Genomic DNA, 115,343 nt, shown 5'->3' on the forward strand with positions numbered 1-115,343 from the left:
AATATCAGCTAGAGAGGCTTTTGTTCCTACTCCATCTTTTAATGTAATTAATCCTTCTGTTTCTAATGCTACTAAAGCACGACCTTGGATTGCTACTTCTTTTGGTACTAATACTTTTGCTTTTTCTGGTAAATCTTTTAATGATTTATATTTTGTTGAGAAATAATATAATGGTGCGATAAATGTTGTTCCAATTTCTTTAATATCTGAACCTTTATCTTTGTTCCATTGTGCTAAATAAGCACGGTGTTGGAAGGCATTTAATTGAACAGACCCTTCTTCTAATGCTGTATTTGGTAATACATAGTCGTTCATTTCTATAACTTCTAAGTCAATGTTTTCTTTTTTAGCTTTTTCAGCAACAAAGTCCCAAATTTCATGAGCTGCGCTACCTACAACGGCAACTTTTACATGTTCAGCTGGTTTTGTTGTTTCTTGTTTACTAGTTTGATTTCCGCAAGCTGCTAATGTCACTACAGCGACTGCTGTTAAAAATAAATTTCTTAATTTCATTTCAATTCCCCACTTTTTGTTTTTTCTAAATATCACGTGATACAAGTGGTACTATACAGAATTATCACAGTCTGGTCAACGAAATCCGTCCAATTTCAGCATTGTTTATTTTTACTAGTTGTTAAAGTTATAAACTATATTTCTATCACAGGAAATTTTGAGACCTTAGGCTCAAAATTTAGCAATGAGACTCGCTCATGCGAGGCTGCTTGTGTCCTAGCTATTTCAGAAAAGTCTATTAAAAAATTTATTCAGTCTTTGTCCAAGCCCATCGTTCTCATTATTGCTTTTGCAATTTCAACGAATGGAACAATTGAGAATGCCGCTGCTAACACCATTAACCATTGTTCTAAAGTCAACACTGTCACACTAAACACAGTCGTTAAACCAGGAATAACTAAAACAGATAATAACATTAAAGCAGACACAACAATCGCAATATTGAACATTTTATTTTTAAATACCCCAACTGTTGCTAAAGATTTATAAACAGATTTCACATTAAATGCATGGAATAATTGAATTAAACCAAGAGATGCAAATGCCATTGTTTCACCAGTTGGAACTCCCCAACCTGCTACATGAGTCGCATACCAATAAACGAATAAAGTAACTCCACCTTCAAAGATACCTTGATAGTAAATACTTGGTAATACCCCATTTGATAAGAAGTTAGAACTCTTACCACGAGGTGGATGTTTCATAATATCTGCTTCTGCCTCTTCCATACCCAAAGTAATCGCTGGGAATACGTCTGTTACTAAGTTAATCCATAAAATATGAATTGGTTCAAGTATTGACCAACCAGCCATTGTGGCAATAAATAATGTCATTACTTCCCCTAAGTTAGCAGATAATAAATATTGAACTGCTTTTTGGATATTCGAGAATACTTTACGACCTTCTTCTACGGCTACAACGATTGTCTCAAAGTTATCATCTGCAAGAACCATATCACTAGCACCTTTAGATACTTCAGTACCAGTAATCCCCATACCTACACCGATATCCGCTTGTTTTAGAGATGGAGCATCATTTACACCGTCACCAGTCATTGAAACAACTTTTCCATCTGCTTGCCATGCTTTTACAATACGAACTTTATGCTCTGGAGATACACGTGCGTAAACTGAGTAATCTTCAATTGTACGTGCTAATTCTTCATCAGAAATTGCATTTAATTCTGCACCAGTTAAGACACCATCTTCTTGGTCAGGACGTAAAATTCCTAAACGTTTTGCAATTGCTTGAGCTGTATCACGGTGGTCACCTGTAATCATTACCGTACGAATACCTGCTTCTTTTGCAACTTGAATCGCTAAAGCTGCTTCTTTTCTTTCAGGGTCAATCATTCCGACTAATCCAGCAAATACAAAGTCGAACTCAACAGATTCTGAATCCATTGTTTCTGGGATTTGGTCAATGTATTTATAAGCAATGGCTAATACACGTAAAGCTTGGGTCGCCATTTCTTTATTTAAGCGAGCTAATGTATCACGGTCTTCTTGAGTAATTGGGCGAACTTGTCCGTGTTCTTCAATATGAGTGACTTTTTCAAATAACATATCTGGAGCACCTTTTGTCGCTACTAAATAGTTTCCATCTTCTAATTGATGAATCGTTGACATTAATTTACGAGTTGAATCAAATGGCACTTCCGCTACACGTGGATGTTTTTCTAAATCAACACGTACATCATACCCTTTATCTAATCCAAATTGAACCATCGCTGTTTCAGTTGGATCCCCAATTAATTTATCTTCCGTAATTTTAGTATCATTAGCTAAATTCATCATACGAAGTGCAGCAATTGATTCGTTCATTTCTTCGTGTGCATCATGAATTTCATTGTTAAATACCATTTTCTCAACGGTCATTTGGTTTAATGTTAACGTACCTGTTTTATCTGAACAAATAACTTCTACACCACCTAATGTTTCAACGGCTGGTAATTTACGAACTAATGCATGACGGCTTGCCATTTTTTGAGTTCCTAATGCTAAAATAATCGTTGAAATCGCTGGTAAACCTTCTGGAATCGCTGCGACTGCAATCGCAATGGCTGTTAATAACATATGAGTCCATTCGTATCCACGAATTAAACCCATTCCGAAAATGATAACAGCAATGACTAAAATCATAATTGTTAACCATTTACCTAGAGCATCTTGGTTTTCTTGTAATGGAGTTTTACTTTCTTCTGTGTTTGCTAACATATGGGCAATTTTACCAACTTCAGTATCCATACCTGTTGCAGTAACAACCCCTAACGCACGTCCGTAAGTCACATTTGTACTTGCAAATGCCATATTTGAACGGTCACCAATACCAACATCTTCCCCTTCAGGAATGCTTAAATCTTTTTCTACCGGAACAGATTCCCCTGTTAAGGCAGCTTCTTCAATTTTAATCGTATTGACTTCTAATAATCGCATATCTGCAGGAACCACATCTCCTGCTTCTAAAATCACGATATCTCCGACTACAATTTCTTCCCCTTTTACATGAACGGGTTCACCATCACGTAAAACTGTCGCAACTGGAGAAGCCATTTTTTGTAAGGCTTCAATTGCTTCTTCTGCTTTTGATTCTTGAATTACCCCTACAATTGCATTTAAGATAACAACGGCCAAAATTACAATTGCATCCGTTGGATCTAGAGCTCCTTCATGGGCAAAAAATGAAATAACTGCTGCTGCAAGTAAGACAATAATCATAAAATCTTTAAACTGATTAATGAATTTTTGCAATAAAGTAGTTTTTTCACCTGCTTGTAAAGCATTTAGACCGTATTTTTCTAAACGTTCTTTTGCTTGAGCAGAAGTTAACCCTTCTTTAGTAGATTGTACACTGGAAAGAACTTGTTCTTCCGTTTGTGTGTATGCGGCTTGTTTTGTCACAGTCGACACTCCTTTATATTTTTTATCCCCATAAAAAAAGACTTATACTACTTCAATGACTTGAAAATAGCATAAGTCTCACTAATTAAGATAATACCAGCGAAACAGGTTCACTTGTTGTTGATATTACCACAACTTTCGTTGCCAGTTACTCCCTTATGGAGATGTTGAATTTATAAGAAATACTATACCAAAGACAGCATTAAAATGCAAATGATTCGAAAAGCATTTTAAACGATCATTGTTTATATTCTCGTATCACTTTCATAAACGCTTCCCCATAAGTCTCTAGTTTTTTCTCCCCAACTCCACTAATTTGTAAGAATTCTCTATCCGTTGTCGGTAAATGACGACAAAATTCTTTCAGAGTTTTATCTGAGAAGACTAAGAATGGTGGAACATGTTGAGCAAAGGCTAAATCCATACGAATCGAACGTAATCGGTCAAACAAGACTTCATCAAATGGTACATTATCTTGAACTTTATGTTGTTGAATCGCATCTGGTTTTTGCAGAATTTGCGCTACAATTGGTTTCACTTCGATTTTCTCACGGTTTTTCAATGCTTTCTTTCCTAAATCACTCACTTGTAAAATCGGATATTGTAATCCTTCCGTTTCGATATAGCGATCTGCAATTAAAGAAGAGATAAATTCTTTTAACGCTTTATCCGAATAGTCTTTCATAATTCCATAAGTAGATAATTGGTCAAAGTGTAGAGCCTTCATTTCAGCTCGTTTACTTCCTCGTAACACTTCAGATACTTTACTCATTCCATATCTTTCTTTCATACGAATAATACAGGACAAAATCATTTGAGCTTGTGGCGTTACGTCGCTCAACTCCACTTTATTCAAGCAGTTCGTACAATGCCCGCAATCTTCCGATATATCTTTTTGACCAAAATAATTCAGCATAAACCCTCGCAAACAACGAACGGTTCGACAATAATCAATCATCTCATTAAGTTTTGCCATGCCAACTTTATCTTGATTTTGCTTCACTAAAAATTTATTAATAATAATGTCTTTTGCCCCATATAATAAAATACATTCTGCAGGCTCACCATCTCGCCCTGCGCGTCCTGCTTCTTGATAATAGCTTTCGATATCTTTTGGCATATTGTAGTGAATCACTTTTCTCACATTGGATTTATCAATCCCCATTCCAAATGCATTCGTTGCCACAATGACATCAATACGGTCAAATATAAAATCTTCCTGTACTTTACTTCTAGCTTCAGGGCTTAATCCTGCATGATACCAATCCGCAGCAATTCCCTTCTTTTGTAATTTCTCACAGACTTTTTCGACTTCTTTGCGAGTGTTACAAAATACAATCGTGGGTTCCTTTTCCTTAATCAACTCTAGTAGACGGCTCATTTTATCCCTTGGCTCTTCCATTCCAAAATATAAATTTGCACGGTCAAAACTTGTGACAACTTCAAAAGGATGTTGTAATTTTAATTGTTGCTTAATGTCTAAGCGAACTCTTGGAGTAGCCGTCGCAGTAAAAGCTGCCACAATGGGACGAGTCGGAAGTTGTGCAACAAATGTATCAATATTTTGATAACTCGGTCTAAAATCTTGCCCCCACTGAGAAATACAGTGCGCTTCGTCTACTGCAACCATACTAATCTGTATCCCTTGCATCATCTCTAGAAATCCTTCTTGTTCAAACCTTTCTGGAGCAACATACAATAACTTCACTTCTCCACGTTGCAATTGCTCCATAGCTTGGTAATATTCACTTCTACTCATGGCACTATTGAATAAAACCGCTTGAATTCCCATTTCTCTTAATGATGTCACTTGATCATACATTAAGGAAATTAATGGGGATACCACAATGGTTATTCCCTCTAACATTAAGGCTGGTACTTGGAAACAAATGGATTTCCCTGCAGAAGTTGGCATAATCGCTAGAACATCTCTTTTAGATAAAATCGTTTCAATAATTTCTGCTTGAGCAGGTCTGAAGCTATCGTAACCATAATAATGTTTTAAAATTCCTTCCTTATTCATCAACTCCCCCCTCTTCTAGTAAGTGTATTAAATCTTGCATATCTGTCATCGATAAAGCATAGACATCTAATGAAAAAATTTGAGGTATTATTTCTTCAATGTAAGCTTCTTCTAATGTATCAATTGTTATGCCTGAATGTAGCGGTCCTTTCAAAAGTGATAATTGGCTATTTTCTAATAACAACTGTGTCCCATGTAAATGTGTTTTTCCTACAGTTGATTGTTCTAATAATTGTCTAAATTGTTGGGATTTCTCATGATAGTGAGCCACCATTTTTTGTCGATGCTTTTCAAATAAGCCATTTTGAATAAATAACGCTAATGTTTTTTGCATGAGTAAATTCGAGTCAAAATCTAATAATTGCTTTCTCTTCTCAAATTCCTTTATGAAAGCATTTGGTAGTACGACAATTCCCATTTTAAAAGCAGAAAATATAATCGATGAAAAAGATTTAACATAGATGACTCTTTCATTCGTATCAAAATAATGTAAAGGCGTAGCAGTTCCTCGTTCGTAATCCGCCATATAATCGTCTTCAATAATATAGACTTGGTATTTTTCTGCTAATTCAACGATTTTCTTTTTAACGCTATCTGGATAACTTATTCCTAGTGGATTATGAAATCTAGAAATCGTATAAAAATAACGAATTGTCCCACTTTGAAAAATTCGTTCTAACTTTTCTAATGAAATCGTATCTTGCGTCTGTTCTCGTTCAATGATTTGATACGGAATTCCTAACTCCTTCACTAATTGATTCATACGACTATACGTCGGCTGTTCTAATAACAGTCCCCCTGTCCCAATCAATTGGAGTAAAATATATAAAGCTTGTTGTGTCCCCGTTGTAATGGATAATTGACCTTCCTTTGCATACACTCCATAACTTTCTAATAAAGGCACCATTGCTTCAATTAATTCACGGTCACCTCTGACGGATTCCCTCTGATTACTAACACCTTCATAACTTGCCATAACCGATTCATTCAAACATTTTCTAAAATCTTCAATTGGAAATTGTAGCGGATTTGGCAACCCAATTTTTGTCGTGTTTCGAACAGGTACTCGATTTTTCAATACATAATACCCACTCTTTTCAACTGGATAAATTAAACTTTCTTCCTTTAAGAGATGTAACGCTTTTAATATCGTGTCTTTATTACAATCATATTGTTGAATCATTTCACGAATGGAAGGAAGTCGATCTCCCTTTTTATAAATACCTTCTTCGATTTGCTGACGAATTTGAAGACTTACTTCTTGATATTTAAACATCACAAACCTCCATCTGTACCGGTACAATTCTTCTCGAAAAATATTGTACCTTATCCCATCCTGAATTACAATAAGTTCAACTTCTAAAAATAGGAGGTACTTTTGTGGTACAAAAAAGGATCATATTGGCCAATGACTTATCCGGAATCGGAAAAGTAGCACTGACTCCTACCATTCCGATTATGGCATGTTGTCAGATTGAAACGATACTTTTACCAACTATTTTACTGTCCTCTCATACAGGAGGATTCCAACAAATCGCTATCCAAGAACTACTAGACTTTACAAAACAAAGTTTAGCACAATGGAAAGCATTAAATTTAAAAATAGATGCACTATTTATTGGATATTGCAGACAAATGGAACAATTGAAAGTCTTGTTAGACTATCATACAACTCAAAGTCCAGATGCTCTACTCATCGTTGACCCCATTATGGGCGACCATGGAAAGTTATATAGTGGTTTTACTGAAGCATATGTCCAACAAATGAGAAACGTTTGTTCCAAAGCGGATGTTATTCTTCCCAATCTCACTGAAGCTGCATTATTAACCCAAACAGAGTATTTAGAAGGAATTCAACCAGTAGAATCCTATCAAGCTCTTGCTAAGAAATTAGCAGATTTAGGATGTAAAAAAGTCATCTTGACTGGTATTCAACTAGAAGTTGGTTCTATCGGATTATTGAGCTATGATGCTATAACAGAACAGTTTGCGACAGCTTTTACACCACATTATCCACATCATTTTTTTGGAACTGGAGATATTGTTTCAGCTATTTTGAGTTCTTGTATTTTACAAGGATTTTCTTTAGAAAAAGCTTTATCAACAGCTACAACCTTTCTTGATGCTACTCTTCAAGAAACGATTGCTCAACAAAAAGATTTACAATATGGAGTTGCTTTCGAGCCACAATTGCATCTTCTCACACAATTATTTCATTCATAGAAAGTAGGAATTATAGTATGAAACATTATTCATTACGAGAAATGACACAAATCGCATTATTTGCCGCTTTAATTTTCTTAGGAGTTCAGTTATTTAGAATTCCATTGGGACACCAATTCGTCCACTTTGGAAATGCCCTAGTCGTTGTTGGGTGCTTAGTATTCGGTAGTAAAAAAGGAGCCATTGCTGCTACTTTAGGCTTAGGAATTTTCGATATTTTAAATGGATATGCCGCTGAAGTTTGGATTACAATTTTAGAATCTCTGATTGTATGCTGGGGAATTCACCTTGTTTATGAAAAAACTCTTCATCAAAACGATAAAGCTGTAAATATTATCGGAATTGGTATTTTAGCTGCTGTTATTAAAATTATTTTAAACTTAGTAAAATACACTTTCCTTCGTGGAATGATTATTGGTGGATTAGCATTTACCCCTGCATTCGTTGCAGCCTTCACTAAAATTTTAGGAACATTTGGTTCAGCTGCTTTCACAGTCATTACTGTTCCAATTTTATATCCAATTTTCAAAAAAATTTATCAACAATTTAAAGCTTAATTTATACTAGCAAGAGACCTCTTTTCTCTTGCTAGTTTTTTATTTTCTTCCACTTACCGTCTGGCACTTGCGTCAGACTCTTTGTTTCCAGCATTATTTTTTTAAAAAAATGTTCTATCTCACACTGACAAACTTTCTCTTGCTCATAACATGAAGAAAAACGAATTTTCTTTTGTGTCGCTAATTTTTTCAAAAAATCATAACACTGCTGAATCGAAAAAATCTGATTTATTTTCAGTCGATCAATGCCCATCCATAAGTATCCTTGCCAGATAAGGTTATAAGTTTTAATACTCCAAGAATATTTTGGATAACAACGGCATACCTCTAATTGATCCATTGACCATCTATGATAATAGAGTACTTCTAGAAATTGCCGATTTTCTTTTTGAGGACTTAAAACAAATGCTTGCCACTCTTCTTTACTCCAAGAAGAATCTGTACTAGCGGATTGGAAAATATGTACACACTCCGACTCTTCAAAAATCTGAAATACTTTCTTCCAATCGAGCTTACCTATATCACATCGACTTTCCTGAAAAAGATACTTCCTTTTTTGAAGGTGCAATGTCAGATGATGATGGATAATCCATTGTTTATCCGTATAGAAGCACAAATAATTCCCTAATTGTGGATGATATCGAATACAATACAAACTCATCTCACATAAATTTTTTTGTAAAAACTTCTTTCCAAGAATCCACGAGACATTTCTTTCTATACTTTCTAATGCCTTCGTTCGAGCAGTCATTTCTTTTATTGGAATGACACTACACTGATATTCCAACACCCATTCTTTACCCCCTACTTCAATGGTAAGATCCGGAATTTGCCCAATCACTGCTTCATACCGTTCTAATTCTGCCCTATATCCTTGTTGCACGAGACTCTCTTGTAATTCCTCCTTTCCTTTTTGATGTGCCTCTGTTTCTCCATCATGCCTTACTTGCGTTCTATGTCTGAAAAAATACTCTCCATTTTTCTTTTGACAAATTTGCACAAGTTCTCCACACGTCGGACAAACATAATCATTCGATTTATCTAATTCAATCCCTTTATACGCATATACTAATTCTCCATTTGAATCTCTTGCAATCTTCATTCAAACCACCTCAATTATATATACGAAAAAATCTCAAAAAATATTTTTTATTTCGAAAAAATTTCAAATGAATACTAGTGCAAACAAAAAAGATGAAAATAGAATTTTTCATTCTAATTCCACCTTACAAACATTTAAATCATTTCTAAATTTTTCTCTACTACAATATCCCATGAGCATCCTAGAGCACCTTCTCCTAAATGGGTTCCAATAACTGGGCCAAAGTATGATAGAGACGTTCTTAATTTTGGATATTTCTCTTGAATTTGAGCACGCCATGCTTCGCCTGCTTCTGGAGCATTCGCATGAATAATGACTAATTCATATCCATCTCCATCTGTCGTTTGTGTATCTTCTTCAAAGATTTGCTCAATACGTTTCATCGCTTTTTGCTGTGTACGAATTTTTTCCATTGCTACAATTTTCTTCTCTTCGAATGTTAGAATCGGTTTAATTTTCAACATAGAACCGACTAAAGCAGCACCAGCTGATAAACGTCCCCCTCTTTGAAGATGATTCAAATCATCTACAATGAAGTAAGCTCTTGTACGATCTACTAATTGCTGAACACAAGCTACAATTTCTTTAGCTGTATATGTTTCATCTTTTGCCATCATTGCAGCAAGACGAACCGCACGAGCTTGAGGTGCACAACTAATTCCTGAATCGATTGGATAAATCAATACTTCATCTTGTAATTCTTCAGCAACTGTCACTACTGTTTGATAAGTTCCACTAATCCCACTGGATAAAAGAATTGGAATAATAGCATCATAATGATGGGATAATTCACGGAATAATTCAATCGTTTCACCAACTGCTGGTTGTGAACTAGTTGGAAGTACCTCTGAATTTTTTACTTTTTCATAGAAATCGGCAGTTGTCAAATCTTGTTCTTCACGATAACTTTCTTGTCCAAAAATAACTGATAGTGGCAATACATGAATATTCCACTCACGGCGTTCTTCTGGTGTCAAATACGCAGTACTATCCGTTACGATCGCAATTTTCATTTACTCGACTCCTTTTCTTAAAATTAGCAACCACGTTACTTTCTGTAGTATACCAAAAATACAATTTTGGGGCAAACGTTGAAAATTGTAGAAAAAACAAAAAAAACCGAAAGAGGCATTTAGTTAGGGATTTATGAAAATTGAGTTTAACTGATAGCCTTTAAGCGGTACAAAAGAAGAAACGACCGTGCAAGAGTAGAAATACTCCTGTGTGGTCGTTTTCTTGTGCCTCATTATAACACATACCAAAAAGTATATGCTCTAATCATAATTTGCAATATCATCAGCTACCATCATTAAGGCTTGCTTTGAAGAAGAATCAGCATAGTTCAAAACCTTGGGTGTATCTGCGGTAAATGAGCCACCAACACCAAAGAACTTCTCAAAGAATGATTTCAGCTTTTCAATGACACCTTGCTTCTTAGTAGTTCTGTTGCCACCCCCGAAACGAGATATAGGGGGCATAAGTCTATCTATATCCGTACCTGTTGTTTTAATTTCACCATCACGAAAGGCATTCTCAATGAACTTCCTTGTTTCAAGCTCTTTAAGTTTTTCTTCCTTAATAATCTGAACAAGTTCCTCTTCTCGTTTTTCAGCCACATAATTATGCCATTCAGTCATAACATCCTCAACATCATTGATACCAGCAATAAAGGTTTCAATAAGTACTTTCTTGCTCCGAAGCTCCGGACTGGCATCATCTCTTTTTAGAACCTGAACATTATCCTCTTGAATTTTTCTAGTTTTTTCAATAATTCCTTCATTCTGATTGGCGATAGAATTGTTAAAGAATCTATTCCATTCAGAATCAGAAAACTTGTAAGCATTCAACCTTTCAAGCTGATTACGAAGGTTGGTGGTCAAATCTTTTTCTGTGTGTATCTGAAGATACTCGTATCCTTGTTCTGTCAGCATACGAATAAACTCTTTTTCCAGTTCAGCTTCTGACTGATAGCTGTTCGAACGTGCCTTTAGAGGCTCGTATTCAGTAACAACTGTATTTTCACTTGTAGCTGCCACGATATTGAAATATGGCATATAGACACCTCCTCAAAAGATTATAACTGTTTGAAAGTTAGCAGCTTATCACGATAATATTCATATTGTTTCTTACGAGCTGTAAGTAACGTGAAAGAGTCTAATATACGGACTATTTCACGTTGTACCTCTAACGGAGGTACGGGAATCTTATATTTTTCTAAGGTCGATTTTCTTATTGAAGGTACTGCCCCAGCTAAATCTGTAAAACTCATTAAATTTACAGAGTACATAACATAAAATAAAAATCTAGGATTGATTTCTGAAGTGGCTATAAGTCCCACAACATTGTTGTCATAGCAAGAATCTTTCACTAAAATTCTTTTTTTATTTGTTCCAATTGCAGCTCCAATTTTAGGAAATATGATAGTACCTTCAGGAGCAGGTTTACATTTCAGATTTTTTACCACCTCAGCATCAATATAGTTATTTGCTGTGTACATGAACATTTCGTTACCATCGTTGTTCATATCACCGACCTTAAAAAATGGAAATTCACCTTCAACTTTTCCTTGCTCGACATTTGGGAATCCCCAACCGCTTCTAATTTCGCAAACATTACCTAATGGCTGAAATGTTACCCCATTCGGGCATAATTCCGCAATCAATTCTTCTAATCTGCTCATACACTACACCTCGATTTCTGCAATTATTTCATCAATTGCTTTTCTTAAGGTCTCTTCACGAGCGACAATCTCTTTGATTTCTGCATTCAGCTTTACAATATCGATTTTTTCTCTTGTGTCCTCGGCTTCAACATAGCTAGATACAGAAAGGTTGTAGTCATTTTCTTCAATTTCATCATAGGTAGCTAAGTGTGAGAAGTGGGCTATTTCGCTGCGACTTGCAAAACAGTCTACAATTTTTTCATATTTTCTTGAGTAAGCTTATTATTGTTCGTGACCTTGATGCACTCGTTTGTTGCATCGATAAATAGAGTTTGGTTATCTGCCTTGTTTTTTTCATTACCATAATACAAATTGCAATTGATGTACCAAAGAAAAGGTTAGGTGGCAACTGAATGACACAATCAAGAAAGTTGTTATCAATCAGATATTTTCGTATTTTCTTTTCAGCACCACCACGGTACATAATACCGGGAAAACATACAATCGCAGCTGTTCCGTTACTCGCAAGCCATGAAAGTAAATGCATGATAAAGGCAAGGTCAGCTTTGCTCTTTGGTGCAAGAACACCTGCAAGTGCAAAACGAGGATCATTTATAAGTAATGGATTTTCATCACCTACCCATTTGATAGAGTAAAGTGAGTTTGAAACAATAAGTTCAAAAGGTTCATCATCCCAATATGCCGGAGCTATAAGGGCACCTTCACAAGCGATATTGAATTTATCAAATCCAATATCGTGTAAAAACATATTTATACGACAAAGATTATAGGTTGTAATATTAATTTCCTGTCCATAAAAACCATTACGAATCTTATCTCTACCAAGTATTTTTTCCGCCTTTAAAAGTAGCGAACCGAATCCAGTTGAAGAATCTATTTGTAAATCAATGTTTTAGATGCTACTTTTCTGTTAATTCAGGTGGATTGTTAGTCCTACAAACAGAGATTAATTATTAAATTTACGAATGTTAATTTTGACATCCTGATAATTAGGGTTTTTTATAATTTCAGGGTTTTCACCAAAAAATGCTTTCTCAGCTTCTTTATCATTCATCAGGTAGTATCTAAACCATGCAGTCATATATCCATCGAACTGCAGATAGGAGTCTCCATGATCTACTCCTATTTTTCTGGCATAAGCCTTGTCAATATTATCTGACAATAAGTTATAATTTTCTTCTAAGAAACACAAACATTTGTGACACGAACCAGTGTCAATACAACTTGTGGGACAATTGGCTTAGCCACAAAACAGTTTAACGCCTGGATTTGTCAAGGGCTTTAGAGCGAAGCGTCCCTTGACAAAGGAAGAAGGCGTTGAACTATAATACATTAAGCCGATTGTAACAAGTGCTGCTGTACTATTTGATTGGGAGATTTAAATTTTAATACACATCTAGCTACATTATTACCTCTACTAATATATCTTGTATGTGCTTTAACTAAACTATCTAAACTCTTAAATACTCGATTATAAAATCTTCTTCCATCTTCTCTATGACTACGTTCTACTTTTCCGTTTTGCCATCGTGAGTATGGTCTAGTTTTTATATGTTTGATGCCTTTTTCTTCTAATTTTTGTTCGAAAATCGTTTTTTTAGTTGTCACTTCTGGATCATTTGTAAATTCACGTCCATTATCTGTTTGAACGGTTTTAATGGTAAATCCAAATTTTTCTTCTAAATGATCTAAAAATGCCGCTGTATGTGTAACGCTTTTCTCATCTACAATTTTACATACTCGTTTTCTACTAAATTCATCTATAGCTGTTATTTGATAATATTTAATCCCCTTACTGTCCCATCCTATACAGTGTTGAGGAACATATTTAATGTCTATTTGTACTTTTTCTCCTGGATAAGTTGTTGGTATTGGTGTCCATTTACTCTTAGGATACGTTCTTTTTTCTTTCTTCTCAGTTAATTGAAGTTTTTTAATCATTTTTTTCATAGCTCCATATGAACGTGTGTACCCTCTTCTTTGACATTGTACATAAACCTCTGCTAATCCATCTCTGTTATAACGTTTGTACATTTTACGTATCAGTTCTAATTCTTCTGTTTTATGTTCATTCGGATGATGTAAAGGTCTTCGACTCTTTGGAAGCAATGATTGTGCAGTCCCATCATATCGACTTCTCCATCGAGCAATTTGTTGTCTAGTTGTATGGTATTTTCTTGCTGCTTTAGCGTTATTATCATGTTTTATGGCATATTCTACTGCACGCTGTCTTAATTTGATTTCTTCTGTTATAATAGATTTCATAAGAGAACCTCTTTCCTGATTTTTTCCCAATTTCAGTATAACATTGGTTCTCTTTTTTTGTACTCTTTTTGTCACAAATGTATTATACCCTAACAATCTGACAATAAGTTATAATTTTCTTCAAGACTCCATAAAGGCGCTATACCTTGCATAACTCCAGACTTTTCATCTGACTTTTGACTAGCACTTATTGCCGTACCTGCATCAAATGAACCTGTTCCAGCTGTCATAAATGTAGGAACATTTATCAGTGACATATTATATTCCCAACCATCTTTGAAAATATTAGTATGATAGGAAGAAGTTGGACTGACCGCATAAACAACTTTAATCTTTTCTTTGTTATTTTGTTTTCCAGCCATATTAAATACCGCCGGCCCCCCTTGAGAGTGCCCTCCTAAACCAATATTATTCAGATCCAATTTATTATAAAAAATACTATTACTCACTTCATTTTCTTTAATCAGATAGTCAATAGTTCCATTCAATGAATCACCTGTTCTAGTGTTTTCATCATCGTTGCCAACAACAATAAATCCCCAAGAAGCTAAATGCTTGAAAAATGCTTTATATGTTTCTGATTTGCTTCATTAAATCATCGTTGCTATCATATTCTTTACTCAAAACTTCCAGTTTTCCCATAGAGGCATATCTGCTTTCAATTGGCATTCTTGGATTGGAATATTTATAATATTGATCATTTTTTTCTTTTGCCATAAAGGAAATTACAACTAAAAAGACAAGAATCAGTGCAACAATTACTAAAGTGACGGTACCAATTATTTTAAATATTTTTTTCATTTTTTGCTAACTCCTTAAATTTTTCTTTGAACATGACCAAATTCTTTTATTTTAATATTTTTATTTTTTTAGTAGCGGACCGAACCCTTGTGCCCATCCTTACTATTTGCCTCATATGGCGGCAGGACACAGTACCAGATGAAAAATAGTGAACAAAATCAATGTCTATAGCATCTGATTAAGAGTGAAGTCTAGAGGATTGCTAGTTCATTAAGCTTTAAATATTATCTCTTTGTTCCAAAAGTCTTTTATACTCAGCTTCTAATTCTTCTCGTTCTTCTTTTGGAATCTCACTTGCCAAACGATTGTTAATGGCAGTTAGTCTAAACTCGATAAGAAAATTGTTAGAACTCTTATTTTCTTTCAACTTTTCTCCGCGATTTTGATACTGAGCTAAATTGCCTGAAAAACTCTCTATCTTTCTGTTCTTAATCATAAGAAGTCCATCTGCTATGTTGTTAATAAATGAGACGTCGTGGGTCACAAACAGTAGCGGTCTATCATACCCTATCAACAATTCTTCTAAGGCTTCAATTGCTCTAATATCGAGGAAGTTAGTTGGTTCATCCATTATTAAAAAATTAAAATCAGATGTGACAAGCTTCGCTAGCTTTACCTTTGCTCTTTCCCCATCGCTTAGAACGTCTACCATCTTAAAGACTTCGTCTTCTTTGAATCCTAACCTAGCCAAAATAATTCTAGTCATCGTTTGATCATAGATTGAGCTTTCAAAAACATTTTCTAATACTGTTTTCTTTTCATCAATAATTTCACCCAACTGACTATAATAGCCAATTTTAAGATTAGGATGACACCATACTTCTTTGTCTACAATCATATTTAAAAGAGTTGTTTTTCCAGAACCGTTATCTCCTAATAAAGCTATCTTTTTGTTATTTGGGATTTCAAAATTAGCATTATCGAAAAGAACTTTATCATCAAAGCTTGTATTTAATTTTTCAGCTCTTACTAGTACTTTAGAAAATATTTTATCCTTTTCATCAATAGCTAATTTAATTTCGAATTCTTCTTTTGGCTTTTCTTTAACCTCAAGCTGATCTATTCTTGATTTAACAGATTTAACTTGCTTATCTAGTTTTTTCTTATTTCCTTGTCCACCCATTTTATGGAGTCTAGCTTCTGAATTACCCATTCTTTTGGGAGTTGTTCTCACTTTTGACGATTGAGCTTTTATGTCATTTGCTATACCTGTCAATCTTTTCTTTTCATTAACATAGCCTTCGTATTCTCTCTGAGCGAATTTTTTCCTTTTCACTCTTTCATCAAGATAAAAGGAATAATTACCATTAAATACTTCTAGCTCTCCATTTGATAATTCAAAAATCTTATCACATGTTTGGTTTATAAAATCACGGTCGTGGGAAATAAGAATATAACCTTTGTCTCTATTTATTAGACTTTCTGCTAACTTGTTCTTCTGTTTTATATCCAAATGAGATGTTGGCTCATCAATCAACAAAAAACTATATTCATTAGATAAAAGTTTCGCTAGCTTCAGTCTTTGGTATTCACCAGGACTAAATTTTTCCTCTTTATCAAGATTAGCCTTAACATAGTTTTCATGTGAAAATTTTTCTTCTTCATCGTCATTTAAAAGATGGTCTATTTTAATTTGTACATCAACTTTCCCACTGTAGTCTGTATCTTGGCCTATTAGAATTTTAAAGAAACTCGTCTTGCCAGCTCCATTATCACCGATTAAACCAATTTTATTGTCTTCTCCAATGGTTAAATTTTTTATTTCAAATAACGTTCTTGTGTTAATTTCTTTTTTTAGATTATCTATATAAATCATAAATCCTCCTTATTTATTGAGAGGACTTAACCTCTCGTATTATTTAAAAGAAAATTTATTAATTGTCATCTGTCTATACCTCCAAATTCTTTGAAATTCATATCTTTATTTTATCAAATACTATTACGATAAAGAATATTATTCTTTATTTAGGAAACTAAATCATTCAAACTTTTTGTATTTTAAAATGATTTTGTTCCATAAATACTCTAAAAAGCACACCAACTATTTATTTTTTGAGTTTTAAACTTTGGTAGAAGTATTGAACTCCTTGTATTTTCATAACTATTTGCCTCGATCACTATTATGACACGAAACCCGCAAGCTGGATCATAAACTTTGTTGATTTCTGTTTTTTGGGCTGTACCAAGTCTTGTAAGAAGCTCTGATACATCAGCAGGAGTAAAGAATTCTCCACCCGATTTACCAGCATTACTTGCATACATTATCATAAGATATTCATAGGCATCTCCAAACGCATCAATATCGTGATCCTTAACCTCTCCAAGATTCATATCTGCCACACCGTCAAGAAGTTTACAAAGTTTTCCATTTCTCTTTGCAACAGTAGAGCCAAGTTTATTACTATTTACATCAAAATCATCAAATAGACCTGCAAAGTCGGATTCTGATTCACTGCCTTTTGCAGATTCCTCTATGTGACGGAATGCCCTTTCAAGTGTTTCATTCAGGTTTTCATTATCCTTGGCTTTTGTCCTTACATTACAAAAGAGTTCAGATGGAAGAATGAAAAATCCTTTTTCTTGTACAAGACCTTCTCTTGCCTCTTCAGCCATCTCATCAGACATCTGTGCAAAATCAAAATCAGCATTGCCTGCTTCAATTTCTCCTGTATTGATGTAGTTGGCAATATTTTCAGAAATATATCTATAGAACATAGTGCCAAGTATATAGTTTTTGAAATCCCATCCATCTACAGCACCACGAAGTTCATCTGCAATTGCCCATATTGCTCTGTGAAGTTCATCACGTTGCTATTCTTTTTTAATATCAATAGGCATTATCTTTTTCCCTCCACTTCAAAATCAAGCCATGCCTCTTCGGCTCTTTCATAATCAACATCATGTTCTAGGCAGAACTCTTTTATATTTTTCATTGCGTTAAGGTTAGGCTTTGCTTTGCCACCTTCCCATCTATTCACAGTAGAAAATGCCACCTTAATTTCTTTAGCAAAGTCTTGCTGTGTCAGAAAGCATCATTGTCTAATTCTTTTAATTTCATCTGAAAATCTCATTTGCGTAAATATTTCAACAATATAGCGTTACCATAACATATAATCATAGTTTTTACTATCTCCCAAGGCTACCTAGTAGAAGGACAAAATTTGCGGAGCCTTAGAGAAACTTTTTTCTAAAAATTTTCCTCGATGGTTTACTAAGCATCAATTTTCTTTGCTTGTGATTCGTAAGGAATGATTGGTTCTTAAAACGAAAGTATATATCCTTTCACTATTAGGAAAAATAAAGGAGCGAAAACATGAGTCATGAAAACATACCAGAATAATTAAAAAAAAATCTTTGGAGCATGGAGAATTGAAGATACAAAGGAAAGAAGAAACAGCAAAGTGCCATATAGCCTAGTAACTAGAAACAAGGAACAAGGTACAAGTGAATGCGCCATCAGATTTTACAAATTTTGATAAGGCAATTTCATCCTAAGTTGTTTTGCACTAATTTTATGATACAATAATGGCAAATACATCGAATAAGGAGAGTCTATGTTAGAACAATATAAAACCATTCATCAAGATGGACAGCATGAAATTGAAATTAAAGGTTCACGATTTATCGCCCATTTTAAACGTACAGAAACAGAAGAAGAAGCAATAGAATTTATCCAAGCCATTAAAAAGGAACATTGGAAAGCTACTCATAATTGTTCAGCTTATTTAATTGGAGAAAGAGATGAATTCCAACGTGCAATGGATGATGGAGAACCGAGTGGAACAGCTGGTGTTCCAATGTTAGAAGTATTAAAAAAACAGTCACTAAAAAATACTACGGTTGTCGTAACACGATACTTTGGTGGTACAAAACTGGGTGCTGGGGGACTTGTTCGTGCTTATACAGGAGCAGTTGCAGAAGGCCTTAAAGCAATTGGAGTCGTTCAAGCTAGCTTAGAAACCATTTTAAAAGTGACGATTGATTATTCGACCGTTGGAAAATTAGAATACTATCTTGAAACCAATACTATTTCTGTAGTCGACAAAGAATTTACAGATGTAGTGGCTATTCATTGTAGTTTACCTGTTGAAGAAGTAGCATCTTTCCAAGAATCTGTAATTGAATTATTACAAAACAAAGTACAATTTGAAGAATTAGGACAACAATATATCGAAAGACTAATTTCGTTGAATGGGGAATAAACAGTGAGAGTTTTCTCACTATCGAAAACAAAGAGAGCGTTTTTGAATCATAAAACTAAACCTCCTGAAAATCTAATATCAATGGATTTTCAGGAGGTATTTATTTACAGGTTGATCTGCAAATTAGATCCCTCAACAGGATTTGGATTGATAGCTTGATTAACAACTAGTGAAGTTTACACAAAATTCTTGACACTGCCTCTAAAAATTCTTGATTTAAATTTTATTACCACTCTTTTGGACTCCATAATTGTCCATCTAACTGTGATTTATAATGATCCACTCGCTGTTGCTGTTCCAACAATAATTGTTTACAAGCTTCTAAAAAAGCACGTTCTTTATAATCTTGACAGTCTTCTTGCCAAGTAGCCATTTGTTCTTCCATCCATTTAGAATCCATCCGCTTCATTCCCCATTTCTGAAAGCATCATGACTAATTCTTCTCTTTCTTGTTTCAATTCTACAATCCACTCTCTCACTTGCTTCGTATGAGTATTCTCATAGTTCGCCATTTTCTCCAACATCCATTGTTCTTTTTCACTAAAATAATGCGAACCATTTTCTAAATAATATAAATAGTCTACTAGTAATTGCTGCTTTTGAATTTCAGGTAAATATTGAAATTGATAAATGACAAATGGTGTTTGATAGTTCCAGCCTAATTGATTGGCCAACGCTTGATAAGGTCTTAATAATTCTTCTATTCCAAACCCTACTGAACCACCCGCAGTATATCGATCTTTCTTTGCACCTACTGTAACTACAATTCCCAGTTCTTTCTGCTTATTTTTTTGAGATAAATTCAGTGTCAACACTTCATCCATCCATTGCTTCATCACACTAGGACATTGATACCAATAAAATGGAAATTGCAAAATAATTCTGTCTGCTTCTTGAAGACAAGCTCGTTCTATTGTTTTATCAAAATGATGATCTTCTTGTTCTGCTAAAATCGATTCTAAATGACGAATTTGAATCTGTTCTTCACCTTTAATAGCTGCTAATAAAAATTGTTGTGAAGAAGATTGAGCTACATCAGGATGACTTATAATCATTAATGTTTTAGTCATGGAATTTACCCTTTCTGATATTGATTTAGTAAAGCTTGACTATTTTCTACAAAATAAGAAATCGCATATTGTAACGCTGTATCATCTACTAGAAAAGATGGATGATGCCATTCATAAGGACAACCTGTGCCAATAAATGCAAAACATCCCGGAACATATTCCATATAATTCGCAAAATCTTCTGCTCCCAATGTTAATTCAGGAGTCACAACTGTCGCAAATTGTTCTGTTGTTTCTTTTACAATCCCTGTCACTTCTTCATCATTATCTACAACTGGAGGTGTCATAATCCACTCGATATGCGCTTCTTGTCCATATACAGCAGCCATTTGATGTACCATACGATCCATTAAACTACGTATTTTTTCTTGATCTTTTTTATAAAAAGTACGAATCGTTCCTTCAAAGAAAACACGTTCCGGTATAACATTCCAAGTATTCCCCCCTTCAATATGAGAAATACTTAATACGGCAGGTGACAATGGTGAAACATGACGACTTACAATTGCTTGTAAATTTGTAATCATTTGACAGGCAGTAACAATTGGATCATTCCCATTATGTGGAGCTGCCGCATGAGTGCCTACACCTTTTAATTCCACAGAAAATTGTCCCACAGCTGCCATTAGCGGTCCAGATTTAATGCCAATTGTTCCAACAGGCAATTCAGGCTTATTATGGAATCCAATAATTGCATCGACTCTATCAAGGACTCCTTCAGCAATTAAGGCACGAGCTCCTCGATTCATTTCTTCAGCAGGTTGAAAAAGGAATCGAATTTTTCCGTTTAAACTTTCTTCATTTTCTTTTAAAATTTTCGCAGCCATTAATAAACTAGCTGTATGAAAATCATGCCCACAAGCATGCATCACTCCATCATGCTCTGAACGATAGTCTAAATCCGTTTGTTCATGAATCGGTAATGCATCCATATCTGCTCGAAGAGCAATAACTGGGCTTTCTTTCGTTCCAATTTCCGCTACAACACCTGTTGGCGTTTGTAAAGGACGATAAGAAATTCCCCATTCTGTTAATTTTTCTTGAATATATGCAGTTGTTTTAAATTCTTGTTCAGATAATTCTGGATAGCGATGTAATGTCCGTCTCATTTTCACCGCTTCTTGAATCCATTCTTCTTTCATATCAATCACCTCTTGAAAATCACTTGATTTTATTTTACTACAAACAAAACAAAAAAACATAAGGAAACGCCTAAGCCTTCCTCATGTTTGCAAGATAATAGGAATAGAAATAGATTGTGTCTAATGTAGCGGTGGACGCCAGTAGCCCATCTCAAACACCCTCTCATACACTTCCGTTAAGAAAAGAATAGACTTCCTACAGTATAAGAAATCAAATTCTAAACGTACTCTCATACTCCTCCGCCAAGAAAAGAATAGACTTCCTACAGTAGCTCGAGTACTATCGCCAGTGGGGCTGATAGTACTGGAAAAATTGAGACCGAGGCTCAATTTTTAGCAATGAGACCCGCATTCGCGAGGCTGCTTGCGTCCATAGCTACTGTAAAGGGAGTCTAATTCTAAACGTACTCTCCTGTTACTCCGTTAGGAAAAGATTAGACTTTTCGAAGTAGCGAATGTACTAGAAGCCAACAATTGGCTGATAGTACTGGAAAATTCGAGACCTTAGGCTCGAATTTTAGCCAAGAGACCCATAGGGGCTACTGGCGTCCAACGCTACATCAGACAAAGTCTAATTCTTTTCCACTTGCAGGCGGTACATCTGCGCGTACATTCCGTCTTGTTCAACTAATTCATCATGATTCCCTTGTTCAATAATCTCACCCTTATCCAACACGAAAATCTTATCCGCATGAACAATCGTAGACAAACGATGCGCAATCATAACCGTCGTGCGTCCCTTCGACAGAACTTCCATCGCCTGCTGAATCATCCCTTCCGTTTGCGTATCCACATGAGAAGTCGCTTCATCCAACACTAAAATCGTTGGATTAAACGCTAACGCTCGCGCAAAAGAAATTAACTGACGTTCCCCAGACGAATACTCCGCCCCTTTATCTTGAATCGGAATATCCAATCCTTCTTCAGAACGCTCTAAAATATGCTGACCACCCACTTGAATTAACGCATTTTCCATCCTTTCAGTCGTGATAGAAAGATTCTCCAACCCAATATTACTTCCTAAAGTCCCTGCAAATAAGTACGGATCTTGCAATACAATCCCCATCTTCTCACGCACTTTCCGCTGATTCGATAACGCAATATTTTGATCATCAATCCAAATTTCTCCATCCGTTGGATCATAAAATCTAAATAATAAATTCATAATTGTCGACTTACCTGAACCAGTATGCCCGACAAAAGCCACTGTTTCACCTGCTTCAATCGTAAATGAAATATTTTTCAATACTGGAGTTTTTCCATCATAAGAAAAGGAGACATTTTTAAATTCCACTTTTCCATCTTCCATGACAAAATCAGCATCACCTGAATTCTCGATTGGTGTTTCCATTAATTCAATGACTCGACCACCTGCTGCAAAAGCATGTTGCAATCCCGCAAAAATTTGTACTAAATTATCGATTGGATCATATAAACGATTAATATAGTCCACAATCGCATAAATAAGTCCAGCTGTTAACCCTAATGTTCCTCCTAAATATTTCACACTTAAATATAAAACGGCAAACATTAAAGTAATATTTCTTAGAAAAGCTACGACACTCCAAGCCAAGAAAGATTCTACCTTTAATTCTTCAAGACCAATTTTTTCCCAATCTTGAACAATTGCTTCATACTCTTTATTTACCAGTTTCTCTTGTTGAAATACTTGAATAATGGACATCCCTTGAATGATTTCATTCAATTTCCCATTCATATTACTAAAACTCTCACGAAGAGGACCTGTAAAAGCTCCTGCTTTTTTACTAAATACCACTTGCCATAATAGAATGGCTGGAATGACTAATAATAAAACAGCACCTAATCGAATATTAAGAGAAAAAATAACGACATAAATTCCAACAATAATAATAATACTATTTAACACATTAGCAGTTGCTGCAACAAAGAAATTTTGGCGAACAACTTCCGTATCATTCGTAATTTTTGAAACGACTTTTCCTGCTGGTAAGGAATCAAAATAACGAATAGGCAAATGTTGAATTTTATCGAATAATTCATCTCTTAAACGCTTGGTTAAACGATTTGACATCACACTTAACAGAAAGCGTCCGAAATAAGCAGATAACGCTGAAATGAGTAATAAACTAAAATATACTGCGGCAAATTGAGCAATTTGTCCCCAATCAATCACACCCGAATTTTCTGATGGTGTAATGACCAAGTCAATAAATTGCTTTGCGACAATTGGAGCATAGACTCCTGAAGCTGAAGCGAGTAATAATAAAATAAATCCAATGAAAAAGGAACGTTTTTCATAACGAATATAGCTTAATAACCAAAAAATTGTTTTTAGCATTCTTCACTCACCTCTTGCTCTTCTAATTCTTGTTTCAAGTATTGCTCATAATACCAACCTTTTTGTTCCAGTAACTCTTCATGAGTTCCCCGTGCAACAATCTGACCATCTTCAAATACTAAAATGCAATCTGCATGTCGAATTGCAGATAAGCGATGAGCTGTAATAATATTTGTTTGATCCATTCTTTCTGATTTTAGATGACCCACAATTTGAATTTCTGTTTTAGCATCTACAGCTGACAGGGCATCATCTAGTAATAAAATTTCAGCATTTCTCAGTAATGCTCGGGCAATCGATAATCGTTGTTTTTGCCCACCACTTAAAGTAATCCCTTTTTCGCCAATCATTGTATCCAATTGTTCTGGCATTCGACGAATATCTTCCGCTATCGCAGCTTGTTCTAGCACATCCCATACAACTTGTTCTGTAATTTCCTTATCAGCAAGTTTTAGATTTTCTAAAATACTTTTTGAAAATAACACATGTTCTTGTGGTACATACGCCATTAAAGCATCCACTGATTGTCGCTTCCAATGAACCAGTTCTTGATTATTCAGCAAAATCGTTTCATGATGGTAAGGATATTGATGTAAGAACTGTTTTAGGAAGGTTGTTTTCCCTGAACCCGTTTTCCCAACAATTCCAATCGTTTGTCCTTTTTTAATACTTACTGAAATATTTTTCAATGTTGGATTTTCTTCACCAGGATAAGTAAAGGAGAAATTCTCAAAACGAACTTCCTCGAATTGCCCTAATTCTTCCTGTCCATCTTCTTCTAAATCATCACTTGTTTCTAACAATTCAAAAATTCTCTCAAACGAAACTTTCCCTTGTTGAACCATTACGACAAGGTCTCCAATTAAATACAATGGAAAGACTAATAAACCGATATAGATTGGAAACGAAACTAAGCTTCCTAATAAAATTTTCCCTTCTTGAACAAGTCCACCACCATAAATCAATCCAATCAACATACAAATTCCTACAACAACTTGTGCTAGTGGAGCAAATAACATTCCCAATTTAGCTACTGCAATATTTTTTTGCAGAGAATCTTCTGTTTTCTGTTTAAAAATTTGACTCATTCTGTCTTCTTGCCCATAAGCTCGAATGACATAAGTTCCATCAATCATTTCTAATACTTCCGCATTCATATCAGAAATAGCCTTTTGAGCATCCCTATACACTGTTTCAATTTTATCCATTAAACGATAGAGTACATAGGCTAATACCGGCATCGGTAAAACGGAAATAATCGTCAACTCCCACCAAACATTCATCACCATGTTTGTCAAAACTGATAAAGTAATAAAAAATGCATTCAGAAAAGCATATACTCCAAATCCTACTAAATTCCCAATCGTTTCAAGGTCTTCACTTGAACGAGTTACAATATCCCCAACTCTAAACTTTGTATAAAAGGGTGCTTTCTTCCATAATAATTGCTTCATCGTCCCTAATCGTAAATTAGTAATATAGTCAAAACGTGCAAACCATATCCAATACATTAATGCAGAATCTAGTACATAAACTCCTACTAATGATAGAAAAAAGAATCCCATATATCCCAAAAGTTGTTCTTGTGTCAACGATTGATCCACAATCGCATTGACAATTTGTCCTAATATTTTTGCAGGAACGACTAATAAATAACTATTTAAAATCGCACTACATACAATAATGACATATCTCACCCAATGCTTTTTAAAATAAATGCCTAGGTGTTTCGTAATGACTTTCATATATCCTCCTTACTCCCACAGAAGTTTGACAAAAAAAAGACTAGTTCCATATACATGTATACACAACTAGTCTCTCCACTTTTATCTATGAAAAAAAAGCTAACCACCTACAACAGCAGACAGTTAGCCTCATTTCGCAAAACCAAAAATAATTAAAGTGAGTATATTAATACATTGTCATATTCTGTAAGGAGATTTTAGTTGTTTTGTTCAATTGTTGATGTTTTCCATTTAAGTTGTTCATTACAACTACCTCCTTCAAATTATTTGTTAAACAATTTCGCTTAACACACTAATCGTACACCTAAATAAGATATTTTGCAAGTGAAAATTTTCTATTATTCTTCATGATATGAAGTTAACCTTCAAAAAAACGATGATTAAACTCACCGTCCAATTGAGAAACATCAAATCCAAACAATTCTATATAGAACGGAAGATAATCATCTATCTCCATCCAATTAAACGTTGGTAAACTATCTACTTGCTTCATTTTTATTAATAACCTTTTTGCCAATGGATCTAATACATTTCTTAAATAAGTTCCGAATATTCCTGATGTTAATATCAATTTTGGTAAAAAGTGAGTTTTTTCAAAAATCTTTAAAAATTCCTTTTGAATCAGTTTAGGATCTAGGCTATCTAACAATGCTAACTCATACATTGATGTAGACATCTAATCCTTCTCTCTTTGTTCTTTTTCCACCCATCTTACCATATTCATTCCATTATTTATGTAAAAAAAGGATTAACGGTAATTCCGTCAATCCTTTTGTCTCTTAGTGTCTAATAAAATTAGCCAGCAACAACTTGAGTACCGCCATCACCTTTTAATACTTCAGCAATATTTTCTAATGAAGTAATGATAGCTTTTCCTTGTGGATAGTTTTCAACGAACGCAATTGCTGCTTCAACTTTTGGTAACATTGAACCAGGTGCAAATTGATTTTCTCCAATATATTTTTTCAACTCGCTAATTGTTACAGTTTCTAATTTTTGTTGATCTGGTTTATTGAAGTTTACATAAACATTGTCAACACCTGTTAACACGATGAATAAGTCTGCTCCAACTAATTCAGATAATGTTTGACTTGCAAAGTCTTTATCGATAACTGCTTCAACACCTGTTAAGAATTTAGTTTCTGGGTCTTCAACAACTGGGATACCTCCCCCACCTGCTGTAATGACAACAGTACCAGTAGCAATTAAGTTTTTAACTGTATTTACTTCTTTAATGCCAACTGGTTTTGGTGAAGGAACTACTTTACGATAACCACGACCTGCATCTTCTTTAAATGTTGCACCAGTAGCTGCTGCTTGTTCTTTAGCTTCTTCTTCAGTTAAGAATGGTCCAATTGGTTTTGTTGGATTTGAGAATGCTGGATCGTCTTTAGAAACGATTACTTGTGTTACTACTGCAGCTACATCTTTTTTAATGCCACGTGCTTGTAATTCATTGACTAATGCATTTTGTAACCAGAATCCAATTGATCCTTCTGTCATCGCAACACATGTGTCTAATGGCATTGCTGGATTTTTTTCTGAATCAGCTGCTGCTTGTTGTAATAATAAGTTACCAACTTGTGGTCCATTACCATGTGTAACAACTAATTCGTCGCCATTTTCAATGAATTGTACTAAGTATTTTGCTGTTTGAATTAATGCTTCTTGTTGTGCTTTTGCTGAAGCATCTGATGATAAAATTGCGTTACCGCCTAACGCTACTACGATTTTACGTGACATATTTATAAACTCCTTTATGATTAAAACTTAAACCTATACTATTTTTTACCTGCTAATCGATAAACTGCTTCGGCATAAATATCCATTGAATCAAATATATCTCTTAGCGACATTTTTTCATTTTCCATATGGAATGTAATTGGTGAATCTGGGAATACTGCTCCATAAGCCACACAATTTTTCATTGTACGAGCAAAAGTTGCTCCACCTGAAGATTGTGGTAAATGAGTTGTATCACCAGTTTTTTCTTGGTATACAGCCATTAATGTATCTACTAGAACACTATCTAATGGCACATACAATGGTGCTAAATAATCATATTCTTCATACTCTAATCCAAATTCATTCGCTTTCTCAGATAAAGTTTTAACAATTGCATCTTTATCTGCTAATACTGGAATACGAATATCAATACGAATTTCTGATTTTTCCGGTGTAATCGTCACACCTGCTACATTGAATGTTAAACCACCTGATGGCTCATCTTCAATTTTTCCTAAAATACTACTTCCTGTAGCATCTTCTCCAACTACTTCTGAAATAAATGCTAATACTGAATGATCAACAGCTGAATAAAGTCCTTTTACTAATCTAACTAACGCATTCACACCATGTGGCGCATCTTTTGCGTGTTTAGAAACTCCTAGAACAGTCACTTTATCTTCCTGCGTTTCATATTCAAATTTTAATGAAGATAATTTCTCTACTACTTGAGAAAAATACTCTCCTTTATAAGATGCTTCACCTGGTACTACATTAAAAGCATCTCCTGAATGAAAGTTTAAAACGTCGCTTCCTGGTCCATGTAATTTTACTTGCAATAAACCTTTTTCAGCATAGGTTAATGGAAATTCCGCATCAGGTGCAAATCCCATTGTCGCTACTTCTTCTAACTCGCCATAACGAGCTAAACAACGCCATAATGTTTCTTCATCAGTCCCAAAAATGAATCGAATTCGTTTATCAAATTCTACTCCGGCATCCATTAACGCTTTTACTGCATATAAGGCTGCCATTGAAGGGCCTTTATCATCTTGAGTCCCTCTTCCATATAAGAAACCATCTTTTAAAACAGCTTCAAATGGAGGAGTATCCCAATTATTCAAATCTCCTGCTGGAACAACGTCCAAGTGACATAGAATGGCTAATGATTCTTCACCACTTCCCACTTCAGCATAACCATAATATCCTTTCGGATCAATGTAAGTGCTAAAGCCTAATTCACGGCATAAAGCCAATGCATCTTCTAATGCAAATTGAATATCTTTTCCAAAAGGAGTGTCTCCTTCACCTTCATTTAGGACAGAAGGAATACGAACCAATCGTTTAATCGATTCAATACATTCTTCTTTATGTTTTTCTGTAATAAATGTGCTCATCGTATCCTCCTTAAGAAATAAGAAATCCCCCCTTAAATCGAGGGGAGTTCTTTTAATGTTATTTTACTAATTAAATATGAATGAATGTTCCTAAGATTAATAATAGGATTGAAACGCCCATTACAATACCTACTAATTTAGCAATAAATTTCCACCAAGTTGTGATGTCGATACGTCCTATTGCTAATGCACCCATTACGATACCTGAAGTTGGTGATAGTAAGTTTAGTACCCCATTTGCTGATTGGAAAGCAGTAACTACTAATGATTGAGATACATTTACGAATTCTCCTAAAGGCGCTAAGATACCAATTGTAGCACCTGCTAAACCTGAAGAAGAAGGAATTAAGAATGATAATGGTAAGTAGAAGATGTATGTTAATACGATAAACACTTGAGCTGATAAACCTGATAATGCATTTTCACCGAAGTTCAAGATTGTAGCTGTAATCATACCATCGTTCATAATTACTTGAATACCACGAGCTAATGCACAGATTAAAGCAACACCTAATAAATCTGCAGCACCTGTCATAAATACTTGAACGAATTTTTCTTCTTTCATTCTGTAAGTAATACCCACTAAAACAGCCATCATTAAGAATAACATTGTAATTTCAGGGAAGTACCACTCACCTAAAGGTAGTGATTGACCAAATATTGTACCAATTAGAGGAAGTCCAACAATAACGTCATTTAATTTTTCAAATACATGAATATTGAATTTAGCCCATGGAATTAAGCTTAAAATCATGATGATAAATGTAATTACGAATACAGTTAATACGGCTTTTTGTTTACCACTTAATTCTGCTTCTGTTTGTTCAACACTAAAGTATGATAAATCAGCTTCACGTGTAGCAAATGTATAAGATTTAGAATGATCTTTTTCTATTTTGCTTGCATAGTTATATACATAGAATGCAGAAATTGCCCACATAACAACGAAGAAGATTAAACGTAATCCAATACCTTCTGCAACACTAATACCAGCTGCATCTGAAGCAACCCCTGTTGCAAATGGGTTAACTGTTGAAGCTAAACATCCAATTTGAGAACCAATTAATACAATTGCTACACCAGTAATTGTATCAAAACCTACTGCTAACATTACAGGAACGATTAATGGGTAGAATGCCATTGTTTCTTCACCCATACCATAAGTTGATCCACCTAATGCAAATAAGAACATTAAAACTGGAATTAAAGCTTTTTCACGGCCTTTATATTTACGAACAATAGATGCAATCCCTACGTCTAAAGCTCCTGTTTCAGTAACAACTCCTAAGAATCCACCAACCATTAAAATAAAGAATGAAACTTGAATCGCACCATCAGTTCTTAATGTGATTTCATTAGGTTCACCTTCATTTAACATATGTTCGCGTCCTAACATACCATATACTGGAGACATAACAATATCATAAAAACTTTGAGGGTTTGAATCAACTTGTTGGTAAGTTCCAGCGATTAAATTGCCATCTTCTGTTTCATCATATTGTCCAGCTGGAATAATCCAAGTAAATAAAGCCATAATTGCAATGATAATGAATAAAACAGTATATGAAGAAGGCATTTTAAATCCTTTTTTTTCAGCTACTTGTTCTGACATAATAATATCCTCCATCTATTTATAAAAAAAACCATTCTGATTCTGATTCAACATCAGAACCAGAATGGCTTTCTCAGTTACTTTTGTTATTAAACTTTGTTTACAAATAAGTTACCTGCAGTTAAAGCCATAATTGCTTTAATTGAGTGCATACGGTTTTCAGCTTGATCGAATTGACGAGCATATTTGCTACGGAATACTTCATCAGTAACTTCCATTTCTTTAACACCAAATTCTTCAGCGATTTTTTTACCGTATTCTGTTTCAGTATCATGGAATGCTGGTAAGCAGTGCAATACGATTAAGTCTTCGTTTTCAGCTTTACGAACTAAGTCCATGTTAACTTGGTAAGGTTGTAATAAGTTTACACGCTCAGTGAATTTATCTTCTTCACCCATTGATACCCATACGTCAGTATATAATACATCTGCGCCTTTAACAGCTTTTTCAGCATCGTCTGTAATTAATATACGAGCTCCGCTTTCTTTAGCATAACCTTCAGCTAAAGCAACAACTTCTTTTTCAGGGAATAATTCTTTTGGTGAGAAGATATGAACGTTTACTCCTAAGATTGCACCTGTTACTAATAAACTGTTTGCAACGTTATTACGTCCGTCACCACAGTAAACTAGTGTTAATCCTTCTAATTTACCGAAGTTTTCTTTAACAGTTAAGTAGTCAGCAATCATTTGTGTTGGATGCCATGCATCTGTTAAACCATTCCATACAGGAACACCAGCGTATTTTGCTAAGTCTTCACACACTTGTTGGCTGAATCCACGGAATTCAATTCCATCAAACATACGGCCTAAAACTTTAGCAGTATCTTCCACTGATTCTTTCTTACCTAATTGGATATCGTTTTTACCTAAATATTCTGGGTGAGCACCTAAGTCAATTGCAGCAGTTGTGAAAGCTGCACGAGTACGAGTAGATGTTTTTTCGAATAATAAAGCAATGTTTTTACCTTCTAGGAATTTATGTGGAACACCACGTTTTTTCAAATCTTTAACGTGCGCTGAGAAGTCGATTAAATATTCGATTTCTGCACGAGAAAAATCTTTTTCTTTTAAAAAGCTACGGCCTTGGAACACTTGTGTCATATTTGGAATGACTCCTTTCAAAATTGTAATTCTAAATTTATTATATCATAAAAGATTGTATTTTAAATTATAAATCTTCACGTTCGAATGGCATTGACATACAACGTGGGCCACCACGACCACGAACTAATTCACTTCCGCGAATTTTGTGTAATTTAATACCATATTTTTCTAGGATTTCATTTGTAACAACGTTACGGTCATATACAACTACTTCCCCTGGTGCAATTGTTAATGTATTAGAGCCATCATTCCATTGTTCACGAGCAGCTTCAACTGGGTCTCCTCCACCGCAAGGGATTAATGTTACAGAAGGTAGACCTAATGCTTTTGCTAATACATTTTCTAATTTATCTTCAGTTAATTCAATGTTTAGCGCACCGTTTTCTCCTTTTGTAATAGAGAATACTTTTAATCCGCCTTGAATTTCTGGATGGATAGTGAATTTATCATAATCGATATGTGTAAATACAGTATCTAAATGCATGAATTTACGGTTTTCACCAATTACGAATGCTAATACTTGTTTGAAATCAGTTTCAGCAAATAATTTTTGAGCAATTTTTTCAATTGAACGAGCATCTGTACGTTGAGAAATACCTACAGCTAATACTTCTTTAGAAAGAACTAACTCATCTCCACCTTCGATACGAGTATCTTCAGTACGGTCATAGAAGAATGGAACATTTCCATTTCCATATACTGGGTGATAAGTGAAAATATATTTACCGTAAATTGTTTCACGATTACGTGTATCTGCATACATATGGTTTAATGATACACCGTTTGCCATTGTAGCAAATGGATCACGTGTGAAGTATAAGTTTGGCATTGGATCTACTACAAATGGATAATCTGTTTCGTACATACCTGCTAAAGTTGTAGCTTCTGCTTGAACTTCAGTTTTACGGAATCCTTCCATTGTTTTTAATACCAAATCAAATGTTGGTAATGATAGTAAGTGTTCTTTAATAGCTTTTTGAGAAGCAACACTTGCTACACCAGCTTCTGATAACCATTCATCTACGAATTTTTCACGAACGCCTGCAGCGTCAATTGCTTCAGCTGCTAATTTTTCTAAGTATAAAACTTCTACTCCAGCGTTACGAAGAGTTTCAGCAAATGCATCATGTTCTTTTTGAGCATCTTCTAAATATGGAATATCATCGAATAATAAACGTTCTAGATAGTCTGGCATCAAATTTTCTAACTCTTTACCTGGGCGATGCAAACAAACTTTCTTTAAACGTCCAATTTCAGAAAATACGTGAATTGGGTTTGACATAATAGCCACCATCCTAATTAAAAATTTGAACAGTTATGAATTCATAGCTTAGGAAATAGAACCATAAGTTGATCAGACTTATTTTCATACCATTTCCTTATGCATCTATCTTACCGCTAAATGAATTCGTTTTCAAGTTAATTTTTAGTTAAAATAATTTTTTTTGAATTTATTTTTACATTTGAATACAAATGAGTCATTTCACTTTCTTTTTCCGCTTTCTTTTATTTCATTTTTGCCATTTTTATTATCATTTAAGCGTTAAAACTTTTTGAAAACATCTATAAAATCATTCTTTTTCACAAGAAAATGTTTTCTTTTTGTGAAACGTTTTTCTTTGTTGATTTTTATGTTTTTTATTTTTAAAAAAGCTCATTTGAATTAATTACATTTTAATATTTTTAATCGTTCGTTAATAATATACGCGGTTTTTTCTATTTTTTTCTTTTCTGCAACTACTTCCAAACCGTTCATTTCCATATATTTCCTATTATCCCCCCCAAAAAAGACGATAACCTATTCTTCTATCGTCTCTACACACCTAAATTTATTTTCGATAATGTTTTTTTCGAACGAAACTTCCTAATAAATTTCCAACCAGAGAAATCACTCCATATACCCCTATATAAAAACTAGCTGTCTCGTTATAAAAAATAACAATCGTAGGAATAAAAAGTGCCATGACTAAAATGGAATACACTAAAGAAAACGAATGTTTTATACCATATACAATAGCACTCAAAAAACACACTAGAGGGAACAGTATTAATAATGTTACCATTCCACTTTTTCGATCAATAAAAGGTAATCCATAAAAAGCTAACACTATAATAAATAAGTAAGGAAGTTGATTTTGTATTTTCTTCATGTGCTTCACTCCTAGTTTATATTGTTTTCTTATAAATCATAAAAAATAGTTTTTCTCAATCTAATCTTGTACTTCTCCCCCTTCATCTTCACCAACCAAACCATTCCACACCTAAAATCATCGCTAATACTTGGGCTATCACAATAAATGGAACAAATGCAACTCTTTCTATTCGCTCTTTTTTAACAATCAACAACAACCCTAATATTCCTCCACCAGCGACAAATGAAAGTAAACCAATGAGTACAATTTCTTTTACGGGATACCACAAGGCAACTGTTGCCAAATAATAACAATCTCCCAGTCCAAATACTTCTTCCTTCCATAATAAATACCCGACGATATAAATCCCTCCATAAAATGCTCCTGCAACTAACACAGACTCTAGATGTATATTACAGAGTAAACAACTAATTCCAATTACAATATGAAGCAATCCGATTATCACCAAACCTTTCGGATAAATCACTTGCTCTTGCAAATCCGTTAAACTACAAAAAATGGCTAAACTTGCCAACAACCACAGATCTAGTAATCCCGTCCATTCTCTTCCATTCCAGATTCCTATCATGAGCATAAATATACATCCAGACATAACTTCTACCATCCAATAACGAGATGAAATACTTCTTCCACAATAACGGCATTTTCCTCTTAACCACATCCATGAAAGAACTGGAATCAAATCTTTCCAACTTAATTCATGCTGACACTCAACACAATGAGAATGCCCTCGAATAAAATCTTCTTCCTTTTGTAATCTTAAAGCAACTACATTCAAAAAACTCCCCATACAACAACCAACTATAAAACTCCATATCCACACAAAAAGCACTCCTTTCGATGTCAGCTTTCGTTATTTTTCTTTCTATCTATAACTATGCTTTTTTTCGAAAAAAATGCTTTTTAGTGTTAATTTTCTATTAAAATTTGTTCTTTTTCTACATCTTCCGTGTATAAGCCTGAATAATCTTTATACCAATCAAAGATATGACTAATAATCACTTTCAAGACTGCATACCCTGGAACTCCTAATAATAGTCCCACTAATCCAAATATTTTACCTGTTGATAGTAATACTACTAAAATAGTTACTGGATGAATTTGTAATGAATTTCCTAAAATTAATGGAGAAACAATTCTTCCTTCTAATGTTTGCTCAATGACAAAGACGATCAATACTTGGAGAAACATCCAAGGTGAGACAACAAAACCAACGATTAATGCTGGTAAAATTCCAAAAAATGAACCCACATATGGAATCACATTTAATGCACCTGCTAAAATCGCAATTGTTACACCATAAGGTAAACCGATAATCGCATATCCAATGGAGAACATAATGGCTACCGCAATGGCTACCGTTAATTGTCCTCGAATATAAGAACTAATTTGTTGATTCATTTCTATTAACACGATACTCATACGTCTACGTGAACGCGTTGGAAATACTTTAAGAACCGCAGGTAAAATTTTTTCACCGTCTTGTAATAAATAGAATAGAAGAATTGGCATTGTAATAATTCCAATCATAAATTCTCCAACTGCTCCGACAACATTTCCAATTCCGCTAAACGTTACATTCAATAGTCCATTCACTCTTGTTCCTAATGACTGAATAAAATCCATGTTAATTCTGTTCAACTGTTCTTGCACTGCTGAAAATGTATTACTTTGAACCACACGTTCCACTTGTACACTGATTGCTTGATAATAATCAGGCAATTGCGTCACCAATTCTCTTAATTGTTTTTCTACAATCGGAATAAAACTAAAAATTGCTGCCAATAACAAAACAATCAATAAAATAAAGTTCAGTAAAATAGCAATCGATTTATGAACTCCCTTTTTCACCAGAAAATCTTGAAGCGGTTTAACCATATAAAATAAAATTCCGGCACCTATCATTGGAAAACCAATAATGGAGAAAAATCCTTTTACTGGAGAAAAAATATACGAGATTTTAGTGAAAACAAAAATATTAATTAACAGAAGTAAAATAATAAATAATGTACTCACTAATTGATTATTTAAAAACCATTTCCAAAACCATGATTTCGTTGAAGTTGTATGTTCGATTTCTTCCATTAAAGGCACCTCGTTTTCTAAAATTTAGTTCTAGTGTATCATATTTTCATCTAAATAAAAATTTTTGAGAAGGATTTTTTTATTTTTTTTAAGAACCGTGCTACTATATTCTCAATGATACATTAAGGAGTTGATTGATATGATTGAAAAGTTCTTTCTAGGAACTTATACAAAACGTGTCAGTAAAGGAATATATTCTGTTCTATTAGATATTGAAAAAAAACAATTCTCAAATCTGACTTTAGAAGCAGAAATCGAAAATCCCACTTATCTAGCATTAAATGCTGACCGTTCACTACTCGCAGCAGTTTCAAAAGAAGAAAGTGGTGGAATTACAGTATTTAATACACAACAAGCAGAGACTTTAACAAAAATTTCTCACTATCATGATACAACAGCTGTTCCTTGTTATATTGCCTTTAATAAAGAATCCAATCATTTATTAGCAGCTAATTATCACGAAGGACATGTTTCTTCTTACCAATTTGATGCAGCAGTAACATTGGCGGACCGTGTCATCCATCCTTCTCTTGAAGATAAACAGCCTCATGTTCATTATACCAACTATACTCCTGATGAAAAATGGATTGTGGTCTGTGATTTAGGAAGTGACCTTGTAGCTACTTATCAACAAGATGGAGAGAAACTTCAACGTGTTGCTACCTATTATAGTAGAAAAGGAGCAGGTCCTCGTCATTTAGCTTTCCATCCAACTCTTCCAATTGCGTATGTAATTTGCGAATTGAATGCTAGTATTGAAGTGTTAGCCTATGACGTTGAAACAGGCAGCTTTACATTTATTGAACAATACTTATTAACAACAGAAGAACAACAAGCTTGGGGTGGTGCTATTCATTTAACAAAAGATGGAAAATTCCTATACGCTAGCAATCGTGGTTATGATCGTATTTATGTTTTCCAAATTCAAGAAGACACAGGATTGTTAACATTTGTAGCCGATTACGATACTTATGGAAGTGTCCCACGAGATTTCCATCTAAGTGAGGACGAACGCTTTATCGTTATTGGACATCAAGAATCCGACAATTTAACGCTTTATGAACGTGACAGCAAAACAGGAACATTAACACTTTGTCAAAAAGACTTCTTCGCACCAGAAGTTGTTTGCGTGATACCGAGTTAGATAAAAATAAAGTTCGCTAAGGATAGAAAATGAGAAAGACTTTTCTGATGCTGCCGTCCTTTGCAACGTCAAAAAAGTCTTTCGAATACTCGTTTCTTATAAGTTAACTGTTGCTTCACCAATTTTAGAAGATGCTGATGCATTTCCTGTTGTAATTGATAAGCTTGCAATTTTATCCATATTTGTTAAAGCTACAATCATAGGAGTATCTTTACCAGCTGCTTTTACAGCTTCTAAGTCTACAGTAGAAATCACTGTATTTTGATTTACACGTTGGCCCACAGTTACAACTGTATCAAAAGGCGCACCTTGTAATTCCACTGTATCAATCCCCATATGTAATAACACTTCTACACCATTATCTGTTTTAATTCCTACAGCATGTTTCGTTGGGAAAACATTAATCACTTCCCCTGTTACTGGTGAAGTAATCACACCATTCGTTGGTAATACAGCATATCCATCTCCCATGAATTTTTGAGAAAATACTGGGTCATTAATTTCTGTAATAGCCACTACTTCTCCTTCTGCTACTGCAAATAATTCTAATTCAGGAGTAATTTCTTTTTTTGCTTTCTTTTTAAAAAATCCAAACATCTAATCATCCTTTCATTTTTTACCCATAGTATATCATATTTTCAAATAAAAACCTTATCCCTTTTATATTTTTTTAGATTTTTATAGAAATTTTATGTATAAAGCATTATACTTACATTCAGACACGAAAAAGGAGTGATATTTTGATTACAATGATAGAAATCATTAAAACAATAATTTTAGGAATTATTGAAGGGGTAACAGAATGGCTACCCATTAGTAGTACAGGACACTTAATTTTAGCAAATGAAATTTTACAATTAGATGTGAGTCCAAAGTTTCAAGATATGTTTAATGTAGTCATCCAACTTGGCGCAATATTTGCTGTTGTGATTTTATACTTTAACAAATTAAATCCATTTGAAGGTAAAAAAAATCGCAAAGAATTTTTAGCGACGATTGAATTATGGAAAAAAGTGATTATCGGTTGTATTCCTGCCATCGTTGGAGGATTATTATTAAATGACTTTATGGATGAATACTTTAATAAAGCAATCGTCATTGCAACAACTTTAATTGTTTACGGGATTGCATTTATTGTTATCGAGCGTCGTCATAAAACAGTGGAGCCTCGTATTCATTCATTTGAAGAACTTGATTATGTAACAGCCATTAAGATTGGTTTATTCCAAACTCTAGCGTTAATCCCAGGAACTTCTCGTTCAGGTTCTACCATTTTAGGGGGATTATTAGTTGGAACCAATCGTTTCGTAGCTACAGAATTTTCTTTCTTTATGAGTATTCCAATTATGTTTGGTGCTAGTGGACTCAAATTATTAAAATTTGGATTCCACTATACAAGCGCAGAATTGATTATTTTATTAGTCGGATCCGTAGTTTCTTTCTTCGTTTCACTAATTGTGATCAAGTTCTTATTGAGCTATTTAAAACGGAACGACTTCCAAGCATTTGGTTGGTATCGTATCATTCTAGGGATTATCGTATTAGCTAGTTCATTTTTCCTTAAATAACAGTCGAAAAGGTATTTTCTCTTTCCGCTCGTATTTAATAAAATTCCCTTCTACAATCATTCAAATTATCGTATTATAACAAAAACAGCCAGCAGAAGTATCTGTTGGCTGTTTTCTTATCCGTTATTGACAAGCGACCGCTTGGATTTCTACTAGTGCGTTCTTTGGTAATGCTGCTACTTGGAAAGCGGCACGTGCTGGGCAATTTTCTTTGAAATAAGTCGCATACACTTCATTCATTTGTTGGAAATGAGCAATATCACTTAAATAAATCGTCGTACTAACAACATTTTCTAAAGTCATTCCAGCTTGATCTAAAATCGCTTGAATATTTTTCAATGATTGATGTGTTTGGCTAACAATATCTTCCCCTACAAATTCTCCTGTTTCTGGTACGATTGGCAACTGACCTGAAACGTACAAGAAATTTCCTGAACATAATACTCCTTGCGAATAAGGTCCAATTGCTGCTGGTGCTTTATCTGTATGAATAATTTTTTTCATATTTCTCTCCTTTAAATAAATACATATTTTTTCATTCGTTCACAAGCTTCTTGAATTCTTGTAAATGGTAATGCTACATTTAACCGAATATGAGTTGGGCCATTGAAGATTCGTCCATCTTGCCAAGCCACACCCACATCTGATCCTCGTTTTTGTAATTCATCAATCGTAATACCATTTTTTTCTAAATATTCTTTACAATCGATAAAAATCACATAGGTTCCTTCTGAATTTGTCACAGATACTCCTTCAAACTGATTACGAATATAGTCACAAACATAGGTCATATTTTGATACAATACTTGTCTTAATTCTTCCAACCACTCATATCCTTCTGGTTGGTACGCTCCCATTAAAGCGTGCATCGATAACACATTCATCACATTATAATGAGATTTGCTTCCTTTTGCATTCACTCTATCTCTTAATAAATCACTATAAATAATATGATAGGCAGCTACTAAACCAGCTAAATTAAATGTCTTACTTGGTGCATAAAATGAAATCGTTCGGTTCTTGGCATCTTCAGAGACACTTTGTGTTGGAATATGTTTCACTCCCGGCATCACTAAATCCGACCAAATCTCATCAGAAATGACCGTTACATCATGTTTTTGATAAATCGCCATTACTTTTTCTAATTCTTCACGATTCCAAACACGACCAGTTGGATTATGTGGTGAACAGAAAACAGATACATGGATATGATGTTTACGAATTTTTGCTTCCATATCTTTATAATCAATACGGTAAACACCTTCTTCATCTTTCACTAATGGGCTTAGTACAATATTAAACCCATTATTTTTTAAAACTTCTGTAAACCCTCCATAAGTTGGACTATGAACTAAGATAGAGTCTCCTGGCGACGCAAAAGAAGTTAATGCTGAAACTACTCCTCCTAGCACACTATTATGATATCCAATATGTTTTGCAGTTAATCCTTCCACTTGATGGTGAAATTGGTGCCAACGAATAATGGCATTATCATATTCTTTTGGTTGCATGAAATAACCAAAAATCGGATGCTCTAATCGTTCTTTCATCGCTTGAATCACTGTTGGAACTGTTGCAAAATTCATATCTGCAATCCACATCGGAATCACATCGAATCCTTCTTTAGGTGGATTTGGTGCTTTTCCTGGAATTAAACCTAACCCATCAACAGCCATCGCATCTTTCCCATGACGGTTTATCTCTGTTGTAAAATCATATTTCATCTCATTCATTCCTTTCCTCTCCTCTCATATAGCAGTACTAGTATAGCAGAAAAGCTCCCATGAAAAAAGAAAAGCTACCATCTTCTATCAAACAAAAAAGACTTTTCCAGTAACAAGCTGTTCGTTGCTACTTTGAGAAAAGTCTCTGATGTATCATCTATTTCTTCATTGCTGAAATAATACGATATCCTCGTTGTGCGATAAAGTCTGCTACTTCATCAGGATTTTCAGAATCCACATGAAGTACTACTTGCACTTTTCCGTCACGGTGATATACAGAAATGGTATCTACATTGACATTATGATCACGTAAAACATTTGAGATATTTTCTAATGGACCAGGTTTGTCTTCATTAATTTCGATAAATAAACGAGAACCTGGAGTGTTATACCCTGAAATATCAATGAATGCATCCATAATATCTTTGTCTGTAATAATTCCTACTAAGTTTCCTCTTGATTCAAGAACTGGTAAAACGCCAATTCCTTGTTGTCTCATAATAGAAGCAGCTTCTTCTAAGACAGCTGTTGGTTTTACCGTAATGACTTGTTTCAACATAATATCTTTAGCAGTTGTTTTATTTAATAAGTAATTTAATTCATGCACACTTAAACTTGTTGCCATTGAAGGTGAGTTTTGAGCGACTAATTCAGCTGTTAATAATCCTACTAATTTGTCTCCTTCAACGACTGGAAGACGATGCACATCATGTTCTTTCATTAAATCTAATGCTTTCATAACAGTTGTTGTTGGTTCAACAGTTATTAAGTTTGTTGACATATAATCTTTTACTTCCATGATTATCCCCCTAAATATGCTTTTTGAACATCTTCACTTTCAAGTAATTCCTTACCTGTACCTGATAATACCACAGAGCCTGTTTCTAATACATACCCTCTTGACGCAATTGATAATGCCATTTTCGCATTTTGTTCAATTAGTAAAACAGTAGTTCCTTGTTTTTGAATCTCTTGAATGATATCGAAGATTTCTTTAATGAAAATTGGTGCTAATCCCATTGATGGTTCATCTAATAACAATAATTTTGGACAAGTCATTAAAGCACGTCCCATTGCTAACATTTGTTGTTCCCCACCAGATAAGGTTGCAGCATCTTGATTTTTACGTTCTTCTAAAATTGGGAATCTCTCAAAGATGGCTTTCATATCTTTTTGAATTCCCTCTTTATCATTTCTTAAAAATGCTCCTAAATCAAGGTTTTCTTTTACAGAAAGTCCTCTAAATACGTGACGCCCTTCTGGAACTTGTGCTAAACCTAAAGAAACAATTTTTTTCGCAGGTAATTTTGTAATATCTTGACCTAAATATTCAATCATTCCAGCACTTGGACGTACCAAACCTGATAAAGTTTTTAAAATGGTTGATTTTCCAGCACCATTAGCACCGATTAGAGAAACAATTTCTCCTTCATTAACAGTAAAGCTTACATCTTTAACGGCTTGAATCATGCCATAATGTACACTTAAATCTTTTACTTCTAACATGATTACTCTCCTCCTAAGTAAGCACGAATAACATCAGGATTTTTCTTAATTTCTTCTGGTGTTCCATGTGCTAATAATCTTCCATATTCTAATACATATAAATGTTGGCAAATTTCCATTACTAATGACATATCGTGTTCAATTAAAACGACTGTTAGTCCAAATTGTTCTTGGATTTGCGCAATTAATTTTGTTAAAGTTGCTGTTTCTTGTGGGTTCATTCCTGCAGCAGGTTCATCTAAGAATAAAATTTTTGGTTTTGTTGCTAAGGCACGAACGATTTCTAATTCACGTTGTTGTCCATAAGCTAAGTTTTTGGCTTTTTCTTGTGCAAATGATTCTAAGTTGAAGATTTTTAATAATTCTAAGGCTTCTTCTTTCATCATTTTTTCTGTTTCATAATAAGCTTTTGTTCTGAATAAACTTGAGAATAATGAATTCCCTTTATGCGCATGCATCGCAACCATTACATTTTCTAATACCGTTAAATCTTTAAATAAACGAATATTTTGAAAAGTACGTGCTAGTCCTAATTCTGTAATTTTATTAGGTGCAATTCCGTTTAATAATGTTTTACCATTTTCAGTTTCTAATTCAATTGTCCCTTCTGTTGGAACGTATACCCCTGTTAAAAGGTTGAAGAATGTTGTTTTACCAGCACCATTTGGTCCAATTAATCCAATTAATTCTCCTTTTTCAGCTTTAAGAGAAACATTTGAAACAGCTGATAATCCACCAAAATTTTTTGTTAAACCTTTTACTTCTAATAAACTCATTCTGTTTCTCCTTTCTCTTTTTTCTTCAATTTATTACTTAAGAATGTACCAAAACGGAATTCCCAAGTTCCTAATAATCCACCTGGACGGAAGATCATAATTAAAATTAACGCTACTGCATAAATAATCATACGCAATTGCCCAAATGGTTGTAAGAATGTATTAATAATCCCAAGTAAAATCGCTGCAACAAATGAACCAGTAAAACTACCGATTCCTCCAAATACAACAATAATTAATACATCAATTGATTTCATAAATGTAAAGTCACTTGGTGTTACAGTTCCTAAATACGTTGCTGTTAATGTTCCACCAATACTTGCTGTAGCTGCTCCAATAATGAAGGCTAGCATTTTATAACGAGTAACATTTACCCCCATCGATTCTGCTGCAATTTCATCTTGTAATACAGCATAAGTCGCACGACCTGCACTACTATTGGCATAATTTAATACTAAAATCGTTGTTAAAACTAATGCAATATAAACAATTGTCCATGTTGTTGTTAATGGAACCCCACTAATCCCTGCAGCACCATTTGTAATTTTCATATTATTTAATGCTACACGAATCATTTCAGCAACTCCTAAAGTTGCAATAGCTAAGTAGTCCCCTTTTAAACGAAGCGTTGGCAACCCAACTAAATAAGCAATCACGATTGAAATGACTACGCCTGCTGCCATCCCAGCAAATAAGCCAGCTAAACCACTAACCGCTTTCCCGATAATGGCAGCACTATACGCACCAATCGCAATAAATCCAGCATGACCTAATGAGAATTGACCTGCAACTCCCAAGATTAAATTTAACCCAATTGCAAAAATGATATTAATCATAATACTAATAAAGGTACTTTCATAATAGAAATTAATCACTTCTACTCGAACTAACACTTGAAATAATAAATAGATGACTACTGCAGAAGCTAACCAAATAAGATTTTTCTGATGAAATCGTTGCATGTTTCTCACCTACACTTTCTCTTTAACATTTTTACCAAACAATCCTGCTGGTAATACTAATAAAATAACAAATAATAGGAAGTAAACTACTCCATCTTTATATGGAGAGAATCCTAAATAACTAACGAATGTTTCTAATAAACCAATGATATAGCCACCAATCATGGCACCTGGAATACTACCAATTCCACCTAATACCGCAGCTACGAAAGCTTTCAGCCCAGGTACAATCCCCATTGTTGCAGAGAATGTATTATAGTATAAAGCAACTAATACCCCTGCAATCCCTGCAAGACTTGAACCTAATGCGAATGTAAATGAAATCACTTGATCTACATCAATCCCCATTAATTGAGCTGCATCTTCATCTACCGCAACCGCACGCATGGCTTTCCCCATTTTTGTGTAATGAACGATAAATTGTAATAACGCCATCAAAATTACTGTTGTGGCAAAAATTAAGACTTGCTTTCCATTAATGGTAATATTTCCAAATAAAGTATAGTTTGTTGTTCCAAAATCAGATGGGAATGGACGAATTTCTGCTCCGAAAAGATAACTCATCACATTTTCAAGTAAAAATGAAACCCCGATTGCTGTAATTAAAGCAGCAACACGAGTTGAACGTCTTAAAGGTTTGTACGCTACTCGCTCAATCACTACTCCTAAAACAGCACAGCTAACCATTGCTAATAGAAGAGATAAGAAAATATTTAACCCCAATCCATTCATTGCATAAAAACCAACAAACGCACCCATCATATAAATATCCCCATGAGCGAAGTTGATTAATTTAATTGTTCCATAAACCATTGTATAGCCAAGCGCAATTAAGGCATAAATACTTCCTAACGCAATCCCATTGACTAATTGTTGTATCAATAGCTCCATTTTAAGCTCCTTTCTCTAAAAAAACGATTTTCTTGTATGTGTCTATCATGTGAAAAAAGAGGCGGTTTTCCCCAAGTGCCTCTCTTTTCTAAAATGTTATTGATTATTGTGCTGCATATTCTTTGGCACTTACTTCTTCACCATTTTGGAATTCGATAACAACTGCTGATTTAACAGGAGTGTGATCTTTACCCATTGTGAATGTACCAGTTACACCATCGAAATCTTTTGTTTCTGCAAGAGCTTTTGTGATTTCTTGAGCATCAGTTGAACCTGCAGTTTCAATTGCTTTCATTAATAATTGAGCTGCATCATATCCTAAAGCTGAGAATGAATCCGGTGTTATACCAAATTTTTCTTTATACGCTTTGATGAATGCTTGAACATCTGCATCTGTACTCTTAGAAGAGAAGTGAGCTGTATAGAAGACATTTGTTAAGTTCGCTTTATTACCAGCTAATTCTGCTAATTTTTCACTTGATAATCCATCTCCACCAACGATTGGTTGAGTGATTCCTAATTCACGAGCTTGTTTGATGATTAAACCAACTTCTTCATAGTATCCTGGGATGTATAATACATCAAATGATTTTGATTTTAGTGAAGTTAATACTGCTTGGAAGTCTGTATCTTTTGATTGATAAGTTTCTTTCGCAACAATTTGTCCACCGATTTTAACATCTATATATGTTTTTTCGAATGCTTCTGCTAAACCTTTTGAGTAATCACTTGCTGAGTCTTGTAATACTGCAACTTTAGCATTTGGGAATTTTTGGCTTACAAACCCTGCACCTACAACCCCTTGATAATTATCAGAGAAACATACACGGAAGATGTAGTCATATACTGATTCTGGTTTTTTCGCATCTTTTAATGTAATTCCGTCTCCTGTTGTTGCTGGGAATACTGCTGGAATTTTTGCTAGTTCCATAATTGGAATTGAAACTTGAGCATCTCCTGTTGGTGCTGGTCCTACAACACCTACTACTTTTTCAGAAACTAATTTTTTAGCAACAGAAGCTACTTCTGTTTTTTCTGATTTGTTATCATAAGAAATATATTTTAATTCTTTATCTAATAATTTTCCTTTTTGTTCAACGGCTAATTTAACAGCATTATCCATTGCGATACCATAAGCGGCTACGTTACCTGTTAACTCAAAGTTACCACCGATTTTTACAGTGTTATCATTTGATGCGCCGCCTGCGCTACATCCTGCTAAAATAGCTGCTGATACCAATCCTAATCCAATTTTTTTAAAATTCATCACAATCCCTCATTTCGTGTTCTTTTTTTAAGTGATGAGAAGATTATATAATATTCCGACAATTCGTTCAATTGTTTTTTTAATTTTTTTTGATATTTTTTAAACTTTTTTTAATTGTTTTTTAATCCATAACAACTTAGCGCTTACATTTTTGGAGATGGATGATTTTGATGAAAGATAGATTTCCTTAAAGTAGTATTGCTATGAGATTGTCCCTTTACTACTGTATTAGGAAGCCCACTTCTTTTACGTAAAAAGTAGGAATAGACTTCCCGTAGTAGCGAAAGTAAAAGAAGCCACCATTCATGTGGCTTCTTTTATTGGGGAAATTCGAGACCTTAGGCTCGAATTTTAGGCATGAGACACCTTCAGTGGCTGCTGCCGACCCTTACTACTTAAGAAAAGTCCATTTCTACGCCTCCTCCTACGATAAATCATAACCTCACATCATTTAAAAAGGACTTTTCGCTGTAGTAAGAGTAATGGTAGCCACGCTGGCTACCATTACTAGGGGAAATTCGAGACCCTAGGCTCGAATTTTAGGCATGAGACACCTTCGGTGGCTGCTGCCGACCCTTACTACTTAAGAAAAGTCCATTTCTATAAAAATCACCTTCAAATAATCACTCAACGGAGTATGCATCGCCACCGGAAAATCCATTGGCAATTTCTTCTGATACGCTATACGATACCTTCTCCCAGAAGAACGAAGCCCCTTATGAATCATCTCTAAAAATTGCTTCTCAGAAACATTTGCCGCATTTGTCGACAAAATTAAATTCCCATTTTTCGCCGTTAACGGAACTAATTGCTCCACTAACCCAGCATAATCCTTCGCAACCGAAAAAGTTCTCTTCTTCGTACGAGCAAAACTAGGAGGATCTAACACAATCGTATCAAACATTAAAGCTTTCTTTGTAGCATATTTAATATAATCAAACACATCCATCACATAAATCTTTTGTTCTGATGCATCAACCCCATTCACTTCAAATTGCTCTCTGGTCTTCTCTAAACTACGATTGGCAACATCCACACTCGTCGTTTGAATCGCACCACCCATTGCCGCAGCTACAGAAAACGCACCTGTATAACTAAATAAATTCAAAATAGTTTTCCCAGCACTATAATCATCTCTTAATAACGTACGAACTTCACGTTGGTCTAAAAATATTCCCGTCATCAATCCTTCATCAAGATACGTTGCATAACGAACTCCTTCTTCTTGAACAATCAACGGTTCACTCGCCTTAACTCCTTTTACAAATTGACTTTCCGGTAATTTTTCTTTTGAAACATAACGTATCTTTTCATAAATTCCTTGAATACTTGGAATTGCTTCTTGCAATTGGTCTACTATCAACTCTTTCCATTGATAAATCCCAGCACTATACCATGAAACAATAACAAATCCATCGTACCAATCTATCGTAATCCCACCAAGTCCGTCTCCTTCTCCATTAAATAAACGGAAAGCTGTCGTATTTTCGTCCATCATTAAAGAAGAACGTTTTTGTGCTGCTTTTTGGAAGATACCTTTTACAAATTGAGGAGTTAGTTTCTCGCCATCTTTTTTAGAATAGACCCAACCAATTCCTTTATGTTGGAATCCTACATATGCCATTGCTAAAAATTCTTTTTTTTCATCACAAACACGAACACATTCCCCTTCTTTTGCTTCAAGTGGTCGTGCTAAATCTTCTTGGCTTAATAAAGGCGAGCCTTTTTTGATTAATTTTGCTGTTTTTGTTTTTAAAATAATTTCTTTCATCTATTGATCATCCTTTTTAATTTCATCACTCTACTATCTTAAAACAGTTTGCATTGGATTACAAATTCATAGAGTTTATCAAGTTCATAAAAAAAGATTTCACCTGTGTAGCAAAACCATCATTCATCTGTTTTTGTGGTAATTCTTGCTTGTTCTATTCTGTTTCTTCTTTTCCAGGGAATGTTAGTGTAAAGGTAGTCCCTTTTCCAACTTCACTTTCTGTTTGAATCGTTCCATGATGACTCTTCATTAATGAATGAACAATCGCTAGTCCAATTCCAGATTCGCCATATTTTGTGTTTTTTCTTGAAACATCCACCTTATAAAATCTTTCCCAGATGGCTTCCACTTCTTTTTCATGAATTCCAATTCCATCATCAATAATTTGCACAATAGCTTTCGTTTCTTCATTCCAACCTTTAATCAAAATATGACCCTTATCCGTAAATTGGTTCGCATTTTTTGTCATATTCACTAAAATTTGAATAAAACGATCATAGTCCGCGTATACTGTAAAGTCTTCTGGACATTCACAACGTAATTCATTTCCTTTATTCACAGCTAATTCTTGTAATTGATCAACAACATTTTGTAATGCATTCGCACCTGAGAAATTTTGTTTTACTAACACAATTTGATCTGAACGAATTTTTTCGTAGTCCAGATTTTCATTCACTAATCGGATAAGACGTTGTGTTTCATTCGTAATTAATTCCAAGCTTCTCTCACGGCGAGATTCAGGAATCATATGGTGAATTAATCCTTCCAGCAATCCATTCATCGTTGTAAGTGGCGTTCTCATCTCGTGAGCTACGTCCATCATCAATTGACGTCTTAAATTTTCCTGTCGTGCGATTTCTTGTTCAGATTTTTGTAAGGATTCTGCCATTTTATTAAAATCCATTACTAAATCGTCGAATTCATCTCGTTTTTGAGTTGGCAGTGAAATGTCATAATTTCCTTCTGCAATTTCATGTGTCGCTTTTCTCAAGCGATTAATCCGTCTTGTTTGATAATTGGCAAATAAAACACTCAAAATAACTCCTACTACTGCTGCTGATGAAAATCCTACTAAAATTGAATTTCTTAACTCCGCCATTTCCGTTTCAATATGACTCAATGGGCTAGAAATTGCTAGAAATCCATTATAAGTTTGATTTTTAAAAATTGGATAATAAATCGTCACTAAATCGGCGGCTTCTCCTACAAAGTTATGCTTAGCTTGCTTCATATTAATCGCAGATCCATCTTGAAGATGTTGTAATTCATCATCTGTTAATGTACTTTTGACATTTAATGCTGTTGCTGGATACGTCATTTTATTATTTTTATCAAAAATCGCAACTCCTAAATGTTCATCTTTTAATAGAGATAAACTACTGTTAATTTCATCTGCTGTTAAATCATGCACCAAAATCGCTTTAGCATATCCGAATAATTGTTGCGAACGTTGTAGAAAAATTTTATTTGTCATGACATTATAAAATAATAATCCACAAACGATAACGGATACTAATACAACCGATAAAAATCCTACTAATTGTTGGTAAAAATATTTCATCTTCTAAATCCCACTATCATCAAATTTATATCCTACACCCCATACCGTTTGAATAATATGAGGACCTACTGTTTCAATTTTTTGACGTAATTTTTTAATATGTGCATCAATCGTACGTTCATCTCCAAAAAATGGATCTTCCCAAATCTTTGTTAATAAGTGTTCTCTTGAGAATACTTGACGAGGATGTTGTGCCATTAAGACTAATAAATCAAATTCTTTTGGAGTTAAGCCATCAATTTTTATTCCATCAATAAAGGCTTCATGAGTTCTTGTATTAATCGATACATGTTTTGTTTCAATATCAAATTGACCTGAATTTGTTGGCGCTTCACTAGAAATTCCTCGTCCAATACGGCGATGTAGGGCTTTAATACGTGCCATCATTGTTAATGGACTAAATGGTTTTGCTACATAATCGTCTGCTCCAATTTCTAATCCAATAACTTGATCACTTTCTGAATCTCTTGCTGTTAACATGACAATTGGAACTTGCTCATTTATTTGACGAATTTGACGACAAATTTGCATGCCATCCATCGAAGGTAAATTCAAATCCAAAATCACTAGTTCCCATTTTTCTTGATGATTTACAAAGGCATCATAGCCTTCTTTTCCATCATGATAAAACTCTGCTGTCCAACCTTCTTTTTCAAAAAACATTTCCATCATTTCACAAACTGCTTCTGTATCTTCAATCATTAAAATATGCATCTTACTTCCTCCTTATGGATAATCTCATTATTAGTATACCGCAAGTTTATGAATCCGTTAACTAAAAAGTATGAAGATTTTGTGAAGATGAAAAAAAGACGACCGAAGTCGCCTCAGAATTTTTATCTTATTTCAGCTTTAGATAGTGATTTGCGGACGTTTTTTGAAAATTTTCCAACAAATGACACCAACAATCATGACGAACACGGCTCCCACAAGCATCATCGCTCTATTATGTTCGACTGAAATAACCCCACTTGGCTCTGGAGCTGAAATTCCACTTGTCCGTTCTGTATATTTTTCATTTAAGTAAGTAGCTAACACCTTTTGCGCTGTTTCATATGAATAAAGCGTATCAAATTTTAATGTTCCTGCTTTACTCTTCATCTGAGTTTCTTCAAATGGCAGTGAGTGAATTAACATGCGATATTCATTATCTGCTAGCTTCACTAAAACAATTGGATCCATCATTACTTTTGTTGGATGGACATAATAAATAGCTTTCGGGGTGATTGATTGCTCTTTTAACACCTTTTCTATTGTTTGAGCAAATGGTTCTACTCCTTCTTCATATTCCCCAACAGAAGTAATATCCCATTTCCCAATTTGTTTTTCTTGTTCCGCAACACTCTCTGCACTCGTCAATCCATTTGCCACTGCTTTTTTCGCTTCTTCTCTATCAAAATCCTTTACAATATCATATCGAATTTCTACTTTTGGTTGACGATGAGAAGTTGGTACAACCCAATAATATTCTGCCTTTTTCAATTCTTCTTTTAAAGTTGCATCATCCATCTTAGGAACAGTTTCCAAAAATGATGCCTGTTCATACACTTTCACCGCTTTATCCCATTGAATATCCGAAGATAAAAATAATTGATTCAACCTCTCCTCAGATTTAGTTGCTAAACTCTCAAATTCACTTTGACCGATATCCGAAGCCATATTTTCACTTTCCATTGCCAACACACTCGAACTTCCTAAAGTTAATACCAACATTCCTAGTAATAAAGTGATTATCTTTTTCATGTTGTTTCCCCTATTCTTCATAATCAATCATTGCCTCTTACTAGTTTATCTCGTGTCTATAGTTGTCATTTAGCGCATGATAAATTCGTTATTAAAACATTCTTCCTAGGGCAACAATCCACACTTACGTTTTCATCTATCTCCCTCCTATTATACAACTTCTATCTTTCAACATCATTGTACTGCAACACAAATTTTATGTAAACGATTTTTCTTACATTAAAAAAGAGCCAAGTTCACACCATTAGCTCTTTCTCATCTAAAAACTATTCATCTTTTTCTTGTAATTTGAATCGTAAAACATTCAATTGATCCATCTGTTCATCATTCCATGGTGAACGACGTCTGGAGATTTCTTGATATTGTCTAGATAATTGGTCTTGCTTCTTCTTACTTCTTTGAATTTCTTTAAAAAATTCTCTTGCAGATTTTCTTAAAGCTCCTTTTTGAAAAATGACCCATTGCTCTGCTAAATCACTCGTTGCTACAGACACTTGAATGACTTGCGTATTCATTTCACTCACTGTTCTCTCAATGTATTCGTCTGCCGTTTCATCTTCTGCTGTAAAAATAACTTTCACTTGAGAAGATTCAAATGACTGAGTAATTCCTGGAACAAATTGTGCATCAAAAACAATCCATACTTCAACGTGTTCAAATTTTCTAAAATTAGCGCAATGATGGATGAGTAAATCACGAGCACTTTCTAAATCCCCTTGTTTTTTCAAACTCACTAATTCAGGCCACGCTCCAATCATATTATACCCATCAATGATATATAATTGTTTCTTCATAACTCACCTATTAGTAACGAGAGCGGAAAACTTCATACATCATTAAAGCACTTGCGACACTCGCATTTAAACTTTGAACATGTCCGGTCATCGGAATGGTAATCATCTCATCTACGGCATCTTTAACAATGCGAGATACACCTTTTCCCTCATTGCCCATCACAATCGCAATTGGACCTTTTGTATTCCATTGACGATAGTCCGTTCCTTTCATATCTGTTCCGAACACCCAAACTCCACGTTCTTTTAACTGTTCAATCGTTTGAGTTACATTCGTTACACGAACAACAGGAACATGCTCGACAGCCCCTGTAGAAGCTTTCGCTACAGTAGATGTTAAAGAAACACTTCTTCTCTTTGGAATAATAATACCGTGAACTCCCGTAGCATCTGCAGTACGTAAAATACTTCCTAAATTATACGGATCTTCAATTCCATCTAAAATGAATATAAATGGATCTTCATTTTTTTCCTGAGCTTTTTCAAAGACATCTTCTAATGTCGCATATTCATAAGCTGCAATTGAAGCAACCACTCCTTGATGGACAACTTCACCCACAAGATCTTGTAATTTAGCTTTTGGAACATTTTGAATTTGAATACGATGTTCCTTTGCTAAATCAATAATCGGTGTAATTTCCTTTCCTGATAAAGCTTCTTGAACCCATAATTTATTCACACGTTCTGGTTGTTGTAATGCTTCTCTGACCGCATGACGTCCATATACAAAATCTGTGGACTCTTGCTCCTTTGAAGAACTTCCCGGTGTATATTTTGGACGAGGTGCTTTTCCCTCTTTTTTGAAGCCCTTTGGTTGACTCCCTCTTCTTCTATTCGAGTTTCTTTCTTGTCTAGCCATGTTTTTCCTCCACTTGTTGAATACACCATGCGATGACTTCCTCTAATCGATCTTTTTGTCCACTTAAATATAAATAGCCAATCATCGCTTCAAATCCTGTAGACATACGATAAGTAATGACATCTGCATTTTTCGCTTTTGTATGACTTTTAGCATTTCTTCCACGTTTGAAGTATTCTAATTCTTCTTCTGTTAAAAATGACTCGCTATCCAACATTTGTTGAATTAAATTTGCTTGAGCCTTGGCAGAAACATAACGAGTAGCTTCACGATGTAAGACATTTGGTTTCGTCTTCCCTGTTCTTAACACATGTTGACGAATATATAATTCATAAATGCCATCACCCATATAAGCTAATGTTAAGCCATTTAATAAATGCCAATCTTTAATGATTTCCATTATACTCTTCTCCATCTTGTTCCTTGAGCAGTATCTTCTAACACAATTCCTTGAGCTTTCAATAATTCTCTAATTTCGTCGCTTCGTGCAAAATTTTTCGCTTTTCTTGCTTCTAAGCGTTCATCGATTAATGTTTGAATGTCATCATCTACTAATTCTTCTTGAACTTCTTTCATTCCAAAAATTGCAAATAATTGTTCAGCTTTTTCTAATAATTTTTCTAAAATCACTCGAGAAACTGCTTCACGCTCTAAATAAACATTCCATTCTTTTACGAATTGATATAACACTGTCATCCCGTTAGCTGCATTAAAATCATCATCCATTTCGTCTTGGAATTTGCCTTCTAATGCTTCAAATCCAGCCCACATATCTTGGTCATCTTCTAATGACTCTACTGCTTGTTCTAAACGGTAACGTGTATTGCTAAAGGTTGTTTGAATTTTTGACACATTGGCTGTTGCTTCTTGTAGGGAAGACTCACTAAATTTCAATGGTCTACGATAGTGAGCACTTGCTAGGAAGAAACGTAAAATTTGAGGATCAATTTCTTTAATAATATCGTGAACTAATACGAAATTACCAAGAGATTTACTCATTTTCTCGCCATCTTCCCCCATAGTTACAAAGGCATTATGCATCCAATAACGAGCAAACGGATGACCTGTTTTTGATTCACTTTGCGCAATTTCATTTTCATGGTGTGGGAATGCTAAGTCTTGTCCACCACCGTGAATATCAATAGTATCTCCTAAATGTTTCGTAGCCATTACGGAACATTCAATATGCCAACCTGGACGACCTTTGCCCCAAGGAGAATCCCAACTAATTTCACCTGGTTTTGCACTTTTCCATAATGCAAAATCTAATGGATTTCTCTTTTTAGCATCATCTGCACTTTCCGTTCTTTGGCTAGCTCCTACTTGTAAATCTTGAATACTTTGATCACTTAATTTTCCATAATCTTTGAATTTTTCAGTGATAAAATACACATCTCCACCAGATTCATAAGCGGCTTCTTTTTCCACTAAATCTTCTACAAAAGCAATAATATCCTCCATTGTATTCATAACTGTTGGATTTAAAGTTGCTTTTTTTACATTTAAAGCGGCTGTATCTTCATAAAAAGCTTCAATATATTTTTTAGAAACTTCTTCAGGTGTCATTCCTGTTTCATTCGCTGCTTTAATAATTTTATCATCCACATCTGTAAAATTAGAAACATAGTTCACATCGTAGCCACGATATTCGAAATAACGACGAATCGTATCAAACGCAACCGTACTTCTTGCATTTCCAATATGAATATAATTGTAGACGGTTGGACCGCAAACATACATTTTTACTTTCCCTGGTTCTAGCGGTTTAAATTCTTCTTTTTGGCGTGTTAAAGTGTTATATACTTGAATCATAATTTCCTCCATATAATTCTGTGATTTTTTGTTCTTATTTTGAATGAATTCTTACAACTTTAGCAGGTAATCCTACTGCTGTTGTATGAGCTGGAATATCTGATAATACTACTGCTGCTGCACCAATTTTGGCGCCTTCTCCAATCGTAACTGGTCCAATCACTTGAACATGAGCAGATAATAATACTCCATCTTCAATAGTTGGATGACGTTTTCCCGTTTGCTTTCCTGTTCCACCTAATGTAACTCCGTGGAACATTTTTACATCATCTCCAATAATCGCAGTTTCACCAATAACGATTCCCATTCCATGGTCAATAAAAAATCGACGACCAATTTGTGCTGCCGGATGAATTTCAATTCCAGTAAAAAATCGACTAAATGTACTCAGCATACGAGCAAGAAGTCTACATCGGCAAGTAGTATGTAACCAATGTGCTAGTCGATGCATCACAGTCGCATGATAGCCTGGATACGTTAAAATAATTTCTAAACTACTTCGTGCCGCTGGATCGTTCTTTTTATAGGTTTCCATATCCTCTTGAAAACGTCCCATCTTCTCACTCTCCTTTACTCGTACTATTTTTTTATTATAGCATATTTTCTACTGTTTTTTTGCTTTCTCAAATTAAGAAACAAAAAAAAGACTTTTCATTGAAGAAAAGCCTCTTTTTACTTTCTCATAGACTAACGGTTATACAAATTTACTGATTAAAATAGATTTTTTTATGTAGCGTACATGAGATTTGCTTTTTCGAAGCTGCTGGCGTCCTTCGCTACATCACAGAAATCATCCTTGTATACGCCTCTCATAAAAAAGTAGAAAACAAAAATTATTTTTTGTTTTCATACGGTAGCACTAGGTTCAAAATAACCCCTGCTAATGCACATAATGCTGTGCCTGATAATGTCACAGGACCTAATTCTAAAATCGCTCCACCTAACCCTAGTACTAACATCGAACTAGCAATAATCAAATTACGCACTTCTCTAAAATTTACTTGCTTTTCAATTAACACTTTCAAACCATTACTTGCAATAACTCCATATAGTAAGATAGCCATACCACCAAGTACTGCATTTGGAATGGTAGAAATTAATGCCGTAAATTTCCCAAGGAAACTTAACCCAATCGCAAATAATGCTGCATTACGAATAACTGAAACACTAGCAATTCTTGTCATCCCTACAACACCAGTATTCTCACCATAAGTTGTATTCGCAGGACCACCCATAAAGGCTGAAACTGCAGTCGCAACACCATCTCCAATTAATGTACGATGTAAGCCCGGTGTTTTCAAAAATTGTCTTCCACAAATTTGACTTAAAACCGTATGGTCTCCAATATGTTCTGCAATGGTTACAACGGCTACTGGTAAGATTGCCCAAGTTTCAGGTCCAAAATACCAATGATATTCTTTGAAAAATCCATTTGTTGAAAATGGTAAATATAATTGCGGAATCGCAATCCAATCTGCTTCTAATACTGGAGTGAAATCAACTAATCCAAACAATACCGATACAATATATCCTCCGATAATCCCGAACAAGAATGGAATAATTTTTAAAAATCCTTTAGCTTTTGTATTAATAAATGCTGTAATCAAGAAAGTCACAATCGCTACTGTTATTTGTTGAATTGTACCATCTTTAATGAAGCCTGCATTTGTCACTGCAGAATTTGCTAATCCTAAACCAATTACCATAATCATCGGTCCAATCACAATCGGTGGTAATAAACGATCAATCCATTTTGTTCCAATTAATTTAACAACTAACGCTACTACTACATAAACAAGACCGATAAGAACAACCCCTGACTGTGCGGCTGAAATATCTCCATTCATTTGTTTCATCGCAAATGCCATCGCTGAAATAAATGCAAATGAAGAACCTAAGTACACTGGTACTTTAAATTGAGTTGCTGCCATGTAAATCAGAGTTCCTAAACCTGAAGCAAATAATGCTACAGAAACAGGCATTCCTAAAATTAATGGAACTAAAATCGTTGCCCCAAACATTGCAAACACATGTTGCAAGCTTAGTAATAAACCTTTGGCAAAGGGTGGATTTTGATCCACATCTAGTAATAAGTTGACTCTTGAAGTTTGTAACTCCATCATTCCCTCTTTTCCGGGCCTTTTTGTGCATACAAAAAAGCAACCCTATCAAATTTTGTTTGCAAAAGGGCTGCTTTCATACAGAAGAATTCTCTCTATGCATAAAAAATTCTCCTAGAAATATAAACTTGAACTATGATCGCCTTTTTCACCTCACGGGATGAATTTAAAAGCCCTCGCTATGTGAAATTATACTAGACTTTTCATGAAATAACAAGTGAATTTTTTCGTTTATTTGAAAATTTGTCTAAGAAACACAAACATTTGTGACACGAACCAGTGTCAATACAACTTGTGGGACAATTGGCTTAGCCACAAAACAGTTTAACGCCTGGATTTGTCAAGGGCTTTAGAGCGAAGCGTCCCTTGACAAAGGAAGAAGGCGTTGAACTATAATACATTAAGCCGATTGTAACAAGTGCTGCTGTACTATTTGATTGGGAGATTTAAATTTTAATACACATCTAGCTACATTATTACCTCTACTAATATATCTTGTATGTGCTTTAACTAAACTATCTAAACTCTTAAATACTCGATTATAAAATCTTCTTCCATCTTCTCTATGACTACGTTCTACTTTTCCGTTTTGCCATCGTGAGTATGGTCTAGTTTTTATATGTTTGATGCCTTTTTCTTCTAATTTTTGTTCGAAAATCGTTTTTTTAGTTGTCACTTCTGGATCATTTGTAAATTCACGTCCATTATCTGTTTGAACGGTTTTAATGGTAAATCCAAATTTTTCTTCTAAATAATCTAAAAATGCCGCTGTATGTGTAACGCTTTTCTCATCTACAATTTTACATACTCGTTTTCTACTAAATTCATCTATAGCTGTTATTTGATAATATTTAATCCCCTTACTGTCCCATCCTATACAGTGTTGAGGAACATATTTAATGTCTATTTGTACTTTTTCTCCTGGATAAGTTGTTGGTATTGGTGTCCATTTACTCTTAGGATACGTTCTTTTTTCTTTCTTCTCAGTTAATTGAAGTTTTTTAATCATTTTTTTCATAGCTCCATATGAACGTGTGTACCCTCTTCTTTGACATTGTACATAAACCTCTGCTAATCCATCTCTGTTATAACGTTTGTACATTTTACGTATCAGTTCTAATTCTTCTGTTTTATGTTCATTCGGATGATGTAAAGGTCTTCGACTCTTTGGAAGCAATGATTGTGCAGTCCCATCATATCGACTTCTCCATCGAGCAATTTGTTGTCTAGTTGTATGGTATTTTCTTGCTGCTTTAGCGTTATTATCATGTTTTATGGCATATTCTACTGCACGCTGTCTTAATTTGATTTCTTCTGTTATAATAGATTTCATAAGAGAACCTCTTTCCTGATTTTTTCCCAACTTCAGTATAACATTGGTTCTCTTTTTTTGTACTCTTTTTGTCACAAATGTATTATACCCTAACAATTTTTTCGTTTATTTGAAAATTTGTTTTTCTAATTCAAAAATTTTTTGTTGTCCATAAATGCTATTATTTCCATTCACGACAAATGCGACAATACAAACAATCGCTGCATATGGCATCATACTATATCCGAATACTTCACCAATTATAAAAATAGGAGCTAACCACGTGTTTGTTGCACTTCCAAATACAGCTCCGTAACCCAATGCCGCTGCTACTACTGGAGAAATTTCTAACCAAGAACTCATCACGATTCCTAATGAAGATCCAATTGAAAAGAGCGGTGTTACTTCCCCACCTAGAAATCCTGCACTAAGCGAGAATACGGTTAACCCTAATTTTAAAATCCAATCTTGTACATCAATTGTCTCACTATAAAAACTAGCATGAATTAAATTTGTCCCTAATCCTGCATAACGACCACTGCCAAAAGCTGCAATTAAAATACTAACAACCATTCCTAATAAAAATATTCTTAGAGTAGGACTTGGAATTTTAGTACTCCAATATTTTTTCAAATACGCTAAACTCACACTAAACAGTCTTCCTGTTAAGCCAAAAGCAATTCCTAACACTACCATCTTAACTAAAGTCTCATCGAACTGAATTTCTACAGGAATACCAACCATAAATTTCTCTAGCCCTAAACTTTGGGCGACATTCATTGAAATAAAACTAGACAATAATGCATAAAATAAGGCGTCAATTTGTAATTGACCTACAATCATTACTTCAATCGCAAAAAAAGTCGCTGCAAGAGGAGTCCCAAATAATCCAGCAAAACCACTTGCCATCCCAATCATTAATAAAATTTGACGATTTCTCTTAGAAGAAAACCATTGTTGAAACTGATTTGCAACCGTTGCTCCTAATTGAACCGCAACTCCTTCACGACCTACACTTGCTCCAAATAAATGAGCTAGCCATGTTCCAATCATCATAAAAGGAATTAACCATTTTGAGATGCGATTGTCCTCTCCTTGCCCGATTCGAAAGACAATATTCATCCCTTCAACAGCATTTTTCCCGTATTTTAAATAAACTTTATGAAATAAAAATCCTACTACTGCTAAAAACGGAATGAAATACCAAAAATATTCTACCCTTAGTTCGGACACTTTTAATAATACTTGTCCAAAAAAGGATGTTAAAACTCCAGTAATCACTCCGACAATGACACTTACTATTCCTAGTAAAATTTTTTCCTTTAGTTTACATGAATTCACCAAATAACCTCCTCTAATAAAAAAGACTGGAGAAATATCTCCAATCTCCGATTTATGCTTCAAATTTTCAATCTAAAATTGTGAACTTTTCAATAAATAATGGACTTACTGAACGGTTTTCATGAATACGTTTAATTGCTTCAGCCATTAATTGATCCACACTAACTTGTACAATTTTTCCACCTGTTTTTTCTTCAGGAACTTGAATGGAGTCCGTTACAACTACTTCTTTAATAACAGAAGCATTTAAACGATCTAATGCTGGACCTGATAATACAGGGTGTGTACAACAAGCATACACTTCAATTGCTCCTGCATCTTGTAAAGCTTGAGCTGCTAATGTAATAGTTCCAGCTGTATCAATCATATCGTCGATTAATACCGCCACTTTCCCTTTAACATCTCCAATAATATTCATCACTTCTGCAACATTTGCTTTTGGACGACGTTTATCAATAATCGCAATTGGAGCATGTAAGAATTCTGCTAATTTACGTGCACGAGTTACCCCGCCATGATCTGGTGATACAACTACGATATCTTTATCTTTGAAATTATTTTCTAAGAAATAATTGGCTAATAATGGAGCTCCTAATAAGTGATCCACTGGAATATCAAAGAATCCTTGAATTTGAGCAGCATGTAAGTCTAATGTTAACACACGGTCTGCACCTGCTTGTGTAATCATATTTGCCACTAATTTTGCCGTAATTGGTTCACGTGATTGAGCTTTACGATCTTGACGTGCATAGCCATAGTACGGTAATACAACGTTAATAGTTTTCGCACTTGCACGACGTAATGCATCGATCATAATTAATAACTCCATTAAGTTATCATTTACTGGATACGATGTTGATTGAACAATATAAACATGGTCTCCACGAATACTCTCATCAATGTTAATTTTAATCTCTCCATCACTAAATTGAGTAACGGATACTTTCCCTAATTCTACCCCGACTTGTTCTGCAATTTTTTGAGCTAATGGACGATTTGAGCTTAATGCAAAAATCTTTAAATTTGGATCGGAATAATGTTCCACAATGATAACCCCCGAAGAATTTTTTTATTTTTTTCACTACTATAATAATAAACGTTTTTCGTTCGTTTTTAAAGAACTAAATGTATTTTTTATGATTTTTTTGCGCTGAAGGTAATTTCTCGGCATAGTTTTCTTTATTCTCTTGACGAGAACGAGCAATTGCTAACGCTCCATTTGGAATGTCTCTTGTAATTGTAGAACCAGCTGCAATAAAGACATCATCTCCAACGGTAACAGGTGCTACTAAATTCGCATTGCATCCCACAAATACACGGTCACCTACAGTGGCTCGATGTTTATTTTTACCGTCATAATTTACGAAGATTGTTCCACAACCAACATTGATTTCTTTTCCTAAATCAGCGTCTCCTACATATGTTAAGTGACCGACTTTTGTTCCTGTTCCTAAAGTGGCATTTTTCACTTCTACGAAGTTTCCAATATGAACAGAATTTCCTAGTACAGATTTTGGACGAAGATGTGCAAATGGACCAGCGTTACTATGAGATTCCATTAATGATTCTTCGATATTTGAACTTGTTACTGTTACATAATCTTCTAATACTGAATCACGAATGACACTTCCTGAAGTAATATGGCAATGTTGTCCAATAACTGTTTTTCCTTTTAAATAAACTCCTGGTTCAATGACCGTATCAGAACCAATCACTACTTCTGAGTCAATGTACGTTTGTTCCGGGTCAATTAATGTGACACCCTGTCTCATATGTTGTTCATTAATACGATGACGCATCGATTTTTCTGCTTTTGATAAAGCAACTCGGTCATTAACGCCCATTCCTTCATCTACATTTGGCATTTGATAAGCAGAAATAATTTCTCCACGATTTTTCAAAATTTCTAATACATCTGGTAAGTAATATTCGCCCTGAGCATTATCATTTCCTACTTCGTTTAATGCGCTGAATAAGGATTGATTATCAAAACAATAAGTTCCTGTATTAATTTCTTGAATCGCTGCTTCTTCAGGAGTAGCATCTTTATGTTCTACATTTTTTAAAACTGTTCCATCTTTCTCACGAACTACATGCCCATATCCAGTTGGGTCATCTACCCAAGCTGTTAAGATTGTCGCTTTTGCTTTTTTATCTTCATGAACTTTCATTAATTGTTCAAAAGTTTCTGCTGTTAATAGTGGTGTATCTCCACAAACAACTAAAGTTGTTCCTTCTTTATCTTTCAATAATTCTTCTGCTTGTAAAACGGCATGACCTGTTCCTAATTGTTCTGCTTGTAACGCATAAGAAACACGTTTTCCTAATTGTTGTTGCACCATTTCTGCACCATGTCCAACAATAGCTACAATCGTTTCGGCTCCTGCACGTTCTACTTGATCTACCACATGCTCTACCATTGGTTTTCCACAAACTGGATGCATCACTTTATAAAGTTCAGATTTCATTCGTGTGCCTTTTCCAGCCGCTAAAATAATTCCGTATTTTTGATTCATATTATCCCTCGCAAGTTCTATTTTTACTTCTTTATAATAGTAAACTATGATGTTTTTTGCAAGAAAGTGTCTTGATTATGAGTAAATTTGCTTTTATTTTTTTCAATCTTCTAAATATGCTATACTGTAATTGAGAAAATCATAAAGGAGCCACAACATGCAACCTATCTTTTTAAAACCAGTCCTACAAGAAAAAATTTGGGGCGGTAAAAAATTACAAACAGAATTTAACTTAACATTGCCAAGTGATAAAGTTGGTGAATCTTGGTCGATTAGCGCTCATCCGAATGGACAGTCCACTGTTCTTTCCCCTTCTGAATTTCAAGGGATGACACTAGCCGAATTATATGCAAAACATGCAGATTTATTTCATCAACAAGCATTGCCCACTTTCCCTCTATTAATCAAAATTTTAGATGCAAGTGATGACTTATCCATTCAAGTACATCCAAATGATGCTTATGGATTAGAACATGAACACGAATTAGGGAAAAACGAATGTTGGTATGTTATTTCTGCTGAACCGGGTGCCAAAATTATTTACGGACATACCGCACAAACAAAAGAAGATTTTATTACATTAATCCAAGAAGAGAAATGGAACGAATTATTTACAGAAGTTCCTGTAAAAGCAGGAGATTTCTTCAACGTCCCAAGCGGAACTATTCACGCAATCGGAAAAGGCATTGTCATTTTAGAAACACAACAAAACTCTGATACTACTTACCGTGTCTATGATTATGACCGAAAAGATGATGCAGGAAATCCTCGTCCATTACATATTCCACAAACAATTGATGTCACTACAATTCCACATCAATTACCAATTTTTCAACAAACAGTCGAAAAATTGGATGATGCAACCATTACTCATTTCATTACCAATCACTATTTCTCTGTTTGGAAATGGGAAATCGATGGAACTTACGCTACTACACTAGATGACAACTACTATTTAGCAACTGTTATCGAAGGTGAAGGAACACTAGAAGTAAATGGCGAATCATTCATTCTTAAAAAAGCAGATTCCTTTATTTTACCTACACCTATTCATGATGTAACTGTAAAAGGAAATCTAACATTAATCGTTTCTCGTTCAGAAGAATAAAAAATAAAAACAGCATTCCGGTTATGGAATGCTGTTTTTAACAAATTTCAATTACTCTAAAATATTAAATCCTAAACTTGTACTGTCTCTTAAAAACATTTGAACAGTCTCTAAAGAATATTGTGTTAAATCTTTATCTTTTAACGATAATTTCTTTATCAAATCAGAAGTACATGTAATGATATCCACTCCTAACTCATTTGCTTGATAAATATTAAATGTTTCTCTAGGACTTGCCCATAATAATTCAGCCAATTCTTTCTTACGACAAATTTCTAAAGCTTCTTTCATAATCGGCATTGGATCTACACCTGTATCTGCAATTCTTCCCGCAAAAACGGAAACAATGGATGGAGTATTATTTTTTAGCACTGCTACAACTTCTTCCACTTGTTTTATTGTAAAAATTGCAGTTACATTAACTTTAATACCATCTGCAGTTAAACGGTCAATCAATGGTACAGTACTCTCTCCTTTTGAATTAGTAATAGGAATTTTTACATAGACATTTTCCGCTAACGTTGCAATTCTACGTGCCTCTTTTTCCATTTGGTCAATTTCATCTTCGAATACTTCAAAAGAAACTGGGTAAGTTTTAATCTCTTTTAAGACTTCCTTAGCAAATCCAATATAACTTGTAATACCAGCTTTTTTCATTAAACTTGGATTAGTAGTAAAACCCGTTACAATACCTGAATTTAAATCATTTAACATGTTATCTAAATTTGCTCCATCAGAAAACACTTTAACTGTTAATTCTTTAACCATATAATTTACTCCTCTTCTTCAACAATATTATTCAAAGCTTCTTTTGATTTTGTAAGTACTGAAGGTAAAACTAATACAACAGCTAAAACCGCAGCAATAATATAAATACCAATAACTCCTACTGATTCACCAGTACGTCCCAATAGAATACCAATTAAACCAAAATCAAAATCACCAAATGTTGTATTAGCAAATCCTAATTTTCCTAAAACTGGAAGTAATGTAGCTGGTAAAAACGCTAAGAATAATCCATTTACAAATGATCCTAAAATCGCACCTTTTCTACCTCCTGTTGCATTACCAAAAATTCCAGCTGTAGCTCCACAGAAGAAATGCGGTACCATACCAGGAATAATTAACACTCCACCTAATGCACCCAGTACAAACATACCTACAAGACCACCTAAGAAACTAAATGCAAATCCAATAATTACAGCAGTCGGAGCATAAGGGAAGAATACAGCACAATCTACTGCAGGTACTGCATTTGGAATTAATTTAGTAGCAATACCTTGGAAAGCAGGAATTAAATCTGCCAAGATCATACGAACCCCTGCATAAACTACTGATACACCTACAGCAAATGTCAAACCACTAATAATGGCAAAAATCAAAGGATTCTTTCCGTTAGCCAATTCTTCTACCGCTTGAGGATGTCTAATCAAGCAAGCTACAACACCAATAATATAAAATATTACCATTACAATTCCTGTTGAAATTGTTGTATTTCTTAAAAAGCTCCATTTATCAGAAATTTGTAATTCTTCTGTACTTCTGCTGTCTTTACCAACCTTAGTCCCTATCCAAGCTGCTAAATAATAACCTAAACTTCCAAAGTGACCCATAGCAATTTCATCACCATCTGTTACTTTCAAAGTATATTTTTGACCAATTGCTGGTGAGATAGCTGACCATGCACCTAAGAAAAATCCTCCTAATAAAACTAATACAACTCCTTCAAATCCAATTGCTCCTAAAACTGCCGAAAGTAAGCATGCCATGAAGAAACTATGATGTCCTGTTAAAAAAATATATTTAAAACGAGTAAATCTAGCAAAAAGTAAATTCAATAACAAGCCAACAATTAAAATTGACATTGTTTCTACACCTAAGATTTTTTGTGCTACACTTGTAACAGCCTCATTATTTGGAACTACTCCCGTAATACCAAATCCTTGTTCAATTAATGTTGCCAGAGGAACTAAATTAGCTTGAATAACACCCGCTCCTGCAGCTAACATTAGATATCCTAAAATAGGACCTAATGTTCCAGTCAACACCTTATGCCCTGGTGTTTTTAAAGCAAGTAATCCAAAAAATGCAATTAATCCCATTAAAAATGCTGGCTCACTTAAAATGTTTTGAAAAAATATTAATACCCCATTCATGTTACTTCCTCCTTATTTATCATATTAATTATTATTCATTTCTTGTAAAACTGGTGCTAATACTGGTTCAATTTTCTTTCTATTTGTATAACTTTCTACAATACAAACATTTGCTGTTTCTGGAAAAATATCTTTAAACTCTTTCACAGTTACATATAAATCAGCATTTTTTCCAACTGCTGCATTAGAATCACATGATTCTGCTTCAACTTCAATCCCTAAGTCTTTAGCTATAGCTTCTACTTTTAATCTCAATAACAAGCTACTACCAATTCCATTTCCACAAACTGTTACTACTTTAATCATCCCACTCACCTCCTTCTTCAATTACTTTCTCAATTAAACTTAAAATTTCTTCCGGTGTTTCGGCTTTAATCAAATTTTCTATAACATCATCATCTTCTAAAATTAATGACAATTGCTGTAAAGCTTTTAAATGTGCAGTGGAATCAACTGTTGCTAATACAAATATTAACTGTACATTTTTATCTTCATCATCTCCTGAACCAAAATTAACAGGTTTCTTTAATTGCAATAAACTAATCCCTAAACGATGAACACCAGCATCTGGTGATGCGTGAGGAACTGCTACTTTTGGTGCTAAAACTATATACGGACCAATTTCATTAACACTTTTAATGATAGCATCGACATAACTTTCTTCGATATAACTTTGTTCTAATAAAGGTTTAGATGCAATTCTGACTGCAGTTTGCCAATCGTTTACTTTATCTAATTGTTGAATCAATTCTTTTTTAACTAAATCTTTCAAGGAATCACCTCCTAACACTACTTCTTTATTAGCAAACAAATATTTTGTTAAATCTTTTTTCAACTCCTTTTCATTTTTTACAAAGACGTGCTTAGTAATAATATTAAGTATTTCATCAACTGAAATAAATTCTTTTTTCTTCAAATGGAATGTTTCAAAAACTTTTTTCTTTAATAAAATCTTTTCAGTAGAATTCATGATTGTTTTAACAATAAAAAGTGGTTTATCTACCTCAATATTCATTGTAGAAAAAATCATATCAACTTTTTGAATTCCAATATTTCTTTTATAATCATTAAAAGACATTGTATAAAATTCTATCATCGGAAATATCTGTTTCAATTCGGCTCGTAAAATTAATGAAGAACTAATTCCATTTGGACAGATAACCATAGCAACAATTTTTTCACTTATACTTTCTTTTTGAATATTTTCTAAATATCCACCAAAATGAATTGTAAAATAGGCAATTTCATCATCAGATATCTTTTTACACGTTGCTTCTTCTAAAGGCTTAAGACTTCTTTTAATTAAAGCAAACAAATAATTATATTCTTTAACAATTTGGCTGGTAAGAGGATTTTTTAAAGAAATATCAAAAATTTGTCTATAAAATGCAGGATATAAATGTGAATATAAATTTCTTCTAAATTGAAATGTTTCAGGAAATTCTAAGCCTGTATTTACTTTTACTTGTAAAATAATTTCATCCATTATTTTTATAATGTCAGGTTCAGGATTAATATTTAAATCTCCCTGAACACACCCTGCTAATCTGGATAAAAGAAAATCTCTTTCCTTTGATAAATTTGGAAATTGTTCTTCGATATCTAATAGCAGTCTTAATAATGGTGTTTCGATTATTTTTTCAAAATTTTCCTTTTTTTTGATATATGGTTCTTTCAAACTATATTCATTAAATACTGCCATTAATATGGCTACTGTATCAATTTTCTCGGCAATAAATATTAATTGATATTTATCACTACCTATTTTTAACGAATTTAAAAATATTTCTTCTTGATAGATTAAATTACATTCATTAAAAATGTAACTTAAAATATTTCTTCCACACACTAAAGTAATTAAATATCCAATTGTTATCTCAAGTAATTCTCTGATTTTATTACTATCTCCATCTATATAATATCCTTTTTCACGAGAGTAAATTAACTGAAGTTCACATTGTTTCAAAATAGCTTTAACTTCTTTTAAATCTGCTAAAATTGAATTTTTACTCATTCTTAAAAAATCTTGCAAATGTAAATTAGAAATATAGTCTGAATATAAAATTATATATAAAATCAACATATCTATACGTTCTTCCTGGAACACAAAATCTTTTGATTCTATATTAATATACTTCAATATACTAGTTATTGAGATATCTGGTGTAATAATAAAATCATTTTGAACAGTAATGATAGGTAAATCTAAATTTAGTAACATTTCATTAACTTTTTGTATATCTGTCATTACTATTCTTTTATTACATTGAAGTACACCCTCCATTTCTTCTATAGAGGTATGATTATAATTAAGAAAAAACTGGTATTTTTTTATGAGCTCATTTGTTAACACTTTATTCCTCCTATAACAAAATTATATAAAGCGCTATCATTTTCATCAATAGTATTTGAGCACAACTTTATGTTCGTTACCTCTACATAAATTGTGCCCAATTTTACTTTATCCTAATAAATACAAAATCACTGCGACAATAGTACTTGTCAAACCTACCAATGCTTCGTAAGGAATTAACTTCATACGATCTTCAATACTCATAAAGACTGAACCTCCTGTAGCATGGAAGAATGATCCATGAGGAAGAGAATCCAACACTGTTGCCCCAGCATGAATCATTGCTGCTGCTGCCACTGCAGGAACTCCAGAAGAAACTAAAGGAGCTGCAAACGTTTGAGAAGCAATCGTAGAACCAGCTGTTGTAGAAGCGGTAGCTGCTCCCATTAAAACACCTGATAATGGCGCTAAAACAAAGGATGGCATATTCAAAGCTTCCAATACATGAATCATATCCACTTGTAGAGAAGAAGCTTTAATAATTCCCGCAATTGTTCCTGTTCCAATTAATAAAATGGATACACCGATTACTTTACTCAATCCAAATTCTGTATATTCCACGGTATGTTTTGAATGCCCTGTTACTAAAATTGTTACCAACCCACCAATTGGTAATGCAATTAAAGGATCCACGCTTACTCCGACTAATGAACGTAAAGCTAATAACGCAATGACCACAATTGGCCCAAGAATCGCTTGGAAAAATGGTACAGAAGTGTGATGTTCTGCTTCTTCTTCCATATCGTCAAAAGCATGATCAACTTTCTTTGCTAGAAATCCTGCTAATAAAATACTAACAACTAATGCTACTAATGCAGGAATAATATTTTTAGCCATTAATGCTGTTAAATCTAATTGAAATGCTTCTGAAGCAGCAATCGTATTTGGATTTGGAGAAATAATATTTCCTGCTTTTCCTCCACCAATCATTGCTAATAAAATACCTGCTTTTGATAAATTCGCTTTTTTTGCAATCGCAATCGCAATCGGTGCTACTGTAATAACAGCAATATCAATAAATACTCCTACTGCACAAATAATCATTGTAGCAATCGAAATCGCTGCAATGGCTCTTTTCTCCCCTAACTTCTTCACAATTGTTTCAGCAATCGTTTCAGCAGAACCTGTTTTAATTAAAGCTCCTGCTAAAATACCTGAAGTCATAATTCTTAATACTGGAGACATCATTCCTTGTGCTCCCGTTACCATCGCACTAACGGAACCTGCTAAACCAGCTCCACCAATCACGCCTCCTACTAAAGCTCCTAAAATTAAACTATAAGCTGGATGAACTTTTTTAATAATCAGTATAATTGCAAGAATTAATCCAACTAAAGCTCCTAATGTACTAATTTGACTAACCATTTTATTTTCCTTCTTTCATCATTTCTACTACTCTAAAAACTTGTTCCACTGTATCAACCATATTCTGATGAGCGACTTCTTTATTCATCGCTTCTTTAAGCGTTACAACTCCTCTTAAAATCGGAAAAAATGCATCAATTCCATGTTGATTACATTCTTTTGCATCTGGTGTAACAGCTCCTGCAAAAGCTAACACTTTCTTTTGATGCTTTTTAGCTAAGGATGCTACTCCTATTGGAGCTTTTCCTAATGCCGTTTGTCCGTCAAGTCTTCCCTCACCTGTTACAACAAAATCAGCAGTTGCTATTAATTCTTCTAATTTCGTTTCTGTTAATACAATTTGAATACCAGACTCTAATGTGGCATTAGTATAGGTTAAAAACGCAAATCCCATACCACCAGCTGCTCCTGTTCCAGGATAAAATCGATCTGCATTAGAATGAATATTCTTAGACAATTCAGCATAGTGTAATAATAATTGATCCAATTCTTGAACCATTTCAGGAGTTGCGCCTTTTTGTGGTCCAAAAATAGCACTGGAGCCATTTTCGCCACATAGTGGATTCGTAACATCACAAGCTACTTTGAACGTACATTCTTTTAATTTAGGATGTACATTGACGTCTTCAATACTTGCTAATTCTCTGAGTCCATCCCCACCGTAAGAAATCGCCTTTCCTTCTCGTGTTAGGAAATCATATCCTAACGCTTGTAGCATCCCAATTCCACCATCATTAGTAGCACTTCCGCCAATTCCAACAATAAAACGTCGACAGCCTCTTTCAATTGCATCTAGAATTAATTCACCAACTCCATAAGTAGTTGTATTCATTGGATTGCGACTTTCTTCAAAAACTAATGTAATTCCTGCTGCAGCTGACATTTCAATAATGGCTGTTTTACTTGAATCTTCCTTAGATTCAATCACTCCGTAGACTGCTTCTACTTTTTCTCCTAATGGACCTGTTACTTCTTTTGTAACAAAGATTCCTCCCATTCCTTCGACTAATGCTTCAACGGTTCCTTCCCCACCATCTGCTAATGGACGAACCACTACCTCTGCATTTTGATGAACACGTTTTACGCCTTCTGCTATCGCTTGACCAGCTTCCATAGACGATAAACTTCCTTTGAACGAGTCAATGGCAACAACGACTTTCATGTCAAAGCCTCCCTTTTCATAGATTAATACACTATTTTAGCAAACGTTTACAATTTTTCATAGTGCTTTTAGAATATTTCTTGAAAATTCTCCTACATTTCTTTATAAAAACAAAAAAACACCCAGTATAGGTGGTTTTCAGAACTATCCCCTGAACGGACAGCTCAATAAAAAAAGGATGAGAAACCTCATCCTTCATCAAATTTTAGTTTATTATTTGTTTGCTAATAAATCACGGATTTCACGTAAGTAATCTTCAGCTTTTGGTTCTGGAGCTACTTCTTTAGCTTCTTCTTTTCCGCCTTTAGCTAAATCTTGAACAGCGTTCATACCTTTAACTACCATGAAAAGAACAAAACCTACGATTACAAAGTTAATGATTGCAGCAGCAAAAGCACCTACACCTAATGTAGCTGAACCGATTTTAACTGATACCCCAGCGATTGAATCTGCTTTAAATACCATTGCAATAACTGGTTCGAAAATGTCTTTTACTAATGAATCAACGATAGCTTTGAAAGCTGCCCCGATGATTACCGCAACTGCTAAATCAACAACATTTCCACGCATTAAGAACTCTTTAAATTCTTTTAACATTATAATTTCTCCTTTATTTTTAATATTAATCTTAAATAGATTACAGGAATTTTTCAGAAAATGCAACAATTATGATTTCTGTTATATTAATTTTTGAATATAATTTTCTGGAGTATAAGAATCCACGTTAAATAAAGGTGTATTCCCCACTGATAACTGTGCTAATAACGCACCAATCCATACTCCTGAAGTTAATCCTGAAGATCCTAGTCCGCTAGCAACAAATACCGAGTTTTCTTCTGGAATACTACCGAAAAATGGTAAGAAGTCAGAAGTATAGGCTCTTGTTCCAATTCGACTCCCTAGCCATTTTGCTTGTTTTAATGGTGGGAATACTTCACATGCTTCTTCATACATTTTTTGTTGCAATTCTTGATTATCTGTTAAGTCAAAGCCTTGGTCATTCTCATGTGTCGCACCTACAATAATTTTACCATCTGCAAATGGTAAAATATCAATCTCTCCATGTAACATACAAACGGGCCACTTCCCTGTTTTTTCAGTTACCTCTAATTCTAATTCAATTAATTGTCCTTTTTGTGGGCGAACGTCTACATAATACCCGAGGGGTTCAATTAATTCTTTAACCCACGCTCCACTTGCTACGATAATTTTGTCGAACTGTTCTAGTCCGCTATTTGTCTTAACGACTACTTTTCCTTCTTCATCTCGTGTTAAGGTTACTTTTTCTTGTTGGATATTTGCTCCATTTTGTTTTGCTAAATGTAATTGCTGTTCAACTAAAAGTTTCCCATCGACTCTTCCACCACCAGAACAATGAATCGCTCCGTGAGTTCCGTTCCATCCTGGAACATAAGAGGAGATGCTTTCAACTTCAATTTTCGTTAAGGTTCCAATTCTTTCCTCTTCTTTCCTTCTTTCAGCAGCAATTTTTTCTAGTTTTTCTAATAATTCAGGAGTCTTTTTAAACACTAGCGCTCCTACTTGTTCATACGGCAATTGAGTCACACCATCTGCTTCTAGTTGTGCCATTAATTCTGGATAGTAAGAAGCTCCTCTTGCGGTTAATCGATACCAATCTTTATTTCTTCTTTGAGATAACCACGGGCAAATAATACCTGCTGCAGCTTTCGTAGCTTGCCCAACTCCGTCATCATAGACAACTAATTCTACTTCTAGATTTTTCGATAATTGATAAGCAGCTGTTGCCCCCACAATTCCTGCTCCAATAATTGCAATTCTCATCCTATTTCCTCCTTAATCTTTTCGATTCCATTGATGTTCTTGTTCAAAAACTTCTGCAATTTGTAATAATAAATCTTCTCGTCCTTTTGCAGCCATCACTTGTACTCCAACAGGCAATCCTTCTCGTGTACAATATATCGGAAGACTAATCGCTGGTTGTCCAGTAATATTCGCTAATTGCGTAAAGGGTGTTAATTCCAATGTTTTTTCAAACATTTTCCAAATAATTTCTTGCTGTTCTGTTACTGAAAATTGTTCGATAGACTCTAACGCCTCTCTAATAGATTCCCTCATTGGATACTGATCATGTTTTGGAGCGACATCATTCACACATGGTGTTAAGAGTAAATCATATTCTTCATGACACTCTTGCATTATTTTTGTCCAATAATCCCATTGGCTCAATGCTTGACTATACTCTTTTGCTAATATATGTTGCCCTGATTGATAAATACCCCATGTCATTAATTCCATATCTTCTTTTGTAAGTGGACGTTGTACCATTTTTTCAATTCCGTCCATCATCGCAGCTGTTTCCACACTATTCATCACATAGTAATTTTTCATTACTTCGATACCATCTACTGGCCATTGAATTTTTTCAATAGAATGTCCTTTTTCTTGTAAAAAGTTTACCGTTCGATTTAAAGCATTTTTTGCCGAATCTGCGACCCTATTTCCAATCGGTGAATCTTCTATGACGGCAATTTTTAGTGGTCGATCAACGGAGGCATAAAGTTGCTGTTTCGATAATTTTGGTAGTATAAACGGACTTTCCATTTGTTCTACTTGCAACACTTCTAATAAATTTCTTGTATCACGAACCGTTTTCGTTAAGGCAAAATTCACCGAAGCTCCTTGCCAGCCACGATAGCCATTTGGACCAACAGGTATTCTACCACGACTTGGCTTCAATCCAATCAAACCAGTAAAACTAGCTGGTATTCGAATGGATCCTCCACCATCACTTGCCATCGCAATTGGAACCATCCCACTCGCCACTGCACTTGCAGCACCACCACTTGACCCACCGGCATTACGACTAACATCATAAGGGTTTGAAGTGACACCACATAAACTAGGTTCTGTCATATTTTTAAATCCAAATTCTGGTGTGTTTGTTCGACCAATAATAACAAAGCCTGCTTCTTCTAATTTAGTGACTAATATATCTTGATGTGTTTGAAGGATATTTTTAAATAAATGTGAACCAGCAGTAGAAGGTTCTCCCTTTTGACATTGCCCTAAATCTTTCAACAACAAAGGAACTCCTGCAAATGGCTGATTACTAAAATTGCGTGTTCGAGCTTCTTTTAATGCTCTTTCTTCTTGCAAATGCACAACTGCATTAAGTGTTGGATTCAATTGTTTTACTTTATACAAGGCATCTTGAACTAATTCTACAGAAGAAACTTCACCATTTCGAACTGCTTGCGCCATCGCTGTTGCATCTTTAAAATCTTGCATGTTTATTCCCCCTTCCATTCACTCTTCTTTATTGTACACGCCCGTTTTCTATTCGTAAACTATTTGTCAGACAAACACAAAAAATAAGCTAGGCTTTCGCCTAGCTTATTACAAAGAACTAACCCCAGAATTTAACTCCTAGAACATGTCCTACAAATGCTAATCCAATACCTAAAACTAATAATAGTCCGATACAGAATAATGGAGTACGTTTTTTCTTAGCTAATAAATAGTATAAGAATAAAGTAATTGCTAATGGAATTAATTTTGGTAATACACCATCTAAGATTGTTTGAATTACGATTGGTTTTTCACCATTTGCAATTTCAATACCTAATTTAGTTCCACCGTATAAGCTTGTTAATGCCCCTACTACGAATACCCCTAAAATAGAAGCTGCACGTGTAAATTCTTTGGCATTTGCTGTAAAGATACCAATGGCATCAGTTCCTAAATCATAAGACCAGTGCATTAACCAATAACGAATAATAAATTGTGCTGCATTAAATACCGCTAGGAATAATAATGGTCCTGCAACACTACCTTTTAATGCAAAGTCAGAAGAAATACCTGCAACGATTGGTACTAAAGTGAACCAGAACAATGCATCCCCGATACCACCTAAAGGTCCCATCGCAGCAACACGTACTGCACGAATCGTTTGAATATCTGCTTTATTTTGTTCTAGTGATAATACAATCCCCATAACAAATGTTACTAAGAATGGGTGAGTATTAAAGAATTCTAAGTTGTGTGACATAGATGCTGCTAAGTCATCTTTATCAGTATGGATTTTTTCTAATCCTGGTAAAATACCATATAACCAACCCGCTGCTTGCATACGTTCATAGTTGAAAGAAGATTGTAAAAAGATTGAACGCCATGCCATTTTATTTAATGTTGCTTTATCTAATTTAGGAGCAGGTGTTTGAACTTTATAAGAATCTGGAATATTATATGCCATCTTCTTCACCTCCATCATAATTTACAACTGTTGCACCAGCAGATTTGAATTTTGTTTGGATTTGGAAATCCCAGTACGCAATTGCAAAACCGATGAATGCTAATAATACTAATGCAGAACCTGCTAAGCTTGCACTTGCAGAAACGATGTTAGCTAACGCAAAACCTAAGAAATAGAATCCCCATAGTTCTTTAGAAACCATTACTTTAAGTAAAATAGCAAACCCTACAAAACGCATCATTCCACCTGCAGCACTTAAACCGCCCATGAACCATTCAGGAATTGATTTTGTAACAGCATCCCCAATACTTTGTCCACCGATAAAGAATAATACAACTACAAGACCAAACACAGCCCCTAAAGCTGCCATTGCTAAATAATTTAATCTTTCAATCCCTTTTGGATTTGCTTCATGTGCATAACCATCTGCAACAGCCATCATAGGTGACATTAATGCAAAGATTAAAGTAACTCCATATTGACCTAATAAAGCAAATGGTACTGCAGCCGCCACTGCAGCTGTTGGTTCTAATTTAAGGCTAATTGCTAAAACAGTAGCCATGATTCCCCCGATAACAGCATTAGGTGGTTGAGCTCCCCCAACTGGCATGTTACCGATTGTCATTAATTGATAAGTACCCCCAACGATCAAACCAGTTTGCAAGTCACCTAAAATAGCTCCGATAACAGGTCCCATTACGATTGGTTGGTAAAGAGATTCTAAGAAGCTAAATTGGTCAATTGCAGCTACAAACGTTACTAGGAATACTAATAAAATTTGAATAAAACTTGCTTGCATGTTCATTGACTCCTTTTTAATAAATTATTGAAATAATTTCGAAACGTCTTCTTTTCCTTCGGTTGGAACTTTTTGAATTTCAAGTTCAACTCCCAGTTCTTGCAATTTCTTAAATGCAGCTACATCTGCATCATCCACCGCAACCACACCAGCAACTTGACGTTTACCTTCCGCCATATGCATATTGCCGATGTTCACTTTTTTAATCGGTACTCCTCCTTCCACTAATTTTAATACGTCTTGAGGATTTTCACAAATAATGAAAATCAACTGACGATCAGCCGCTTTTCCAATGACATTAATCGTTTTTTCAATTGTAAAATAACGAGTTTGTACACCAGATGGAGCAGCCATATCCATTAGCCCTTGACGCATCGGATCTGCTGCAACTTTATCATTAGCAACTAATAATAAATTTGCCCCAATAAACGATGTCCATTGTGTTGCCACTTGGCCATGAATCATCCGATTGTCAATTCTAGTTAATAAAATATTTGGCATTCTTCTTTCTCCTTTCATTTTAGTACAGTGTCATTATAATCGATATCAGCACCTATTGGAAGAGCTTTCTTCGCTAATTTAAAAGAATTTTGATGTTTTATGAAAAAATATCTTATTTTTTATCATTTATCTGTTTTCCTCCGAAGAAATATATATTTTATGTTACAATTTTCCTAAAAACAAAAAATCCAAGCAGAATTTTTTCTTACTTGAATTTTTTATCTTCATTTATGATTAAGATTTATTTCTGAATAAAGAATATGTTCCGCTAATAGTTACAACAATGCCAAATAAAATAACAATCATTCGATTTAAACTATCCTGCCCAATGAAAAAACTACAAATAATAATTCCAATCCCAATGGTACTAATTGATAAAAACTTTTCAATTGAAACTGTCGTTGACACGGAAACTTTCCCTTCAAATCCCTCTATCGAAACTTGTTTTTTTACAAGATATTTTGGTAAAACACTTTTGAAATAGGCAATCGTAGATAATGCATAAAATAAAATTGCTGATAAGCAACTTAACAAAATATTTTCTGGGAAAAAGCTATAAATCATAGCACCTATTGCAACAGCAATCACTATGCGTTGTCTAAATGCATTGAAACGAGCTAAATCCTGCTTTGGAATATGATAAATAGATTTTAACATCGGAAGATAAAAATATTCTTTATCATCTAAACCTTTATAAAATTCTCCTAAAAACTTTTTCATCTTCTCACCGCTTATAAAATCTCAGAAACACTATATCTAGAAACCGTAATCACTAATCCTTTAGCAATTTCTAATTCGATTTGATCATTCTCAATTTTTTTCACTGTGCCATAAATTCCATTTGCTGCCAATACACGTTTTCCAACTTTTAATTCTGAATGTAGTTTTTCAAAATATTGTTGCTGATGTTTCATATTTTTTCTCGAAAAGAAATAATAAATACCTAAAATAACTGCTATAAAAACAAGAAATGTTATTGAACTTCCAAAAATAATTTGTACTGTTTGCATCCTTAAATCCCATCCTCATCTTCATCAATTATTTGTTCTTCTTTTGTTGATAATACTACATGTTGAATTCCTTCTTTACCAGCACTTAAGCTTTGTGTTACTACCGCTTTTGCATCACTCGCAAATTCACGGAACATTGCAATTTCAATTAACATTGGTAAATTAGTCCCTACTACTACTTCAACATTTTCGAGTGCTACTGAAGCCATCATAGCTGCTTTAAAAGGACTTCCTCCTAATAAATCTGCATAAACCACAATTCCATCTGTTGTTTCTTGTAATTCTTCCATTGCAGTTCGCATATTTTGTTCTAATGTTTCCATCGGTTCACTTTCACGAAATGGAACTACTTTAAACGCCTCTTGCTTCCCTGCAATCATTTCTAATGCATGAGCTACACCAACTGCATACTCCCCATGTCCTGTTAAAATTAATCCAATCATTGTATCCCCCCTAATATATTATACTTATATACTAGTCTAGGTTTTAATAAAATACAAGAAGAAATTCAAACGTTTTCAACCATCCACAATAATATAAAAATGTGGATGAAAAACCTAATGTTCTTCATCCACAAAAAATAATTTCAAATATATTTATTTTGCTATCATCAACGTAAAATACGGCCTGTTTTATTTTTCATAAAATTAAAAATTTCTTCCTCATCAAACTGATTCCAATCACCAAAAACTGTATGTTTTAGAACTGAACTAGCAGTGCCAAAATCAACAATTTTTTGGCTATCCCACCCTTTTAATATTCCGTTTAAAATTCCTGCTGAAAAAGCATCTCCCCCTCCAACACGATCAATTACAGGGTTTATATCGTATAATTTAGACTCTACAAATTTTCCTTCCTCTCCCATAAAGAAACCTTGCAACTCATGATGATTCGTAGAATTTATATTTCTTTTTGTTGAGTAAAGTACTTTAATATTTGGATATTTTACCTGAATACGTTTATAAATTTCTTTTAACGAAACAATTTCGCCTTCACTTGTAACCTTTAAAAAATGAATAGCATCTAATTTAGCTGCTGAAAGAATGTCTACATATGGAAAAATTTTTTGTAAAAAATTATATGCTCTTTCATATCCCCACAAGCTACTTCTATAATTTATATCAAAACTGACTAAACAGCCGTATTTTTTTGCTTTTTCAACAATTTCTAGTGTCCAAATTTCCCATTTTTTAGAAAGTGTTGGTAGTATACCAGAAATATGTACTAAATCAACATTTTGGAAAATCTTATCAAAATCCCAACAAAGTTCTTCAAGCATTGCAATACTAGAAAAAGTACGATCATATAACACCTTAGAACCTCTAACTGAATTTCCTTGTTCTAAAAAATACGTGCCTAATCTTCCATTTCTTTGAAAAATTTCTTTTATATTTACACCATACGAATTCAACCTAGAAATCACTGCATCACTAAGTGGATTTTGTGAAGGGAGAACAGATGCTACTGAAACAGTATGTCCAAATTGAGACAAAGAAATTCCAACATTTGTTTCAGCTCCACCATAACAAACTCTAAAATTATCTGAATGTTTAATTCTAACATCCTCATAAGTTGATAATCGTAACAAAATTTCACCTAAAGTGACTACTCTCATTCTTAAACCTCTTTTACTATTTATTATTTATAAATGAATCTTATCAATTCAAAGCTTGTACAAATTCTTTTGCAATATTTGTTACACTTTCATAACCTTCAGAAGCAACTTTTGCACTTAAAGCACTACCTACACCTACTGCAACTGCTCCTTTATTCTTCCATTCTTTAATATTCGATAAAGAAACTCCTCCTGAAGGCATTAACTCAACATTTGGAATTGGTCCATGAATATCTTTAATAAATGAAGGACCCAACACACCTCCAGGAAACAATTTAATAATCTTTGCTCCCCCATTCATCGCTCGAACGATTTCAGTTGTTGTTGCACACCCAGGAAAATAGTAAACATGTGCATCTTCTGCTAACTCTTGAATTGAAGGATCATAATGAGGACTTACTAAAAATTCTGCACCTGATGAAATAGCCTCTTTTGCTAATTCTACATTCATAATCGTCCCTGCTCCAATAACAATTCCTGTGTTATTTGAATATATTTTTTTCAATTCACCAATTGCTTTAGAAGCATCCGGTGTTGTATACGTGACTTCAATATTTTTAATACCACCTAAAATAGAATGTTTTGAAATTTCTATTGCATCTTCCGCTGAAGCTCCACGGATAACTGCAAAAATATAGTTATCTTTTAACTGTTCTAATACATTTACCATAACTTTCTCCTTTAAAATTTACATCAAACGAAATATCTTTCCATCTTTCCTAACATTTAATTTTCCATATAAGATTTCTCCATCTGCGTCTTTTATATACTTTAGACCATTACTAATATCTTCTGGTGAATAATAAACCATTAACTCTCCATTTCCTTTCGTACATTGAATCTTTATACCTTGCAATTCTTCCTGAACATCTTGTCGTCTAATTTCTTCTTGTTTTACGGAATACGTTTCTGCCGAAATACAAGTAACTAATGGAGTAATTGAACTTTTTATTTTCAAACGTGTTCCTTTTTCTAAAGTATTATACCTTCTAGAATAAGAAATAGTATCTACACCCATTTCACCATTTGTCCAAAAGTTAAAATCTAAGTTCTTTATTGTTGGAACGATAAATGTCTGATATATCAAATCTTCTTTCTTCGTTTCATCAATGATAACCATAACTTTTTTATTGCTATCGATTATAATTTTACGAATAATTATTCTTTTATCTATATCACTTGAAATATTAGTTGGAACTTCCCATTGACATTCAAAACAATATAGAGAATCTTCTTTTACTGCAGTCATTGAGAGTATTTTTGGGACCCAATTATAACTCCAAGAACTCTTAATTGATGGATAGGTTCCTCCTTCTATTTGCACTGAATTTTGCATCATTTCAGATTTTAAAATATTTCGTAACTCACACTCCTTATAAGTATAGCGCCCCGCGAATGTCATCATTTGAACACCATCAAATTCTAAACTGAATGCCCCTTGAGATGAATGACCGTGAGAGCTTCCATGAAGCCCACCAAAAAAACTAAAATAAATATCCTCACGTTTAATCACAGCTAATCCTGCTACATTATCAAAAAAGAATTCATCAAAGTACACTTTGTGTGATTTCAAAAATCTTTTTCCAGAAAACAGTATTCCTATTTCATAACTTGTACAATCACTATCAAAACCTAGTAGATTATAATAAGAATATATCCATGAAAAATCCACTGTATCACTATCATTCAATGCTAATAAATATTGATTATCATTTGATAAATAATGAGCAGCATGTATCGGTTTTATTAGTATATCTTTCCAAATTTTTACTTCCTCATTCTCTAAATAAGATGTGAGCTGATATAAATATGCATAACACATCGTAACTTGATGATGGTACAACGGACTTTGTTCCCAGTGAATTCCCTTTTTAGTAAATTGAATGTTTGCTTGTTTTAATAGAATTTCCTTCGCCCATTTAAAACTTTCAGAATCTTCAGCATCTAAATATAAAAAAGACAATATTCCACTAACAGCTAATACACCCCAATTACTAAGAATATGCTTTTCTAAAAAATGAGATTGAATATACTCAACATGTTTTTTCATAGAATTATAAATACGTTTTTTTTCAATTTCATTCAATTTATCTATAGGAAGATATGTTAAACTTTTTATCCAATTCATTAAACGAATACCTGCATCCAAAATTCTCCATGAAGATTCTTGGTGAACATACTCTTCTTCATTTATAGAAATAAAATCAAAAATAATATCTTTCCATTTTTCAAAATATTTCAATTCATGTGTAATATAATAAGCCATCGCTAAATCAACTAAATAACCTTGACGATTTAACATAAAAATCCATTCCATATCATCGTTTGGAGTTTTATTCCATTTATATTCATGAAATGAATATTTTTCGAAACAAGTTTCCATATCCATTGCATTGTCATAATAAACTAGATCACGGTCTGTTAAATCATTAACTTTAGAAAAAAGTTCAAGTAGAAAACTACTTGAACTTTCCCTTATTGTTTTAATTGTATTTTTTTCTAACCAGAATCTAGTTTGATAAAGTTTTATTTTATCAAACATATTTTCACCTCTATGCTAAAATACCTAAAACAGAAGCTAGAATACCAATTACAAATAATAAGATTAAGATTTGATAAGTATTCCATTTTTTCTTTTTCAATAAGTAATATACTAATATTGTAATTAAAACTGGTAAAAGTCTTGGCATCATTTTATCTAAGATTTTTTGAATTGAAACAATTTGTTCTTCACCAGAACTTACTGTCGTTGCATATTGAATTGCAAGTTTAGCTTTTACAAATGATGCAGCTAGTGCAGAAATAACTGTTACCCCTACAATATTTGCAGCTTCTGAAATTTTGCTAATTTTATCACTTAAAGATTTAATAGCATTTGTACCCAATTGATATCCTAAGTAACCCATAAATACTTTAATAGCAAACATACTTAAAAGCATTGATAACCAATATCCCATTGGAGCAAAACCTAAACCATCCAAAGCTAGACCAGCAAAGATTGTAGAAAATAGTGGTGCTAACCCAAATTGAGCAATAGAATCTCCAATCCCTGCTAAAGGACCCATAAGAGCCATTTTAATACTACGAACTGAATCAATACTTTGACCATCTTCATACATTGCTAATTGCAAGTTTGAAATAAATGGAACCAAATGCGGACTTGTGTTATAAAACTCTAAATTAGCTTTCGCTGTTTCTTTTAGTTTTTCTGGATTATCTTTATAAATCTTCTTTAATCCAGGTAAAATTACATTTAGGTAACTTACACCTTGATAAGTGTTATAGTTAAAACCATTTTGTAAAATATATGATCTTAATGCTGTTTTAAAATAATCACGTTTAGTTAATTTATTTTGATTAGATTCCATTGCTAAAATCCTCCATTTCACTAGTTTGAACTGTTTCTACTACGGCTGGTTTATTAGCATTTTGATAATATGCAATCAATCCAAATACTGTACCAATTAACGCTACAGCCATTGTTGGTAATTCTAAATAAGCTACACAGACATATCCTAAAATTACATATGGAGTTAATTCTTTCTTCAACATTACTGATAAAATCATTGCAAAACCGATTGCTGGAATTAATCCACCTGCTACACCAAAACCACTAATCAACCATTTTGGTAATGCATTAACAAAAGCTTCTAAAGCTGGACGACTTAAAGCAGATAAAATACCAATTACAAATCCTGATACAGCTAAACCTAAATAAGTTGAATGTGCAATTAATTTAAATTTACCATAGTGACCATTTTCAATTGCTTTCTCAGCCATTTTTGGATTACCAGCAAAGAATGTATACAAGAATGTTGTTACAAATTGGAATAATACCGCAAATGGGAACGAAAGTGCTAAAGCATTTTCTGGGGTAATCCCTTGATCTTTTAATGTAATTACCATAATCGTCCCTACAATACCAGGACCAACTGGGTTAGGTGGAACGGTACCACCAGCACCTACTCCAAATCCCATGTATGCTAATTCCGCTAAGGCACCAAACGTTAACGCTGTTGGAATATCTCCTAAAATCAAACCTACAAAAAATGCCATTACAATTGCTCTATTTGTATAAATCCCTAATAACATTCCTGAATAACAGAAAGCTGTTACTAAACCAATTAAAATACCTTGAAATACTGTTATTTCCATTGTTATCCCCCATTTCAGCTAATAGCTTCTAATAATTTTTCTAATGTTTGCGCTCCATCATTTGTTACTGGAGAAGTTTTTGTATTGAATTGAATATTATATTTATTCTTCAATGTTCGCAAAGCTTCTTTATCTTCTTTACCAAGATATATGAATTGAGAAACTTTGTCTTTTCCTGGAGCTGAATGAATATTACCAACGTTAATGGTATCTAGTGGAAAACCTAGTTCCGCTAATCTCAATGCATCCGTTGGATTTGAAACTAGCACGAAAATGGTTTGGTGAGGTGCTGCTTTCCAAATAATTTCAGCAGTTCTCTCTACCGTCCAAAATCGTACATTTATTTCTTTTGGTAAAACAGTCTTCATCAATGTTTGTTGTAAGTCATCAGTCGATACTGCATCATTTGCACAGATAACTAAATTTACTCCTAAACTCTTAATCCATAATTGCCCCTGACCATGGATCAATCGTTCATCGATTCTAACCATTTTAATATTTGGTTTATTTTCCATATTACCCTTCCTTTCTTTACCAATACATTTTCCATTTTTTCTTTTTACGCATTAAAGCTTCCAAGTAGAAGTAATCTCCCCAAATGTTTCCTTCATTGACCCCTTTACCAGAATGCCATGAATATACTCCTTCATTTAGAAGAGCTACAATACCATCTGTTTTTTTCTCTGTGTAATGACTAATGAGATTGAACAGAATACGATCCGCCCAGTTTTCATACTCTTCAAGAATTTTGTTGTTTTCATATTCTTTCCTCATTTGGTTAATTCCACATACCGCAATAGCCGCAGCTGAAGTATCACGAGGTTGCCCAGAAGTATCATCAAAGATTAAATCCCAATAACACACAAAATCTTCTGGCAATCTATTTAAAAAGTAATTTGTCACAGCTTGAAAATATTCCAAATTAGTTTCTCTAGGGAAATAAGCATTACATAAGGCTATTCCATAGATTAACCAAGATTGTCCTCTAGCCCATGCAGAATCATCAGAAAATCCTTGTCTAGTTTTGCCATATGCTGGTTCTCCTGTTTCTGGATTAAAATAAAAAGTATGAAAAGCTGAAGCGTCTTTACGAATAGCATTTTTGACCGTTGTCTTAAAATGTTCTTTTGCTATTTCAGCATATTCTTCATTACCAGTTTCTTCACTCGCCCAGAAAAGTAGAGGAATATTCAACAAACAGTCAACAATTAACCTATAGTTATCACGTGCTCCAAGTTCTCCCCAAGCTTGAATGAATTTGCCTTTTTGTTGATATCTCGAAGCTAATTGTTTTGCAGCTTTTATGGCAGCATCCCTTGCTTCAAGATTGCCAGTTAACTTATAAGCACTAACACAAGATGGAGTGTACAAAAATCCTAAATCATGATGGTTAACCTCGATTAAATGATCAATTCGATAAATAAATGAAAGAACATTTTTTTCAGCAGCTTTTTTATACTTTTCTTCTCCTGTTAGTTCATAAGCTAACCATAACAACCCTGTCCAAAAACCATTCGTCCACTCCGTATTGTCCATGATTTTATACTCATTATTAAATGTAGCTGGTGTTGGATACGCTTCACCAAGAATATCTAAATTATGATCTATTTTTATTAGACAATCTTTAATTGCTTTTTCAAGTATTTCAGGAGTTAATCTTTCCTCATCACTTGGTTGATACGATTTTAATATTTCAATATTTTTATCAATCATTTTTTCACCTCTTTCTATAAATAACTTAACGCGTTAACTTTAAATTCATTTTACACCATAACTTTGTTTTTGTAAACGTTTTTTTAACAAAAAATCGAAATTATGGCTAAAAACAAGAGTGAAATTTCGGCTAATTTTATTTTTTGGGTACCTGTATTAGGTAAAACTTTATTTCTGTTAGGTTCGGTTAAAGCGTTAACCAACTCCCTATTTTTCTCTGATGAAATTTTTTGTTCTTCTAACTCATTATTTTTCTTTAATTGATTTTCTGTACCATTTTCTATTTTTTCACTCTTATCATTGCTTTCAACTGTTGATTCATAAATCAAGTATCTTACTCTATCTTCTACAGAAGGTTCAATAACTTGTTTTAACACGTATCGATTTATCTTTAATTCATTTAATTGTGCATTAATATTTGTAGGATTAAAAAATGCCACTTTAATCTTGTTTAATTCTTTTTTTATTGTATATATTCCTTTTTCTTTTAAAACAAGATCATCCTCCAACTTCAACTCAGAGTCGTCATATTTAACAACGCCATAAATATTATTTGATTTATCATAAACAACTTGATTATTTTCTGAATTCTCAATTACTACAATATCTTCTTTGATTACTTCTTCTGCAAATTCCTTATCATTTCTATTAGGATAAAGAATATATGCATAACTGTTTCTAAGCATATCGTGTGGTTGTTCAATTGTTAAAAATGTATTTTCTACACTCTCATCACTTTGAGTGTTATTGATATCTTTCCAAGCACCCTTCCTTGTTTCTTTTTTCACATTTAATGAAGTAGTGTTTATAAATTTGTATCCAATATTCATTTCTTTATTTGAAGATTTTAGGAAAATATTATTTACTTGTAATTCCATTTCAGTGCTATCTACTGTTTTCTCTTTGCCATCCACAATCACCTTGTAATCATCTTGATCCATACTGCGATTTCTAGAACTTCGCTTGATTTTTCTATTTTCAACAACAGTATATCCATTTGTGCCACTTGTATCCTTCACACCTGCACCTAAGAATACTACTCTGTCTCCTAAGATAAACCAAGATTTTTTAGCACTCATTGTATTATCTAAGTTGGAAAAATCCATTGCTACAGTTCCGAATTGTTGATTTAAAGAAGTAGAACCAACAAATGAATTTTTCATTGTTGTCATTCCTTTACCTTTTTCTCTCTTTTTATTATTTTCTGTTATCCCAGGCAACTTATACGGATCAACTGTAGCCCAGTAATCATCACTAAAATGACTCAAGTCATCATTATATAGATAAGAAACGCCATCACTTGTATACCAACCTTTGGCATTTTCACCATTCATAAACTCATAGTTTTGAATCTTATCAGAATGCATACTAATCCCAAAAGCAAAACCACGTTCTTTATTGTAGTAGGCAACTTTATTCATATCATTATATAATTTCAAATAAGTATTTCTTGCAATTTCTCCCACTATATTATTGGATAAGAGATTTTCAAAAAGATACACATCATAGAATGATTTTAATGATAAAAATGTATCATAATAATGATCCGATTTAACAATATCTTTTACAATCCCTTGTAATTTATTCTTTTCAGATTGTTCACTTGCTTCAGCAATTCTCAAAATACCTCTTAATACTTCTACAGCGGCATAATGATCATTTTGAACTTTTCTACTAAGTGATCTTCCTCTTGTCATATCCATCAATTCGCCTCTATAAATTAGCGGAAGAAAACCTTCATAAATCCAGTTATATAAAATTTTCAATTTATTTTGTTCAATTTTATAAGGGCTAGCTTGAATAACTGGAAGTAATTGAGAGAATCCATCAATAAGAACATTTCCATAAGCTCCTGTATAAGCAATATTCGTATGGTCAATATAAGAACCATCATAATGGAAGCCTTCTCCTTCAGATACAAGTTCTAACACATTACTTACAGCACTGATTGCACTTTCTAATTTCTTATCATCTTCTAGTAAAATACCTTCAATAATTTTTACCTTTCCTAAATCTGAAAGATTTCCTCCTACAGCTGTTTTTCCTCTATTTTGACTTACCATTATTTTTGATGGATCTGGAACCATTTTTGAAACAGGTGATAAATATTTAGCAATCTCTTCTTTACTAAAATATTTATTCATAATCGTTAAAATATTATTGATTGCCCTAGGAGTACCAATTTCATAGTCCCACCAATTCCCTTTAGACTCAGTTGTTACATTATAATAATACTCATTCATCAATTCCATACTATGTTTAACAATATTAATCACTTTTTTATCGTTATAGTACTTAGATTGAGAATTCGTTACAGCTTTGGCAATTTGTTCAAGCCGTCTATAAGTCTTCGTTAAATTAGTTGACTTGGAATAATCAGATACATCATCCCAAATTTTTTTATCATCATTTTGAACTTTTGCAAGATAACTTTCTACATCTTTTTCATTACTTTTAAAAATTTCATTCATATAACTACTTTGACTAGAAAAAAATTCATTTCCTGAAATCATCGTGTCCCATTTTTTTAAGAGAGAATCAAAAGTTTTATTAGATTCTTCAACAACTAAAGATACCACCTTATCTTTTTTTCCAAGTTCACTTACCATTAATTCTGTCGTTCCTATTTTTTTAGGAACAATAAATCCATCTTCCACTGAAGCAATACTATTATCTTTCACTTCATATTTGTAATTACCAGGTAATAACCAACGTTTGTTCATACTTAATGTTATAGATTTATCAAACTCTTTTTCTTTTATCCCTTCAACTTCATTAGAAGTTGTCTTTTCCGATTTTATAAGGCTCACATCATCAAAGTATGCTGTGCCAGTTCCTGTTTCATAAAACAACTCTAATCGAATCTTTACAATATCTTCACCGGAAACGAACTCTTCTGTAATTGTTGTCCAATCATGATCCCCATTTAGATTTTTAGAATACCATAAAGATGACTTTTGTTTATTATTGATATCGAAGGAAAGTATTCGAACACGAGCTCCTATATTAGACTTTAAATCCTCTGTTTTTATTCTTGCTGATAGAATATATTTTTGATTAGATTCTACAGTAATATCTTGTCCAACAACAGCTCTCATTTCTGCTTCTGCTGACATTTGTAAAATACCATCATCTGTTACTTCGATATGATATTTATCTTTTTCACTTTTTGGAACCCAAGGATCTTTCCAATCTATCGCAGCTTTTCCAGTCCACTTATTTTGCTTATCTTTTTTTAAATTAAAATCCCCGTTCTTAACAAGATTCTGATGAATAGTATCTTCTGCAAATATAGGATAATTTCCTCTAAAAGCAACTACAGAACTCATTAAAAATAACAATACTAAGCCATACAGCCATCTCTTTTTCATCACACTCTTCCTTCCTCTTTAAACTTAACGCGTTAACCCTATGAGTATATTACCAAAAGCTTTACAATTTGTAAACGGTTTATTTTAAAAAACACAAAAAAACTCTCAAAATTTGAAGTGACCCCAAAAAGTTAGACTTTTTTGAGACGACTTAAGTCGTCTCTTTTTGATTAATAAAACAAAATGTATGAATAACCCCCTAGGGGGTTCGCGCCAAAATTTTTGGCGCGTTTTTTCTTGGAAATATTATTAAACTTTCAATTAGATTTACTAGTTAAGCAATACGAGCAGAGTTTGAATGAGTTATTCTGTAATTTACAGGACTTAGTCCATCCAGTTTAATTTTTATACGTTTGTTGTTGTAATAATCAATATAATCGATAATAGCTTTCTCTAATTCCTCAAGAGACTTAAATTCTTTTTCAAATCCATAAAACATTTCTGATTTCAAAATACCAAAGAAAGATTCCATCATACCATTATCTGCACTGTTCCCCTTACGTGACATAGACGGCTTTATATCTTTACTTTCTAAAAATCGATGATAAGAATCATGCTGGTATTGCCAACCTTGGTCACTGTGGAGAATAGTATTTTTGTATTTTTCATCTGTAAATGCCTCGTTTAACATTGCCTTTAGTTGATGTAAGTTAGGTGAACGAGAAAGATTGAACGCAATAATTTCACTGTTAAATCCATCTAAGACTGGTGATAAATATAGTTTCTGTTCACTACTTGGAATGGCAAACTCCGTTACATCTGTGTAACATTTTTCCATTGGTTTAGATCCTTCAAAATCACGTTGAATCAGATTATCTGATTTCTTTCCAACATCTCCTTGGTATGAATAATATTTGCGTTTACGACGAATACGGGCAATTAAACCAAGTGCTTTCATTAAGCGTTGTACCTTCTTATGATTCACTTTAAAGCCACGATTTCTTAATTCTAAATGAATTCTACGGTAACCATAGTTTTCCTTATGTTCTGTAAAAATATCTTGTATTTCATCTTTAAGCTGTTGATCCTTATCCGGTTGGTTCATTTGTTTTAAATGGTAATAGTACGTTGAACGAGCTAAATTAATTACTTTAAGAAGAATATCCAATGGAAATTCATTGATTAATTCTTGAACAATTTCAGTTTTTCTTCTTTCTCTTTTTCCTCCTTCAATCGTAGTTCCCTCAACTTTTTTAGAACAGCAATTTCCGCCTTTAAGTATAGATTTTCTAATTCAAGATGTTCTAATTCTGTCATTTCTTCTAATTTTTTCTTTGGCTTACGTCCCATTGAATTTGGTCTCCCTCTTGTTTTCTCAACAATAGTATACCCATTTTTCTTATATTGTGCTAGCCAATTTGAAAGTAGGGAACGATTAGGAAGTGCATAATCAATAGCCACACTTGTTTGTGAACGACCTTCTAAAAGAACTTTATTCATTATTTCCTGCTTTAGTTTTGGTGAATAGTAACGATTTTTTTCTTTTTTAACAATTTCTATTCCATATTGATCAATCAATCGAACTAAGTATTTAATATTAGAATCGGCAATATCGTATTTCTTTGAAAGATTCTTTAAACTTTCACCTTGTTTTCTTAGTTGATAAATTTCTATTTTATCTTCATAAGTTAATTTCATTAAAAAACACCCCAAAAGTTAGATTTTTCATGTCTAACTTTTGGGGTGCAGTACACACTTCATGATGACAGGAGTTTTATTTTAGGAAATTTCACCATTTCTTAATTTATGAATAAAACTTTCTAAACGTTCAATGGCTTTTTTCAAACTATCTAATGAGTATGCATAAGAAATACGAACAAATCCTTCTCCACTTTCACCAAAGGCAGATCCTGGAACAACGGCTACTCGTTCTTCTTGCACTAATTTTGTTGCAAATTCTTCAGAAGTCATTCCAAATTGAGAAATATTTGGGAAGATGTAGAAAGCTCCAAATGGTTCAAAACATGGAATGCCTAATTCTTCCATTTTCTTCAATAAGTAGCGTCTACGTTGATTATAACTATCTCTCATTTCAATGACATCATCATCACAATTTTTCAATGCATCAATTCCTGCATATTGACTTGTTGTTGGTGCTGCCATAATCGTGAATTGATGAATTTTAATCATTTGTTTCATCAACACTTCAGGAGCTAGAGCGTACCCCATTCTCCATCCTGTCATTGCAAAAGCTTTCGAGAATCCATTGATTAAAATCGTTCTTTCTTTCATGCCTTCAATTTCTACAATACTTACATGGCGCTCTCCCGTATACGTTAATTCAGAATAAATTTCGTCTGAAATTACGACAACATTATGTTTACGAATCACTGCAGCAATCGCTTCTAAGTCTTCACGACTCATCACCGCTCCTGTCGGGTTATTTGGGAAAGAAAGAACGATTGCTTTTGTTTTTGGCGTAATCGCTGCTTCTAGTTCTTCCGGTGTTAAGCGAAATTGGTTTTCCTCTTTTAAAGGAATTCTTACAGGTACACCATTCGATAGTACAATACATGGTAAATATGACACATAACAAGGTTCACAGAAAATCACTTCATCTCCTGGATTCAATAAAGCACGCATGGCTAAATCAATTGCTTCACTTCCTCCAATCGTTACAAGAGTCTCCGTCATTGGATTATAAGTAACGCCTTGTTTACGTTCGATATAACGACAAATTTCTTGACGTAATTCTTTCAACCCGGCATTAGCGGTATAAAAAGTTCTTCCTTTTTGAAGAGAATAAATCCCTTCATCACGCACATGCCACGGAGTATCAAAATCAGGTTCCCCTACCCCTAAACTAATGACATCTTCTAATTCGTTCGCAATATCAAAAAATCTACGAATACCTGAAGGTTTAATTCCTGTTACTTTATGACTTAATAATGATTCAATCATGGAGTAACCACCATCCGTTTATCTCCACTCTTACCAACAAACATTGTGCCATGATCTTTATATTGTTTTAATACAACATGGGTTGTCGTAGATTGTACTTCATCAATAACTGATAAGCGACTAGATACAAACGCAGCAATATCTCTCATTGGTGCTTTTTTCAATTTCACCATAAAATCATATCCACCAGACATTAAATATAAATCTTCTACTTCAGGGAAGTGATAAATTTTTTCTGCAATGCGATCAAATCCCATTCCTCGTTGAGGATTTACTTTTAATTCGATAACAGCAGATACATTCACATCATCTGTTTTTTCCCAGTTAATTAATGTATGGTAACCACAAATGACCTTTTGTTCTTCTAATTCTTTAATTCTACGTTGAACTTCTTCAGGTTCAATGGCTAATAAAGTCGCAATTTCTTCTGTTGTTAAGCGACTATTTTTTTCGATTAATTTTAAAATTTGTTCATTCACATCTTTAAACATATTTCTTCCTCCTATTCAAATTCAGTCATATCCTCTATATTGTATCCTACTTTTCTTAAAAACACTATTGCTTTATAAATTTTATTTTCTCGCCCATTTACTAAACGTATCTAGCGAGCGATGCACAAACTGACGAGAGTGTTTTTTCATTTGTTGGAATATATTTTTCTTCTTCATCGGCACATGAACGACTGGTTTTTGGGCGGTCTGTTCTTCAAGTTCTAATCTATTTTTTGCGATAAACGCTTGAACTTCAGCATTTTGTTTTCCTTGCTTCATCCGACTTGCGATTTTTGTTTCTAATAACATACTACTTTCCTGAATCGTAAAGGAATGATCTTTTTTCGATAATAATGCCATCATTTCAATTCCACTATAACAACAAGCACTTAGCATCATTACTAAATAATACGATTGTTGATGAACAAAACATAATTCTTGATACGATTGAAATTTTCGTTGATAAAGATTTTCCAGCACTTCCATCACTCGAGTTGCTTCAGTTTGATTTCCAAAATACGCATAAGCTTGCCCTAAAATTCCAACGATTTGTCTGAACACTTGACGTGCATCAGTAGAAGCTTGAAAAATCGTATTCATTTCACGTTCCACTGTCTGTTTCGCCAATTGAAGTTTTTTCTTACCATCAATCCTTTGCAAACTCACTAGTGTTTCTGCTTTTGTCCCTGTTGCACATTCTAATAATAAATCCAACAATTCTTCTAATCCAAACGAAGGAAGGTGTACCGATTCATAAATTGGATAAGCCTTTGCCATGACATTAATGATTCCTTTTACAGGAAGAGATAAATCGACTAATTGACTTTGAAATTGTTCAGCTTTTGTTCCAATAGACTGCGTTAAAGCAACAATCGTTGGAAGTTGATTTGTAATTTTCAATAATATTTCTTTAGTCTCAAGTGAAAACTGATTGCTAGAACCATTCAGGCAAAAAATACAAACATCATAATCGAATGACGTTTGCAGTTTCTCTAATAGCGAATACTCATCCACTTGGAATTGTGGAATACTTTCATTTTTATTTAAATCAAATAAAGATTGAATTAACGTTGTTTTTCCAACTTTAGATTCTCCTATGACTAACAAACGATACGTTGGTAATTTCTGCCATTGACTTTCTAACGCTGTTTGAAACATATTTATCACTTCCACAATCTTCTCTCCCTTCCATAACGCATTTATCATACCATATTCTCCCTAAAAACTCTTGTATCTAAATGGTTAAATTTTTATTAGGATTTTTGGTGCATTAAAGAAAAAAGGCAGAAGTCAAAATACTTCTACCTTTCTACGCATCTTACCTAAAAAAGAAATAATATACAAAAGCTACAATTACAGGCTCATCGACAAATTCTGTTGGTGGATCAAATTTAACACCAAATTAAGTCTTTCATTTTAAATGAACAAGGTGGAAGAAAAGTAACGATTTAATCGATTTAACAATCAACCACAAACATAACTATGAACGAAATCTAGTTTTAACTTTATAATGAGCAGGGGCATGTTATCCGCGATTAGCGGTTTGGGGGCTGTGAAATTTGATATTATTTTTCGCTTCCCCCAATTCAACATGCCCATGGAGGCTCATTGTCAAGTTAAAACGACTCTATACATACTTTTTTAACTCATAATGACTTTCTATTGACCGGGGTAAAGAAACAACCTTTAATAATCTTGATTCTTAATTTCATATTCTCAAAATTTCGATATCCATATGCAACACGTTTAATTACTTTAATGAGATTATTCGTTCCTTCAATAGCTCCATTGGAATATCCTGTCGTAAAAGCTTGATAAATCCCATTCTTAAAACGTTTAAACACTTCAAACTTCTTCTTAAATTCATAAGGTAATTGTTTTGGAATTTCCTTTATACATGTCATAAATGCCTCGTAATTTTTCTTTTTATAGGCTTTTCTAAGTTCTTGAATGAAATCATATGCATCTGATAACACTTCGTCAAAACTCAATAATTTTTCTACCAATTGAGCTTGAGTAAGATAGGTTTTGAAGTGATAATTGTACCTTAATTTTTCTTCATCTAATTCATCACTAGGCTTTAAGAGTACTTTCCAGTATCGCTTTAATGTCTTCTGTTGTGTTGATTTAGGAGAGAATTGCTTCATAATCACAATGCGCAGTTGATTAAAATTACGATTCATATGTTGAACGATATGGAATCGATCTACTACGATAACAGCATTTGGAAATACTGTTTTAATAAGGTTTTGATAAGAAGCATTCATATCCATCACTAAATATCTTACTTTTAAACGTTGTTTACGAGAAAACTTCATAAAGAATGAAATCATTTCATGAAGTGTTCTACCAGGCAAAATATCAATTAATTGGCGATTTTCTCCATCTAAACAAATGAAATTCATTTTCCCTTGTTGCGTTTTAACGCCTCTAAATTCATCTAAACAAAGCACTTTAGGTAAATAATGATACTGCTGCATTGTTTTTATTTTAAACTTTTTCATCACTCTTTCAACAGTCTTATCAGAAATTGAAAGGAGTTTAGCGATTGCTTTTCTAGAGAAGTTTTCTTTTAAATACAACATAATTTGACACTCTAAATCATAAGAAATATTACTATTTTTTGGAACAAGAGGGCAATCTGCAACCCATGTTTTATGACAATCTTTACAGATGAATCGTTGTACTTTAAGGTCTAAAATAGTCTTATGTCCAAATAGGTGTGGAATTCTAATTTTATGTTCCATAGGAGAATGTTTCATCACATTTTCGCTAGAACAATATAGACAAGAAGTACAAGTATTTGTCCAAGTTCCATTAATTTTATGAACTATTTCATTATTTTCTGTCACGATTTCTAACCAATTTTCATCCGTAATAAAATTTTCTTCTGTTAATCTTAGTAATTTTCGTATACAATAGTCCATGAGAGAAATCCTCCTTTGATTTGTTTTAGTCGACTTAATCATAACTCGGATTTCTCTTTTTTGCATGTAAAAAATCCTGTCGGTAATTTCTCACCAACAGGATTTGTCGAACAACCCAATTACAACAGAGCCAAAAAATCTTAATTTGTCTTCCAATGTGGTTCTTTCAATCATAAGAGTAATCTCTGTTGTTCTTCCATCTTTTGATTTCCATACTTTTTCATCAAATCCCCCAGTTACTACTTCACTTTTTACGCACTCTCATCCTTACACGCAAAAAGTCATTTCCGCCTTCATATTAGGCTAACGAACCCATCGGATCCCATGGTGCTAATACGATTGGTTCAGAATCAAATGCAGCTAACTGCTCAGCTGTTAAGAACTCCTTACGAACCACAATTTGGTACGTAAACTCATCCATCCATTCATCTGACATCATCCAGAATCCATCGACCCCAGATTTTTCTCCCCAACTATTTTCTACTTTCCAACGAGTTGGTTTTCCATTTACTAAATCGACCCCAGTTAATACCATGGCATGAGTCATTAAACTTTCTCCATATTCTAAGCGATCTGCTTTAGAAAGTTTGAAATCTAACCCCAATAAACCTTTCAAATCAAAATGATCCATTGCCATTAATCCAGTATCACGCCCTGAGAATTGTCCCACATCACAACCAAACCAAATCGATTCGCCTTGTTCTAATTGTTGAATCGCAAGTTTCTTGAAAGTATCCATCTCTACATTTAAGTATTTTACAGGAGTTCCTCCAACAACGTTTCCTAACATTTCAACAGTATAAGAACGGTTGTATGGTTTGTCTGCTGTTGGTGCATTAATAATCGATACATATTGATCTAAATCTAACCCTACAAACTGTTTATAAAATGTTTGTGGTGTTAAATTTTCATAGTGATGGTATTCTTTATCTTTATCACGATAAGAAAAATCAAACACTTCTGGTGGAGTTCCTAAACTGATGGCTAGTAAATCATAGACTTCCTTCATCAATTGTTTACGAACTTCCAAGACTTTCTCTTCAGTAGCTCCCCCTGCTACTAAATCTCTTAAAACCTTCGCATCTTCACGAAGTTTTTTATTTAAGTATTTATTCAACTCTCCAGAAGCTGAACTACTAAAACTTTCTGGCATTACTGCCTTTGGTACGACACCATACTTATTAAAGATGGAAACAATCATATCCCATTGTCCGCCATCTTGTTGTGGTGTTTGAAGTAAGAAGGCAACATTACGACTTGTAATAGCTTCATGAGCCGTTTTTAAAATATTCTCATGGAAGAAATTCGCCTTCTCATATTTATCCCAGAAAAAAGTGTAACTTTGAGAAAGTTCAAATTCCTCTAGCTTAAACTCATTAAAGATTTTATGACGGAACGTGTTTAGTGCAGCAAACATCCAACATCTCCCAGATTGTTTTTGGTTTGCCACCTTTCCATGTTCCAAATCAATGGAATAAACGGGCGGGTTTTTCACGATTGCTTCTACATTTTGGCTAGAAGCGTGAATCCCATTTTTTACAGTTGCATGTTGTGCAACTTTCTTTTGTCCGTCAGATTGAAATTTTTGACGGAACTCATCAGTCATGTCTTTTGTTAAAAACATATACTCATCTCCTTTTCCTTTTGTATTCTACATCATACTACTCTTATGCTATTTTTTTCAAGCAAAAAGGGGGGTTTTTATAAAATAAAAAAACACTGTAGAAATTTCTACAGTGCCTTTATCATTAAAAATTTACTAATCTTTGTGCTTGTTCTAATTCAAAAGCTCTTACTTCACGAGGTAAGAAACGGCGAATTTCATCTTCGTTATATCCTACTTGGAATCTCTTTTCATCCAACATAATTGGACGGCGTAATAAGCCTGGGTTTTCTTGAATTAAAACGAATAATTGATTCAAAGGAACTTCATCTAAATTTAAATTTAATTCTTGGAATGCCTTTGAACGTGTTGAAATAATTTCTTCTGTACCATCTTCCGTCATGCGTAAAATGTTTTTAATTTCGTCAATTGTTAATGGTTCTGAGAAAATATTTCTTTCAGTATATGCGATAGTGTGTTCTTCTAACCATGCGCGTGCTTTACGGCATGAAGTACAACTTGGTGATGTGTATAATGTAACCATGAAATCGCTCCTTCTCGATGAGCTAGTTTAGATGGGCTCATCACGTTTTATATTATATATTATTTTTAGAATAAAATCTATACAATTTTCGTGATTTCTTCATTTTTTCACAAATTATTTTTTTAAGAGTCCCTAAATCTATTTCATTAAAACCTGATTATTTCAAGGCTTAATCTTTTTTTAATTTTTGTCAAGCAATATCCTTTTTCACATTTCCGTATTATTCCGATAATTATCTCATTTTACTACTTTAAGCTTATCCTTTTATAGGAAATATTTTTTGTGTAAATTTTCAAAAAATACGGTATAATAAGACTAATTGATTGAAATTTAAAGGAGAATACAAATGACTAAAAAGAAAATTTTCTCTGGAGTACAACCTTCAGCCATTCCAACCATTGGAAACTACATTGGTGCGATGAAAAACTTCGTTGCCTTACAAGACGAATATGATTGCACATACTGTATCGTAAACCAACATGCGATTACGGTTCCACAAGACCCTAAAAAATTAAAAGAACAAACTCGTTCACTAGCTGCTTTATACTTAGCCATTGGATTAGATCCTGAAAAATCTACGATTTTCGTTCAATCTGAAGTGCCAGCACATGCTCAAGCGGCATGGATTGTACAATGTAATGTAGGTGTTGGAGAATTAGAACGTATGACACAATACAAAGATAAATCTCAAAAACAACAATCTGTATCAGCAGGTTTATTAACTTATCCACCATTAATGGTAGCAGATATTATTTTATACAATGCTGAAGTTGTTCCTGTTGGGGAAGACCAAAAACAACATATGGAATTAACACGTGACTTCGTAGCTCGTTTTAATAGCCGTTATGGAAATGGTAATGAATTATTAAAAATGCCTGAACCATTTATTCCAAAAGCAGGCGCACGTGTTATGAGCTTACAAACTCCTACGAAAAAAATGAGTAAATCAGATGCCAATGTGAAAGAATACATTAGTATGTTAGATGAACCAGCAACCATTCGTAAAAAAATTAAGAGCGCTGTAACTGATTCAAGTGGTGTCATTGAATACAATCCAACTGAAAAACCAGGAATTTCAAACCTTTTAACAATCTTTAGCGCATTTTCAAACCGTAGTATTGAAGATTTAGTAGAAACTTATAAAGATTCAGGATATGGAGCATTCAAAACTGATTTAGCAGAAGCGATTCTAGCAGTGATGGAACCAATCCAAAAACGTTACTATGAATTACTAAACTCTAAACAATTAGATGAAATCTTAGATGAAGGAGCTAAAAAAGCAAACGCTGTTGCTTCTAAAACTCTTCGTAAAATGGAAAAAGCTGTCGGCTTTGCAAGATAATCATTCAAAATCAAAAATCCTGTCGGTAACATTACTGACAGGATTTTTATTTCGTTAATTTTTTATTATACTTTTTGAATCCAACCTTCTGGAGCTTCTACATCTCCATATTGAATTCCTACTAATTCGTCATATAAACGACGAGTCACTGGTCCTACTTCTGTTTCTGAATAGAATACATGGAAGTCATCTCCATTTTGGATTCCAGCAATTGGTGAAATAACCGCTGCTGTACCACAAGCTCCAGCTTCTGTAAATTCATCTAAACGATCTACATAAATATCTGCTTCTTTTACAACCATTCCTAAACGGTGTTCCGCTAACCATAATAATGAGTATTTTGTAATACTTGGTAAAATAGATGGAGAATATGGAGTAATGAATTGATTATCTTTCGTAATTCCAAAGAAATTCGCAGCTCCAACTTCTTCAATTTTAGTATGTGTTAATGGATCTAAATAAATACAGTCACTAAATTGACGTTTTTTAGCTTCTTTACCAGGTAATAAGCTAGCTGCATAGTTTCCTCCAACTTTTGCAGCACCCGTTCCTACAGGAGCGGCACGGTCATATTCACTCACTACAAAGCTCGTTGGTGTTAAGCCACCTTTGAAATAAGCTCCAACTGGCATCACGAAAATAGTGAAAATATATTCTGGAGCTGGGCCTACTCCCATTGTATCGCCTACCCCAATCATTAATGGACGAATATATAAACTTCCACCTGTTCCATATGGTGGAATCCAATGTTCATTTGCACGAACAACTTCCTTAATCGCTTCAACAAACCGTTCTTGAGGAAATTCTGGCATTAATAACCGAGTACAAGAACGTGCAAAACGTGCCGCATTTTGGTCTGGACGGAATAAATTAATGCTACCATCTTTACAACGATAAGCTTTCAATCCTTCAAAAGCTTGTTGTCCATAATGAAGTGCTGTTGATGCTTCACTAATATGAAGTACATTATCTTCTACTAAAGCTCCATTATCCCACTGTTCATCTTTATAATAGCTAATATAACGATAGTCTGTTTTAATATAGCCGAAGCCTAAATTTTTCCAATCTAAGTCTACTTTTTTTGTCATAACAACACTTCCCTAAAAATTATTTTACTGGTTTATAATCTCCCGTTACTGGGTCCATCTCTTCTAAAACTTTCGTTGATTGTGTAAATCGGAAAAATCCGAAACTACTTGTTCCACCTTGTTGTTGATGGCGAATATGAATATCAATCGAATCTTTTGTCTGAGCTTGAACTAATATTGTGTAGTGATTATCCAGTAAGACTTGTTTCTTCGTTTCAATCTCTTTAATCGCTTCTTTTGCTAATGCATTGAGTTCGGTAGTAGTGCTTCCTTCTTTAGTTGCGGAAACCGTTGTCGTTGTTTCTTCAACTTTTGATGTCACAGCTGATTCACCATTTTTAGAAACATTGACCATATCAGCTTGGTTAAAAGTTTCTGTACGCCCAGCACAGCCCATGAATCCCACTGCTAATACACTGACTACTAATTTCCATGAAAGTCTCATGGTATCCTTCCTTTCCAGTTGTTGTCAAGATGAATTGTATAAAAAAGAGTAGGAAAAATCAAATACTTTTTTTGATTTTTCCCTACTCCTAATAGAATTTCTAATTCTCTGTTGTTTGCGATTGTTCTGTTACATTTGGTGTGTTATCAGAAAAATCTTTCAAAGCATTTTTCAATGTATCATCTGTAATTTTCACATCTGCATCTTTCACTAATGAAGAAACTACTGAATGAATGGTAGCTTTATCTTTTAATTTCTCAGCTAATAATTCCTCTTCTAATGTAGAACGTACATCGTTTAATGAACCTTTTTCAGGTTTGTCGACTAATTTAATCACATGGTAACCATATTGAGTTAATACTGGTTCTTCTGTGATTGATCCTACTTTTAGGCCATAAGCTGCATCAGCAAATTCTTTTACCATGTCAGAACGTTTAAATGGTCCAACTTTCCCACCATTTTCTGCCGTACTTTTATCTGTTGAATTTTCTTTTGCTAAAGTATCAAAATCAGCGCCATCTTTTAATTGTTTAATGATATCTTCAGCTTTTTTCTTCGCTTCAGCTTTATCTTCATCAGATGCATTTTGAGCGACACCAATTAAAATATGTTGAGCTGTTGCTTTTGGCTCCCATGAATCATAATATTTTTGAACTTCTTCATCACTAAATTTATTCGCTTTTTTAACAGCTGCTGTAATTAATTTGTTTAAGTAAACTGTATCACGGTAAGCATCCACTGAAGTAAATCCACTACGAGCTAATACTGCTTTTAAAGCATCTTCTCCACCATATTGTTTTACTTGATTTGCAACTTCTGTTTTTGCTTCTTCTTCTAAAGCTTTTTTATCTTTTGCATCATTTTCTAAAACTTTTTGTAACACTAATCGTTGTAATGTTTGTTCTCCTGCCGTCGCTTTTAATGCTTTATACAACTCTTCTTGGGTAACATTCCCTGCTTTTGAAGTCGCTACAGCTGATTGATTATTCGAACACGCTGCTAACGCTAAAGTTGATGCTACCGCTAACATCCCCATCATAGTTTTTTTCATTCTTTCCACTCCTGTCATACTACTAAATATTACATTTCCAACAATATACCATATTTTCAACATATTTCCTAGCTTTTAAAAAAAAGACAATAGTTTTTTCTATTTTTTTTCATAATTTCTTATTCTTATTATTTTTTCCATAAAAGAAAAAGACTGGATTTTCATCCAATCTTCTTTATACATGCTTATTTTAAAATACGAATCGTAATTGTACGACGTCCAAAATTATTTGCTTCTGCTAGTGTTGTAAAGTGAACATCAATTTTATTTCCAACAATTGCCCACCTGTATCAGCTGCACGAAATACTCCGTATCCTGGAATTTCAACCATAGTTCCTAAAGGAATTACTCGAGGATCTACTGCAATTACCATTGGGTCATTCACTAAATTTGTTCCATCTGCTGTATAATTTGATAATCCCGGCTCTGCGTATGAATACGCTGTTGCTTCAACCGTTAATGTGTAACCTTCTGTTGATGAAGCTGTAGTAGTTTGTACTTCTTGTGAAGTGACTGTTTGCGGAGTTGGCTCTACTGCTTTCATTTCTACAACTTCTGTATTATCTTCTGCTTTATAAGTATGCTCTTCTTCTTCCGTTTTCACGACTACTTCTTGTTTATCTGCAGAAAACTTAATCGTTGTTCCTGCATAAATTAAGTTAGCGTTTTGAATATCATTGACACGAATTAAATCTTCTAATGATACATCCATTGCTTCAGCAATAACAGATAATGTATCACCATATTTAACTGTATACTCTTGTACTCCTTCATCATTATGAATAATTTCATCTTTTACTTCGTCTGTAGTACGTGCTACCCATCCATCAGCCTTAGCTGTTGAAGTTGTCATTCCTGAAATTCCTAGAAAAGCTACTGCGATTGTTGCCAACACCGTCTTCTTTAGTGTAAATTTCATAAATATCCTTTCCGACTCTCTACTAAAAATTTCGTTTCGAGAATCTACCGCTAAAAATTCCCAAATGCGGTTTTATTTGATGTAACTACTGTAACATGAAAAAACAGCAAAATGTTGATTTCACGTGTTTTGTTAAGGCTCTTTAAATAAATTGACTTTTTTTGATATTTAGATTACAGAAAACTGATGCGAACATACGTTTTTCGTTACATTTGACATCTTTTTGTAACATTACCTTAAATTTCTCTTTAACTTTTGTTCGTATAAAATTGAAATGTTACAACTTTGAAACCGGTTCACTTTCTAAAAGTGGCGTTTTTTGGTCGGAAAACAAAAAAAGCACCCTAAAAGGTGCCTTTAAAACTATATTCATTCTACAATTTTTAATGCTCTCCAAAAGCAAAAAATAAGCACGGTTGGAAACTCTCCAACAGGAGCAAACGATTAGTTGTATTTTCACGACTAACTCCTCATTGTGCTTCTTAGGCTTATCTCTGAGGAACAGTTCTTAAATTCTGCCAAGCAGTGTAATGTGCTTCAATTACACTTCTATATCACTATAGAATATTTTTAACTAGGTGAACATACAAAACAGCCCCATTTAACTGGTCTTGTTGTTCGTACTCATATTAATACGTTTTTCTCCTAATTTCAATCAGAAGATAGTATGAATCAATACACAGAAAGTCACCCCCACCGCCACTAGAAAGATGAGGGTGATTGAGACTATTTATAAAAATCATACATTGTTTTTATTCTATTAAATGCTTCTTCCAGCTTATATCTTTGCATCCCTATGTTTAATCGTACAAATCCTTCAGCATTAGACACAAAATAGCTACCTAATACTACTGTAAGGTTTGCATATTGAAAAAAAGTACTAATTTCTTCTTCTGTCTTCAAAAAATCCCCTACATAAATCCACACTAAGAAGGAAGATTCTGCCTTCATCAATTTAAATTTAGGTAAGTTCTTTTGAATAAAATCTTCAACATAATTATGATTTTCTTCAATGTAAGTTACCATTTCTTCTAACCATTCATGTTCATATCTATATGCAGCTTCTATTGCTGGAACTGCAAAAACATGAGGGGAAGTGACATAATTTGCAGATAACCTAGCATAAATTTTCTCCCGCAAACTTTCATTTGGGATAACTATATAGGATGTCTTCAACCCACCTAAATTAAACCCTTTATTTGGAGACACACATAAAACACTTGAATCCATTACCTTATCATTTGCATTCCATAAACTAATAAATTTACTATTTGAAAAAACAACGTCTCGATGAATTTCATCAGAAATCAAATATACTTGATTTCTTTTACATATGTTCCCCAATTGATTCAACTCTTGAGCTGTCCAGACTCTCCCAGACGGATTTTGTGGATTACACAGTATAAACAACTTTACATTATACTTTATTATGTCAGATTCCATTTTAGCGAAATCTATATAATAACGATTTTCTGCCAAAATCAAATCGTTACAGATTAATTTTCTTCCGTTATTAATTACAGATTCGGCAAAGGGAGCATAAGCAGGTGTATGAATCATTACATAATCACCTACATCAGTTAATGCTTGGACAATATTATGCAACGCTGATATCGTCCCAAAAGTTAGACGCACCCATTCTTTCTTTATATCTAAGTTAAAATATTTTTTGTTCCAATTTATAACAGCATCATAGAAACTATCTGGGACAAAAGTATAGCTATAATCTGGCATTAAGGCTCTGTTTACTAACGCCTCCTTAATAGAAGGAGCGCATTCAAAATCAATATCAGCTAAATCCATAGCAATAATATTATTACCTCTTGGATTTTTTTCTTTAAGTAAATCAGGATTCCACTTTCTAGTTCCTGTTATGCTCCTATCAAATTCCTTATCAAACTGATTCATTTTCATCCCACCATTATTAATGATTTATCACTTTTCGTAAGCGCCTCTCCTCTATCCGATAATACGCAAACAACATCTTCAATTCTTACTCCACCTAATTTTGGAATATAAATTCCTGGTTCACAAGTCAAAACCATATTTTCACGTAAAACAGTATTACTAGTAGCATTCATCATCGGATAATCTCCACCGATTCCTATTCCATGACCTAATCCATGTGTGAAAAACTCTCCATATCCAGCTTCAGTTATAATATTTCTTGCTATTTCATCTACTTTATTTGCGATTACTTCGGGTTGAACAAAATCAACAGAAGCTTGTTGAGCTTTTTGTACAACATTATAGATATTTTCTAATTCTTTCTCTACAAATTCTATTCCTACGGTTCTAGTCATATCAGATTGATAATGATCTAAGACTATACCAAAATCAATAGTTACAAGCTCACCTTTTTGAATAACTTTATCTGTAGGTCTTCCGTGTGGCAGAGAACCTCTCCAACCACTCGCTACAATAGGTTCAAATGATAATCTATCAGCACCCATTTTAAAACATTCATTGTAAATAATCCCTACTAATTCTTTTTCTGTCATCCCCACTCTAATCTGAGGTAAAACACGCAATAAAATTTGATCTGTTAATTCACAAGAAATTCGAATTTTACGAATTTCCTCTTCGTCTTTAATCATTCTGATTTTTACAATTTCTTCTCCTATTTGGTGAATTTCAAATTTTTCAGAAAGTAATAAATATTTTTGAATAGAAATCCCTTCATTTTCAACTCCTATTTTTATGAAGTTATTCTTTTTAAAAAACTCAATAATAGGTGTATAGTAATCTCTATTAGGTAAAACCTTATTAACAACATTTTCGATTCTACAAATTTCATTTTGGTATCGTCCATCCATGAATTGAATACATTCATCTAACGTAATTACCAAAATCGAGCCACTTCCTGTTACAGCTCCCAAATATTGTTTAGTAGTTTTATTCGTAATTACTATTGCATCTAACTCTTTGGTTTTTATTAACTTTCTAATATTGTCAATTTTATTCATATTACTCACCTAAAAATCTAAATCTAAATCATCTAAAAGATTTTCTTCTTCTTTTGTAAATATTTCTTTGTTATTTTGTGTTAACGCTGCAATTTCATCTTGTTTTTCCATAATTTTAAAGAATGGCCAATAAATAGCAACTGATGCCACTAATTGAATTGCGCATACAATAATTGTTCGCCAATCTCCATTTGTTAAAAATCCTTCTAAGAAAATACCTACATAAGGAGGGTCAAAAATTGGTTTATTTAAAAGTCCCCAGTGCATCAAAAACATTGGAAACGTACCAATAATAGCACCACCAAAAACGTGAGGAATAAACATAATTGGATTCAAAATAATTGGTGCACCAAATAAAATAGGTTCATTAATACCAAATAAAGCTGGGAAAAGAGAAACTTTTCCGATTTGTTGATATCTCTTATTTTTTGATAGCATACAAGCTACAATACATCCAATACTAATACCACATCCTGTAAATCCAAAGAATGCACTTGAAGTTCCTGCAGTAAAAAAGTGAGGAAGAGGTTCACCTGCTTGCATTGCTGCTATGTTTTCAGCAATAAAAGCTACCATTATCGGACGAGTAATTGGGCTAAATACTGATGAATGAATACCAAAGAAGAAAATTGTACAAATCGCAAAATTTAACAATAAAACTGCCCAAGGATTATCCATACTACCGACTAACGGAGTTAAAAATCGTGTTAAAATTGTTGGAGGTAATTCTCCAATAACATTTAAAAATACAAAACGTAAAGCAATGAATGTGCCACCTACAATTAAAGTTACTGGAATTAGTTCAAAAGATTGAGATACAAAATCAGGAACACCTTCAGGCATTCGAATCGTTAAATTACGTTTTTTACAGAAATTATATAACTCCACTGTAGCTAAGGCTACTAACATGGCTGTAAATAAACCTCTAGCTCCCAAATTTTTCAACATCAAATGACCTTGTTCGTTAAACGTTGCAACCATAAATAAAAATGCAAATGTAGCTAAAGTCATACAACCTGGAATATATAATTTATAGTATTTACCTAAGTTATAAGAAATAGCTAAACACGCATACAATCCAATCAATCCTATTGAAAGAGTTACTGGCAAATCAAATAATTCTGCGTTACTAGTAATAAATTGACTAATTGCATTTTCTTCACCTAACATGTTAGGTAAAGCTGGTAATATTGCAAAAAAACTTCCTAGAATTGTAAATGGTGTCATCGCAACCATTCCCGCTTTAATAGCGCTAAGATGTGGTTGATTATCAACTTTTCTTGCAAGAGGCAAGAAAAAACGATTCATGAATTCTGAAAATTTATCAAACATCACAGTCACTCCTTTTTATTTTTGTTTCGATAATTGATGTTTTTTATACGTTACTAAAGCTAATTTCATTACTGTCGCTCCATCCATTTGACCATATACATCTTTATCAATTACAGCACATGGAATATCTAATGGATCAATAACTGAATGAATAAAATCTATTTTATGGGCAATTTGTGGTCCTATTAACACAATATCCCAATTTTCTACAATACCTTCTAAAGAATCTGCAGGAATTGCTGTAAAATCAAAGTCTTCTTCATTTAATTTTTCACTTTGTTTAACAACCTTCTTCATATTTTGCATTAACATATTAGTTGAAAATCCACCTGCACAACATAATAAAATTTTCATAAAATCAAATCCTTTCTATTTATTATCATCTTCAAAAACATCTATTAAAGCTTCTATTAAGTCTCTCGCAAGTTGACTAGTCATATAATGGTCTTGTGCATGAACCATTAATAACGTAACTGCATCTTTAGCTTCTGGGTCTAATGCCTGAGCAATAATTTTAGTTTGTGCATTATGAGCCTCTAAATCAATCAATCTAGATTCTTTAAGAAGCTCCTTTGCTTTTTTAAAATCTTTATTTTTCACACATTTTAATGCTTCAAATGATTTCATTTTACTTTCACCAGAGTTTGCTATAATTTGTATAATTTCCTGTTCATTCATTTATTTCAAATCCTTTCTTAAAAGTTTTCAAACTCAAAAATATTTTTTTCCGTTAAATCTTTCAACAGCCTATAATATAGCTCTTCCATTAAATCTACATCACTTGAACTAACCAAAGATGTTGTAGAATGTCCGTATCTCACTGGAACAATCGTTACCAAAGTCGGTTTCCCTTGATTCACTTTATGAGCTTCTCCACCATCCGTTCCACCCATATTAAACATATCTTCTTGAAGTGGAATTTTATGATTTGATGCAAAATCTCTGAAATGATTTGCCATTTTTCGATTTGGCGAAAGAGTTCTATCAAATAAAGTAATCATAGGCCCCTTTCCAACTTGTCGTTTATTAGAATGGTCTCGTTTTAATTGGTTTGAAGCGGTAGCGACATCAATTACATACACAATATCTGGATTTATTAATTGAGTAGCCGTTTTAGCACCTCTAATTCCCACTTCTTCGCTACTTGTAAATGCAAAATACAAATTATATGGTAAAGAAACATTTTCTAATTTTTCAGCTAAAGAGCATAAAATATAGCAAGCTAATCGATTATCCATTGCTTTTCCAGAATATATATTTTCCACTGAATATTTTTGGAAGTTCGTTGAAAATGTAACCATATCTCCTATACTAATCCCGATTTTTTCAACTTCTTCTTGACTATTAGCACCTACATCTGCAAATACATAATCAACAATATTATCTTTATACTCTGCAAATGTAATCCCTGGTATTTTTTTTCTATCCCTCGTTGTCACTCTAACATGTTGATAAGATTGACCATAATTTTGTACTCCCCCTACCTTCATTAGATGAAGTAAACCAAAAGGATCTACACTTCTCACCAAAAATCCAACCTCATCCATATGAGCACACAACATAACACTTTTTGTGTTTTTTGCATTGACTTTCCCAAAAATAATACTTCCTAATCCATCTACTTGCTCGCTTAATTCTAAATGAGCTAATCTTTTCCTGATAAGTTCTCTCACTTCCTCTTCATCACCAGCCAAGGCATCTGCATTTGAAAGTTTACCCAAAAATTGTTCATCCATTAAACTCACTCCTTTAAAGATATATTTTTATTAATTTTATAAACTCTTGAAAATTTTGACATTTTGACAACTCACTCACCAATGATCTATGTTGCATTAGCCCATACAATTTTTTTGATAAATATTGATGCAACTCTACTTGCCCTGATTTTAAAGCTAACATGAACACTACTTTAATTTTCTTTTGCTTATAAAATATAGGTTTTGGCAACAATGTTACACTGATAATATTTTCTGAACTATTCATATTCATTGGGTGAGGGATAGCAATTCCATTTTCATAGACTGTGGATACATAATTTTCTCTTTCTAAAATAGAATTTTCATACCCTCGAATATTCATGCTACTTTCTATTTTTCCAGCCACATGATGCAATAATTTTTCATAATCTTCAAAATTATTAATTGAAAAATACTCTGAAGATATCATATCTATAAACTTTTCGTTACTATCTACTAACGTTCCTAGTTCCGTTAATAATTCAAGATTATTTTGAATGCTAAAATAATCTAATTCTCCTAATATTTCTCCAATTTGGATGACTGGACAATTAATATTTAAATCTAATGGTGTAATAGAAAACAATAATGTTGGATTAAACTCCGTGATTTCTTCTTTTTGGTAAATTGTGAAACTTTTTATTTCAGAATTTGGAAAAATTCTAGTGAATTTTAAAGACATTAATTGTGCAATTCCTCCTCCTGAACTACAAACCAATCCTATTCTGTAATATTTTCTATTTCTTCTTTCGTTTTGTTTTTCATAAGAAACCGCCATATGAGAAGTTAAGTAGCCTATTTCTTCCTGATTAATAACAACCTGATACTTACTTTCAATTCTTTTAACAACAAAAATCGCAGCATTCATTATTGCCGGAAATTCTCTTTCCATAGTTTTGATAATAAAATTTTCCTGGAAATCATTGACTTGTTTTCTCTCTAACATAAACGCTATATGTAACTGAATCATTCGCATAAAATCAATATCATTCACAAAATTTGTATTAAACTTATCATCCACTTCTTTATACAATATGTATAAAAACGTTTTTAACTCTGTTTGTTGAAATAACCGATTAGATTGATAGTCTAATAACAATTGATACAAAAGATAAGAATATGAATCACAGTGTTTAATCAATTCAAATTTATTTAAAATATTCCTTATAACAATAATTTCTTCCATGTCCAACTTCTCTAGAGATAAACCATTTTCTTGATAATAAATTAATATTATCTCTAACCATCTTTGAATTAACTTAGCTATTTCTCCATCTATTTTCAATTGATATGCTTGACAAATCAGCACAGTACACTGCGTTATTTCTGATTCAATTTTTGGAGTAATAATTCCCTGTATTTTTTCAACAATATAAGATTGCAAACCTTTAGAATATTTTTCCAAAAGCTTAAATTTGTCATATAAATTTCCAGTAATTTTTACCCCATAATGTGATTTTCTTTCTAAGAACAATCCTTCACTTTCTAATCGCTCTGCTATTTTTATAGTATCTTTTTTTACCTGTCCAATACTAATCGAGAAAATTTCTGCTAATTGTTTATTAGTTACAAAATTATTATGTAATAATAGAAAAACAATAATCGAATGTATCCTATTATTTTTACCTTCAAAACGTTCCTTCGACCATTCCTCTAGTGTCATTCTATATTGATCCATATCTTCAATTACTAAGTAATAACCTCTAGTTTTTGAACGATTAATATTAAAAGATAAAGATTCTTGATTGATAGATTTGATATCTTCTCGAATGGTTCTCGTAGAAACTGTTAATTTACTAGCTAATTGCTCTAATGAAACAAAATTTTCTTTTTCTAAAATTTTTACTAATTCTCTTTTCCTCATCGTTCCCTCCTAACTCCAGTTATTCTCATCAGATGGTATCTTTATTATACGACAGCGTTTTCTAATCAAACAGTTAATTTTTTTCTATATGATATGGAAAAAAGTAGACGAATTCATAAAAAATACCCTCATCTCTACTTGAAAGATGAGGGTGAATGAATTTATTTTAGTGATTTATTCGTCAAAACATAAACGAAATCTTATTTGTCTTATTTATCTTCTTCGCTCTTACGTTTTCTGTCACGGTCACGTTTCATTTGGCTTGAACGTAATTGACCACACGCTGCTTCAATATCATGACCAAATTCTTTACGAACCACACAGTTAATATGATTTTTCTTCAATACATCATAGAAAGCCACTACACGATCCTTACTACTACGTTCATATTGATCATGCTCACGAACTTTATTATACGGAATCAAGTTTACATACGATAAACGTTTCTTATCCGCTAATAAATCCGCCAATTGTTGCGCTTGCTCTACAGAATCATTGACATGATCCAACATAATATATTCAAATGTCACACGACGATTTGTTGTACGAATATATTCATTAATGGCTTCCATTACCACTTCAATTGGGTATTTACGGTTAATACGCATAATTTTAGAACGAGTATCATTATCAGGAGCATGTAACGATAACGCTAAGTTTACTTGTAAGCCTTCTTTAGCAAAATCTAAAATTTTCGGAGCAAGTCCACTAGTAGAAACTGTAATATGACGTGCACCAATCGCTAAACCTGTATCTGAATTTACTACTTTTAAGAACTTAATGACATTATCATAGTTATCAAATGGTTCTCCAATTCCCATGACAACAATATGACTCACACGGTCTCCAGGAGCTACTTCATCTAATGTACGTTGCACGTGCATTACTTGCGCTACAATTTCTCCAGCAACTAAGTCACGTTGTTTGGCAATAATACCACTGGCACAGAAAGTACAACCAATATTACACCCTACTTGTGTTGTTACACAAATCGATAAACCATATTCTTGTGGCATCAATACTGTTTCAATCAATAATCCATCTGCTAATTCAAACAAGAACTTACGAGTACCGTCAGCTGATTGTTGCTTAATTTTTTCATTTAATACTGGGAATGTAAAAGTTTCATTTAATTTTGCAATTAAATCTTTTGATAAGTTTGTCATTTCTTCAAAACTCGTCACACGTTTGCGATATAACCAATCCCATAATTGTCCTGCTCTGAATTTTTTCTCTCCATTTTCTTCAAACCATGCGACTAAATCTTCATAGGGATATCCGTAAATAATTGGTTTCCCTTCATATTCACGAACACGTCTTCCGATTTTTGTTACCATTTCTAATCCTTCTTTCTAGCATGCAAATGCTTTTTCAATTTCTTCTAATGATTTCCCTGAACTTAGTAAAACACTTAGTTTCATACGAGCTTTTTGTCCACTCAATCCTGTTGTAAAAATCACACCAGACTGTCTTAATTGCTTTCCTCCACCTAAATAGTCATACACATCATACGTGACACCATTGAAAGCTCTTGAGACTAATACAATTGGAATACCTGCCTCTATACATCTTTGTAAGGCTGGCAATGTTGCTGGCGGTAAATTTCCTGCTCCTAGTGCTTCAATAACGACCCCTTTTGCTTGGTTCTCGTAAATCGCATCGAATAAGAGTCCATCCATTCCCGCATATGCTTTTAATAAATATACTCCCGTTTGAACTTCTTCAATAGGATAGTATTCTTGTTTTAATAAGCGTTGGAAATAAATTACTTCACTTTTGGAGACTAATCCAAGAGGACCAAAAGTTGGTGTTTGGAAAGTTGCGACATTTGTAGTATGAGTTTTTGTCACATAAGTAGCTGTATGAACTTCATCATTCATCACAACTACAACTCCTTTATCCTTCGATTCTGGAGAAGCCGCTACAATTAAGGAACTCCGTAAATTTGCTAAACCATCCGAACCGATTTCATTACTTGATCTCATTGCCCCAGTCACCACAATTGGGATAGATAAATTCGTTGTTAATTCTAGAAAATACGCCGTTTCTTCTAAAGTATCTGTTCCATGAGTGACTACAACTCCTGTATACCCCTCATCAACAGCTGTTAAAATTCTTTGTCTTAATTGCATCATATGAGATTCTTGTATATGAGGAGAAGGTAAATTAAATAAATCTTCTGTATGAATATCTCCGATTAAATGAAACAAATGCGAACTGGATAATAAAGGATTTTCTCCGTTAGGAGATACTTTCCCAGTAGAATGGTCTTCGCTCATTGCGATTGTTCCACCCGTATTAATCATCAAAATTTTTGCCATCCTTTTCCCTCCTTCTCTTTCGTGCAAAATCTCTTATTACATTTTTCATATAAGTTTAGTCTACCATAATCTAGACCGTAAAAAAAGAAAAGACTTGATGGAAGCCAAGTCTTTTCATGTACAATTTATTGTTTTCTATACTGTCTTTGATGTTGGTGAACTCCTGATAAAATAAATGGACTTGCATCTTCCACTTGGAAAGTTTGTTCGCCACTTTCATCCACCATTTGACTAAATAATGTTTCATATTCTGCTACAGTTACTTGCTTACGAGCCTCTAATAATTGTTGATAAGCTTCTACTCGTAATTGTTTTTCAAAGCCTTCTACTAATTCTCCAACAAAGAATTCTCCAACTGCTCCAGATCCATAACTAAAGAATCCAATACGGTCTCCTGCAACTAATACAGGACTTGTTTCAATTAAAGAAATAAAACTTAAAAATAATGATCCGGTATAAATATTTCCAACATGACGATTATAAGCTGTACTTTCTTGATAACGAGTCGTTAATCGTTCTTGTTCTTCTTCTGGTAATGCTTCTAAAAATGGTTTAAATGCTTTCAATCCCATTTTCGTATATGGTAAGTGGAAGCAAATTGCTTCTAAATCTGCCAAGCTAGCTCCGGTTTGTGCTGCATAATCCGTCCAAACTTCTGCAAAAAAACGCATGTATTGTTCATTTGAGAATTTTCCATCTACCATTGGATAGGCTTCATAATTTGGACGCCAAAAATCCATGACATCGTCTGTAAATAAGCTGGTTTCATCTTCTAAACGAAGTAAACGAGGTTCAGCAGAAACAATCATTGCTACTGCCCCTGCTCCTTGTGTTGGTTCCCCACCACTTTTCAAGCCATATTTTGCAATATCACTTGCAATGACTAACACTTTTGATTCTGGATTCAAAGCGATATGACCTTTTGCTAATTGTAATGCTGCTGTTGCTCCATAGCACGCATGTTTTAATTCCACACTACGAACTCGATTCGATAATCCTAATAATTTTTGAATATAGACTGCTGCAGATTTTGATTGATCAATCCCAGTTTCTGTTCCTACAAGAATCATGTCAATAGCTTCTTTATCTACTTCATCTAAAATTCCAATTGCTGCATTTGCGCCCATTGTGACAATATCTTGAGTCACAGGAGCTACTGCCATGGTACTTTGTCCAATTCCTACTGTATATTTTGCTGGCTCTACACCACGCTCTACTGCTAAATCCTCCATAGATAAGGCAAATGGTGGTGTATAAAATCCAATTTTATCAATTCCGATATTCATTTCTAACTCCCTTAATCTAATAAGTATCTATCCTAATAGTCTGCACGTACCATAGTAGCAAAAAATGGAGAAAGCTACAACGATTATCCCTGTTAAAAGCGATAAATTTAACAAATCTTTAACTTTCGTGAGTTGTTAAATTTATAAACACTACTCTATTCTATCTTTAGACTTCATTAGAAAATAATATATCTCACTTAATATTGGAATTTACAGAACCATTGGAGTTTACACACACTAACTACCTCATCAAGAAAAAAACATCCAAAATCCTTAATTCATATAGGTTTCTGGATGTTTTTAATTTTCAGAACGAACAAACTTAACAACGAACTGTTTTTCATGTATATCTTTAAATTCAACCTACTAATAGCGTAGATAAATTACATATACCATATATAAATAATATCCCTACTATAGTTAAAATAACATACTCTGGAGCTGTAAACATTTTCTCTTTGTAATATTTTTTTACATATATATAAATTAATGTTCCTGGACATAAAGCTAAGATAGTCAAAACCACATACACATAGCCTGATGAAATAATTAACCACAGCATATATATCGATGAAATCAAACCTAAAGCGATTGTAGTTATTTGAGCCTTTATTTTCTTTCTCACTATTTCTTTCATCAAGAAAAAAGCAACGCACGCGTATGGTAATAAAATAGTTGCAGAAGATAATCTTGATAAAACACTATAAGCTTCACTAGTAAATAAAAATGAGATTAAAAGTAATTGAACTAAAAAGTTTGTAATAAACGTTGATACAGCAGGCATACCATTTTTATTTTCAATTGTAAAACATTTTGGAAACAATTGCTGCACACCTGCTTGATAAGCAATCTCTTCAGCTAATAATGTATTCGCAATCCAAGCACCAAAAATTGATATAATCACTCCAACATTTACTATTATTGCTCCTGTTTTTCCAATGATACTTTCTAATACATATCCCATAGCAGGATTTGGTAAAGATGCAATATCTGCCCTTGTCAAAATACCAAACGATAAAACTGTTATCATTGCATATATGATTGTAATAGCAATAAATGCTAAAACTGTTGCTCTTCCTACATCGGATCTATTTCTTGCTCGACCAGAGAACACGACAGCACCCTCTATCCCAATAAACACCCACACAGTAACTAACATACTTCCTTTTACTTGTTCAACAACACTACCCAAATCCGCATCTAACACATTATTTCCCCAAAAATCTGCAGCAAACAAATTGATTTTAAACGCAGTAACGATACAAATTAAAAAAATAACTAATGGAATAAGTTTTGCCAACATCACAATTGCGTTAAGTAATGCGGCTTTGTCCAAACCCTTCAATAACATATAATGAATAATCCAAAGTAAAACAGAAGCGCCAATAATGGATGCAATATTTTGTCCATCCCCAAAAACTGGGAAAAAATATCCAAGTGCACTAAATAATAATGTCCCAAACGCTACATTACCAATAATAACGGATATCCAATATCCCCATACTGAATTAAATCCTATATAATCTCCAAACCCTTCCCTAGCATAACTAAAAATTCCTGCATCTAAATCAGGTCTAGCAGTATTTAATTTTAGCATACAAAGCGCTAAACTACCCATCCCTACTCCTGTAACAATCCAACCAATCATCGTTGCGCCAACTGACGCCACACTCGCCATCTCCTTCATGAGATTAAATATCCCTGCTCCAATAATAGCACTCATGATAATCCCAATAAGAGATATTAATGACAACTTACCATCTTGTTTCATTACCTCCACCTCCTGTTATTAAAAAAGGCAACCAACTTTAACAGTTGATTGCCTATCACACATTTTACCAAATTACCATCTAAATGTTAGAATCGCAATGATAAACAACTAAGTCCACCGTCAATTTTTCTAAATTCGGAAGTATCAACTACTAACACTTTATAACCCAAATTTTCAATTGCTTTTTGTACTTTTGGATATCCTTCTGGCACAATCACATAATCATTAACCCAAATACAATTTGCACCATATGCTTCATTCATGTCAATCTCAATCTTATTATATTTTTCAAATTCAGGAGCTGTTTTAAACTCTCCTGCAACTAATAAATTATTGTTTTCAAGATACGCTAGTCCTGTTTTAAGATGAAGCATTTCACTCATATGTACCATTTGTCCACTTAAACCATACTTTTCAAGGATAGAAATCATTTGTTTCGCTCCTTCTTCATTAGTACGAGCGGATAACCCAATATAAAAATGATTACCTACCATCATAATATCTCCAGCTTCTACAGTTCCAGGCTCTTCAATATATTCAATATTGTCATAGAATTTTTTCAATGTTTCTAACATATCCGGTAGTACAGCCTCTTTACGACGGCTTAATGCACCTGGACGAGTAATAATCACACACTTACTTGTACAGAGTGCCACATCTTCTACAAAACATGAATCTGGAAACTCATCTTTAGGTTCCAACACTGTAACATTAACTCCCGTTTTAGTCAAAGCGCTAACATAATTTTCGTGTTGTACTAGTGCTTTTTCATAAATAGGTTTACCTTCACTTGCACTAGTTAAACCATCACAAACCGTTCTAGACGGTACTCTGACAATAACATTTTTAAACATATTACTTCCTTCTTCCTTTATTATATTTTTTCTACACAGATAGTATACAATATACAATTTGTTTTTTCAATCTTTTTTATTGTTTTTTTTATTTTTTTTTGCAATACTTATAGTAGAAAGGAATGAAAATATGGAACCTAAAGAAAAAGTATACAATTTTATTTCAGAACAAGTAACCCTTGGCAATTTAACACCTACTGATAAAATAACTGAACAATTTTTATCCGATAATGTCGGTCTAAGCCGCACACCAATCCGGGAAGCTTTACTACAACTTGCTTCTGAAAATATATTAGAAAGAGAACCTCGAAAAGGATTTAAATTAAAACAATATTCTCAAGAAGAAGTAGAAAATATTTACGAAATTATTGGAACCTTAGATGGAAAAATAGCATACGAAACCTGTGAGAAATTAACTCAAGAAGATTATTCTGTTATGCAATTTTTAATAGATAGTATGTATTCTTCCATCAAAAATGGATTGTATACAAAATACAATGAGTTACAAGAAAGTTTTCATAATGTATATATATCACTAAGCACAAACTCAATGATGGTACAAGAACTTAAAAATAAGAAAAAAATATTCGTTGGAAAAAACTACAAAAGAATAACTCCTGAAACGATACAAAACTTGTTGAAAACGACAAATGATGAACATCAAACAATCCTAAATCTTTTTAAAAATCATCAAAAAAATGAAGTCAGAAAATACTTAGAAGAAATACACTGGAATAAATCCAATGCTCGCTATGACATTTGGTAATCTGAACAGTTTATAGAAAAATTTACGTGAAGTGCAACAAGCAATAATCTATCCCTTCTATCATGTTTTAATTTAGTATTTCTGTGCTATAGAAGGAAATGAATTCTATATCAAGTTGTAGATTCTTTATAATAAATTAGGCTACTTATCGCTACACAAAAAAGATAAATGATAGAATTTACAATCATCAATACTAAACTAAATAGGAATACAAAAGTACGATTCTTTTAACAAATCTTTAACTTTTTATGTAGTATTTTAATAGGTTTCTGTACAACTTTCGATTACAATAGTAAAGGAAAT

Annotated in this window: 105 protein-coding genes and 2 pseudogenes (1 of these 107 cut by a window edge); 8 read left to right on the top strand and 99 right to left on the bottom strand. The window is 33.6% G+C overall.

Annotated features, from left to right (window positions below; translation table 11 throughout):
* From LK443_RS00590 to LK443_RS00605, 4 genes are all read right to left on the bottom strand, one after another.
* Window positions 1-513: the 5' portion of a MetQ/NlpA family ABC transporter substrate-binding protein gene (locus tag LK443_RS00590; protein WP_227931714.1), read on the bottom strand. Its footprint begins 324 nt before the window's first position; 513 of the gene's 837 nt are visible here — the first part of the coding sequence; it begins with the start codon at window positions 511-513; its stop codon lies off the left edge, out of view.
* 251 nt (window positions 514-764) lie between these two features.
* Complete coding sequence (locus tag LK443_RS00595; RefSeq protein ID WP_227931715.1) at window positions 765-3,422, bottom strand: cation-translocating P-type ATPase; 2,658 nt, start codon at window positions 3,420-3,422, stop codon at window positions 765-767.
* A gap of 229 nt (window positions 3,423-3,651) precedes the next feature.
* Window positions 3,652-5,436, bottom strand: coding sequence for a DNA helicase RecQ (recQ, locus tag LK443_RS00600; protein WP_227931716.1), 1,785 nt, complete (start codon window positions 5,434-5,436; stop codon window positions 3,652-3,654).
* Window positions 5,429-6,712 carry a PLP-dependent aminotransferase family protein gene (locus LK443_RS00605; protein ID WP_227931717.1) on the bottom strand — a complete coding sequence of 428 codons (1,284 nt, stop codon included), beginning with the start codon at window positions 6,710-6,712 and terminating at the stop codon, window positions 5,429-5,431. The genes recQ and LK443_RS00605 overlap by 8 nt, the downstream gene beginning before the upstream one ends.
* A 104-nt stretch (window positions 6,713-6,816) precedes the next feature.
* Here LK443_RS00605 and LK443_RS00610 point away from each other — a divergent pair, with 104 nt between their 5' ends.
* The gene (locus tag LK443_RS00610; protein WP_227931718.1) at window positions 6,817-7,659 is read left to right on the top strand and encodes a pyridoxamine kinase; all 843 of its coding nucleotides are present in this window, start codon (window positions 6,817-6,819) and stop codon (window positions 7,657-7,659) included.
* A gap of 17 nt (window positions 7,660-7,676) precedes the next feature.
* Window positions 7,677-8,216, top strand: a complete 540-nt coding sequence (locus tag LK443_RS00615) for an ECF transporter S component (protein ID WP_227931719.1) — start codon at window positions 7,677-7,679, stop codon at window positions 8,214-8,216.
* Between the two features lie 31 nt (window positions 8,217-8,247).
* On the opposite strand, the gene LK443_RS00620 is transcribed toward LK443_RS00615, so the two are convergent.
* From LK443_RS00620 to LK443_RS00680, 12 genes and pseudogenes are all read right to left on the bottom strand, one after another.
* Entirely contained in the window at window positions 8,248-9,318 is a 1,071-nt protein-coding gene (locus LK443_RS00620) for a competence protein CoiA (protein ID WP_227931720.1), read from the bottom strand.
* Between the two features lie 134 nt (window positions 9,319-9,452).
* Window positions 9,453-10,331, bottom strand: coding sequence for a DegV family protein (locus tag LK443_RS00625; RefSeq protein ID WP_227931721.1), 879 nt, complete (start codon window positions 10,329-10,331; stop codon window positions 9,453-9,455).
* A gap of 261 nt (window positions 10,332-10,592) precedes the next feature.
* Window positions 10,593-11,372, bottom strand: coding sequence for a type I restriction endonuclease subunit R, EcoR124 family (locus LK443_RS00630; RefSeq protein ID WP_227931722.1), 780 nt, complete (start codon window positions 11,370-11,372; stop codon window positions 10,593-10,595).
* A 20-nt stretch (window positions 11,373-11,392) separates the two neighbouring features.
* Window positions 11,393-11,998, bottom strand: a complete 606-nt coding sequence (locus LK443_RS00635) for a restriction endonuclease subunit S (RefSeq protein WP_227931723.1) — start codon at window positions 11,996-11,998, stop codon at window positions 11,393-11,395.
* 3 nt (window positions 11,999-12,001) lie between these two features.
* A pseudogene (locus LK443_RS00645) lies at window positions 12,002-12,875 on the bottom strand (type I restriction-modification system subunit M); the annotation flags it as partial.
* 72 nt (window positions 12,876-12,947) lie between these two features.
* Window positions 12,948-13,163: a hypothetical protein gene (locus LK443_RS00650; RefSeq protein WP_227931724.1), complete on the bottom strand. Its 216-nt coding sequence runs from the start codon at window positions 13,161-13,163 to the stop codon at window positions 12,948-12,950.
* 170 nt (window positions 13,164-13,333) lie between these two features.
* Window positions 13,334-14,266, bottom strand: coding sequence for a DDE-type integrase/transposase/recombinase (locus LK443_RS00655; protein WP_227931725.1), 933 nt, complete (start codon window positions 14,264-14,266; stop codon window positions 13,334-13,336).
* An 89-nt stretch (window positions 14,267-14,355) separates the two neighbouring features.
* Entirely contained in the window at window positions 14,356-14,754 is a 399-nt protein-coding gene (locus tag LK443_RS00660; RefSeq protein ID WP_416217267.1) for an alpha/beta hydrolase family protein, read from the bottom strand.
* Window positions 14,755-14,833: 79 nt separating this feature from the next.
* Window positions 14,834-15,067 (bottom strand): hypothetical protein, encoded by a 234-nt coding sequence (locus LK443_RS00665; protein ID WP_227931726.1) that lies wholly within the window; start codon window positions 15,065-15,067, stop codon window positions 14,834-14,836.
* Between the two features lie 217 nt (window positions 15,068-15,284).
* Window positions 15,285-16,883 (bottom strand): ribosomal protection-like ABC-F family protein, encoded by a 1,599-nt coding sequence (gene abc-f, locus LK443_RS00670; RefSeq protein ID WP_227931727.1) that lies wholly within the window; start codon window positions 16,881-16,883, stop codon window positions 15,285-15,287.
* A 209-nt stretch (window positions 16,884-17,092) separates the two neighbouring features.
* Window positions 17,093-17,854 (bottom strand): type I restriction-modification system subunit M, encoded by a 762-nt coding sequence (locus tag LK443_RS00675; protein ID WP_227932420.1) that lies wholly within the window; start codon window positions 17,852-17,854, stop codon window positions 17,093-17,095.
* Window positions 17,855-17,904: 50 nt separating this feature from the next.
* Window positions 17,905-18,045 carry a hypothetical protein gene (locus LK443_RS00680; protein WP_265416422.1) on the bottom strand — a complete coding sequence of 47 codons (141 nt, stop codon included), beginning with the start codon at window positions 18,043-18,045 and terminating at the stop codon, window positions 17,905-17,907.
* 576 nt (window positions 18,046-18,621) lie between these two features.
* Here LK443_RS00680 and LK443_RS00685 point away from each other — a divergent pair.
* The gene (locus tag LK443_RS00685; RefSeq protein WP_227931728.1) at window positions 18,622-19,269 is read left to right on the top strand and encodes a YigZ family protein; all 648 of its coding nucleotides are present in this window, start codon (window positions 18,622-18,624) and stop codon (window positions 19,267-19,269) included.
* A 226-nt stretch (window positions 19,270-19,495) separates the two neighbouring features.
* On the opposite strand, the gene LK443_RS00690 is transcribed toward LK443_RS00685, so the two are convergent.
* The 14 genes from LK443_RS00690 to LK443_RS00755 all read right to left on the bottom strand — a co-directional run bounded on the left by LK443_RS00690 (window position 19,496) and on the right by LK443_RS00755 (window position 35,624).
* Window positions 19,496-19,669, bottom strand: a complete 174-nt coding sequence (locus LK443_RS00690; protein ID WP_227931729.1) for a hypothetical protein — start codon at window positions 19,667-19,669, stop codon at window positions 19,496-19,498.
* Window positions 19,659-20,339 carry an NAD(P)H-dependent oxidoreductase gene (locus tag LK443_RS00695; protein ID WP_227931730.1) on the bottom strand — a complete coding sequence of 227 codons (681 nt, stop codon included), beginning with the start codon at window positions 20,337-20,339 and terminating at the stop codon, window positions 19,659-19,661. Before LK443_RS00695 ends, LK443_RS00690 begins: the two co-directional genes overlap by 11 nt.
* 5 nt (window positions 20,340-20,344) lie before the next feature.
* Window positions 20,345-21,481: an amidohydrolase gene (locus tag LK443_RS00700; RefSeq protein ID WP_227931731.1), complete on the bottom strand. Its 1,137-nt coding sequence runs from the start codon at window positions 21,479-21,481 to the stop codon at window positions 20,345-20,347.
* Between the two features lie 571 nt (window positions 21,482-22,052).
* On the bottom strand, window positions 22,053-23,801 hold the full coding sequence (locus LK443_RS00705; RefSeq protein WP_227931732.1) for an ABC transporter ATP-binding protein: 1,749 nt from the start codon (window positions 23,799-23,801) through the stop codon (window positions 22,053-22,055).
* Complete coding sequence (locus LK443_RS00710) at window positions 23,795-25,546, bottom strand: ABC transporter ATP-binding protein (RefSeq protein ID WP_227931733.1); 1,752 nt, start codon at window positions 25,544-25,546, stop codon at window positions 23,795-23,797. The genes LK443_RS00705 and LK443_RS00710 overlap by 7 nt, the downstream gene beginning before the upstream one ends.
* Window positions 25,547-25,904: 358 nt before the next feature.
* Window positions 25,905-26,222: a hypothetical protein gene (locus LK443_RS00715; protein ID WP_227931734.1), complete on the bottom strand. Its 318-nt coding sequence runs from the start codon at window positions 26,220-26,222 to the stop codon at window positions 25,905-25,907.
* A gap of 119 nt (window positions 26,223-26,341) precedes the next feature.
* Entirely contained in the window at window positions 26,342-27,289 is a 948-nt protein-coding gene (gene arcC, locus LK443_RS00720; RefSeq protein ID WP_227931735.1) for a carbamate kinase, read from the bottom strand.
* Window positions 27,290-27,327: 38 nt separating this feature from the next.
* Window positions 27,328-28,668 (bottom strand): M20 family metallopeptidase, encoded by a 1,341-nt coding sequence (locus LK443_RS00725; protein WP_227931736.1) that lies wholly within the window; start codon window positions 28,666-28,668, stop codon window positions 27,328-27,330.
* A 70-nt stretch (window positions 28,669-28,738) separates the two neighbouring features.
* Complete coding sequence (locus LK443_RS00730) at window positions 28,739-30,280, bottom strand: YfcC family protein (RefSeq protein ID WP_227931737.1); 1,542 nt, start codon at window positions 30,278-30,280, stop codon at window positions 28,739-28,741.
* A gap of 89 nt (window positions 30,281-30,369) precedes the next feature.
* Window positions 30,370-31,383 (bottom strand): ornithine carbamoyltransferase, encoded by a 1,014-nt coding sequence (gene argF, locus LK443_RS00735; protein WP_227931738.1) that lies wholly within the window; start codon window positions 31,381-31,383, stop codon window positions 30,370-30,372.
* 67 nt (window positions 31,384-31,450) lie between these two features.
* Window positions 31,451-32,671, bottom strand: coding sequence for an arginine deiminase (gene arcA, locus LK443_RS00740; RefSeq protein WP_227932422.1), 1,221 nt, complete (start codon window positions 32,669-32,671; stop codon window positions 31,451-31,453).
* A 544-nt stretch (window positions 32,672-33,215) separates the two neighbouring features.
* Window positions 33,216-33,536: a hypothetical protein gene (locus tag LK443_RS00745; protein WP_227931739.1), complete on the bottom strand. Its 321-nt coding sequence runs from the start codon at window positions 33,534-33,536 to the stop codon at window positions 33,216-33,218.
* 88 nt (window positions 33,537-33,624) lie between these two features.
* On the bottom strand, window positions 33,625-34,362 hold the full coding sequence (locus LK443_RS00750) for a prepilin peptidase (protein ID WP_227931740.1): 738 nt from the start codon (window positions 34,360-34,362) through the stop codon (window positions 33,625-33,627).
* A gap of 86 nt (window positions 34,363-34,448) precedes the next feature.
* Window positions 34,449-35,624 carry an AI-2E family transporter gene (locus LK443_RS00755; RefSeq protein WP_227931741.1) on the bottom strand — a complete coding sequence of 392 codons (1,176 nt, stop codon included), beginning with the start codon at window positions 35,622-35,624 and terminating at the stop codon, window positions 34,449-34,451.
* 139 nt (window positions 35,625-35,763) lie between these two features.
* Here LK443_RS00755 and LK443_RS00760 point away from each other — a divergent pair, with 139 nt between their 5' ends.
* Window positions 35,764-36,768 (top strand): lactonase family protein, encoded by a 1,005-nt coding sequence (locus tag LK443_RS00760; protein WP_227931742.1) that lies wholly within the window; start codon window positions 35,764-35,766, stop codon window positions 36,766-36,768.
* A gap of 96 nt (window positions 36,769-36,864) precedes the next feature.
* Here the strand turns inward: LK443_RS00760 and LK443_RS00765 are convergent, their stop codons facing one another.
* Window positions 36,865-37,365 carry a PTS sugar transporter subunit IIA gene (locus tag LK443_RS00765; protein ID WP_227931743.1) on the bottom strand — a complete coding sequence of 167 codons (501 nt, stop codon included), beginning with the start codon at window positions 37,363-37,365 and terminating at the stop codon, window positions 36,865-36,867.
* Between the two features lie 152 nt (window positions 37,366-37,517).
* On the opposite strand from LK443_RS00765, the gene LK443_RS00770 reads away from it, so the two are divergent.
* A complete protein-coding gene (locus LK443_RS00770) occupies window positions 37,518-38,336 on the top strand; it encodes an undecaprenyl-diphosphate phosphatase (RefSeq protein ID WP_227932423.1) in 819 nt (272 codons plus the stop codon).
* Between the two features lie 123 nt (window positions 38,337-38,459).
* On the opposite strand, the gene LK443_RS00775 is transcribed toward LK443_RS00770, so the two are convergent.
* From LK443_RS00775 to glmU, 22 genes are all read right to left on the bottom strand, one after another.
* Window positions 38,460-38,840, bottom strand: a complete 381-nt coding sequence (locus LK443_RS00775) for a RidA family protein (protein ID WP_227931744.1) — start codon at window positions 38,838-38,840, stop codon at window positions 38,460-38,462.
* Window positions 38,841-38,851: 11 nt separating this feature from the next.
* Window positions 38,852-40,069 carry a MalY/PatB family protein gene (locus tag LK443_RS00780; protein WP_227931745.1) on the bottom strand — a complete coding sequence of 406 codons (1,218 nt, stop codon included), beginning with the start codon at window positions 40,067-40,069 and terminating at the stop codon, window positions 38,852-38,854.
* 148 nt (window positions 40,070-40,217) lie between these two features.
* Window positions 40,218-40,859, bottom strand: a complete 642-nt coding sequence (locus LK443_RS00785; protein ID WP_227931746.1) for a CBS and ACT domain-containing protein — start codon at window positions 40,857-40,859, stop codon at window positions 40,218-40,220.
* A 2-nt stretch (window positions 40,860-40,861) separates the two neighbouring features.
* Window positions 40,862-41,566, bottom strand: a complete 705-nt coding sequence (locus LK443_RS00790; RefSeq protein ID WP_227931747.1) for an ABC transporter ATP-binding protein — start codon at window positions 41,564-41,566, stop codon at window positions 40,862-40,864.
* A 2-nt stretch (window positions 41,567-41,568) separates the two neighbouring features.
* Window positions 41,569-42,342, bottom strand: coding sequence for an ABC transporter ATP-binding protein (locus tag LK443_RS00795; protein ID WP_227931748.1), 774 nt, complete (start codon window positions 42,340-42,342; stop codon window positions 41,569-41,571).
* A complete protein-coding gene (locus LK443_RS00800; protein WP_227931749.1) occupies window positions 42,339-43,304 on the bottom strand; it encodes a branched-chain amino acid ABC transporter permease in 966 nt (321 codons plus the stop codon). The genes LK443_RS00795 and LK443_RS00800 overlap by 4 nt, the downstream gene beginning before the upstream one ends.
* 9 nt (window positions 43,305-43,313) lie before the next feature.
* Window positions 43,314-44,186 carry a branched-chain amino acid ABC transporter permease gene (locus tag LK443_RS00805; RefSeq protein WP_227932424.1) on the bottom strand — a complete coding sequence of 291 codons (873 nt, stop codon included), beginning with the start codon at window positions 44,184-44,186 and terminating at the stop codon, window positions 43,314-43,316.
* Window positions 44,187-44,298: 112 nt separating this feature from the next.
* Window positions 44,299-45,462: an ABC transporter substrate-binding protein gene (locus LK443_RS00810; RefSeq protein ID WP_227931750.1), complete on the bottom strand. Its 1,164-nt coding sequence runs from the start codon at window positions 45,460-45,462 to the stop codon at window positions 44,299-44,301.
* Between the two features lie 583 nt (window positions 45,463-46,045).
* Window positions 46,046-47,233 (bottom strand): class I SAM-dependent rRNA methyltransferase, encoded by a 1,188-nt coding sequence (locus LK443_RS00815; protein ID WP_227931751.1) that lies wholly within the window; start codon window positions 47,231-47,233, stop codon window positions 46,046-46,048.
* A gap of 154 nt (window positions 47,234-47,387) precedes the next feature.
* Window positions 47,388-48,794, bottom strand: a complete 1,407-nt coding sequence (locus tag LK443_RS00820) for a sensor histidine kinase (protein WP_227931752.1) — start codon at window positions 48,792-48,794, stop codon at window positions 47,388-47,390.
* 3 nt (window positions 48,795-48,797) lie between these two features.
* Window positions 48,798-49,508: a response regulator transcription factor gene (locus tag LK443_RS00825; RefSeq protein WP_227931753.1), complete on the bottom strand. Its 711-nt coding sequence runs from the start codon at window positions 49,506-49,508 to the stop codon at window positions 48,798-48,800.
* A 138-nt stretch (window positions 49,509-49,646) separates the two neighbouring features.
* Window positions 49,647-50,537, bottom strand: coding sequence for a hypothetical protein (locus LK443_RS00830; protein WP_227931754.1), 891 nt, complete (start codon window positions 50,535-50,537; stop codon window positions 49,647-49,649).
* A gap of 266 nt (window positions 50,538-50,803) precedes the next feature.
* Window positions 50,804-51,331: an NYN domain-containing protein gene (locus LK443_RS00835; protein ID WP_227931755.1), complete on the bottom strand. Its 528-nt coding sequence runs from the start codon at window positions 51,329-51,331 to the stop codon at window positions 50,804-50,806.
* 10 nt (window positions 51,332-51,341) lie between these two features.
* Window positions 51,342-52,190 carry a 23S rRNA (guanosine(2251)-2'-O)-methyltransferase RlmB gene (gene rlmB / locus LK443_RS00840; protein WP_227931756.1) on the bottom strand — a complete coding sequence of 283 codons (849 nt, stop codon included), beginning with the start codon at window positions 52,188-52,190 and terminating at the stop codon, window positions 51,342-51,344.
* Entirely contained in the window at window positions 52,183-52,605 is a 423-nt protein-coding gene (locus tag LK443_RS00845; protein ID WP_227931757.1) for a Mini-ribonuclease 3, read from the bottom strand. The genes rlmB and LK443_RS00845 overlap by 8 nt, the downstream gene beginning before the upstream one ends.
* Window positions 52,590-54,002 (bottom strand): cysteine--tRNA ligase, encoded by a 1,413-nt coding sequence (cysS, locus tag LK443_RS00850; protein WP_227931758.1) that lies wholly within the window; start codon window positions 54,000-54,002, stop codon window positions 52,590-52,592. The genes LK443_RS00845 and cysS overlap by 16 nt, the downstream gene beginning before the upstream one ends.
* A gap of 34 nt (window positions 54,003-54,036) precedes the next feature.
* Window positions 54,037-54,558: a serine O-acetyltransferase EpsC gene (epsC, locus tag LK443_RS00855; protein WP_227931759.1), complete on the bottom strand. Its 522-nt coding sequence runs from the start codon at window positions 54,556-54,558 to the stop codon at window positions 54,037-54,039.
* A gap of 277 nt (window positions 54,559-54,835) precedes the next feature.
* Window positions 54,836-56,122 carry a uracil-xanthine permease family protein gene (locus LK443_RS00860; RefSeq protein WP_227932425.1) on the bottom strand — a complete coding sequence of 429 codons (1,287 nt, stop codon included), beginning with the start codon at window positions 56,120-56,122 and terminating at the stop codon, window positions 54,836-54,838.
* 400 nt (window positions 56,123-56,522) lie between these two features.
* Window positions 56,523-57,455 carry a DDE-type integrase/transposase/recombinase gene (locus LK443_RS00865; protein WP_227931760.1) on the bottom strand — a complete coding sequence of 311 codons (933 nt, stop codon included), beginning with the start codon at window positions 57,453-57,455 and terminating at the stop codon, window positions 56,523-56,525.
* Window positions 57,456-57,560: 105 nt separating this feature from the next.
* Window positions 57,561-58,775 carry a chloride channel protein gene (locus LK443_RS00870; RefSeq protein ID WP_227931761.1) on the bottom strand — a complete coding sequence of 405 codons (1,215 nt, stop codon included), beginning with the start codon at window positions 58,773-58,775 and terminating at the stop codon, window positions 57,561-57,563.
* 67 nt (window positions 58,776-58,842) lie between these two features.
* Entirely contained in the window at window positions 58,843-59,823 is a 981-nt protein-coding gene (locus LK443_RS00875; protein ID WP_227932426.1) for a ribose-phosphate diphosphokinase, read from the bottom strand.
* 73 nt (window positions 59,824-59,896) lie between these two features.
* The gene (gene glmU / locus LK443_RS00880) at window positions 59,897-61,291 is read right to left on the bottom strand and encodes a bifunctional UDP-N-acetylglucosamine diphosphorylase/glucosamine-1-phosphate N-acetyltransferase GlmU (RefSeq protein WP_227931762.1); all 1,395 of its coding nucleotides are present in this window, start codon (window positions 61,289-61,291) and stop codon (window positions 59,897-59,899) included.
* A gap of 157 nt (window positions 61,292-61,448) precedes the next feature.
* On the opposite strand from glmU, the gene manA reads away from it, so the two are divergent.
* Window positions 61,449-62,399: a mannose-6-phosphate isomerase, class I gene (gene manA / locus LK443_RS00885; RefSeq protein WP_227931763.1), complete on the top strand. Its 951-nt coding sequence runs from the start codon at window positions 61,449-61,451 to the stop codon at window positions 62,397-62,399.
* Window positions 62,400-62,450: 51 nt separating this feature from the next.
* Here the strand turns inward: manA and LK443_RS00890 are convergent, their stop codons facing one another.
* The 30 genes from LK443_RS00890 to spxA form a co-directional block, all read right to left on the bottom strand.
* Entirely contained in the window at window positions 62,451-63,167 is a 717-nt protein-coding gene (locus LK443_RS00890) for a transaldolase (RefSeq protein WP_227931764.1), read from the bottom strand.
* Between the two features lie 5 nt (window positions 63,168-63,172).
* A complete protein-coding gene (locus LK443_RS00895) occupies window positions 63,173-64,555 on the bottom strand; it encodes a PTS ascorbate transporter subunit IIC (RefSeq protein WP_227931765.1) in 1,383 nt (460 codons plus the stop codon).
* Window positions 64,556-64,579: 24 nt separating this feature from the next.
* A complete protein-coding gene (locus tag LK443_RS00900; protein ID WP_020991401.1) occupies window positions 64,580-64,861 on the bottom strand; it encodes a PTS sugar transporter subunit IIB in 282 nt (93 codons plus the stop codon).
* A complete protein-coding gene (locus LK443_RS00905; RefSeq protein ID WP_227931766.1) occupies window positions 64,854-66,908 on the bottom strand; it encodes a BglG family transcription antiterminator in 2,055 nt (684 codons plus the stop codon). Before LK443_RS00905 ends, LK443_RS00900 begins: the two co-directional genes overlap by 8 nt.
* Window positions 66,909-67,016: 108 nt before the next feature.
* Window positions 67,017-68,273 (bottom strand): GntP family permease, encoded by a 1,257-nt coding sequence (locus tag LK443_RS00910; RefSeq protein ID WP_227931767.1) that lies wholly within the window; start codon window positions 68,271-68,273, stop codon window positions 67,017-67,019.
* A 1-nt stretch (window position 68,274) separates the two neighbouring features.
* Window positions 68,275-69,435 (bottom strand): glycerate kinase, encoded by a 1,161-nt coding sequence (locus LK443_RS00915; RefSeq protein ID WP_227931768.1) that lies wholly within the window; start codon window positions 69,433-69,435, stop codon window positions 68,275-68,277.
* A gap of 213 nt (window positions 69,436-69,648) precedes the next feature.
* A complete protein-coding gene (mscL, locus tag LK443_RS00920) occupies window positions 69,649-70,032 on the bottom strand; it encodes a large conductance mechanosensitive channel protein MscL (protein ID WP_227931769.1) in 384 nt (127 codons plus the stop codon).
* Window positions 70,033-70,113: 81 nt separating this feature from the next.
* Window positions 70,114-71,238 carry an NAD(P)/FAD-dependent oxidoreductase gene (locus LK443_RS00925; protein ID WP_227931770.1) on the bottom strand — a complete coding sequence of 375 codons (1,125 nt, stop codon included), beginning with the start codon at window positions 71,236-71,238 and terminating at the stop codon, window positions 70,114-70,116.
* A gap of 12 nt (window positions 71,239-71,250) precedes the next feature.
* Complete coding sequence (locus tag LK443_RS00930; RefSeq protein ID WP_227931771.1) at window positions 71,251-72,705, bottom strand: amidase; 1,455 nt, start codon at window positions 72,703-72,705, stop codon at window positions 71,251-71,253.
* Between the two features lie 118 nt (window positions 72,706-72,823).
* Complete coding sequence (locus LK443_RS00935; RefSeq protein WP_227931772.1) at window positions 72,824-73,669, bottom strand: PTS system mannose/fructose/sorbose family transporter subunit IID; 846 nt, start codon at window positions 73,667-73,669, stop codon at window positions 72,824-72,826.
* A complete protein-coding gene (locus tag LK443_RS00940) occupies window positions 73,659-74,468 on the bottom strand; it encodes a PTS mannose/fructose/sorbose/N-acetylgalactosamine transporter subunit IIC (protein WP_227931773.1) in 810 nt (269 codons plus the stop codon). Before LK443_RS00940 ends, LK443_RS00935 begins: the two co-directional genes overlap by 11 nt.
* 24 nt (window positions 74,469-74,492) lie before the next feature.
* Entirely contained in the window at window positions 74,493-74,969 is a 477-nt protein-coding gene (agaV, locus tag LK443_RS00945; RefSeq protein ID WP_227931774.1) for a PTS N-acetylgalactosamine transporter subunit IIB, read from the bottom strand.
* A 234-nt stretch (window positions 74,970-75,203) separates the two neighbouring features.
* Window positions 75,204-75,689, bottom strand: a complete 486-nt coding sequence (locus tag LK443_RS00950) for a hypothetical protein (RefSeq protein WP_227931775.1) — start codon at window positions 75,687-75,689, stop codon at window positions 75,204-75,206.
* An 11-nt stretch (window positions 75,690-75,700) separates the two neighbouring features.
* Window positions 75,701-75,979: a preprotein translocase subunit YajC gene (yajC, locus tag LK443_RS00955; RefSeq protein WP_227931776.1), complete on the bottom strand. Its 279-nt coding sequence runs from the start codon at window positions 75,977-75,979 to the stop codon at window positions 75,701-75,703.
* 2 nt (window positions 75,980-75,981) lie between these two features.
* Window positions 75,982-76,422 carry a PTS galactosamine/N-acetylgalactosamine transporter subunit IIA gene (agaF, locus tag LK443_RS00960; protein WP_227931777.1) on the bottom strand — a complete coding sequence of 147 codons (441 nt, stop codon included), beginning with the start codon at window positions 76,420-76,422 and terminating at the stop codon, window positions 75,982-75,984.
* Between the two features lie 167 nt (window positions 76,423-76,589).
* On the bottom strand, window positions 76,590-77,594 hold the full coding sequence (locus LK443_RS00965; RefSeq protein ID WP_227931778.1) for a sugar kinase: 1,005 nt from the start codon (window positions 77,592-77,594) through the stop codon (window positions 76,590-76,592).
* Window positions 77,595-77,637: 43 nt separating this feature from the next.
* Window positions 77,638-78,264 (bottom strand): bifunctional 4-hydroxy-2-oxoglutarate aldolase/2-dehydro-3-deoxy-phosphogluconate aldolase, encoded by a 627-nt coding sequence (locus LK443_RS00970; RefSeq protein WP_227931779.1) that lies wholly within the window; start codon window positions 78,262-78,264, stop codon window positions 77,638-77,640.
* An 18-nt stretch (window positions 78,265-78,282) separates the two neighbouring features.
* Window positions 78,283-80,136, bottom strand: coding sequence for a heparinase II/III family protein (locus tag LK443_RS00975; protein ID WP_227931780.1), 1,854 nt, complete (start codon window positions 80,134-80,136; stop codon window positions 78,283-78,285).
* A 10-nt stretch (window positions 80,137-80,146) separates the two neighbouring features.
* Window positions 80,147-80,962, bottom strand: a complete 816-nt coding sequence (locus tag LK443_RS00980) for a PTS system mannose/fructose/sorbose family transporter subunit IID (protein ID WP_227931781.1) — start codon at window positions 80,960-80,962, stop codon at window positions 80,147-80,149.
* Window positions 80,952-81,749 (bottom strand): PTS mannose/fructose/sorbose/N-acetylgalactosamine transporter subunit IIC, encoded by a 798-nt coding sequence (locus tag LK443_RS00985; protein ID WP_227931782.1) that lies wholly within the window; start codon window positions 81,747-81,749, stop codon window positions 80,952-80,954. The genes LK443_RS00980 and LK443_RS00985 overlap by 11 nt, the downstream gene beginning before the upstream one ends.
* 14 nt (window positions 81,750-81,763) lie before the next feature.
* Window positions 81,764-82,264, bottom strand: coding sequence for a PTS system mannose/fructose/N-acetylgalactosamine-transporter subunit IIB (locus LK443_RS00990; RefSeq protein ID WP_227931783.1), 501 nt, complete (start codon window positions 82,262-82,264; stop codon window positions 81,764-81,766).
* A 16-nt stretch (window positions 82,265-82,280) separates the two neighbouring features.
* Entirely contained in the window at window positions 82,281-83,462 is a 1,182-nt protein-coding gene (locus LK443_RS00995) for a glycoside hydrolase family 88 protein (RefSeq protein WP_227931784.1), read from the bottom strand.
* An 83-nt stretch (window positions 83,463-83,545) separates the two neighbouring features.
* On the bottom strand, window positions 83,546-86,833 hold the full coding sequence (locus tag LK443_RS01000) for a polysaccharide lyase 8 family protein (RefSeq protein ID WP_227931785.1): 3,288 nt from the start codon (window positions 86,831-86,833) through the stop codon (window positions 83,546-83,548).
* A gap of 274 nt (window positions 86,834-87,107) precedes the next feature.
* Window positions 87,108-88,471 (bottom strand): IS3 family transposase gene (locus LK443_RS01005; protein ID WP_227931110.1). Its coding sequence is split into 2 segments (ribosomal slippage): window positions 87,108-88,030 and window positions 88,030-88,471, totalling 1,365 coding nucleotides; the frame shifts between segments, so codons are not numbered across the junction.
* A gap of 81 nt (window positions 88,472-88,552) precedes the next feature.
* The gene (locus LK443_RS01010) at window positions 88,553-89,734 is read right to left on the bottom strand and encodes a pyridoxal phosphate-dependent aminotransferase (protein ID WP_227931786.1); all 1,182 of its coding nucleotides are present in this window, start codon (window positions 89,732-89,734) and stop codon (window positions 88,553-88,555) included.
* Window positions 89,731-90,225, bottom strand: coding sequence for an Lrp/AsnC family transcriptional regulator (locus tag LK443_RS01015; protein ID WP_227931787.1), 495 nt, complete (start codon window positions 90,223-90,225; stop codon window positions 89,731-89,733). The genes LK443_RS01010 and LK443_RS01015 overlap by 4 nt, the downstream gene beginning before the upstream one ends.
* A gap of 81 nt (window positions 90,226-90,306) precedes the next feature.
* A complete protein-coding gene (locus tag LK443_RS01020; protein WP_227931788.1) occupies window positions 90,307-91,431 on the bottom strand; it encodes a hypothetical protein in 1,125 nt (374 codons plus the stop codon).
* A 440-nt stretch (window positions 91,432-91,871) separates the two neighbouring features.
* The gene (locus LK443_RS01025; protein WP_227931025.1) at window positions 91,872-93,218 is read right to left on the bottom strand and encodes an ISL3 family transposase; all 1,347 of its coding nucleotides are present in this window, start codon (window positions 93,216-93,218) and stop codon (window positions 91,872-91,874) included.
* A gap of 232 nt (window positions 93,219-93,450) precedes the next feature.
* Window positions 93,451-94,776, bottom strand: a complete 1,326-nt coding sequence (locus LK443_RS01030) for a C1 family peptidase (protein ID WP_227931789.1) — start codon at window positions 94,774-94,776, stop codon at window positions 93,451-93,453.
* 124 nt (window positions 94,777-94,900) lie between these two features.
* Complete coding sequence (spxA, locus tag LK443_RS01035) at window positions 94,901-95,299, bottom strand: transcriptional regulator SpxA (protein ID WP_227931790.1); 399 nt, start codon at window positions 95,297-95,299, stop codon at window positions 94,901-94,903.
* A 346-nt stretch (window positions 95,300-95,645) separates the two neighbouring features.
* Between spxA and trpS the strand changes: the two genes are divergently transcribed.
* A complete protein-coding gene (gene trpS / locus LK443_RS01040; protein ID WP_227931791.1) occupies window positions 95,646-96,641 on the top strand; it encodes a tryptophan--tRNA ligase in 996 nt (331 codons plus the stop codon).
* A 65-nt stretch (window positions 96,642-96,706) separates the two neighbouring features.
* Here trpS and LK443_RS01045 read toward each other — a convergent pair whose 3' ends face one another.
* The 16 genes and pseudogenes from LK443_RS01045 to LK443_RS01120 form a co-directional block, all read right to left on the bottom strand.
* A complete protein-coding gene (locus tag LK443_RS01045; protein ID WP_227931792.1) occupies window positions 96,707-97,729 on the bottom strand; it encodes a branched-chain amino acid aminotransferase in 1,023 nt (340 codons plus the stop codon).
* A 19-nt stretch (window positions 97,730-97,748) separates the two neighbouring features.
* Window positions 97,749-98,174 (bottom strand): hypothetical protein, encoded by a 426-nt coding sequence (locus LK443_RS01050; protein WP_227931793.1) that lies wholly within the window; start codon window positions 98,172-98,174, stop codon window positions 97,749-97,751.
* Window positions 98,175-98,274: 100 nt separating this feature from the next.
* Window positions 98,275-99,225 (bottom strand): peptidylprolyl isomerase, encoded by a 951-nt coding sequence (locus LK443_RS01055; RefSeq protein ID WP_227931794.1) that lies wholly within the window; start codon window positions 99,223-99,225, stop codon window positions 98,275-98,277.
* A gap of 185 nt (window positions 99,226-99,410) precedes the next feature.
* Window positions 99,411-100,144: pseudogene (locus LK443_RS01060) on the bottom strand (3D domain-containing protein).
* Window positions 100,145-100,870: 726 nt separating this feature from the next.
* Window positions 100,871-102,052 (bottom strand): MalY/PatB family protein, encoded by a 1,182-nt coding sequence (locus tag LK443_RS01065; RefSeq protein WP_227931796.1) that lies wholly within the window; start codon window positions 102,050-102,052, stop codon window positions 100,871-100,873.
* A 2-nt stretch (window positions 102,053-102,054) separates the two neighbouring features.
* Window positions 102,055-103,110 (bottom strand): aminopeptidase P family protein, encoded by a 1,056-nt coding sequence (locus LK443_RS01070; protein WP_227931797.1) that lies wholly within the window; start codon window positions 103,108-103,110, stop codon window positions 102,055-102,057.
* A gap of 9 nt (window positions 103,111-103,119) precedes the next feature.
* Window positions 103,120-104,442 (bottom strand): PTS sugar transporter subunit IIC, encoded by a 1,323-nt coding sequence (locus LK443_RS01075; protein WP_227931798.1) that lies wholly within the window; start codon window positions 104,440-104,442, stop codon window positions 103,120-103,122.
* 15 nt (window positions 104,443-104,457) lie between these two features.
* The gene (locus tag LK443_RS01080; protein WP_227931799.1) at window positions 104,458-104,796 is read right to left on the bottom strand and encodes a PTS sugar transporter subunit IIB; all 339 of its coding nucleotides are present in this window, start codon (window positions 104,794-104,796) and stop codon (window positions 104,458-104,460) included.
* Window positions 104,797-104,811: 15 nt separating this feature from the next.
* On the bottom strand, window positions 104,812-105,120 hold the full coding sequence (locus tag LK443_RS01085; RefSeq protein ID WP_227931800.1) for a PTS lactose/cellobiose transporter subunit IIA: 309 nt from the start codon (window positions 105,118-105,120) through the stop codon (window positions 104,812-104,814).
* Window positions 105,121-105,137: 17 nt separating this feature from the next.
* The gene (ypdE, locus tag LK443_RS01090) at window positions 105,138-106,178 is read right to left on the bottom strand and encodes an aminopeptidase (protein ID WP_227931801.1); all 1,041 of its coding nucleotides are present in this window, start codon (window positions 106,176-106,178) and stop codon (window positions 105,138-105,140) included.
* 13 nt (window positions 106,179-106,191) lie between these two features.
* On the bottom strand, window positions 106,192-108,042 hold the full coding sequence (locus LK443_RS01095) for a BglG family transcription antiterminator (protein ID WP_227931802.1): 1,851 nt from the start codon (window positions 108,040-108,042) through the stop codon (window positions 106,192-106,194).
* A gap of 209 nt (window positions 108,043-108,251) precedes the next feature.
* Entirely contained in the window at window positions 108,252-109,379 is a 1,128-nt protein-coding gene (gene rlmN / locus LK443_RS01100) for a 23S rRNA (adenine(2503)-C(2))-methyltransferase RlmN (protein WP_227931803.1), read from the bottom strand.
* Window positions 109,380-109,394: 15 nt separating this feature from the next.
* Complete coding sequence (locus LK443_RS01105) at window positions 109,395-110,363, bottom strand: asparaginase (RefSeq protein ID WP_227931804.1); 969 nt, start codon at window positions 110,361-110,363, stop codon at window positions 109,395-109,397.
* 125 nt (window positions 110,364-110,488) lie between these two features.
* Window positions 110,489-111,649, bottom strand: a complete 1,161-nt coding sequence (locus tag LK443_RS01110) for a hydroxymethylglutaryl-CoA synthase (protein WP_227931805.1) — start codon at window positions 111,647-111,649, stop codon at window positions 110,489-110,491.
* Between the two features lie 358 nt (window positions 111,650-112,007).
* Window positions 112,008-113,420 (bottom strand): basic amino acid/polyamine antiporter, encoded by a 1,413-nt coding sequence (locus LK443_RS01115; protein ID WP_227931806.1) that lies wholly within the window; start codon window positions 113,418-113,420, stop codon window positions 112,008-112,010.
* An 86-nt stretch (window positions 113,421-113,506) separates the two neighbouring features.
* A complete protein-coding gene (locus LK443_RS01120; RefSeq protein ID WP_227931807.1) occupies window positions 113,507-114,274 on the bottom strand; it encodes a dimethylarginine dimethylaminohydrolase family protein in 768 nt (255 codons plus the stop codon).
* Between the two features lie 130 nt (window positions 114,275-114,404).
* Here LK443_RS01120 and LK443_RS01125 point away from each other — a divergent pair, with 130 nt between their 5' ends.
* A complete protein-coding gene (locus LK443_RS01125; RefSeq protein ID WP_227931808.1) occupies window positions 114,405-115,040 on the top strand; it encodes a GntR family transcriptional regulator in 636 nt (211 codons plus the stop codon).
* Window positions 115,041-115,343 lie beyond the last annotated feature (303 nt).

Origin of the sequence: Granulicatella elegans, from assembly GCF_020735385.1 — a bacterium.
Taxonomy (GTDB): Bacteria; Bacillota; Bacilli; order Lactobacillales; family Aerococcaceae; genus Granulicatella; species Granulicatella elegans_B.

Coding starts and splice junctions, on each gene's coding strand:
- LK443_RS01125 (WP_227931808.1), top strand. CDS start 114,405: ATGGAACCTAAAGAAAAAGTATACAATTTTATTTCAGAACAAGTAACC.
- LK443_RS00760 (WP_227931742.1), top strand. CDS start 35,764: ATGATTGAAAAGTTCTTTCTAGGAACTTATACAAAACGTGTCAGTAAA.
- LK443_RS00810 (WP_227931750.1), bottom strand. CDS start 45,462: ATGAATTTTAAAAAAATTGGATTAGGATTGGTATCAGCAGCTATTTTA.
- LK443_RS01050 (WP_227931793.1), bottom strand. CDS start 98,174: ATGAGACTTTCATGGAAATTAGTAGTCAGTGTATTAGCAGTGGGATTC.
- LK443_RS00700 (WP_227931731.1), bottom strand. CDS start 21,481: ATGAAAGAAGAATGGATTCAAGAAGCGGTGAAAATGAGACGGACATTA.
- LK443_RS00980 (WP_227931781.1), bottom strand. CDS start 80,962: ATGGAATCTAATCAAAATAAATTAACTAAACGTGATTATTTTAAAACA.
- LK443_RS01075 (WP_227931798.1), bottom strand. CDS start 104,442: ATGTTTGATAAATTTTCAGAATTCATGAATCGTTTTTTCTTGCCTCTT.
- LK443_RS00730 (WP_227931737.1), bottom strand. CDS start 30,280: ATGTCAGAACAAGTAGCTGAAAAAAAAGGATTTAAAATGCCTTCTTCA.
- cysS (WP_227931758.1), bottom strand. CDS start 54,002: ATGATTCAAGTATATAACACTTTAACACGCCAAAAAGAAGAATTTAAA.
- epsC (WP_227931759.1), bottom strand. CDS start 54,558: ATGGGACGTTTTCAAGAGGATATGGAAACCTATAAAAAGAACGATCCA.
- LK443_RS00790 (WP_227931747.1), bottom strand. CDS start 41,566: ATGTTAGAAGTAAAAGATTTAAGTGTACATTATGGCATGATTCAAGCC.
- yajC (WP_227931776.1), bottom strand. CDS start 75,979: ATGCAAACAGTACAAATTATTTTTGGAAGTTCAATAACATTTCTTGTT.
- LK443_RS01020 (WP_227931788.1), bottom strand. CDS start 91,431: ATGATAAATGCGTTATGGAAGGGAGAGAAGATTGTGGAAGTGATAAAT.
- LK443_RS01095 (WP_227931802.1), bottom strand. CDS start 108,042: ATGAGGAAAAGAGAATTAGTAAAAATTTTAGAAAAAGAAAATTTTGTT.
- arcC (WP_227931735.1), bottom strand. CDS start 27,289: ATGTCACGTAAAATCGTAGTAGCGTTAGGCGGTAACGCAATTTTATCA.
- LK443_RS00745 (WP_227931739.1), bottom strand. CDS start 33,536: ATGAAGAAAATACAAAATCAACTTCCTTACTTATTTATTATAGTGTTA.
- LK443_RS00655 (WP_227931725.1), bottom strand. CDS start 14,266: ATGAAATCTATTATAACAGAAGAAATCAAATTAAGACAGCGTGCAGTA.
- LK443_RS00685 (WP_227931728.1), top strand. CDS start 18,622: ATGTTAGAACAATATAAAACCATTCATCAAGATGGACAGCATGAAATT.
- LK443_RS00985 (WP_227931782.1), bottom strand. CDS start 81,749: ATGGAAATAACAGTATTTCAAGGTATTTTAATTGGTTTAGTAACAGCT.
- LK443_RS00795 (WP_227931748.1), bottom strand. CDS start 42,342: ATGAGTTTATTAGAAGTAAAAGGTTTAACAAAAAATTTTGGTGGATTA.
- LK443_RS00765 (WP_227931743.1), bottom strand. CDS start 37,365: ATGTTTGGATTTTTTAAAAAGAAAGCAAAAAAAGAAATTACTCCTGAA.
- LK443_RS00865 (WP_227931760.1), bottom strand. CDS start 57,455: ATGAAATCTATTATAACAGAAGAAATCAAATTAAGACAGCGTGCAGTA.
- LK443_RS01120 (WP_227931807.1), bottom strand. CDS start 114,274: ATGTTTAAAAATGTTATTGTCAGAGTACCGTCTAGAACGGTTTGTGAT.
- LK443_RS00990 (WP_227931783.1), bottom strand. CDS start 82,264: ATGGAAAATAAACCAAATATTAAAATGGTTAGAATCGATGAACGATTG.
- LK443_RS00800 (WP_227931749.1), bottom strand. CDS start 43,304: ATGCAACGATTTCATCAGAAAAATCTTATTTGGTTAGCTTCTGCAGTA.
- LK443_RS00995 (WP_227931784.1), bottom strand. CDS start 83,462: ATGATTGATAAAAATATTGAAATATTAAAATCGTATCAACCAAGTGAT.
- LK443_RS00630 (WP_227931722.1), bottom strand. CDS start 11,372: ATGCCATATTTCAATATCGTGGCAGCTACAAGTGAAAATACAGTTGTT.
- agaV (WP_227931774.1), bottom strand. CDS start 74,969: ATGCCAAATATTTTATTAACTAGAATTGACAATCGGATGATTCATGGC.
- LK443_RS00915 (WP_227931768.1), bottom strand. CDS start 69,435: ATGAAAGTCGTTGTTGCCATTGACTCGTTCAAAGGAAGTTTATCGTCT.
- LK443_RS00615 (WP_227931719.1), top strand. CDS start 7,677: ATGAAACATTATTCATTACGAGAAATGACACAAATCGCATTATTTGCC.
- LK443_RS01070 (WP_227931797.1), bottom strand. CDS start 103,110: ATGAATAAAATTGACAATATTAGAAAGTTAATAAAAACCAAAGAGTTA.
- LK443_RS00690 (WP_227931729.1), bottom strand. CDS start 19,669: ATGGATTCTAAATGGATGGAAGAACAAATGGCTACTTGGCAAGAAGAC.
- LK443_RS01010 (WP_227931786.1), bottom strand. CDS start 89,734: ATGATTGAATCATTATTAAGTCATAAAGTAACAGGAATTAAACCTTCA.
- LK443_RS00665 (WP_227931726.1), bottom strand. CDS start 15,067: ATGAAAAAAATATTTAAAATAATTGGTACCGTCACTTTAGTAATTGTT.
- LK443_RS01110 (WP_227931805.1), bottom strand. CDS start 111,649: ATGAATATCGGAATTGATAAAATTGGATTTTATACACCACCATTTGCC.
- ypdE (WP_227931801.1), bottom strand. CDS start 106,178: ATGGATGAACAATTTTTGGGTAAACTTTCAAATGCAGATGCCTTGGCT.
- recQ (WP_227931716.1), bottom strand. CDS start 5,436: ATGAATAAGGAAGGAATTTTAAAACATTATTATGGTTACGATAGCTTC.
- LK443_RS00780 (WP_227931745.1), bottom strand. CDS start 40,069: ATGAATGAGATGAAATATGATTTTACAACAGAGATAAACCGTCATGGG.
- LK443_RS00705 (WP_227931732.1), bottom strand. CDS start 23,801: ATGCTAAAAACAATTTTTTGGTTATTAAGCTATATTCGTTATGAAAAA.
- LK443_RS00900 (WP_020991401.1), bottom strand. CDS start 64,861: ATGATTAAAGTAGTAACAGTTTGTGGAAATGGAATTGGTAGTAGCTTG.
- LK443_RS00715 (WP_227931734.1), bottom strand. CDS start 26,222: ATGTCTACATCAATGTATGAGTTAGCATTGTTAGATAGCCTAGATCCT.
- LK443_RS00935 (WP_227931772.1), bottom strand. CDS start 73,669: ATGGCATATAATATTCCAGATTCTTATAAAGTTCAAACACCTGCTCCT.
- LK443_RS01045 (WP_227931792.1), bottom strand. CDS start 97,729: ATGACAAAAAAAGTAGACTTAGATTGGAAAAATTTAGGCTTCGGCTAT.
- manA (WP_227931763.1), top strand. CDS start 61,449: ATGCAACCTATCTTTTTAAAACCAGTCCTACAAGAAAAAATTTGGGGC.
- LK443_RS00830 (WP_227931754.1), bottom strand. CDS start 50,537: ATGAAAAAGATAATCACTTTATTACTAGGAATGTTGGTATTAACTTTA.
- LK443_RS00895 (WP_227931765.1), bottom strand. CDS start 64,555: ATGAATGGGGTATTAATATTTTTTCAAAACATTTTAAGTGAGCCAGCA.
- LK443_RS00635 (WP_227931723.1), bottom strand. CDS start 11,998: ATGAGCAGATTAGAAGAATTGATTGCGGAATTATGCCCGAATGGGGTA.
- LK443_RS00815 (WP_227931751.1), bottom strand. CDS start 47,233: ATGAAAGAAATTATTTTAAAAACAAAAACAGCAAAATTAATCAAAAAA.
- LK443_RS00965 (WP_227931778.1), bottom strand. CDS start 77,594: ATGAGAGTAGTCACTTTAGGTGAAATTTTGTTACGATTATCAACTTAT.
- rlmB (WP_227931756.1), bottom strand. CDS start 52,190: ATGGCTAGACAAGAAAGAAACTCGAATAGAAGAAGAGGGAGTCAACCA.
- LK443_RS00755 (WP_227931741.1), bottom strand. CDS start 35,624: ATGGAAGAAATCGAACATACAACTTCAACGAAATCATGGTTTTGGAAA.
- LK443_RS01105 (WP_227931804.1), bottom strand. CDS start 110,363: ATGGCAAAAATTTTGATGATTAATACGGGTGGAACAATCGCAATGAGC.
- LK443_RS00835 (WP_227931755.1), bottom strand. CDS start 51,331: ATGAAGAAACAATTATATATCATTGATGGGTATAATATGATTGGAGCG.
- LK443_RS01065 (WP_227931796.1), bottom strand. CDS start 102,052: ATGAATCAGTTTGATAAGGAATTTGATAGGAGCATAACAGGAACTAGA.
- LK443_RS00625 (WP_227931721.1), bottom strand. CDS start 10,331: ATGAAAATTGCGATCGTAACGGATAGTACTGCGTATTTGACACCAGAA.
- LK443_RS00825 (WP_227931753.1), bottom strand. CDS start 49,508: ATGCATATTTTAATGATTGAAGATACAGAAGCAGTTTGTGAAATGATG.
- trpS (WP_227931791.1), top strand. CDS start 95,646: ATGACTAAAAAGAAAATTTTCTCTGGAGTACAACCTTCAGCCATTCCA.
- argF (WP_227931738.1), bottom strand. CDS start 31,383: ATGACACAAGTGTTCCAAGGCCGTAGCTTTTTAAAAGAAAAAGATTTT.
- LK443_RS00940 (WP_227931773.1), bottom strand. CDS start 74,468: ATGCAAGCAAGTTTTATTCAAATTTTATTAGTATTCCTAGTAACGTTT.
- LK443_RS01115 (WP_227931806.1), bottom strand. CDS start 113,420: ATGAAACAAGATGGTAAGTTGTCATTAATATCTCTTATTGGGATTATC.
- LK443_RS00910 (WP_227931767.1), bottom strand. CDS start 68,273: ATGGTTAGTCAAATTAGTACATTAGGAGCTTTAGTTGGATTAATTCTT.
- rlmN (WP_227931803.1), bottom strand. CDS start 109,379: ATGGTAACAAAAATCGGAAGACGTGTTCGTGAATATGAAGGGAAACCA.
- LK443_RS00775 (WP_227931744.1), bottom strand. CDS start 38,840: ATGAAAAAAATTATTCATACAGATAAAGCACCAGCAGCAATTGGACCT.
- LK443_RS00605 (WP_227931717.1), bottom strand. CDS start 6,712: ATGTTTAAATATCAAGAAGTAAGTCTTCAAATTCGTCAGCAAATCGAA.
- LK443_RS00950 (WP_227931775.1), bottom strand. CDS start 75,689: ATGAAAAAGTTTTTAGGAGAATTTTATAAAGGTTTAGATGATAAAGAA.
- LK443_RS00725 (WP_227931736.1), bottom strand. CDS start 28,668: ATGAGCACATTTATTACAGAAAAACATAAAGAAGAATGTATTGAATCG.
- LK443_RS01085 (WP_227931800.1), bottom strand. CDS start 105,120: ATGAATGAACAGGAAATTATACAAATTATAGCAAACTCTGGTGAAAGT.
- LK443_RS01015 (WP_227931787.1), bottom strand. CDS start 90,225: ATGTTTAAAGATGTGAATGAACAAATTTTAAAATTAATCGAAAAAAAT.
- LK443_RS01030 (WP_227931789.1), bottom strand. CDS start 94,776: ATGTTTTTAACAAAAGACATGACTGATGAGTTCCGTCAAAAATTTCAA.
- LK443_RS00620 (WP_227931720.1), bottom strand. CDS start 9,318: ATGAAGATTGCAAGAGATTCAAATGGAGAATTAGTATATGCGTATAAA.
- spxA (WP_227931790.1), bottom strand. CDS start 95,299: ATGGTTACATTATACACATCACCAAGTTGTACTTCATGCCGTAAAGCA.
- LK443_RS00975 (WP_227931780.1), bottom strand. CDS start 80,136: ATGTTTGATAAAATAAAACTTTATCAAACTAGATTCTGGTTAGAAAAA.
- LK443_RS01055 (WP_227931794.1), bottom strand. CDS start 99,225: ATGAAAAAAACTATGATGGGGATGTTAGCGGTAGCATCAACTTTAGCG.
- LK443_RS01000 (WP_227931785.1), bottom strand. CDS start 86,833: ATGAAAAAGAGATGGCTGTATGGCTTAGTATTGTTATTTTTAATGAGT.
- mscL (WP_227931769.1), bottom strand. CDS start 70,032: ATGTTAAAAGAATTTAAAGAGTTCTTAATGCGTGGAAATGTTGTTGAT.
- LK443_RS01080 (WP_227931799.1), bottom strand. CDS start 104,796: ATGAAAATTTTATTATGTTGTGCAGGTGGATTTTCAACTAATATGTTA.
- agaF (WP_227931777.1), bottom strand. CDS start 76,422: ATGATTGGATTAATTTTAACAGGACATGGGGAGTATGCAGTTGGTGTA.
- LK443_RS00930 (WP_227931771.1), bottom strand. CDS start 72,705: ATGCAAGATTTTAAAGATGCAACAGCGATGGCGCAAGCAGTTCGAAAT.
- abc-f (WP_227931727.1), bottom strand. CDS start 16,883: ATGATTTATATAGATAATCTAAAAAAAGAAATTAACACAAGAACGTTA.
- glmU (WP_227931762.1), bottom strand. CDS start 61,291: ATGAATCAAAAATACGGAATTATTTTAGCGGCTGGAAAAGGCACACGA.
- LK443_RS00845 (WP_227931757.1), bottom strand. CDS start 52,605: ATGGAGAAGAGTATAATGGAAATCATTAAAGATTGGCATTTATTAAAT.
- LK443_RS00860 (WP_227932425.1), bottom strand. CDS start 56,122: ATGGAGTTACAAACTTCAAGAGTCAACTTATTACTAGATGTGGATCAA.
- LK443_RS00890 (WP_227931764.1), bottom strand. CDS start 63,167: ATGGTTAAAGAATTAACAGTTAAAGTGTTTTCTGATGGAGCAAATTTA.
- LK443_RS01025 (WP_227931025.1), bottom strand. CDS start 93,218: ATGCAAAAAAGAGAAATCCGAGTTATGATTAAGTCGACTAAAACAAAT.
- LK443_RS00785 (WP_227931746.1), bottom strand. CDS start 40,859: ATGGAAGTAAAAGATTATATGTCAACAAACTTAATAACTGTTGAACCA.
- LK443_RS00770 (WP_227932423.1), top strand. CDS start 37,518: ATGATAGAAATCATTAAAACAATAATTTTAGGAATTATTGAAGGGGTA.
- LK443_RS00820 (WP_227931752.1), bottom strand. CDS start 48,794: ATGAAATATTTTTACCAACAATTAGTAGGATTTTTATCGGTTGTATTA.
- LK443_RS00695 (WP_227931730.1), bottom strand. CDS start 20,339: ATGACTAAAACATTAATGATTATAAGTCATCCTGATGTAGCTCAATCT.
- LK443_RS00710 (WP_227931733.1), bottom strand. CDS start 25,546: ATGAAAGTCATTACGAAACACCTAGGCATTTATTTTAAAAAGCATTGG.
- LK443_RS00970 (WP_227931779.1), bottom strand. CDS start 78,264: ATGGTAAATGTATTAGAACAGTTAAAAGATAACTATATTTTTGCAGTT.
- LK443_RS00925 (WP_227931770.1), bottom strand. CDS start 71,238: ATGAGAATTGCAATTATTGGAGCAGGAATTGTGGGGGCAACAGCTGCT.